The organism is Halorubrum tropicale, from assembly GCF_001280455.1.
GTDB classification, from domain to species: domain Archaea; phylum Halobacteriota; class Halobacteria; order Halobacteriales; family Haloferacaceae; genus Halorubrum; species Halorubrum tropicale.
Window position 1 is genome coordinate 384,314 of the sequence record NZ_LIST01000003.1, and the last position, 111,897, is coordinate 496,210.

Consider the following 111,897-nt stretch of genomic DNA (forward strand, 5'->3'; position numbering starts at 1 on the left):
GATACCGGGATAACGGTCCCGCGGAATGCGAGTATATAAATGCCGCCGAATCGGCGCTCTCGCGCCGACAGAGGGCAATGCTAACTCTCCGCATGAATTTCGGCCCGAGGCGTCGGGGTCCGGTGTTTTCGAGCGAGTCGTTGCGTCGCAGACGGGCTGCGGGCGATAGCCCCTCAACGAGGGATTTATATAGAATCACAATCAATCAAACGCTGTATGAGTCAGCGAATGCAGCAGGGCCAGCCGATGATCATCATGGGCGAGGACGCCCAGCGCGTCCAGGACAAGGACGCTCAGGAGTACAACATCTCCGCGGCGCGCGGCGTCGCCGAGTCGGTCCGCTCGACGCTCGGACCGAAGGGGATGGACAAGATGCTCGTCAACTCGATGGGGGACGTCACCATCACGAACGACGGCGTCACCATCCTCCAGGAGATGGACATCGACAACCCGACCGCCGAGATGGTCGTCGAGGTCGCCGAGACCCAGGAGGACGAGGCCGGCGACGGGACGACCAGCGCGGTCGCCATCGCGGGCGAGCTGCTGAAGAACGCGCAGGACCTCCTCGAACAGGACATCCACCCGACGGCGGTGATCAAGGGCTTCAACCTCGCGAGCGAGTACGCCCGCGAGCAGGTCGACGAGGTCGCGACCGCCGTCGACCCCGACGACACGGAGACCCTGCGTAACGTCGCCGAGACCTCCATGACGGGCAAGGGCGCCGAGCTCGACAAGGACGTGCTCGCCGACCTCGTCGTCCGCGCGGTACAGGGCGTCACCGTCGAGGCCGACGACGGCTCCCACGTGGTCGACCTGGCCAACCTCAACATCGAGACGCGCACCGGCCGCGCGGCGGGCGAGTCCCGCCTCCTCTCCGGCGCGGCGATCGACAAGGACCCCGTCCACGAGGACATGCCGACCGACTTCGACGCGGCCGACGTCCTCCTCCTCAACGACCCGATCGAGGTCGAGGAGGCGGACGTCGACACCTCGGTCAGCGTCGACTCACCGGACCAGCTCCAGAAGTTCCTCGACCAGGAGGAACAGCAGCTCCGCGAGAAGGTCGACCAGATCGTCGACTCCGGCGCCGACGTGGTCTTCTGTCAGAAGGGCATCGACGACCTCGCGCAGCACTACCTCGCGAAGGAGGGCGTGCTGGCGGTCCGCCGCACGAAGAAGTCCGACCTGACGTTCCTGAAGAACGTCCTCGGCGCCCCGATCGTCACCGACCTCGACTCGCTCACCGCCGACGACCTCGCGGTCGGCTCCGTCGAGCGCGACGACGACGAGGAGCTGTTCTACGTCGAGGGCGAGGACGCCCACGGCGTCACGCTCCTCCTGTACGGCACCACCGACCACGTCGTCGACGAGCTCGAACGCGGCATCCAGGACGCGCTCGACGTCGTCTCGACGACCGTCTCCGACGGGCGCACCCTGCCCGGCGGCGGCGCGGTCGAGGTCGAGATCGCGCGCCGCCTGCGCGACTACGCCGACTCCGTCGAGGGGCGCGAGCAGCTCGCCGTCGAGGCGTTCGCCGACTCCCTCGAACTGATCCCCCGCGTGCTCGCCGAGAACGCGGGCCTCGACGCGATCGACCTGCTGGTCGACCTGCGCGCGGCCCACGAGGCGGGCGACCGGAACGCCGGGCTCGACGTGTTCGCCGGCGAGGTCGTCGACACGGCCGACGCGGGCGTCGTCGAGACGGCACACGCGAAGGAGCAGGCGATCGCCTCCGCGGCCGAGGCGGCGAACCTGGTCCTGAAAATCGACGACATCATCTCGGCGGGCGACCTCTCGACGTCGGGCGGCGACGACGAGGGCGGCGCCCCCGGCGGCGGCATGGGCGGCATGGGCGGCATGGGCGGCGCGATGTGACGCCCGTCGGAGACGAATTCCCACTGCCCGTCAGGCACCGCCTGACGACGCCGACGTAGCCGAGGCACTTCGGAGCCTCGACGCCCGCGCCGACCGCGATCGCTCGACGGCTGCCCCTCACGCGCTCCGAGTTTTCCCCGTTTTTCCCGTCGCGCCGTAGCGTCCCACAGGCCCGAGTCCGCGACCGCGACGGAGCCGGGCGTGCGCGGCGGACGCATCCGCGGCCGCACCTCTTTACGGGCCCGGGCCGTACAGTCGGGCGATGGCAAACCTAACGCTCTACGAGCTTGAGGGCTGTCCGTACTGCGCGAAGGTGAAGACGAAGCTGTCGGAGCTCGACTTGGAGTACGAGTCGGTGATGGTGCCGCGGTCGCACGGTGACCGGACGGAGGTCGAGGAGGTCTCCGGACAGACCGGCGTCCCGGTCCTCGTCGACGAGGACCACGGGATCGAGGGGATGTCCGAGAGCGACGACATCGTCGAGTACCTCGAAGAGACGTACGGCGGCGCGAGCTGAGGCCGGCGCGATCGGCCCGCGACGGAGCCGGCTGAGCCCGGCCCCGCAACGAGAGGCTATTTATCCGCCCGGGGCGATGTGGCGGCCGTGCGACTCGTTCACCGTTCCGGGTCGGGGGGAGAGACCGTCCTCGCGAGCGACGTCGACGTCGCGCGCTCGACGCTCGAACAGGCCCGAGGCCTGATGTTCCGGCGTTCGATCCCGGACGACTACGGCCTGGTCTTCCCCTTCGACGAGGCCGACACGCAGTGGCTCCACATGCTGTTCGTGCCGTTCGCGATCGACGCGGTGTGGCTCGCGGACGGCGAGGTGACGGAGAAGAAGCGGCTCGCGCCGTTCGTCGGGCTGGGTCGCGGCCGCGCCGACACCGTCGTCGAACTGCCGGCGGGAGCGGCCGAGTCGGTGGCGGTCGGCGACGAGCTGCGGCTGGTCGAGTGAGCGGGAGGCGCCCGAGACCTACGCGTCGTCCCCGAAGGCGTCGAGGTCGAACGCGTCCGCGTCTCCCGAACGCGGCTCCTCCGCGACGCGCAACGACAGCTCGATCCGGCTGCCGCCGGCCTTGCTCTCGACGATGTCGAGGCTCCCGCCGCCCGCGGTGACGATCCAGTTCACGTACCAGAGCCCGAGCCCGCTCGCGTGGTCGAGCGGCGTCTCCTCGCCGGTGAGGACGGCGCGCTCCACCGGCGGGATCCCCGGGCCGTCGTCCGCGACGACGAGCGAGACCCACGACTCGCTCGGCAGCTCCGCCGCCGAGATCCGCACCCGCGGGTCGGCGGCGTCGTTGTGGCGGACCGCGTTGTCGACGAGTTCGGTGATCGCCTCGGGGAGGAATGCGACCGCGGAGACGACGATCCCCTCGGGGACGTCCACCTCGACGGCGGCGCGCTCGCGGAGGTCCGCCGGGAGCGATTCGAGCGCCGCCTCGACCGCGGCAGAGAGCGCGACCGGCCGCGGCGAGGGGCGCTGAGAGAGCAGCCGCTCAACCTTGCGCGAGGTCTCGCCGAGGCGCAGCAGCCGCTCGGCGGTGTCGACGACCCGTTCGAGCTGCCCCGTGAGCTCTGGGTCGTCGACGGCCTCGATCGCCTGACCGGTGAACCCGGTGACGACGTTGAGGTCGTTCCGGAAGTTGTGCCGCAGCACGCGGGTCAGCACCGCGAGCCGCTCCTCCCGGAGCGACGCCTCCGTGAGGTCCTCGCCGACGCCGACGGCGCCGACGACTCGGTCGCCGTCGGTGACGGGACCGACCGAGAGCCGGTAGGGGACGCGCTCGCCGGAGCGGGTGAGCAGCCGCACCTCGCAGGAGACGGTCTCGCCCGCCCGGTACACCCGCGAGAGCGACTCGCTCACGCGGCCGCGCGTCTCCTCGTCGAACAGCGAAGTGAGCGCCCGCCCCGAGAGCGACGCGGGGTCGTAGCCGGAGTCGGCCGCCAGCCGGTCGTTCCACCGCGAGAGCGTCCCCTCCTCGGTACAGCGGAACAGCGCGAGCGGGACGGTCTCGGCGAGCGCGTCGACGAGCCGGCGCTCGCCGTCGCGCTCGCTCTCGGCGGCGACCCGGTCGGTGGCGTCCGAGAGCCCGACGACGAGCCACTCGTCGCCGGCGATGGTCGCCGCGTGGAGCGCCGCGTCGACCCGCAGCCCCGGGTCGCCGAGCCGGAGGTCCCACTCGAACCGCTCGACTCGGTCGTCAGCGCCGTCCGACGCGGGAGGGTCGACGGCCGCCGCGGCGACGGCGGCGACGGACTCCCCCGAGACGGTGACCTCTGTCTCGCCCAGGTCGGGGAGGCCCATCAGCGTCAGCGTGCCGCGGTCGTGGTCGAGCAGGTCGACCGCGGGAGCGTTCGCGGCGCGGATCGCCAGCGTCTCGGGGTCACAGACGAGCGTCGGCGTCGGGACCGCCCCGACGAACGCCCGGAGGATACCGGTCGCGGCGGCGTCGCTCGACGACGACCCCTCGGCCGGAGAATCCCCGTTCCCGTCTCCCATCTAACGGTGATCGAAACACTCCGCGCATATGTGTTTATGGATTTATGAGTCGCGGCGGCCGCGCGACGGCGCTCGGCCCGAGCGGGGTCAGTCCGCCTTCGCCTGCCAGTCGCGGACGGTGTCGGCGCCGACGCCGTCGACGTCGGCCGCGAGGTCGTCCGGGTCGGCGGACTTGAGGTCGTCGACGCCGCCGACGCCGGCGTCATTGAGCTTCTCGGCCGTCTTCTCCCCGATCCCCTCGACGGTCTGCAGCTCCGAGCCCTCCTGGCGGGCCGTGAACTCGCGGTAGTTACAGATCGGGCAGCCGAGCTCCCAGGGGTCGTCGCCGGAGTGGACCCGGAGGTGCGGGAGGTCGTGTTCCTCGCAGGTCTCGTCGGTGACCTCGATCTCGCCGCGCCGCGGGAGCGGCAGCGAGTAGTCGCAGTCGGGGTAGCGCGTACAGCCGACGAGCCGCGAGCCGGACCGGAGCCGCTTGATCGCGAGCTCGCCGCCGTGTTCCTCCCCGCAGTCGGGACACGCCCCGATCACCTCGTCCTCCTGCTCGTCGGCCTCGTCCGCCTTACACTGCGGGCAGCCGTGGACGAACGTCTTCCGTCCGGCAAGCATCTTCACGTGGCGGAGGTCGTGGTCCTCGCAGCTCTCGTCGAGGAGGAGCGGCTTCCCGGTCGAGGGGAGCGGGAGGGTGTACTCGCAGTCGGGGTAGCCGTCGCAACCGACGAAGTACGACCCCTGCCGCGACTTCCGGACGAGCAGGTCCGAGCCGCACTCCGGACAGGGCCCGAGCGTCTTGTCGGCCTTCAGCGACGTCTGGAGGTGGTCGCCGACCGCCTCGCGCGACGCGGTGAGGTCGTCGAACACGCGCGAGAGCAGCTCGCGGGAGTCAGCCGTCACCTCGTCGTAGCCCTTCTCGCCCGCGGCGATGGCCGCCATGTCTTCTTCGAGCTGGGCGGTCATCTCCTCGCTCACGATGCGGTCGGCGAACTCCTCGGCGGCCTCGACGACCGCCTCGGCGAGCCGGGTCGGTCGCGGCGGGTCGCTCTCGACGTAGTTGCGGTCGTACAGCTTCTCGATCGTCCGGTGGCGGGTCGCCTTCGTCCCGAGCTGCCGCTTCTCCATCTCCTCGATGAGCCGCGACTGCCCGTACCGCCGGGGCGGCTGCGTCTCCTTGGCCTCGGTGGCCCGGTCCGACAGCGACAGCGTCTCGCCGACCTCGACGTCCGGCACGATCCGCTCGTCGCTGGAGCGGTACGGGTACACGTCGTGGTAGCCGGCCTCGAGCAGCCGCTTCCCGTTGGCCTTCAGCCGCAGCCCGCCGTCCGCGACGAGGTCGGCCGGCCCGGCCGCGTCCTCGGGGTCGCGGAGCGCGGCGAGCCCGTCCGCGTCCGCGGCGATCGGCGTCGCCTCGCCGTTCGCGAGCGCGACCACGCGCAGCCGCTCCCAGGTGGCCGGGTCGGCGCAGGTGGCGAGGAAGCGGCGGACGATCAGCTCGTACACCTCCCACTCGTCGTCGGAGAGGTCCGACGCCGACGGGAGCTCGCCGGTCGGGTGGATCGGCGGGTGGTCCGTCGTCTCCTCGTCGCCCTCGGTCGGCTCGATGTCGCCGTCGCCGTCGAGCAGGCTCGCGGCGTCCGCGCCGAACGTCGAGGCCGCCGAGAGGTCCTCGATCAGCGCCTCGGGCTCAAGATCGTCCGGGTACACCGTGTTGTCGGTCCGGGGGTAGGTGACGTAGCCGGCGGTGTAGAGGTCCTCGGCGAGCGACATGGCGCGCTGCGCGGAGTAGCCGAGCGACCCCGCCGCGCGGATGAACGCGGTGGTGTTGAACGGCGTCGGCGGGTCGTCGGTCTGCGTGCGGCGGTCGACGTCGTCGACGGTCGCCGCCTCGGCCGCGGCGAGCGCCTCGGTGAGCGTGTCGGCGACCGCCTCGTCCCAGACGCGCTCGCGCTCGTTGCCCTCGTCGTTCAGGTAGAAGTAGCGCGCCTCGAACGGGTCGCCGCCCGCCTTCGCTAACTCGCCCGTCAGCTCCCAGTACGACTCGGGGTCGAACGCCTGGATCTCCCGCTCGCGGTCGACGATGAGCTTGAGCGTCGGCCCCTGGACCCGACCGACGGAGATGAAGTCGTCGCCCATCTGTCGGGCGGACAGCGAGAGGAAGCGGGTCAGGGCGGCGCCCCACGTCAGGTCGATGGTCTGGCGGGCCTCGCCGGCGGCCGCCAGCTCGAAGTCGAGGTCGTCGGGGTTCGCGAACGCCTCTCGGACCTCGTTTTCCGTGATCGACGAGAAGCGCACGCGGTCGACGGGCACGTCCTCGTTGACCTCGCGGACGAGCTCGTACGCCTCCTTGCCGATCAGCTCGCCCTCGCGGTCGTAGTCGGTCGCGATGACGACCCGGGAGGCGTTGCGCGCGAGCCGGCGCAGCGCGGCGACGATCCCCTCCTGCGTCGGCGTCTTCGTGACGGGCGCGTCGATCAGCTCGACCGGCTCCACGTCGCGCCAGTCGTTGTACTCGGCGGGGAAGTCGACGCCGACGACGTGGCCGGAGAGCCCGATACACCGCTTGCCGCCCCACTCGTAGACGTTGACGTCGTTGGTCCGCTCCGCGGTCGCGGACTCGCCGCTCAGGATGTCGGCGATGCGCCGCGCCGCGTTGTCTTTCTCCGTGATGATCAGCTCGGGGCCGCGACTCATTGCGCCGAGATAGGCCGCTCCCCCGTCTAAAGCTTTCGCGACGCGAGACTGCCGGCAGGCTCGGGGGCGAACGAACGGCGAGAAGGGACCCGAGGGCGGCCGCTCACCGGGCCGCGTCGTCGGACTCGGCGAGGAACTCCGCGTCGGTCTCCTCTCCGTACGGCTCCGGGGGTTCGTCGTCCGCGTCGAGTTCGCGCCGTGCGAGGTGGTTCTCGAGTTGGCGGCGCTTGTTCCTCCCTTTCCGCTCGCGGCCCGATTTCGTGTCTGGCATCGTCACCCGTGACAACTACACCCACACATATGAGTCTTGTGTCGGTGTGTAGACGAGCCAGCAGTGACGCTCAGGGGTGGCGCGTGCCTGCGAGCGGCCACAGGCCGCGAGCAGCACCGCGCGAGGGAGTCAGTCGCCGGAGCGAAGCGGAGGCGACTGACGAGGCTGGGGAGGCGTGAGGCGCTGTGCGGTCGCTGTCGGGTGGGACTCAAAGGGGCAACCGTGAGGCGTTCGGAGGCGACGCAAGCACCGCAGCGAAGGAGCGGAGCGACTGAGCGAGGAGCGCAGCGAGCGTCCGAACGCCTCACAGTTGGGGCTTTGGAGGCACTCACCGTCGATCCGCGGTCGATTAGTTATAAACCGGCTAACAGCGATGTCCCGCCGGAGTTCAACACCGAGTCTCTCTGGACACGAACCTGCCGGCCGGATCGACGAAGACTGAGATGCCACCGGCAATTCGGGCATAGACCACCACGTAGATACAGCCGCTGTACTCCTCGCCGAGAGGCTGGGTGACGACGGTATCATCCTCGGACGAGTCGGGACTGTCGTCGGGATACCCCGCTTTCACGTCCAGCCACAGCGGCTCGTCACCGTTCCCGAACGGACCTTCGACGATAGCTAAATTTCCGTCACCCCTCTGCGACGCATCGACCTCGAACGAGTCCCAGTAGCGTACGCTCTCGGCGGATCGCAGAACGATTTCGAACGTTCGTGCGACGTCCTGACCGTTTGCGATCTCGATTGTGTCGATAACCGTGGGGTCGTTATCGCTCTCCGTGGAATCACCGCGGAGATCGGTACAGCCCGCGAGACCGACGAGGCCGACACCGCCGAGGCTCGCGAGGAGCTTACGACGGTCAGTAGAGATATGGGGGACCATTCGCTCAACGGATCTATTTCGGATAGATCTGTTTGTAGTTTTTCACCGTATTTCCGTACTGAATACAAGACAGAAGCGCATCGCGCTCTGAGGATTTCAACGGACTCGAACTGGGTAGACTCGATAATTCCGGACTCGCTCGTCGCTGTCGCTCCTCGCTCGTTGTTGCGACAGCGAAGCGCCAGGAGAGGGATTTGAACCCCCGATCCCGGATGGGAACACGCTTTCCAGGCGTGCGCCTTACCACTCGGCCATCCTGGCTCACGCTTTGGTACTCCGGTGCGACTGTTAAGTCCTTCTTTTCGCGCGCACCCGGACCTCGGCGAGATACGTAATACCGGCCGACGCGACCGCGACCGCGAGCGCGACGAGCGCCAGCCCGCCGAGACCGAGCGGTAGCGATCCGGGACCGAGGAGCCGGTACCCCTGCGCGAGCACGAGGAAGGCGAACCCGCCGACGATCCCCCACAGCGCCGCGGAGCGCGCTCGGGCACGCGGGGTGGCCGGCGCGCCGGGCGCGGGGACGGACCCGTCGGTCGCGGCGTCCGACTCGCTCTCCGACCCGCCCTCGCCGTCGGCCATCTACTCGACGACGGCGACGGCCTCGATCTCGACGCCCGCCCCCTTCGGGAGCGCGCCGGCCTCGACCGCGGAGCGGGCCGGCGGCGACGCGTCGAAGTAGTCGGCGTACGTCTCGTTCATCTCGTCGAAGTCGCCGATGTCGGCCATGAACACCGTTGTCTTGAGCACGTCCTCGGGACCGGCGCCGGCCTCCTCCAGCACCGCGAGGAGGTTGTCGAGCGCCTGCTCCGTCTGGACCGCGATCGGGGCGTCGTCGAGCAGGTCGCCTGCGGGCGTCAGCGGGATCTGCCCGGCCGTGAACACGAGGTCGCCGTCGGTCGTCGCCTGGCTGTAGGCGCCCACCGCCGCCGGGGCGTCGTCCGTGTGGATCGTCTCTTTCATGCGGGTGCGCCTTCGACCGGCGGCCTCAAGAGTACTCTGGAGCGGGACCGCCGGTCGGCGCGGGGCCCGGATCGCGGTCGCGGACGGTCGGAATCACCGTCAGACACAAGCGCATGGAATGGTAACACTCCACGTATGACGGGAGACCAGCTCCTGCCGCTCGCCGCGATATTCGTCGGCGTGGCGGCGCTGAACCTCGCGGTGACGTGGCTGCTCGTCCGGCGGAACCGCGACCCGGCGGAGCTGCTCGGTTCGGCCGCAACCCGGTCGTCGGACGGCGACGGCGAGGGGCCCGAGGTCGGACCGACGCTCGCGCTCGACGGCGACGCCGGCTCGGCGAGCGGGGCGGGGGAGCCCGACGGGGGCGACCCGCCGCCGCTGGACGCCGACGGCGAGACCGTCGTCTGCCGGCACTGCGGCGCGGAGAACCGGGCGGGGTACCGGTACTGCCGGTGGTGCGTCCGGTCGGGGTTCGTCGACGAGGACGCCGGCGTCACCGCGGGGACCGCGATGGCCGACCGGTCGCTGTGAGCGGTCGGGGCGCGCGCCTCGCGGACGACGGGGCGAGCGGGCCGACTCAGGCCGCGTCGATCTGACACCCGGCCGCGTAGTCGATGCCGTCGATGCTGTCGATGCCGTCGTCGCCGCACACCGGACAGTCGGGGTTGCGCGCGTACGGCACCGTCTCGAACGAGAGGTCCATCGCGTCGTAGAACAGCATCCGGCCGACGAGCGGGTCGCCCACGTCCATGATCAGCTTCGCGGCCTCGGTCGCCTGGAGGCAGCCGACCGTCCCCGGGAGGACGCCGAGGACGCCCGTGCTCGCGCAGTCGGGCACCGTCCCCGGCTCCGGCGGCTCGGGGAACAGGCACCGGTAGCAGGGGCCGTCCGGCGAGAGCGTCGTCACCTGCCCCTCGAACTTGTAGATGGCGCCGTGCGACACCGGCACCCCCTCGATCCGGGCCGCGTCGTTCACCACGTAGCGGGTGGCGAAGTTGTCCGAGCAGTCCACGACCACGTCGTGGTCGGCGATCAGCTCGCGGGCGTTGCCCGCGTCGAGCCGCAGCTCGTGGCGCTCGACGTCGACGTCGGGGTTGCGGTCGGCGACGAAGTCGGCCGCCGAGTCGACCTTCTTCCGTCCCACGTCGCCGTCGCCGTGGATCACCTGTCGCTGGAGGTTCGAGCGCTCGACGACGTCGTCGTCGACGATCCCGATCGCCCCGACCCCCGCGGCCGCGAGGTACTGGATCGCCGGGGCGCCGAGCCCGCCCGCGCCGACGACGAGGACGCGGGCGTCGAGCAGCCGCTTTTGCCCCTCCGGACCGACGTCGTCGAGGATGACGTGCCGGGAGTAGCGGTCGAGTTGGGTCGCGTCGAGCGAGAGACTCATGCCTACGACCTGTGCGGGCGCGGATATAATCGTGTTCCCGGGCTGCGGTCGAGGCGCCGACCCCGGCGGAACGTCGCAGTACGCGAACGACTGAAGGGGGTGAGCACTGAAAGCGAGTTATGTACTTCCCCGACGCGGACGAGTGGGAACGGCGCGACCCCGAGGCGGTCGGGCTCGATCCGGACGCCGTCACGGCCGCAGTCGCCTACCACAAGCTGAACGGGACGCCGCGCGAGCAGATCGACTACGACTTCGCGGACCACGAGACGTGGGACGACGCCGAAGGCGAGCACGGGCAGCGGATCGGGCCCCACCCCGCGCGGCGCGGCGGCCCCGCGGGGCTCGTCCTCAAGGACGGCTACCGCGTCGCGGAGTGGGGCGACACCCGCCGCGTGGACCAGGCGTTCAGCGTCGCCAAGAGCTTCCTCTCGGTCGTCGCGGGCGTCGCGTGGGACCGCGGCGAGATCGGCGCCGTCGACGACCGCGTCCGCGGGTACGTCGACGACGGCGGGTTCGAGGGCGACCACAACGGGGCGATCACGTGGCAACACCTGCTCCACCAGACCAGCGAGTGGGAGGGGACGCTGTTCGGCAAGCCCGACGCCGTCGACCGCAACCGGGCGGTCGGGAAGGACGGCGAGGCGCTCGGCAAGTCGGAGACCCGGTCGCTCCGCGAGCCGGGGACGTTCTGGGAGTACAACGACGTGCGGATCAACCGCCTCTCGCTGGCGCTCCTGCGAACGATCGGCCGGCCGCTCCCCCGCGTGCTCGCCGAGCACGTCATGGGACCCGTCGGCGCCACCGACACCTGGGAGTGGCACGGCTACCACAACTCGACGGTCGACGTGGACGGGACGGCGATGAAGAGCGTCTCCGGCGGCGGTCACTGGGGCGGCGGGCTGTGGATCTCTGCCCGCGACCTCGCGCGGGTCGGCCTGCTGTACCTCAACGGCGGGGAGTGGGACGGGAACCGACTGCTCTCCGAGGCGTGGGTCGACGCGTCGACCGAGCCCTGTGAGGTCAACGAGAGCTACGGCTACCTGTGGTGGCTCAACGAGGGGCGGACGCTGTGGCCGAGCGCCCCCGAGTCGGCGTACGCCGCCCTCGGCCACGGACAGAACACCGTCTGGGTCGACCCCGAACACGACCTCGTCGCCGTGCTCCGGTGGCTGCGCTACGACGAGAACGCCGAAGAGACCGACGCGCGGACCGAACAGGACCGGTTCTACGCGAAACTGCTCGACGGGCTCGACTGAGCCCCGAGAGCGAGGCGCGCCGACTCACTCGGTCGACGCCGCCACGGCGTCGGTCATCCAGCAGTCGTCCACGTCGCCGAGGGAGGTGTCCGTGTCCCCGCTCCCGCCGGCGACGCGCACGAGTCGGAACTCGTACCGACCGGTGACGCTGCCGTTCTCCCGGGTGACGACCTCGACGTAGGCGGCGTCGTCGACGACGTCCGGCACGGAGTACTGGGCGGTGTCGTACGTGAGCATCGGCCCGTACCGCGGCGTCTCGAACAGGTCGGCGTACTCCCCGGTCGAGCCGACCAGGTCCCTGTTCCCCGGCGAGGCGAACGCCCGGAGGGTCCGGATCCCGTCGTTCGTCGCGTTGTCGTTGTAGCGGAGCGCGTTCATCTGGATCTGGACGACCTGGAGCGCGGACCGCTCGCAGGTGGGCGACGGCGCCGTGTTCCGCGCGGCCTCACCGGTCAGGTCGCCGTCCGCGACCGAGACGGTGTTCGCACCGCCGCCGTCGGTCGATCCGCCGCTCCCGCCGTCGGTCGATCCGCCGCTCCCGCCGTCTCTCTCGTTCGCCGCTCCCGTCGGGTCCGAGTCGCCCGCGGCCGGGTCGCTCGCCCCGCCGCCCCCCACGCCGGCGAGGCCGTCCGGACCGCCGACCCCGGCGGCGCCGGCGGCGAACCCGGCCCCGGCCGCCGCGACGAGGAGGACGGCGACGCCGACCGCCGCGAGGAGCGCCCGTCGGTCCGTCCGTTCGGTCGCCCCGTCGGTCGGAGTCGCCTCGTCGCTCGTATCGGCCGCGGCGGCGTGGCTCGCGTCGGTCGCGGCCGCCTCGTTTCTCGTGTCCGTCGCGGCCACCTCGTCCCTCGGTCGAGCGTCGGCCCCCGAATCGCCCGACGAACCGGAGGCGGTGCGGTCGGCGGACCGGAGACCCGAACCGGCGTCATCACCGGTGGTTTCGGACGAGGCGGCGCCCGGCGCGGCGGCACCCGACTCGTCGCCGTCGTCCGTCACCGCGTCGGCGTCCGCCGGGCCGGTGCCGGAGTCCGGTGCGTCGGCGGCGGGGGCGGCCGCGCTCTCGTAGGCCGCGGACCGGATCGGCACGCCGAGGAACCGGTCGGAAATGTCGTTCGCCGTCGCCGGCGGGACGCCGTACAGCAGGCGCTCTCGGAGGTCGGCCGGGGCCACCACGTCGGCGTCGAACCCGGCGTCGAGGTCGTCGAGCAGCGAGTCGCTCGCGACGACGACGGCGTCCGCCGGGGCGTCGGGGACAATCCCATCGGCGGCCGCGACCGCGAGCAGTTCGGTCCGTCGGCCGCCCTCGGTCACCGTGACCCGCGGCGGGTCGACGTCGACGGCGTCGGCGGTCGCCGCGTACGCCTCGGCGACGAGCGCCGCGAACGCGTCGCCGTCGAGCGACTCGAGTTCGGTCGCGAACGGGTCGGGCGGAATGGGCGCGTTCGCGGTCACGTAACGATCGCCACGTACGTGGGTATGTGACGCGGTGTCTTTGCTCTTGCGTCGCGGTCGCACGGCGCCGCGGCTCGTCGGAATCGCGGACCGCGAGGAAAAACGTCGGCGTCGTCGGGGACGTTACTTGCCCTGTCGGTCGTTCGAGGTGACGCTCGGGCGCGTCTTCTCGGTGCCCTTGCCGCGCTTGCGCTGGCCGCGGCCCTTGGTGCCGGCAGAGGTGAGGCCGCGGTACGCGCGGCCCTTGTGGTCGTCCGAGCAGATCCAGTTCAGGTCGTCGTCGTTCTCGATCGCGGGGTGGGCGGGGTCCACGAGGATGACCTCGTGCCACTTCTGGGAGCCGTCCTCACCGACCCAGTAGGAGTTGAGCACGCGGAGGTTGCGGTACTTCCGCGAGGCGCGCTCCTCGGCGATGCGCTGGATCGACTTGCGCCGCGAGACGCGGTTGACGCCCTGGCGCTTCGAGCGGCGGCCCGCCTTGAAGCGCTGCTTGCGCGAGCCGCCCTTCCGGACGCTCACGCGGGCGACGATGACGCCCTGCTTGGCCTTGTAGCCCAGTTCGCGGGCCTTGTCCAGCCGGGTGGGGCGCTCGATGCGCTCGATGGCGCCCTGGTCGCGCCACTCCTGTTTGCGCTGCCACTGCAGCTCGGCCAGTTTCCCCTCCTTGGGGGACCGCCACGCCTCCTTGATGTGCGAGTAGAAGCTTCGTGCCATTGTGTGTCCGCGGACGGTTGCGATTCAGCCGCGAGGGGCCACATGTCGTCTCGTCCCGGGCGCGCGTCGGCCGACCCGACGTTCCCGGCGGCGAGTGCCCGCTGTGTCCGCACCAGCGAGTTGGCGGAATTACCCGCGGTCCGCCCTTAACCGCTTCGCTCCGCGGGTCGCGTGCGGAGGAGTGACAGGGAGCCTCGGCTCCGCTCCCGGCGCCCCGCGTCGATCGATTAAAGTTCACTTGTATCGATTAACCGCCAGTGGTACACATCGACGCCGCGCCGGGGCGACGCGGCCTCGACGGAGGGGGTGTCCGGTGGGGGACGTGACCCTCGTCGTCGTCGCCGGGACGACCGAGACGGCCGCGATCGACGGGATCAGCGCCGCGGGCGCCGACCCAGACCTGCGCGTCCACACGCCGAGCGCCGACCTCGAGATCGTCGCGTCCGGCCGCCCGGGGCCGGGCTCGCCCGTGCCGGTGAGCCCGGGCGGCTGTCCGACCCCCGCGGTCGTCACCCGCGCCGTCCGCGAGCTGCTCGGCCCCGAGTCGCTTCCCGTCGCGTTCGTCGACGCCGGGCTGGGAGCGCCCACCGCGGCCGCGACGCGCGGCGTCGGCGCGGCGCCGGGCGGCGACGTGCGCGACCCGGAACCGGTCCCGGGGGCGGCGACCGTCTTCGAGCGCGCGCGGTCGCTGGCGCCGGCCCTCGCCGCGTCCGGGAGCGGCGACGACGCGGGCGGCGACGGGGCGACCGAGCTCCTCGTCGCGGAGACGATCCCGGGCGGCACGACGACGGCGCTCGGAGTCCTGACGGCGCTCGGCGAGCGCGCCGCGGTCTCCTCGTCGCTCCCGGCGAACCCGATCGAACGCAAGCGCCGCGTCGTCGCCGAGGGGCTGGACGCGAGCGGCCTCGACCCGGGCGGCGCGGCGGGCGACCCGATCGAGGCGGTCCGGCTGGCCGGCGACCCGGTCCTCGCCGCGGTCGCCGGGCTCCTCGTCGGCTGCGCGGACGCGGGGATCGACGTCACGCTCGCGGGCGGCACCCAGCTCGCGGCCGCGGCGGCGCTCGCGCGGCACGCCGGCGTCGACCGCCGGCTCCCGCTGGCGACCACGTCGCTCGTCGCCGACGACCCCACGGCGGACCTCCCGGCGCTCGCGGGCGACCTCGACCTAGCGCTCGCGGCGGCCGACCCCGGGTTCGCCGAGGGCGACCACCCCGCGCTGGCGGCGTACGCCCGCGGCGAGGCGAAGGAGGGCGTCGGGATGGGCGGGGCGCTCGCGCTCGCCGACCGGGCGAGGGTCACCGACGCCGCCGTCCGCGATCGGATCGCCGCCGTGACCGACCGACTGCTCGCCGAGCGGAGGGCGAGCGACGGGAGCGGCGACGCGGAACCCGACGGCTCGACGCCGACCGACGGGGGCGACCGGCGGTGAGGGGGCTCGTCGGACACCGGACCCTCGGCACGCACTGCCGCGTCCACGCGACGAGCGACGCGTTCGACGCGTTCCCCGACGAGGTGGAAGGGTGACGGGGACCGGGCCGCTCCCGGCCGCGGCGGTCACGCTGGTCGCCCCGCTCGCCGTCGCCGTCGCGCTGGACCTCGCGGTCGCGGAGCCGCCCCGACGGGTCCATCCGGTCGCGCTGTTCGGGCGCCTCGTCGGGCCCTTCGACCGCGAGTGGGCTTGTCCGGGACTCGTCGGCGCCCCGGTCGCGGTCGCGCTCCCACTTGTTTCGGCCGCGGTCTGCGGCGGGGGCGTCTGGCTCGCGGCCGCCCGCGGGCCGCGAGTCGGCGACGTTCCGGTCCTTGCCGTCGCCGTCGCGGCCGCCGTCTGCTTCTCGGTCGCGAGCCTGCGCATGCTGCTCGACGTGACGAGCGAGGTGGTCGCGGAGAGCGAGGCCGACCCCGACGCGGCCCGGGAGTCCGTCCGGGCGCTCGTCGGGCGCGACCCCGCCGCCCTCTCGCCGGCCGACCTCCGGAGCGCCGCGGTCGAGAGCGCCGCCGAGAACCTCGCGGACGGGTTCGTCGCGCCCCTCGCCTGGTTCGTCGCGGGCGCGACCGTCGCCGTCGCGCTCGCCGCCGCTGCGGGGGGCGCCGCCGCCCCGTCGGCCGCGCTCGCCGCCGGCGTCGCGGCCGCGGCCTGGGCGAAGGCCGTGAACACGCTCGACTCGATGCTCGGCTACCGCTCGAAGCCGGTGGGGCGGGCGAGCGCCCGGCTCGACGACGCCGTCATGTTCCTCCCGGCGCGGGTCGCCGCGTGCTGTCTCGCGGTCGCCGCTCGGTCGCCCGGGAGCCTGCGACGTGCGCGGCCGCTGGCCCGCGAGCCCGCCTCCCCGAACTCGGGGTGGCCGATGGCGACGGCCGCGGTCGCGCTCGGCGTCCGCTTGGAGAAGCCGGGCGCGTACGCGCTCCCAGGGGGACCCGAGCCGCCGACCCCGACCGCCGCCCGGGACGCCGTGCGCCTCGTCGGCGCCGCGGGCGGCGTCGCGGTCGCGGCCGCGGCGGGGTGGCTCCTCGCGCTCGCGGGGGTGGTCGCGTGGTACTGACGGTCGCCGCGCTCCGCGGCGCGCTCGGGTTCTGCTCGCGGGTCCCCGTCGGCCGCGACGAGGCGGCCTGGGAGGCGTTCCGGCGGACGCCGGCGGCGATGCCGGCGGTCGCCTACGCGCTCGGCGCCCTGGTCGCGCTCCCGGTCGCCGCCGCGACGCTGCTCCCGGTCCCGGTCCCGTCCCCCACGGTCGCGGCGGCGGTCCCCGCGTGGCTGTACCTCGTCACCGGGATCACCCACCTCGACGGCGTCGCCGACCTCGGCGACGCGGCGGTCGTCCACGGGGACGCCGAGCGCCGCCGCGAGGTGATGAAGGACTCGGCGCTCGGCGTCGGCGGCGCGCTCGCGGTGGCGCTCGTCGTCTTCGGCCTCGCGACGGCGGCGACGGTGGCGGTGGACCTCGGCCGGCTCTCGCTCGTCGACGCCGTCGCCCTCGTCGTCGCCGCCGAGGTCGGCGCGAGGGGCGCCGCGGCCGCGCTCGTCTGCGTCGGCGAGGCCCCCCACGAGGGGCTCGGCTCGGCGCTGACCGCCGAGTCCGGCCCGCGGGGCCTGATCTGGGTCGCGCTCGCGGCGGCCCCCGCCGCGCTGCTGGGCCCCGCCGCGGCCGCGGCGGGCGTCGGATTCGACGCCGCGTTCGTCCCCGGCGCGGCGCTGGCCGCCGCGGGCGCCGTCGCCGTCGTCGGGCTGGCGTGGGCGAACGCGCGCCTCGGCGGGGTCAGCGGCGACGTGCTCGGCGCGACGACCGAGGTCGCCCGGGTCGTCGGGATTCACGCGGGGGTGATCGCGTGGACGCTCTCGTGATGTGCGGCGGCCGGGGCACCCGGCTCGGCGAGGGCGAGAAGCCGCTCGCGGCGGTCGCCGGGCGGTCGATGGTCGACCGCGCGCTCGACGCGCTCGCCGCGAGCCGAGTCGAGACGGCGTACGCCGCCGTCTCCCCGCACGCGCCGCGGACGCGCGAGCGACTGGTCGCGCGGCGGGACGGGAGTGCCGACGATCCGGACTCGGAAGCGGTCGACCTCCGGGTGGTCGACACGCCGGGCGACGGGTACGTCGCGGACCTCCGGGCGGCCCTCGAAGCCGGACCGGACGCGCCGGCGCTCACCCTCGCGGTCGACCTGCCGCTGCTCGACGGTCCGGCGGTCGACGCGGTCCTCGGCGCGCACGCCGCCGCCGACGCCGACGCGCTCTCGGTCCGCGTGCCCGCGGCGCGCAAGCGGGAGCTCGGCGCGAGCGCCGACGCCGCGACGCGGTACGACGAGGCGGACGACGGCGAGGCGAGCGGGGGAGTCGACGGCGACCTCGTGCCCGCCGGGATCAACGTCGTCGGCGCGCTCGACGGCGCGGGCGACGAGGCCGTCCGGGCGACCCGCGACGCGCGCCTCGCCGTCAACGTCAATCGCCCCGGGGACCGCCGGCTCGCGGAACGGCTGCTCGGCGGCGACGGACCCGAACCGCTCCCGACCGGCGGGGTCGACTGGCTCGACGCGACGGCGACGCGCGAGGGAGGTGGGCGGTCGTGAACCGCGAGCGCGCCGCGGCGCTCGGCCGCGAGCCGCACGGGAGCAGCGACGACCCCGACCTGCTGGACTTCAGCGCGAACGCGAACCCCGAGGTCCCCGACGGCGTCGAGCGCGTCTACCGGGCGGCGTTCGAGCGGGCGCGGACGTACCCGCCCGAGCCGCCGGCGGCGTTCCGGCGCGCGGCCGCCGACTACGTGGGCTGCGACCCCGGGGACGTGGTCCCGACTCCGGGCGGGCTGGCGGCGATCCGGGCCGCGGTCGCGCTCGCGGTCGGCGAGGGCGACACCGCCCTGGTCCCGGCGCCGAGCTTCGGCGAGTACGCCCGCGAGGTCCGGCTCCGGGGCGGCGAGCCGTCGTTCGCCGACGTCGACCGCGTCCTCGACGCCGACCCGAGCGGTCACGCGCTCGCGGTCGTCTGTACCCCGAACAACCCCACCGGGACCGGCTACGACCGCGACGCGTTGCTCGCGTTCGCGGAGCGCTGTCGGGCGGCCGGGACCGTCCTGCTCGTCGACGAGGCGTTCCTCGGGTTCACCGAGCGCGCGTCGCTCGCGGGGACCGACGGCGTCGTCGTCGCGCGGGCGCTCACGAAGCTGTTCGGGCTCCCCGGAATCCGGGCCGGCTTCGCGGTCGCGACGGGCGACCTCGGCGCGGCGCTGCGGGGCGCCCGCCGGACGTGGAACCTGGGCGCGCCGGCGCTCGCGACCGGCGAGTACTGCCTCCGGCAGGAGGAGTTCGTCCGCGAGACCCGCGAGCGCGTCAGGCGGGAGCGCGACCGGCTGCGGGCCGCGCTCGGCGAGCGCTACGCGGTGGCCCCCTCGGAGGCGCCGTACCTCCTCCTCGACGTCGGCGACCGCGACGTGGACCGCGTGATCGAGCGGGCCCGCGACCGGGGCGTCGCCGTCCGCGACGCGCGGTCCTTCCGCGGCCTCGACGCGCACGTCCGGGTCGCGGTGCGCCGCCCGGCCGAGAACGACCGGCTCCTCACAGCGCTCGGGGTCGGCGACGAAGCGGGAGATGACGGCGGTTCGAGCGGTGGCGGAAGCCGAGGTGCGGACGCCGATGTTTGAGGCGACCGTCAGCGAGGGCGTCCTCCGGCTCCGCCGACCGGGGACGCGCTGGCTCTCGACCGGCTGGGACGGCGGGCGGTCGCGGGCGGCGGCCGCGTACAACGTCACCGTCTCGGAGGGGTTCGACCGGACGGACCTCACGGCCTACCGCGACGAGCGACTGGCGCGGGCTGGATTCGCCGGCGATGCCGACGACAGCGTCGGCGACGGCGGTAGCGGAGACGGCGACCCCGACGCCTCCCCGGCGCTGTTCACGGGCGTCTCGATGGACCACGCCAGGGGGGCGCGGCTCGGACCCGCCGTCGCGTACGCGACCGTCGGCCTCTCGAACCCCGCGATGCTGCCGGCGGATCCGGCCAGCGCGGCCGAGTCGCAGGGGCCGACGGAGGCCGCGGAGGGCCCGCCCGGCCCCGGAACGGTCAACCTGGTCGTCGGGACGACGCGGCGGCTGGCGCCCGGGGCCGCGGCGAACCTCGTCGCGGTCGCGGCCGAGGCGAAGGCGGCGACGCTGCTCGCGGCGGCCGGCGTCCCGGGGACGACGAGCGACGCGGTCGTCGTCGGCGACGACCCCGAGGGCGAGCCCGCGGCGTTCTCCGGCAGCGCCACGGCGGTCGGCGGGGCGGCCCGCGCCTGCGTCCGGGACGCGGTCCGCGCGAGCCTGCGGTCGCGGTACCCGGACGGCGACGTGCCCGGTCCGGCGGCCGACGCCGAACACGGCGTCGTCACCGACGAGCGGGCGGAGGTATTCGACCCATGACACCGAACGACGACACCACCGACGAGGCATCGACCGACGAGAACGGCGAGGGCAGCGAGACCGACGCGACCCCGGCCGCCGACCGGCGCCGCACGCCGGGCGGGGGCGAGGCCCCCGAGCCCGAACCGATCGAGCCCGCCGCCCCCGAGGAGTTCGGGCTCGTTCAGGCCTGGTGGGGCGACGGGAAGGGGAAGACGACCGCGGCGATGGGGATGGGATTCCGCGCCGCGGGCCACGGCTACCGCGTCCACATGCTCCAGCTGATGAAGGGCGGCGCCGACAGCGTCGAGGGCGTCCGCGGCGAGTACAACGCCATCGCCGCCGTTCCGGGGTTCACCTACGAGAACGCCGGTCACTACGGCTGGCACGGCCTGCTCGACGGCTCGGCCGACGACGAACACGAGGCGAAGGCGGCCGCCGCCTTCGAGCGCGCGGAGGCGCTCGTCGCGGGCGCGGCCGACGCGGACCTGACCGAGCCGCTCCCGCTCGACGGCGACCCCGAGGACGGCGTCCACATGCTGATCGTCGACGAGTTGCTGTACGCGGCCGACCGCGGGCTCGTCGCCCCCGACGACGTCGTCGCCCTCGCCGAGTCGAAGCCGGGCGACCTCGAACTCGTGCTCACCGGGAGCCACGCCGAGCCCGCGTACCTCGACGGCGTCGCCGACCTGATAACGAACGTCCGCAAGGTCGCGCACCCGTTCGACGACGGCCAGCGCGCCCGGCGCGGGACGGAGTACTGACGATGGGGGGCGGGGTCGCGTGACCGGCGGCGAGACGGCGGCGGCGACCGAGGGAGACGCCCGCACCGTCCTGATCGCGGGGACCGCGAGCCACGTCGGCAAGAGCACGCTGGCGGCCGGGCTCTGTCGGCTGCTCGCGCGGCGCGGCGTCTCGGTCGCGCCGTACAAGGCCCAGAACATGAGCAACAACGCGCGGGTCGCGCTGACGCCCGACGGCGAGTGGGGCGAGGTCGGCGTCTCCCAGCACGTCCAGGCGCGGGCGGCCGAGGTCCCGGCGACGACGGACATGAACCCCGTGCTGCTCAAGCCCCGCGGCGGCGGCGAGAGCCAGGTCGTGATCGACGGCGAGGCGGTCGCGAACGCCCCGGCGAGCGAGTACTACGACGACCGCTGGGAGGCGGCGCGCGCGGCCGCGGTCGCGGCCCACGAGCGCCTCGCGGCCGGCCACGACGTGATCGTCGCGGAGGGCGCGGGCAGCGTCGCCGAGATCAACCTCCGCGACCGCGACCTCGCGAACGTCGAGTGCGCCCGGTTCGCGGACGCCGACGTCCTGATCGCGGTCGACATCGAGCGCGGCGGGGCGTTCGCGAGCCTCTACGGGACCCTCGAACTGCTCCCCGACGACCTCCGCGAGCGCGTCCGCGGCGCCGTGATCACGAAGTTCCGCGGCGACCCGAGCCTCCTCGAACCCGGCATCGAGGAGATAGAGGCGCGGACGGGCGTGCCGGTGGTCGGCGTCGTCCCGCACGACGACCCCGGGCTCTCGGCCGAGGACAGCCTCTCGCTGCCGGACGCGGAGGAGGACGGACCGGGCGGGAGCGACCGCGGCGGGGGCGTCCTCGGGAGCGACGACGGCGTCGCCGACGACGCGGCCGTCCGGGTCGGGGTCCCGCGGCTCCCGCGCATCTCCAACTTCACCGACCTGGAGCCGCTGGCGCGCGAGCCGGGAGTCCGCGTCGCCTACCTCCCGCTCGACGCCGCGCTCGACGGGGTCGACGCGGTCGTCCTCCCCGGGTCGAAGAACACGGTCGACGACCTGCTGGCGCTCCGCGACGCCGGCTTCGGCGCGGCGCTGCGCGCGTTCGACGGCCCCGTGGTCGGCGTCTGCGGCGGGTACCAGATCCTCGGCGAGCGGCTCGTCGGCGCCGCCGTCGAGGGCGTCGGCGACCGCGAGGCGGTGCCGGGGGTCGGGCTCCTCCCCGTCGAGACCGAGTTCTCGACGGAGAAGCGCGTCGAGCGCGTGACGTGCGCCGTCGAGGGCGTCGGACCGATCGCCGGCGCCGCGGGGCGCGCGACCGGGTACGAGATCCACGCCGGGCGGACGCGGCGCCTCGGCGACGCGGCCGACGAGGGGGCGGAGACCGCGGTCGCGACCGAGCCGCTCGGCGCGGGGAGCGTCGCGACCGAGCGCGTCCTCGGGACGTACCTCCACGGGCTCTTCGAGACGGCGGCCGTGCGCGACGCCTTCGTCGAGCGGGTCTTCGCGCACGCGGGGCTGGCGCGTCCAAACGGCGCGGCGACCGACCGCTCGCCGTACGACCGCGCGGCCGACCTCGTCGCGAAGCACGTGGATCTGGGCGCGGCCGGGCTCGACGGCCTCCTCGGGCCGACGGAGTGACGCGCGAGCGGATCCGGCGGCGGAAGGTATATTGTTCTAAGCCTCCAATACTGTGGTATGAGCGACGCAGCCGACGCGGACGAACCGACGGGCGACGACGCGAAGACCGAGCGCGAGCGCATCCGCGAACGGAAGCGGCGGGAGCTCGAGGCGCGCCTCGGCGACGGCGAGGCGGTCGACGGGAGCGCCGGACCCGACGCCGGCGACGGCCGCGGAGCGGCGACCCCGAGCGAGCCGATCCACGTGAACGGGACGGACGAGCTCCGGCGCGCGGTCGACGAGCACGACGTGGTCTTGGTGGACTGTTACGCCGACTGGTGTGGGCCGTGTCAGATGATGGAGCCGGCGATCGAGGCGCTCGCCGCCGAGACCGACGCCGCGGTCGCGAAGGTGGACGTCGACGCGAACCAGGCGGTCGCCCAGCAGCTGGGCGCGCGCAGCATCCCGACGCTCGTCCTGTACGCCGACGGCGAGGCGGTCGACCGCTTCGTCGGCGCGCAGGACCGCGCGACGCTGGAGTCCGCGATCGCCGAACACGCCGCCTGAGGCGAGCCGTCAGTTCCCGGCGAGCGTCTCCTCCAACAGCTTCCGCTGCGCCGTCGCGAGGTGCTCGGCGAACGTCGACGGGGAGATGTCGAGCGCGCCGGCGACCTCGCTCGCGTTGGCGTCGCGGGGGCGCTCGAAGTAGCCCATGCGGTAGGCGGTCCGCAGCACCTCGCACTGGCGGTCGGTGAGGCGGCCGCGGTCGACGAGCGTCCGGTCCGGCGACCCGTCGCCGCGCGCCGCGCCCTCGACGAGGTAGCGGACCTCGACGCGCTCCGCCGTCCCGTCGAGCGCCGAGACGATGTCGCGCAGGCGTTCGAGGTCGGGGAGGTGGAGCGTCAGGAGGAGGACGCCGTCCTCGGCGCGGGCGTCCGCGATCGGGCAGTCGAGCTCCTCGATGACCCGGCAGGCGCACGTCCCGTCGCGGGGGCGCTCGTACCGGTACACGCGCTCGTCGCCGAGGTCGACGACGGAGGCGGGCTCCGGAACGCCCTCCGCGCCGTCGACCGCGTCCGGGTCGCGGGCGCGGAACTCCTCGGTGTGCGTGTCGCCCGCGTGCGTCCAGGTGACGCCCGTGATCGGGCCCTCGTGGGCGGTCGAGGCGGCGACGACCGGGCAGTTCCCCGTCCCGTGGATCGCGACGCCCGCGCGGACGCCGTCGGGCGTCGCGCCCGCGCCGCCGTCGGCCGGCTTCCCTCCGGTTCCCATCGCGTCGGGGTTAGTGCGACGGGCACAAAGGCCTGATCCCAGACGCGCGCGGCGCACCGATGGGTCGCACCGAGAACACCCGCAATACTGAGGGCCGGTCGGTATCGGTCCGCGCCCCGGAGTCGCGGCCGTGAACCGAGCGATCCACGCGGTCGGAGCGGTCGCCCTGACCGGCGCCGGCGCCGGGATGTGCGCCGCGGCGGCCGCGGGCCTTGCGGGCGGAACCGTCGGCGGACCGGAGCTACCGATCGGGGCGGCCGTCTTCGCGGTCGCCGCGGTGAGCCTCGGGTACACCGCCGCGAGGGAGACGCGGGACGCGCTGCGGACGGACGGCTTCGGCGTCACGCGGGTCGACCTCGGCAACGCGACCGCGGTGGCCGTCGCGGCGCCGGTCACGTACGCGCTCTCGGTTCGGGTGGGCGTCGGCGCGGTCGTGGCGTCCGCGCTCGTCGGCCTCTGCGCGCACCTCCTGACCGAGACGTACGGGGCGCCGGCGTACTGCGGCTCGTTCGTCGGGATGGCCACGCCCGCGGCCGACGCGGACCTCGCGTCGGTGGCCGCGGCCGGGCTCGTCGCCGCCGTCGCCTTCGTCGCCGCCAAGCGCGCGTTCAACGGGTTCGGCGGGAAGCTGGGGACGACGGCGTTCGTCGGCTGCCTGTCCGTGGCGGCGCTCGGCGGGCTGACGCCGGGCACCGGGACCGTCCCGGACCCGGCCGTCGCGGCGGGACTGGTCGCCGCGGCCGCGGTCGCCGCGCCCGTCACGTTCCTCGTGAGCGTCCGGCTCGGCCACGGCCCGGTCGTCGCGAGCGCGGTCGTCGGGCTCGTCGCCGGCGTCGTCTGCCCGCCGCTGTTCGCCGCGGGCGACGCGGTCGCGGCGGTCGCCTTCTGCGCGTCGTTCGCCGGGATGGCCACGCCGGAGCGGATCCCCGGCCCCGGCGCGATGCTGCTGGCCGGCGGGACCGCGGGCGTCGGGTTCGTCGGCGCGGCGCCGTACGTCGTCGGCTTCGGCGGGAAGCTCGGCACCATCGCGTTCGCCGCCTGCCTCGTGACCGCCGGCGCCCTGTCGCTCGGGCGCCAGGTCGCGCCGGTCGGCGGCGACGCCGTGACGGGGTGACGCGCCCCGGTCGGCGGTCGCGCCGCCGGTCGCGGGATCGTTACTTAAAACACCACGCAGTTCCGGCCGCATCGGGAGGGTCGTGGAGGCCCTGCGTATATCCGATGACCGATCCGACCGAGACGTCCGAGCGGCGCTTCGAGTCGAACCCGACCGTCTGTCCGTTCTGCGGGGTCGGCTGCAGCGTCGAGTACGCCGGGCGCGGCAGCGCGACCGGCGTCGAGGGACCGGTGAACGAGCGCGGGGAGATCTGCCCGAAGGGGGCGGCCGCGTTCGACGTGGTCGACAACGACGACCGCCTGACGGAGCCGCTGGTGCGTCACGGCGGAACCTTCGTCACGGCGCCGTGGGAGGAGGCGCTCGACCGCGCGGTCGAGGGGATCGGCCGCGTCGTCGACGAGCACGGGCCGGACGCGGTCCAGTTCTTCGCGTCGTCGAACTGTACGAACGAGGAGAACTACGTCCTCCAGAAGCTCGCGCGGGTGCTCGGGACGAACAACGTCGACAACTGCGCGCGGCTCTGCCACGCCTCGACGGTCGCCGCGATGAGCGAGCGGTTCGGCGCGGGCGCGATGACGAACACCTTGGACGACCTCGGGGAGGCGGACTGCGTCTTCGTCAACGGGGCGAACCCGGCCGAGCAGCACCCCGTCGCGTTCCGGTCGTACGTCCTCCCGGCGGTCCGCGACGGCGCGACGCTGGTCCACGTCGACCCGCGCGCGAACGACACGACCGAGGCCGCGGACGTCCACCTCCCGCTGCGGCCCGGCACCGACATCGAGGTGGCGAACGCGGTCGCCGCGGTGCTGGTCGAGGAGGACCTCGTCGACGAGGCGTTCCTCGCGGAGCGCACGACCGGCTTCGACCGCCTGCGCGAGCACCTCGCCGGCGTCGACGTGGCGGCCAACGCCGCGGCGGCCGGCGTCGAGCCCGAGGCGATCCGCGAGGCCGCCCGGGCGTACGGCGAGGCCGACCGCGCAGCGATCGTGACGGGGATGGGGACGAGCCAGCACCGCTGCGGCACCGACAACGTCCACGCCCTGCTCAACCTCGCGCTCCTCACCGGCAACGTCGGGCGGCCCGGCACCGGCGTGAACCCGCTGCGCGGCCAGAACAACGTCCAGGGCGCCAGCGACGTGGGCGGGCTCCCGAGCGTCCTCCCCGGCTACGAGCCCGTGACGGACCCGGAGGCCCGCGAGCGCGTCGCGGCGGAGTGGGGCGTCGAGCCGCCGGCGGAGCCCGGGCTGACCGAGGTCGAGGCGACGCACCGCTTCGGCGACGAGGTGCGCGCGGCGGTCGTCTTCGGCGAGAATCCCGCGGTCACCGAGCCGAACGCGACCGCGGTCGCGTCGGCGTTCGACGACCTCGACTTCTGCGTCGTCATCGACCTCTTCGAGACGCGGACGGCGGCGCACGCGGACGTGGTCCTCCCCGGCAGCGCGTGGGCCGAGAAGTCCGGCACGGTGACGAACACCGACCGGCGCGTGCTGCGGATGCGACCCAACGCCGACCTCCCGGGGAACGCCCGGCGCGACTTCGAGATCCTGACCGCGCTCGGCCGGCGGTTGACCGACCGTCCCGAGGCGTTCGACTACGACGGCCCGGAGGCGGCCTTCGACGAGCTAACCCGCGTCGCGCCGATATACGAGGGGATGAGCTACGCGGGGATCGGCGACGGCTACCAGCGGTGGCCGTTCGACGCCGACGAGGGGCGCGGCACGGAGGTGTTACACGCGGAGGCGTTCGCGACGGGGGAGCGCACCGCCCCCCTCGCGGTCGTCGACCCGGTCCTGCCCGCCGACGACCTCGACGCGGGCGAACTGGTGCTCACGACCGGCCGCGTGCTCCAGCACTTCAACAGCGGCGCGCTCAGCCGCCGCTCGGACCGGCTCACGGCGATGCGCGGCGAGGACGCCCTCCAGGTCCACCCGAGCGACGCCGCCGAGCGGGGCATCGAGGACGGCGACCGGGTGACCGTCTCGAACGGGCGCGGGACCGTCGAGGTCGCGGCCGACGTCACGCCGGCGGTGCGCGAGGGGGTCGCGTTCTGCACGTTCCACTACGCGGAGCCGCTCGCGAACGCGCTCACGGGCGACGCGCTCGACCCGGAGGCGAAGATCCCCGAGTTCAAGCACTCGGCCGTCGCGGTCGAGCCCGCCGCCGGCGAGGCGGGCGACGGAAGCGAGGCGGCAGGCGACGACTGAGCGACCGCCGACGCCGCGTTCACGGCCGTCAGTTCCCGGTACTCGCCGCTGAGCCCGGGTATCGCCGGTGAGAAGCGCGGGGCACCGTTTATATAACCCAAGCAGAGAGGCTCCGCCATGGCTACATCCGGAGAGTACGGCCGGGACGACTTCGGCCAGGGCGGGCTGAACGAGGGGCTCGACGCGTCGGAATTCGTCGCCGAGATCGGGCTCGACGCCGACGAAATCGCGTGGCGGAAGGAGTTCGTCGGCTTCGACGCGGAGGACGAGCGCCGACTGAGCCGGTACGAGGACGCGTTCGCGGAGAACGCCGACCGGATAGCGGACGACTTCTACGAGAACCTCACCGGCCACCAGCAGACGGTCGACGTGATCGGTCGGTCCGAGAAGGGGATCGAACAGCTCAAGCGGACGCAGTCGGCGTACCTCGTGACGCTCGCCGGGGGCGAGTACGGCGAGGAGTACTTCGAGGACCGGGCGCGGATCGGGAAGATCCACGACGTGCTCGAGATGCCGATGAAACACTACCTCGGCCAGTACGGCGTGTACTACGACCTCATCCTGCCGATCGTCGGGGACCGACTCGCGGACTCGCTCACCGACCGATTGGCCCCCGACGCCGCCGGCGAGGCGCTCGACGACGCGACCGCGGCGGCGGTCGAGGAGGAGGTCGACGACGCGATCGAGGATCTGCTCTCTATCCTCCGGATCGTCAACCTCGACATGCAGGTCGTCACGGACACGTACATCCACTCGTACAGCGAGAAGCTCTCGGCGGCGGTCGAGCGGAACGAGCGGCTGATGGCGGACGTGGAAGCGGAGGTCGAGGAGCCGATCGCCGACCTGCGCGAGTCGGCGAGCGACGTCGCCGACAGCGCCGCTGAGGTCGGCGACGAGGCCGAGGACCAGTCGGAGCGGGTCGCCGAGGTCTCCTCGGAGGTGGCGAACCTCTCGGCGACGGTCGAGGAGGTGGCGTCGACCGCCGACGAGGTCGAGCGGACCAGCGGCCGGGCGGAGACGCTCGCCGAGGAGGGGGCGGACGCGGCCGACGACGCCGCGGCGGCCATGGACGACATCGGGACCGCGGTCGACGAGGTGGCGGAGGACGTCGAGGCGCTCCAGGAACGCGTCGAGGAGATCGACGAGTTCGTCGACGCCATAAACGGCATCGCCGACCAGACGAACCTCCTCGCGCTGAACGCCTCGATCGAGGCTGCGCGCGCCGGGGACGCCGGCGCCGGCTTCGGCGTCGTCGCGGACGAGATCAAGTCGCTCGCGGAGGAGTCGCAGGGCCACGCGAGCGACATCGAGGCGATGGTCGAGGGCATCCGCGCCGACACCGACGAGACCGTCGAGAGCCTCTCGGAGACGACGGTCCGGGTCGACGAGGGGAGCGAGCGCGTCGACGACGCGGCCGAGAGCCTCACGGCCATCGCCGAGGCGGTGACGGAGACGGCGAACGGGATCGACGAGGTCTCGGACGTGACCGACGAGCAGGCCGCCGCGGCCGAGGAGATCGCCGCGACGGTCGACGGGGTGGTCGAGCAGTCGAACCGGATCAGCGATCGGATGCGGCAGGTGGCCGAAGAGAGCGAGCGACAGTCGGCGGCGGTCGAGACCGTCGAGCAGGCCGTCAATCGGTTGACCGCGGACGACGGCGGGCCTCTCGCGGCGTCTCACACGGACGGCGGCCCTTCCGCGGCGTCTCGCACGGACGGCGGACGGTCGGTGCCGGCCGGGCTCCCGGAGGGGATGCCGCAGTTCGTGATCGACCGCCTCTCGGACGAGGAGCTGCGGGCGATCGCGGCCGGAGAGGTGGAGATGGACGACCTGCGGTGAACCGGCGGCGGTGAGTCGTCGGTGGTGACCCATCGGTAACTCCTCCACCTGCGGGTCGGGCTCACGGTGAAAAGTACGCGTCCGGCCCCCGAACTCCCGAGAGCTCGCGGAGCGGACGGGCGCCGCACCGACCGCAGGCGGTGGGCTCGTCGGGGTCGTCGGGCCGCGCGAACACCGTGTCGCAGGCGTCGCAGGCGACGTATCGTAGCGCGAGCGACGGGGCGTCGGGCATGGGCCCCGTAGGCGGGCGACGCACTTGAACCGGTGCCTCGTGCGCTCCTTCCAATCGGATTCGGCGTCGGCCTTCGGACCGCTATTGCCCGGACCCGGCGTCGCCGGACGACTCGATCCGCGACTCGTACTTCGCCAGCGACTCGTCGAGCGCGGCGTCGGCGTCGATATCGGCCGCGTCGGCGAGCGCGAGCAGCGCGAACAGCGCGTCGCCGACCTCGTCGGTCGCGATCGCGGCGGCGTCCGGGTCCTCCCCGTAGTCGGTCGAGGTCGCCACCTCCTTCGCGACCTCGCCGACCTCGCTCTCCAAGTCGAGGACGCGGTACGCGAGGTCGGTCTCTAACCCGTACTCGGCGACGAACGCGGCGACGCGGTCCTGCTCGTCCATGGGCGTCGCCTCCGCGCGATCGGGCAAAAGTCCCCCGCCGTCCGGTCGCCTTCGGTCGTGGCGAGGACGGCCGGTCGCGCAACCCCTAAGACGCGAGCGGCCCCACGGACAGTATGAAAATCGCCATCTTGGGCGGCACCGGTGACATCGGCGAGGGGCTCGCGCTCCGGCTGGCGGCTGACACGCCCCACCGGGTCGCGGTCGGCTCCCGGGAGGCCGAGAAGGCCGAGGCAAAGGCCGAGGAGTACACGACCGAACTGGAGAGCCGCGGCCTCGGCCCCGCGGTGACCGGCGGCGACAACGCCGCGGTCGCCGCCGACGCTCAGATCGTCGTCCTCGCGGTCCCGCCGTACCACGTCGGCGACACCGTCGAGGCGGTCGCGGGATCGCTCGACGACGGCGACGTGCTGGTCTCGCCCGCCACGGGGATGAAACGCGACGAAGAGGGGTTCCACTACCACAAGCCCGGGGCCGGCTCGGTGACGCGGATCGTCGCGGACGCGGCGCCCGACGGCGTCGCCGTCGTCGGCGCGTTCCACAACCTCGCGGCCGCGCGGCTGGCGAACCTCGACGCCGAGCTGGGCGTCGACACGCTCGTGATCGGCGACGACGGGGACGCCAAGCGGACGGTCGCGGACGTCGCCGAGGGGATCGAGGGGCTGCGCGCGCTCGACGCCGGCGGGATCGCCAACGCACCCGAAATCGAGGGGCTCACGCCGCTTCTCATCAACGTCGCCGCGAACAACGACGGGCTCGACGACCTCGGCGTGCGGTTCCGGTAGCGCGGCGGGCGCGCCGCCGCCGTCGTCCGAATCGCCCCCGGACGGCGTTCCGTTAGGCCTTTGCGCGCCGGGGCCCTCCGGGCGGTAGATGGAGTACCTGGAGCGTCGGGTCGGGCTCGTCGAAGACCGGATCGAGTCGGTCATCGACGGCGTCGAGCCCGAGGAGCTGTCCGACGAGGTCGGACACGTCGTCCTCGCGGGCGGCAAGCGCGTCCGGCCCGCGGTGACCGTCCTCGCCTGCGAGGCGTTCGACGGCGACCCCGAGGAGGCGGTCGACTTCGCGGCCGGCATCGAGTTCGTCCACAACGCCTCGCTCGTGATCGACGACATCATCGACCGCTCGGAGGTCCGCCGCGGCACCGACGCCGCCTGGGCCGAGTTCGGCTACGGCCCCGCGATCATCGCAAGCGACGGCCTGCTCGGCGAGGCGTTCGCGCTGTTCTCGACGGACCCGCGCGCGATGCGCACCGTCGCCGAGGCGATGGTCGAACTCGGCGAGGGCGAGGCGACGGAGCTGGCGGCGCGCCCGACGAACGAAGCGGAGTACATGGAGCTCGCGCGCCGGAAGACAGGCGCGCTGTTCCGGGCCGCCGCCGAGCTGGGCGCGGTCGCGGGCGGCGCCGAGCCGCACGCGATCGACTCGTTCGGCGAGTACGCCGAGCGCGTCGGCGTCGCCTTCCAGATGCGCGACGACGTGTTAGACGCCACCGCCGACGCCGACGACCTCGGCAAGCCGACCGGGCAGGACGCCGAGATGGACCGCCCGTCGGTGCTCCAGGTCACGTCGCTGTCGCCCGAGGAGATCAACGAGCGCGCCCGGGCGGAGTCGGAGCGCGCGCTGGCCGCGCTCGACGACGCCGACCCGCCGGAGACGGAGGCGATCGAGTACCTCCGCGACCTCGCGGAGTTCGTCGTCGTCCGCGAGCGGTAAGCGGAAGCGCGGTTTCGGGGCCGCGCTACTCGGCGTTCAGAGCTCGTAGCCCGCCTTCTCCATGAGGTCCGCGAACACGTCCGTCCCCATCGCCTGCTCGTAGACGATGGCGGTGACCATCCCGCCGGGGTGGGCCGCGTGTCGGGCGTGGACCGAGCGCAGCGTCACCTCGCGGCCGCGCTCGTCGATCGACGACCTCCGGCGACCCGGTCTCGGGGAGCGCGAGCCCCTCGTCGGCCGCCTGCGTCGCCTCCGCGCCGTCGCCGGTCGCGGCGGTGGAGACCGTCTGGCTCATACAGCCAGCCGGCCCGGCGACGCCCGAGAGCCCCGCCGCCCGGAGGATCGTTCGCCGCGCGAAGCCGCCGTCGGAGTCGGAACCAGCGTGGGTCATGTCTGGACCGAGGGGAAGCGGCACCATAACCGGGTCGCGGCTTCCCGATCGGAGGTACGACCGACGAACCGGTTCGGCCCGTAGTATAGAAAAGAATCAGCCGCGGCGGGAGCGGGCGCGGATCAGTCGTCCGCCGGCTCGCCGGCGGGCGCGTCCGACTCGTCGCCGGCCGCCGCGTTCTCGCCGATCGGCTCGCTGTCCCAGTACGCGTGGCCGTCGTCGGCCCGGAAGCAGGTCGCCGTCCGGCCGTCACCCACGTCGTACCTCGGCGGCGCCGACTCGCGGCAGGCCGCGCGGGCCTCCGGGCAGCGGGTGTGGAACCGGCAGCCCGCCGGCGGGTTCCGCGGCGAGGGCACGTCGCCGCGGAGCGTCTCGAACTCCTCGTCGCGCGCCTCCGTGCTCGCGCGCGGGACGCTCGACAGCAGCGCCTTCGTGTACGGGTGCGCGGGGTCGTCGAAGATCGCCTCCACCGGCCCGATCTCGACGATCTCGCCGAGGTACATCACCGCGACGCGGTCGCAGACGTGGCGCACCACGCCGAGGTTGTGCGCGATGAACAGGAACGTGAGCCCGAAGTCGTCCTGGAGGTCTTCGAGCAGGTTCAGGATCTGCGCCTGGACGCTCACGTCGAGCGCCGACACCGGCTCGTCGAGGACGACGAAGTCGGGGTCCAGGGCGAGCGCCCGAGCGATCCCGATGCGCTGGCGCTGCCCGCCCGAGAACTCGTGCGGGTACCGGTCCATCTGGTCGGCGGAGAGGCCGACCCGTTCGAGCAGGTCGCGGGCCGTCTCGCGGCGCTGTTCCCGGTCGGCGACGTCGTGGATGCGGAGCCCCTCCGTGACGATGTCGCCGGTGGTCATGCGCGGGTCGAGGCTGGAGAACGGGTCCTGGAACACGATCTGGGCGCGCCGGCGGAACTCGTTCAGGTCGCGGTCGGTCATCGCCCGAACGTCGGTCCCGTCGAAGGTGATCTCGCCGGCGGTCGGCTCCCGCAGGCGCAACACCGTCTCGCCGGTCGTCGACTTGCCGCAGCCGGACTCGCCGACGAGCCCCAGCGTCTCACCCTCGCGCACGTCGAAGGAGACGCCGTCGACCGCCTTCACGCTCGCCGACTCCTGCCCGAGCAGGCGGTCGACGATCGACGAGTCGTCCGCGTAGTACTTCTTCAGCCCGTCGACGGAGAGCAGCGGGTCGCTCATTCGCCCTCACCCCCGTCGGTCGCGGCCTCCGCGTCGCCGACCTCGTCGAAGTGATCGTCCGGGAGCGCGTCCGCCGGGTCGTACTCGCGCTCGGCGAGGACGCACGTGGCGCCGTGGTCGGCGGCGGCGTCGACGGTCGCCTCCGCGGGCTTGTCGAGGCACGCCTCCATCGCCTTCGGGCACCGGTCCGCGAAGTAACACCGGTCGCCCATCTCGGCGTCGACCAGGCTCGGGACGTTGCCCGCGATCGGTTCGAGCCGCGGCCGCGGGTCGTCCACGTCGGGGATCGAGCCGAGCAGCCCCTGCGTGTACGGGTGGACGGTGTCCTCGAACACGGAGTCGAGCGTGCCGCGCTCGACGACCTCGCCGGCGTACATCACGCAGACGCGGTCGCACATCTCCGCGATCACGCCGAGGTCGTGAGTGATGAGCACGATGCTCATCCCGCGGTCGGCCTGGATCTCCTTCAGCAGGTTCAGGATCTGCGCCTGGATCGTCACGTCGAGCGCGGTCGTCGGCTCGTCGGCGATCAGCACGTCCGGCTCGCCGGCGAGCGCCTGCGCGATCATCGCGCGCTGGAGCATCCCGCCGGAGAACTGGCCGGGGTACTCGTCGACGCGGTCCTCGGGGTCGGGGATCCCGACCTGGCCGAGCAGCTCGACCGCCCGCTCCATGCTCTCCTCGCTGGTGTAGTCGCGGCCGGGGACGAGCCCGTCGAGGAGGTACTTGCCGAGCCCGTACCCCTGCGTCCGCGAGCGCGTCGAGCGGGGGTTCGCCCGCGCCCGGCGCTGTACCTCGACCGCCTCGGCGATCTGCTCGCCGACCGTGATAGAGGGGTTGAAGCTGCTCATCGGGTCCTGGAAGATGACGCTGAACGAGGGGCCGCGCAGCGACCGGCGCACGCTCGGCGGCACCGTCCGGAGGTCGACGTGGTCGCCGTCGACGTGGACCGCCCCCGTCCCGCGGAACTCCTCCGCGAGGTCGGGGTCGCGGTACCACACCTCGCCGGCCGTGATCCGGCCGGGCGTCTCGACGAGGTCGACGAGCGACAGCGCGGTCACGGACTTACCGGACCCGGACTCGCCGACGACGCCGAGGATCTCGTCTTCCCGGAGGTCGAACGACACCGACTCCACCGCGTTGATCTGCCCCTCCTCGGTGAAGAAGCGCGTCGAGAGGTCCCGGACCGACAGCACGTCGTCGGCCGCGGGCAGCCCGGTCGGGGCCGCGCCGGCAGCGCCGACGGCGTCGGCCGTCGCGGCGTCGCTCGCGCCGCCGTCGGTCGCCGCGGCGGACTCGTCGGTCGGCCGCTCGGCGTCGCTCATGCGGCACCCCCTTCGCCCTCGATACCGGGGTCTAAGGCGTCACGCAGCCAGTCGCCGAGCAGGTTGATCCCGATAACCGACAGCATGATCGCGAGCCCGGGGATGGAGGCGATCCACCACTGCCCGGAGGAGACGTAGTCGCGCCCCTGCGCGATGTCGAAGCCCCACGACAGCGTCGTCCCCGAGAAGCCGAGGAACGACAGCGAGCTCTCTAGGAGGATGATCGCCGCCACCTGTACCGTCCCGAGGACGATGATCGGCGTGATCGCGTTCGGGAGGATGTGGCGGACGATGATCGTGTTGTCGTCGGCCCCGAGGGCGCGAGACGCCTTCACGTACTCCTGCCCGCGCAAGGAGAGCGCCTCCCCGCGGGCGACGCGGGCGAACCACACCCAGTTGACGAGGCCGACGACGATCACCACCGTTATCGGCAACACGAAGCTCTCGGGCATCTCCGGCGCGAGCCCGGCGGCGACGAACGGGTCGGGGACGTTCACCGCCGCGCGCCCCCACAGCCCGATGAGCGCGACCGCCAGCACGAGCGAGGGGAACGCGAGGCTCACGTCCGCGATCCGCATCAGCGCGTCGTCGACGCGCCCGCGGTGGTAGCCGGCGAGCAGCCCGACCGGCACGCCGATCGACGCCGCCAGCAGGGTGCCGAGGACGCCGACGACGAGCGACGTGCGGGCGCCGTACACCACCCGCGAGAACATGTCGCGGCCGAGTCCGTCGGTCCCGAACACGTGGTCCGGGTCGGCCGTGATCTCCACCTCCTCGGTGACGGTCTGGATCTCGCCGTCGACCATCTGCGAGGAGGTCCGCTCGGCCGTCTGCGAGAAGCCGAGCGGCGGTAGCTCGCTCTCGTTGAGCTGTTGCTCGGTCGGGTTGTGGGGCGCGACGAACGGGGCGAACGCGGCGGTCAACACGATGACCACCACGAGCGCCAGCCCGAGCTTCGCGAGCCCGCTACCTCTGAACTCCTTCTTGAGATTGCGTATGACACGTGAAGAGACCATGTTAGTCGGTCACCACCTCCGGGTCGAGGTAGGCGTACACCACGTCGACGAGGATGTTGACGAGGACGAAGCTCGTCCCGATGACGATCAGGCTGCCCTGGAGCGCGGGCCAGTCGCGCTGGTTGATGCTCTCGATGACCAGCGTGCCGAGCCCCGGCCACGAGAACACCGCCTCCGTGATCACGGCGCCGCCGATCAGCGTCCCGAGCTGGAGCCCGAGGACGGTGATCACGGGGATCAGCGTGTTCCGGAGCGCGTGCTTGTACCGGATCAGGGTCCGCGGGAGCCCCTTGGCCCGCGCGGCCTGGACGTAGCCCTTGCTGAGCTCGTCGAGCATGCCCGACCGCGTCAGTCGGGTGATGAGCGCCATGAAGTAGGTCCCCAAGGCGATCGCCGGCAACGTGATGTACGCGAGCCAGGTCAACAGCGTGCCGACGAACGGCTCGGCGGTGATTGCCGACAGCGCCACGTCGCCGACGTCGGCGCCGCGGCCGCTGGTGTTGAAGACGTTGAACTCCACGGCGAAGATCAGGATGAGCATGATCCCGAGCCAGAAGTTCGGCGTCGAGATGCCGCCGAGCGACAGCAGGGTCGCGCCGTAGTCGACCGGCTCGTTGCGGCGGGTCGCGCTGATCACGCCGAGCGGGATCGCGAGGACGATGGCGACGATGCTGGCGGCGACGGCGAGCTCGATCGTCGCGGGCAGGCGCTCGAAGACGAGCGTCGTGACCTCCTGACCGCGGATGTACGACCGGCCCATGTCGCCCTGAAGCAGTTCGAAGACGTACCGCCCGTACTGGATGTACAGCGGCTGGTCGAGGCCGAGCTCGGCCGCGATCGCCTGTCGCGTCTCCTGTGACGCGTCGAGCGGTGCCACCGCGTTGATCGGGCTGCCGGGGGTGACGAACCGGAGCGCGAACACGACGGTGACGACGCCCCAGACGACCCCGATCCCCTGGAGGCTTCTTCTGAGTACGAATCTTCCGAATGACATTAATAACGATATTGGGAGATGACGGGCGCGTTACTGCCGGGTGGCGGTGTCCGGGTCGATGAACTCGTCGGCCCGCGGCTCCCACGAGATCTCGTTCGAGACGCCGTAGACGCTGAACTGCTGGTGCATGAACACCCACGGCGCGAGGTCGTGGGCGAGCTGGTTCGCCTGCTGGAGGATCTCGACGCGCTCCTCGGAGTCCTGCGTCGTCTCGGCCTCGTTGAGCAGCGCGTCGAGGTCGTCGTTCTTCAGGATCGTCAGCGCGCCGTTCGAGGCCATCAGCGGCGTCATGGTCTGACTGCCGTCGAACTCGCCGTTCCCCCAGCCGAGGAGGTTGAAGTGCGGCTTGTCCTCGATGTTGCCCGTCGTGATGTCCTGGACGAGCGAGGAGAACTCGCGCTGTTGCAGCTCACAGGAGACGTTCGACAGCGAGTCGATCTGGTTCGCCGCGGCCTGCGCGATCTCAACGTCGCGGAGGTAGCGACCGATCGGGGTCTGGAGCGTGATCTCGACGCCCGCGTGGCCGGACTCCTCGACGAGCCGCTCCGCCTCGTCGGGGTCGTACGGGTACGGGTCGATGTCGGGATTGTAGCCGACGTGGCCCTCCAGCGTCGGCTGGCCGGTGATGTTCCCGAAGCCGTTGAGCACGTTCTCGATGATGCTCTCGACGTCGACGGCGTAGTTCATCGCCTGCCGGAACTGCTGGCTGGAGAACGGCTCCACGTCGTACCGCATCTGGAGGAAGATGATCCGCGCGCTGGGCACGGAGTTGATCGTCGCCACGTCCGAGCCGTTCACCCGGGAGACCTCGTTCGGCGGCACGTTGGTCACGATGTCCGTCTCCTCGGCGAGCAGCTGGTTGACCCGCGTGCTCGACTCGCTGGAGGCGGTCATGGTGAGCTCGTCGACCGCGGGCGCGCCGTCCCAGTACTCCTCGTTCGGCTCGTAGACGACCTGGTTGCCCGACTCGTAGTTCGCGAGGCGGAACGGCCCCGTCCCGTTGGCGTTCCGGTTGATGTAGTCGCTGCCGTTCTCCTCGATCCACGACTGCTGGACGACCGGGCCGTTCGTCGCGAACAGCTGGAAGGCGATCGGGTTGTAGCCGTCGAAGGAGACGGTCACCTGGCCGTCGCCGGTCGCGACCTCGGTGACCGGCCCGAGGTCGTTCGACTGCGGGCTGGCGATGCCGACGTCCTCGAACACGATCCGCCGGATGCTGTACCGGACGTCCTGCGGCGTGACCTCGTCGCCGTTGTGGAACGTGAGGCCGTCGCGCAGCATGAAGCGGACGTCGCCGTCCTCGGTGCGCTCCCACTCGTCCGCGAGGCCGGCGATGATACCGCCCTGCTTGTCGCGGTCGAGGAGCCCCTCGTACAGCTGGCCGACGATAATCTCGGTGTTCGTCTCGGCGTGGTCCTGCGGGTCGAGCCCGGAGTCCATCTGGCCCATGGTGACGCCGAGTTCGAACGTGTCGTCGCCGCCGTCGGAGCCGTCCGACCCGTCGGAACCGTCGCCGCCGTCCATGCCGTCACCGCCGTCTGAACCGTCGCCGCCGTCGCCGCCGTCGCCGCCGTCGCCACCGCCGGCGCAGCCCGCGAGACCGACCGCACCGGACGTTCCAGCGTACTTGAGCACCGTCCGCCTGTCGACGTGGTTGTCGTTGTCAGTAGGCATAGCCGATCCCATACGATAGAGCGTTATGAACCTACCGGCAGACGCGGCCCCTTTCGGGACCGACTGCCCGCGTCAGGCTGACAGTAGCGGGGCCGAGTCGGCGGGGTGAGCGCCGCCGAACTCGCCGGGCCGGGCGCGAGCGGAAACCGACGGGTATGTAGGGCCCCCGGCGGTAGGCGGGCGGTATGGACGGACCCGATCCCGGACCGCAGTGGGACGCGGTCGAGGCGGACGCGGAGTCGACGGCGGCGGCGTACGGCGAGCGCGGCTGGACCGCGATCGCGGGCCACCCCGGGCAGGTGAACCCCGTCGCGGACGCCGCCCGGATCGACGTGCTGTTGCCCGGCTCCGAGTTCGACGACGCGCTCGCCGCGGTCGAGGACGCCGCGATCGACGGCGTCGACGTGTACGCGGGCGCCGCCGAGGGGGTCGCGTACCGGCTGGTGGTCGCCACCGACGAGTCCGCGCAGGTGGCGCTGTGCGTGCCCACCTACCTCGGGAGCGACGACCTCGCCGCGCTGCGCGCGGCCGCCGAGGCGGCGGACGCGCTCACCGTGCGGCTGCGCCCCCTCGACGACCGCGACCACGTCGAGGTCGCGATCGACGAGCCGGCGGTCTTCTTCGACGCGCCCGAGGCGTGAGACCCACACACGTGGGTATTCGATAGGCGTCTGACTTCGACGTATTCATACTTGTGCGATCGCGATCATCCGTATGAACCGCGCAGAGAAGGCGGCCCTCCAGCTACAGGCGGTCGCCGTGTTGCGGATGCTGAAGGAGACGCGAACGTACGAGGAGCTGTCGGACGTGACGGGGCTGCCCGCGGGCGACCTGAACCGCTACGTGAACGGGCACGTGCTGCCCGGCACCGACCGCGCGAGCGAGGTCGTCGAGTCGGTCGGCCGCGAGGCGCTCGCCGACGAGCTGGTCGCGCGCGTCGAGTTCGACGACGAGGGGTACGTCGACAACTCCGGGGTCGTCTTCGACCAGTCGTTCCTCGACCTCGTGGCGCCGGTCGCGGCGGAGACGTTCGAGTTCGAGTCGCCCGACGTGGTGCTGACGGCCGCGACCGACGGCATCACGCTCGGCGCGGCGATGGCCTCGTTCTTCGACGCGCGCCTGGCGTACGCGAAGAAGTCGAAGGAGACGGCGGTCGAGGAGTTCATCGAGTCGCGCCAGCGGCTCGCCTCCGGCATCGAGCTCACCTACTACCTCCCCGCGAGCGCCATCGACGCCGGCGACACGGTGCTGGTCGTCGACGACCTGATCCGCTCTGGCGAGACCCAGGAGCTCCTCTTGGACATCGCGCTCCAGGGCGACGCCGACGTCACCGGCGTGTTCGCGCTCATCGCCGTCGGCGACGAGGGGATGGACCGCGCGCGAGCGATCACCGACGCCCCGGTCGGGGCGCTCACGACGTTCGAATAGCCACGTTCACGCATACTCTTCGGAGAAAAATCCGTTTAGGAGAGTTTTTGATCCACATACGCGGATCATAGTTCGCGTCGTTCAGCAAGGCTTATCACTCGATCCGCGGGAACCTCCACGCGTTCAATGGGGCTTTCAGACACGCTGGCTGCGCGGTTCGACGTGGAGTCGCACGGGTCGGACGTCCGCACCGAACTGGTCGCCGGGCTCACGACGTTCCTCGCGATGTCGTACATCATCGTCGTGAACCCCGCGATCCTCTCTGAGGCGATCCAGATCGAGGGGTACGGGCAGGGGGAGGTGTTCCAGATGATCGCCATCGCGACGATCCTCTCGGCGGCCATCGGGACGGCCGTGATGGCGCTGTACGCGAACCGGCCGTTCGGGCTCGCGCCCGGGCTCGGGCTCAACGCCTTCTTCGCGTACACGGTCGTGCTCGGGCTCGGAATCCCGTGGCAGACGGCGCTGGCGGCCGTCTTCGTGGAGGGCGTCGTGTTCATGGCGCTCACCGCGGTCGGCGCGCGCGAGTACGTCATCCGGCTGTTCCCCGAGCCGGTGAAGCGCTCGGTCGGGGCCGGTATCGGGCTGTTCCTGCTGTTCATCGGCCTCCAGGAGCTCCAGGTCGTCGTCAACGACGAGGCGACGCTGGTCGCGCTCGGGAACGTCTTCGCCAACCCGTGGGCGATCCTCGGCGTGCTCGGGCTCGTCTTCACGTTCGTGCTGTGGGCCCGGAACGTCACCGGCGCCATCATCGTCGGCGTCCTCACCACCGCAATCGCGGGGTGGGCGCTCACCCTCGGCGGGTTCTTCGCGCGCGGCGCCGTGACCCCCGAGACGCTCCCCTCGGCGCAGTACGACATCACGCCGCTGGCGGGAGCGTTCCTCAGCGGGCTCTCCGGGATCGACCCGCTCACGTTCGTCCTGGTCGTGTTCACGTTCTTCTTCGTCGACTTCTTCGACACCGCCGGGACGCTGATCGGCGTCTCGCAGTTCGGTGACTTCCTCGACGACGACGGCGACCTCCCCGACATGGACAAACCGCTGATGGCCGACGCCGTCGGGACCACGTTCGGCGCGGTGCTCGGGACCTCCACCGTGACGACGTACATCGAGTCGTCGACGGGCGTCGAGGAGGGCGGCCGCACCGGGCTGACCGCCCTCGTCGTCGCCGCGCTCTTCCTCGCGTCGCTCGCCGTGATCCCCGTCGTCGCCGCGATCCCGGCGTACGCCTCCTTCATCGCGCTGATCGTCGTCGGCGTGATGATGCTCCAGGGGCTCGTCGAGGTCGACTGGAGCGAGCCCGCGTGGGCCGTCTCCGCGGGCCTCACGGTCACCGTGATGCCGTTCGCCTACTCCATCGCCGACGGGCTGGCGGCCGGCATCGTCGCGTACCCGCTCATCAAGCTCGCGATCGGCGAGGGCCGCGACGTCGCCCTCGGCCAGTACGTCATCGCGGCGCTGCTCGCGGCGTACTACGTCCTCTCGACCGCCGGCTACATCCTCTGAGCCGGACCGCTCGGCGGTCGCGTCGACCGAACCCTCTTGTCGCGACGGGCCGCATACCGACCGAGAGCCGATGTCCGGTCCGCCAGACGCCGACCCGTCCGTGACCGTCGCCGACCGCGAGCGACACGCGAGCGACCCGCCCCGCGAGCTCGCGCTCGACTGCGTCGTCACGGGGATCGAGGCGGCGCACCCCGGCGCGGTCGTCGCCGACGCGCTCGCGCTCGACGGCGACGTGCTGACCGTCGCGGCCGCCGACGGGACGGCGACCGCCCGCGACCTCGCGGCGTACGACCGCGTCGTGGTCGTCGGCGCGGGCAACGCGGCGGGCCACTTCGCGGCCGCGGTCGAGCGGCTGCTCGGCGACCGGATCGACGGCGGCGCGGTCGTCACCGACGACCCGGTCGAGACCGAGCGGGTCGCGGTCCTCCCCGGCGACCACCCGACGCCGAGCGAGGCGGGCGTCGAGAGCGCCCGGCGGGTGCGCGCGGTCGCGGCCGACGCCGGCGAGTCCGACCTCGTGATCGGACTCCTCACCGGCGGCGGCAGCGCGCTGTTGGCCGCGCCGGCCGAGGGGGTCGCGCTCGGCGACCTCAGCGAGACGACCGACGCGCTGCTGGCGAGCGGCGCGACCATCTCGGAGATCAACGCGGTCCGCAAGCACCTCTCGGCGGTGAAGGGCGGGCGGCTGGCGCGGGCGGCCGCCCCCGCCGACGCGCTCGCGCTGGCGGTCAGCGACGTGACCGGCGACGACCCCGCCGTGATCGCGAGCGGGCCCCTCTCGCCGGACCCGACGACCTTCGGGGACGCAGTCGCCGTCCTCGACCGATACGGGATCGACGCGCCCGCCGCCGTCGCGGACCGCCTCGAAGGCGGCGCCGCGGGCGAGGTCGCGGAGACGCCCGGACCGGGCGAGTCACCGTTCGACGGCGGCGGCGTCGACGTCCGGATCGTCGCGAACGCGCGCACGGCCCTGACCGCCGCCCGCGAGGTCGCTGCCGAGCGGGGGTACGAGCCACTCGTGCTCTCGGCGCGGATGCGCGGCGAGGCGCGGGAGGCGGCGAAGGCGCACGCGGCGGTCGCCGAGGAGTGCCGGGCGGTCGGGGAGCCGATCGAGCCGCCGGCGGTCCTCCTCTCGGCCGGCGAGGTGACGGTGACGCTCGGCGACGACCCCGGAACGGGCGGGCCGAACGGGGAGTTCGCGCTGTCCGCGGCGCTCGAACTCGACGCGGCGGGCCCCGACGGCGAGGGGATCGTCGTCGCGAGCCTCGACACCGACGGGATCGACGGCGCCACGGACGCGGCGGGGGCGCTGGTCGACGACCGCCTCGTCAGCGACGGTCCGGAGAGCCCGCTGACCCGCGAGGCGGCCGCGGACGCGCTCGACGCGCACGACGCGTACCCGGTGCTCGACGACGCGGGGGCGCTGCTCCGCACCGGACCGACCGGGACGAACGTCAACGACCTGCGGGCGGTCGTGGTCGCGGAGCGCGGCGGGCGCTCGGACGACGGCGGCGCCCGGGCGGACGCCCGAGAGGGCGGTTCGGAAGGGACTAAGTAGCGGCCGGCAAATTCTGCGACATGCAGACGCTGCTCTTGAACGCGGACGACGTGGACGAGAACGCCGAGATGGACCGCGTGATCGACGCGGTCCGCGGCGCGTTCACGGCCTACGAGCGGGGCGACGCGAAGATGCCGGCGAAGTCGTACATCGACCTCCCCGAGTACAACGGCGACTTCCGCTCGATGCCGGCCTACCTCGACGTGCGCGAGGAGGACGTGGCCGAGGAGACCGAGGAGGGCGACGGCTGGGACGCCGCCGGGATCAAGTGGGTGAACGTCCACACCGACAACCCCGACCACCACGACCTCCCGACCGTGATGGGGACGATGATCTACTCCGACCCGGAGACGGCGTTCCCGCTCGCGGTCCTCGACGGGACGACGCTGACGATGAAGCGGACCGGCGCGGCCGCCGCGGTCGCGACCGATCACCTCGCGGTCCCGGACGCGACGAGCATGGGGATCGTCGGCGCCGGCGTCCAGTCGTACACCCAGCTCGAAGCGGTCGCGGCGGTCCGGGACATCGAGGAGGTCGTCATGAGCGACCTCGACGAGGCGCGCGTCGCCGACTTCGTCGACGCCTTCGAGGACCGGTTCGACGTGCGCGCCGGCTCGATCGCCGAGGCCGGCCACTGCGACGTGCTCTCGACGGTCACGCCCGTCGAGGACCCTATCGTCGGCCCGGACGACGTGGGCGATCACACCCACGTCAACGCCATGGGCGCGGACGCCGAGGGCAAACACGAGCTGGCGGACGACCTCCTCTCAGACGCCACCGTCGTCATCGACGACCACGAGCAGTGCACCCACTCCGGCGAGATCAACGTCCCGTACGCCGCGGGGACGCTCACCGACGACGACATCTACGGCGAGATCGGCGAGATCGTCGTCGGCCGCCGCGCGGGCCGCCCCGGCACGCCCGGCACGCCGGCCGACGCCGACGGCGTGCGCGGCGTCAGCGTCTTCGACTCGACGGGGCTCGCGATCCAGGACGTGGCGGCCGCGCGCGTCGTCTACGAGCGCGCCGACGAACTGGACAACGGCTACCCGTTCGACCTGCTCGGCCTCGACGGCTGAGTTCGGTCCGACCGCCGCGCTCGACCCCGACGACCGCGCTCGACGCGCCGCTTTTGCCCCTCCGTCTCCTATAACGTCCGTGAAACTCGTCAGCGTCGCCGCGCTCGCGGAGAACCGGGTAATCGGGAGGGACGGCGAGGTGCCGTGGTCCCACATCGAGGCGGACGTCAGGCAGTACCGCGAGCGCGTCGCGGGCTCGCCGGTGATCCTGGGCCGGCGCACCTTCGACTCGATGCGCGACGACCTCCCCGGCAGCCGCCAGATCGTCGTGAGCCGGAGCGTCGATGCGGTGGACGTGCCGACCGCGAGCGTCGCGAACGGCGACGAGGCGGCGATCGAACTGGCCCGCGACGCCGTCGCCGAGGCCGGCTTCGGCACGGCGTACGTCCTCGGCGGCGGCAGAATCTACGACCTGTTCCAGCCGCACCTCGACGTGATGGCCCTCAGCCACGTCGACGGCGCCTACGAGGGCGACACGTACTACCCCGAGTGGGACGACGACGAGTGGGAGGTCGCCGCGGAGACGGCGTACGACCGGTTCACGCTCCGCGAGTGGGTCAGGCGCGCCGGCGCAAGCTGACCGATCTCCCCGGTCGCGGACGACGACCGTTCACCGGCGGGGTGACCCACCGGGGCGACCGGCTCAGTCGCCGTCGACGCGCTCGGCGAACCCGAACCGGGGCTTCACGTCGGTGACCTCGACCGTGAGCGTCTCGCCGACGTCGCCGTCGACGAACAGCGTGTATCCCTCGACGTAGGCGATCCCGTCGCCCTCGTCGCCCTCCTCTTCGACCGTCACCTCGACGCGGTCGCCCTCGGCGACTGGGGAGGTCGTGTACCCCTTCGCGACGAGGTACACCTCCGAGGACGAGTCCCGCGAGGCGGGCGGCGAGACGGTCCGCACGTACTGGAACGACTCGCTCACGTCGTCGCGGAAGGCGTCGAGGTCCTGGCCCTGGAACACCTTCACGACGAAGTCGCCGCCGGGCGCGAGCAGCTCGTCCGCGGTGTCGAGCGCCTGCCGCGCGAGGTGGACCGACCGGGCGTGATCGAGGGAGTACTCGCCGGTCATGTTCGGCGCCATGTCGGAGAGGACCGCGTCGGCGCCGCCCTCGCCGACCGCCTCGCGCAGGTAGTGGCGGGTGCGCTCTTCGGTCATGTCGCCGCGGATCGTCTCCACGTCGTGGTCGTCGAACTCGTCGATGCGCTGGAGGTCGACGCCGACGACGGTGCCGCCCTCGCCGACCGCCTCGGCGGCGACCTGGAGCCAGCCGCCGGGCGCGGCGCCGAGGTCGACCACGGTGTCGCCGCGGCCGAGCAGGTCGGCCTCCTCGTCGAGCTGTTTCAGCTTGTAGGCGGACCGGGCGCGGTACCCCTGCTGTTTGGACCGGTTGTAGTAGTCGTCTTTCCCGCTCATGCGTCGGTCACCGCGGCCCGGGAGGGGGCCGCCGAACCCGCGGGCGAATTCGCGCTCATACCCGTAAGGACGGGGGCGACCGGGAAATGAACGTCGAATGCGTGCGCGCCGGCGAGACGGCGCGGAGCGCTTCTGCGGCGTGCGGATGAGGACGGACTACTCGCGTCCTCGCAGCCACGTCGCGACCCGCCCGAGGCGAGACGCGAGCGCGGCGAGCGGTCGCCGCCCGTCGCTCCCGGTCGATTCGGTGGGCGTCCGCTGCGCCGCGACGATCGACTCGTAGGTGTCGATCACCTGCTGGCGCTGCCGCTCCTTCGACGCGATTTCCGCTTCGAGCGCCGCTACCTCCGCTTCGAGCGCCGCCACCTCGTCCGCGAGCCGCTCGACGCGGTCCGCCGGCGGGTCGCGCTCGGCCGCGCGGGCGCCGTCGCGGCCGGGTCGGTCCGGAACGGGCCGCTCGTCGTCGGTCGAGCGGTCGTCCGCGGACGCGGCCGGTCGGGGTGGGGGGCCGTCGATCGAGTCCACCGCCTCGACGTCGATACCACCGGGATCGAGGGATCCGGACGCTGAGGGCATCATGCGTGGGAAGCGTGGGTACGCGTACCATACTGAAAAATCTCAGTCAGCCGCGAGTCGGACGCGCCGCTTGCGCGGGGGTCAGTACCTCTCGCGACCGTTGGCGGAGAACCGCCCTTCGAGGCGCTCCGAGCGTCCGTCGGCGCCGTCGTCCGCCCCTCCCGCCGGGCGGACCGCGAACCCGAGGCCCTCGTAGAACCCCCGCAGCTCGGCGTCGAACGTCGCGGTGACGGCCGCGACAGCGGGGTCCGACGCCCCCCGGTCGAGCGCGGCCGCGACGAGCGCGGCGCCGATCCCTTCCCCTCGGCGCGCCCGCCTGACCGCGACGGCGTCGACGTGGAGTCGGTCCGGGTCGGGTCGCACGGCGACCAGCGCGCCGACGACGCCGCCGGTCCGCGCGGAGCGAGCGACGAGCGCGTCGCCCGCGTCGATCCGACTGTCGACGGTCGCCGCGTCGGTCGAGAGCATCGCGGCGTCGAGGACCCGGAGGACGTCGAGGCGGTCGCCGGGCGTCGCCCGCTCGACGGTCACGTCCGCGGGCAGATCGGGGCGAGATCCCTCGGCGGTCACGGCGGGCCTCTCGCGCCCGTTCCGCCCTTGATAAGCCGCAGGACCCGCACCTCCGCGGCGTCGACGACGCGGTCGCCCGGGACCGGCGAGCCGTCGACCAGCGCGGACGCCTCCTGCGGGTGGTAGCCCGCCGCGCGGATCAGGTCGTCGTACGTCGCGTCGGCGGCGAGGCTGTACTCGTCGGTCCCCTCGCCGACGACCTCGACGGTCACATCCATGTGCGCGGTAGCGGGCGCGGCGGCGTCAATCGCACGGTTTCGGCGGATCGGCTCAGTCGCCGGCCGGCTCGCGGACGTTCCACGTATAGAGGAACCACGCGACCGCGGCGCCGACGGCGACCGCCACCAGCGCGCCGGGCCGCGGGATAGCACCGGTCCACGCGTCGACGACGAGGAGGCCCGTCGCGGCCGCGGCGACGACCAGCACGCGCGCCGCGTCGCGCGCGAGTTCGGCCTCGCGCTCGGGCGGCAGGTCGCCGTCGTAGCCGGCTATCAGGTCGGCCGCGTCGCCGCGGCGGATCGCCCACGCGAGAAGGAGACAGAATCCGCTGACGTGGCCGACCAGGACGGTTTCGACGATCGCCATGGCGCGTTGTCGGTCGCTTCGACCGCGGCTCAGCCGTCGAGCTCCTCGCGGAGCAGGCCGTTCACCTGGCCGGGGTCGGCGCTGCCGCCGGTCGCCTGCATCACCTGGCCGACGAGGAAGTTGATCGCGCCCTCGTCGCCGTCGTGGTAGTCGGCGACCGCGTCGGGGTTCTCGTCGATGGCGGCCGCGACCGCGGCCTCGACCTCGCCGCTCTCGGCCTTGCCGAGGTCCTCGCGCTCGATGATCGTCTCGGGGTCGTCGCCCTCGTCGAGCATCTCGCGGAGGACGGTCTCCTCGGCGTTCTTCACGGTCAATTCGTCGGCGGCAACGAGCTCGATCAGGCGCGTGAACTCGTCGAGACGGTCCTCGACGTCCGTGATCTGCATCTCGCGGTAGTTGAGCTCGCCGAGTAGGTTGTCGGCGACCCACGTCGCCGCGAGGTCGGGGTCGAACTCGCTGGCCACGTCCTCAAAGAAGTCCGCGACCGCCTTCGTGGAGGTGAGCTTCGAGGCCGCCTCGCGGTCGAGCCCGTACTCGTCCCGGAAGCGCTCGCGGCGGGCGTCGGGCAGCTCCGGGATCGCGATCTGCTCTTTCCAGCCCGCCACCTCCAGCGCGGGGAGGTCGCCCTCGCGGAAGTAGCGGTAGTCCTTCTCGGCCTCCTTCGAGCGCATCCCGACGGTGACGCCGCGGTCCTCATCCCAGTGGCGGGTCTCCTGTTCGATCTCGCGGCCGCGGCGGAGGACGTTCTCCTGGCGGGTGACCTCGTAGGCGAGCGCCTGCTCCGCGCCCTTGTGGCTGGAGATGTTCTTCACCTCGGCGCGGTTCACCTCGTCGAGCGCGTCCCCGTCGATCGTCCCGTCCTCGGCGACGTGGTCGGCGGGGACTAAGGAGACGTTGGCGTCGACGCGCAGGCTCCCGTCGCGGCCGGGGTCGAACACGCCGAGGTACTCCAGCACCTCCTCCAGCTTGGCGAGGAACGCCCGCGTCTCGGCCGGCGAGCGGAAGTCCGGCTCCGTGACGATCTCCATCAAGGGGGTGCCCGCGCGGTTGTAGTTGACGAGGGTGTGGCTCGCCGACTCGATGGAGCCGCCGGCGTGCTGGAGGCTGCCGGGGTCCTCTTCGAGGTGCGCGCGGGTGATCCCGATGGTCCGCGGGTCGCCGTCGACGCGGACCTCCAGTTCGCCCTCGGCGCAGATCGGCGCGTCGTACTGCGTGAGCTGGAAGTTCTTCGGGAGGTCGGGGTAGTAGTAGTTCTTCCGGTGGAACGTGGTCGTCTCGGGGATGTCGGCGTCGATCGCCTTCCCGACCTTCACGGCGGCCTCGACGGCGGCCTCGTTGAGGACGGGGAGCGCGCCCGGCAGCCCGAGACAGGTCGGGCAGGTGCGCGTGTTCGGCGCCTCGTCCTCGGCGGGCTCCGTCGAGCAGCCGCAGAAGATCTTCGTGTCGGTCTCGAGCTGGACGTGGACCTCCAGCCCGATCACGACTGTCCGGTCCGCCGTCGCGGCCTGCGTGCTCATTACCGGAGCGTTGTGAGCGGGCCGCCTAAATCGTGTCGGGACCGTCGCCGCCGGCGCCGACCGGTCGGCCGCGGCCGCGACGCGGCGAGGAACCGCCGCTATCGAATCCGAAAACGGGGAGGGAACGATTATGAGGGGGACGTTCGTAGCGGAACCGATGACCGACGCGACGAACTGGGAGGGCACCGAGCCGAACGGGGTCGGCGAGCCGGCCGTCCCTCCGGTCCGGCGACGAGAGGCGAGAGGACCGCGGCCGGGATGACGGCCGCAGACAGCCCCCGCCGCGGACGACCGCGACGCACGCCCGCGACAGATGCCTGATGAGTCGACGCTCCATCTCGGAGAGCCGGTCGACGCCGCGTGGGGGACCCTCCCGGAGGAGACTCGGACGGTCCCGCACGGCGACCGGGAGAGCGACGGCGACGGCGTCGGGTGCCCGGACGCGGTGATCGTCCGGCTGCGCGACGGGGCGGCGGGCGAGCGCGGCCGCGCCGTGCGTGACCGGCTGCGGGCGGTCCGCGACCGCTACCCCGACACGACGACGCTCGCGTACACCGTCGAAGACGACCCTGACGCGGCGATCGACGCGGGCCGGCTCGGGGTCGAGTACGCCTCCGGGCGCCGGCTGGCGGCCGACGCCGAGACGCTCGCGGACCGCCTCGACGCCGGGCGGGAGGACCGACGACCCGGCGACACGCCGCGTCGGGAGCACGAGGCCGCCCTCGAACCGTTCATTCGGATCGTCTCGGACCGGACGACCGACCTCGACGAGAAGCTCGACGAGCTGTTGGCGCTGGGACGCGACCGGCTCGGCCTCTCAATCGGCTACTCCTCGCGGGTCGAGGGCGACCGGATCGAACTCCGGCAGTACAGCGACGGGACCGGGACGGTGGCGTCGCTCGCCGAGGGCGCGCTCGACGACGACGGGACGCTGCCGCTGGACCTGACCTACTGTAAGCGGACGGTCCGGAGCGACGACGTGGTCGCGTTCACCGACCCCGAGGCGGCGGGCCTCGGCGACGACCCGGCCTACGAGGCGTTCGGCTTCGGCAGCTACGTCGGCGGCCGGGTCGTCGTCGACGACGAGACGTTCGGGACGCTCTGTTTCCTCGACCCGGAGCGACGCGGCCGGCCGTTCGACGAGAGCGAGCGGCTGTTCGTCGAGCTGCTCGCCGACTGGTTGGGGCGGGCGCTCGAACGGCGAGTCGCCCGCGAGGAGCGCGAGGCGGCCGTCGACCGATTCGAGGAGACGCTCGAACGGGTCGACGACGCCTTCTTCGCGCTCGACGACGACTGGCGGTTCACCTACGTCAACGAGCGGGCCGCGGCGCTGTTAGAGCGCGACCCCGACGAGCTGCTCGGCGCCGACGTCTGGGCGGAGTTCCCGGCGGCGATCGGCGAGGAGTACGAGACGAACTACCGGCGGGCGATGGAGACGCAGGAGTCCGTCTCCTTCGAGAGCTACTACGAGCCGCTGGACCTGTGGACGGAAGTGACCGCGTACCCCTCGCCCGACGGGCTCTCCGTGTTCTTCGCGGACGTCACGGAGCGAAAGCGCCGCGAGCGGATCCTCGAACGGCTCCTCGGCACCGTGGAGGGAATCCAGCGGGCCGACGGCAGGGAGGCCGTCGCCGACCGGCTGGTCGAGGCCGCCGACGAGGTGTTGGGGTACGAGATCAGCGGCGTACGGCTGTACGACGCCGACGCGAACCGGCTCCGGCTGGTCGCGACGAGCGACGGGGTCGGCGACCGGTTCGCCGACAGCCGCGGGCCGCGCCGCCCCGGCGAGGGGTTCACCGGCGGGGTGTTCGAATCGGGCGACCCGCGGGTCATGGACGACATCGAGGCGCTCGGCGACGGGCGGTCGTACCACGGGATGCGCTCCGTCGCGGCGGTCCCGCTCGGCGATCACGGTGTGGTCGTCGTCGGCGCCGTCGAACCGAGCGCCTTCGGCGAGGACGACGTCGCCGTCCTCGAACTGCTGGCGACGAACGCGGTCGCCGCGATGGACGCCGCGGACCGCCGCCGCCGGCTCCGGACCTACGAGGACGCGCTGAAGAACGTCGACGACATGGTGTGCGTGCTCGACGGCGACGGCGCCGTCACGTACGCCACCGCGCCGTTCGTCGCGTGGTTCGGGGCCGACGACCGCGACGAGGTCGTCGGGGAGCGGCTCAACGCGCTCGTCGACGCGGCCGACGCGCCGCGGGTGGCCGACGCGGTCGGGGCGCTCACCGACCCGACCGCCGACGCCGGCGGCGACCCCGCGCCGGCCCGGACGATCGAACTGACCGCCGAGCGCGACGGCGACCCGCGGCCGCGGCACGGCCAGCTGCGGCTGTCGCGGCTCTCCGACCACGGGGGCGGCGTCGTCGGGTCGCTGAGCGACACGACGGACCTCCGGCGGACGCAGACCGAGCTGTCGACGGAGCGCGACCGCTTCCGGCGGCTGTTCGACCGGATCCCCGACCCGGTGATGGAGGTCGTCTTGGAGGACGACGAGACGGTGATAGACGGGGTCAACCCCGCATTCGAGCAGCAGTTCGGCGCGGACGAGGCGTCGCTCCGCGGCCGGACGATCGGCGCGTTGGACATCCAGGACGACCGGCTGGGGGACAGCGAGCGCGACGGCGACGAGGAGGCGGACCTCGACGCGCTGGTCCGCGAGCGCGGGTTCGCGACGCGCGAGGTCCGCCGGCAGACCGTGGACGGCCCGCGGGAGTTCCTCTTCCGCGGGTTCAGCTACGAGACGGAGGGGACCCGGCGGGCGTTCGGGATTTACACGGACATCACCGACCGGAAGCGCCGCGAGCGGTACGTGCGGATCGTCAACCGGATCCTCAGGCACAACGTCCGGAACGAGCTGAACGTCGTGTTCGGCTTCGCCGGCGAGATCGCCGACCGCAGCGACGACGGGCAGGTCGGCGACTTCGCGGAGCGGATCGAGGCCACGGGCAAGCGGCTGGCGGGCGTCGCCGACGGCGCCACCACGCTCCGCCGCGTCGTGGAGGAAGGGTACGTGACCGACCCGGACGCGGTCGACGTGGCCGAGGTCGTCGACGAGGTCGCGTCGAAGCACGCGGCCGAGCGGCCCGACGCCCGGATCACCGCCGACGCGCCGGCGGGGACCGCGGTGCGCGGCGACGACCGCCTCTCAGTCGCCGTCGACCACCTCGTGGAGAACGCCGTCGAGCACGGCGGGGACGCCCCGCGCGTCGCGGTGACCGCCGAGCGCGACCCGGACGACGGGGTCGTGGCGGTGCGCGTCGCCGACGACGGCCCCGGGATCGCGGCCGCGGTCCGGGACGTGATCACCGGCGACAGCGAGGTGACGCAGCTACGACACAACACCGGCGTCGGGCTGTGGATCGTCGCCTGGGTCGTTGAGGCGTACGGCGGCGAGATCCGGTTCGGCCCCGGGCTCGACGGCGAGGGGACGACGGTGACGCTCGTGCTCCCGGCGGCGGAGCGGAGCGCTCCGGGGCTCGACGGCGGGGACGAGCGGTAGCCCTCCGCGTTCCGACCCGTTTATTGTCGGCGGCGGTCCGTCTCCGTGTATGACCGACGACCGACGACGCGAGCTGATCGCCGCGCTCACCGCGGCCGACGCCGTCCGGTTCGGCGAGTTCGAGCTGTCCCACGGCGGCACGAGCGACTACTACGTCGACAAGTACCTCTTCGAGACCGACCCGGACGCCCTGACGCTCGTCGCCGAGGCGTTCGCCGACCGGCTCGCCGAGACGGACGCGAAGCTGGCGGGCGTCGCGCTCGGCGCGGTCCCGCTGGTGGCCGTCACGGCCGCGGAGCTCGGCCGCCCGTACGTCATCGCGCGCAAGCGGGCGAAGGAGTACGGGACGGGCAACCGGATCGAGGGGCGGCTCGACGACGGCGAGGAGGTCGTCGTCATCGAGGACATCGCCACGACGGGGCAGTCCGCGGTCGACGCGGTCGAGGCGCTCCGCGAGGCGGGCGCGACCGTGGACCGCGTGCTGGTCGTTGTCGACCGCGAGGAGGGCGCCGCGGAGCTGCTCGAAGAGCACGACGCGGAGCTGGCGTCGCTGCTCACGGCGACGGAGCTGCTGGCGGAGCGGGACGCGGAGTAGCCGGGGCGCCGCGGCCCGGAGGGCGCCTCAGGCCTCCGGCGGCTCGACCGTCGGCACCGCGACGCGGTCGAGCACGTCGGCGATCACGTCGCGCTCGTCGACGTCGTTGACGGCGGCGTCGGGCGTCAACACGAGGCGGTGGGCGAGCGTCGGCTCCGCGACGCGCTTCACGTCGTCGGGCGTGACGAACTCGCGGCCGGCGACGACCGCCGCCGCGCGGGCGGTCTCGAAGAGCCGCTGGGTGCCGCGGGGGGAGACGCCGGCCTCGACGCGGCGGTCCTCGCGGGTCGCCCGCGCCAGCGCCGCCGCGTAGCGCAGCAGGTCGTCGTCGACGCGGACCGACTCGGGCACCTCCCGCAGCGCCGCCACGGCGTCGGGGTCGAGCACGCGGTCGACCGTCGGCGACTGCTCGACGCGGCCGGCCCGGCGCCGGAGCAGCTCCAGCTCGCCGTCCTCGTCCGGGTACCCGATGGAGGTCTTGATCGTGAACCGGTCGAGCTGGGCCTCCGGCAGCGGGAACGCGCCCTCGCTCTCGACCGGGTTCTGGGTGGCGATCACGTAGAACGGACTCGGCAGCTCGTGGGTCTCGCCGTCGACGGTCACCTGCCCCTCCTCCATCGCCTCCAGCAGCGCCGCCTGCGTCTTCGGCGGCGCGCGGTTGATCTCGTCGGCGAGGACGACGTTCGCGAAGATAGGTCCCGGCGAGAAGGTAAAGGAGCCGTCGCGCTCGTCGAACACGTTGGTGCCGGTGACGTCGGCGGGCAGGAGGTCGGGCGTGAACTGGATCCGGGAGAACTCCAAGCCGAGCGCGGTCGCGAACGAGCGCGCCGAGAGGGTCTTGCCGGTGCCCGGCACGTCCTCCAGGAGGACGTGGCCGCGGGCGAGGATGCCGAGCGTGACGCGGTCGAGGAACTCGCGGTCGGCGACGACGGCGCCGCCGACCTCGTCGACGACGCGGGAACAGGCGTCGGCCGCTTCGGGGACGTCCATACCGACCGCACGGGAGCCGGGCCGAAAAGCGTTGCCGGAAGCGGAGACCGCGGGGGGACAGGGGCGCCCGGAGCCCGGCACGGTCGGCGGCGATCGAGCACCGCGCCGCGGGCGCGATCGAAACGCATAACAGCGGAACCGGCCAACCGGAGAGTGAGCCGAGGTAGCCTAGCCTGGCCAAGGCGGTAGATTCGAAATCTACTGTCCATTCGGACACCGGAGTTCAAATCTCCGCCTCGGCGCTTCTCTCAGCCCGATTCGGCGAGCGACGGCGCCGTCATTTCAGAGACGAGCGGGACCGAGCGACCGCACTACGCAGTCTCAGTCGACCCCGCTACGCGATCAGCGCCGCCGCGAGGAACATCCCGCTCGCGGCGGCGGGCGGGATGGTGAGGTTGTCGTCGAGGGCGACGCCGCGGACGAGCGGCGGGAGCCCGTCCGCGACCGCGGCGGGGACCGCGCCCGCGAGCGCGACGATTACGCCCGGGTCGGGGCCGAACGCCGGGACCGCGTACGGAACGGCGATCCCGAAGCAGACGAACACCATCGCCGCGACCACGGGGATCCGCTTCGGCTCGGTCGCCGCGTTCTCGCCGAGGCCGCCGCTTATCGGGTCGCCGACCGAGAGCATCCACATCGCGGGCACGGCGAACACCGGCGCGAAGACGAGCGCGGTGCCGGCCATGCTCACCTGATACAGCGCGTAGCCCGCGACGCTGTCGGACTCGTAGTCGCGGACGAGCGCGTCGTACAGCGGGTCGAGCGGGCCGACCGACCCCGATAGTCGGAGCGTTTCGAGGACGGCCGCGACGGCGACGCTCACGAGGAGCAGCCGGCCGGTCGTGCGCCACGAGATCCAGCCCAGCAGGTACGGGACCGGGTACAGCGTACCGCTCGCGTGGACCAGCCGCCGCTCGAACTCCACGCGCTCGCGCCACGCCGCGGCCGGGAGCGTCACGCCCTCAGTTCCCCGCGGTCTCGACGTCGGTGTCGACCGCGTCGTACCGGTCCGCGACCGCGGCGAACGTCTCGCCCTCGCGCAGCGCCGTCAGCTCGGCGGCGAGGTCCGCGACGGGGATCCGGACCTGCGCCGCGGAGTCGCGCTCGCGGAGCGTGACGGTGTCGGGGCCGTCGCCCTCGATGCCGTCGCGGTCGACCGTGACGCAGAACGGCGTGCCGACCTCGTCCTGCCGACGGTAGCGCCGGCCGATCGAGCCGGAGTCGTCGTACGCGACCGCGAGCCCCGCGGCCCGCAGGTCGGCCGCGACCTCGTCGGCGAGCGCCGTGAGGCGGTCGTCGTTGGTGACGAGCGGGAAGACCGCGGCGTCCTGCGGCGCGACCTCGGGCGCCAGGGAGAGGTACGTCCGCTCCTCGCCGTCCACCTCGTCGGTCTCGTAGGCGTGCGCCAGCAGCGTCTGGACGGTGCGGCCGACGCCGAACGAGGGCTCGACGACGTGGGGCGTGATGTGCTCGCCGCTCTCGGTCACCTCCTCGACCGAGAAGTTCGCGACGTCGGCGTCGACCTCGCGCGGTTCGCCGTCCACGTCGACCGTCACCGTCTCGCCGTCGAAGGCGTCCGGGTCGCGCTCGGCGAGCGCTTCGAGCGCGTCCGCGACCGCGGCGGCGTCGCCGCCGAACTCCGGCCCCAGCACGGACATGTCGGGGTCGACCGTCGCGCGCTCGACCGTCTTCGGCTCGTCGTAGCGCTTGAAGACGGTGAACGCGTCGTCGCCGTACTCGTCGTGCTTCGAGAGGTCGTAGTCGCCGCGGTACGCGAAGCCGGCGATCTCGATCCAGTCGCCGTCGACCTCGCTCTCCGCGTCCCAGCAGTCGGCCGCGTAGTGGGCGCGCTCGCCCGCGAGGTGCTGGCGGAACCGGAACCGGTCGAGGTCGACGCCGACGCGCTCGTACCACTCCTGCGCGACGCCGAGGTAGTAGCCGACCCAGGGGGAGCCGATGACCCCCTTGTCGACCGCCTCGCCGACCGTCGTGTCGAGGTAGTCGCCGTCGTCGGCCTCCTGCTCGGTCGCGGGGTACAGCCGGACCTCCACGTCGCGGACGCGGTCGAGCGGCGGCTCGTCCTCCTCGGGGTCGATGAACTGCTCGAGCTCGGCCTGCGTGAACTCGCGGAGCCGGAGGAGCCCGCCGCGCGGCGAGATCTCGTTGCGGTAGGCGGGGCCGACCTGGGTGATGCCGAACGGGAGGTTCCCGCGGGCGTACTCCTTCAGCCGCGGGAACTCGACGAAGATCCCCTGCGCCGTCTCCGGGCGGAGGTAGCCGGGCTGGGCGTCGCCGGGACCGATGTCGGTCGCGAACATGAGGTTGAACGCCTCGACCGGCTGGCCGGCGAGCTCGGTGCCGCAGGCCGGGCAGGCGATCCCGGCGTCGGCGATCAGCTCGGCGACCTCCTCGCCGGGGAGCGCCTCGGCGTCCTCGACGTCGGTGGCGTCCTCGACGAGGTGGTCGGCGCGGTGGGACTCGCCGCACTCGGGGCACTCGACGAGCATGTCGTCGAACCCCTCCAGGTGGCCGGAGGCCTCGAAGACGGCCTCGGGCATCACCGTCGGCGCCTCGATCTCGCGGTTCCCCTCGCGGATGGTGAACCGGTCGCGCCACGCGTCCTCGACGTTCCGCTTGAGGGCGGCGCCCTGCGGCCCGAACGTGTAGAAGCCGGCGGTGCCGCCGTACGCGCCGTTCGAGCCGAAGAAGAACCCGCGTCGCTTCGCGAGTTCGGCGAGCGCGTCCGCGGCCATCTACAGCCCCTCCAGCAGGTCCACGTCCCGGACGATCCCGTCGAGGTCCGTGCCGGAGACGAGCGGGACCTGCTCGATGTCGTTGCTGATGAGCTCCTGGGCGACCTCCCGCGCCGTCCGCGTGGCGTTGACCGTGATCAAGTCCTCGGTCATGAAGTGGCGGACCGCCTCGGCCGGGATCTCGACGTTCCGGGTCGGGAGGTAGCGCGCGCCGGTTGCCTTGATCCCCTCCCAGGACCACTCGGAGTCCTCCTCGGCGATCGAGTCGCCGGTGCTGGCCTCGCCCTCGACGACGCGGGCGACCTCCAGGATGTCGACCTCGGTGAGCATCCCCGCGACCGCGGCCTCGTCGTCGAGGACGACCGCGTACGGGACCCCGGAGAGCCCGATCTCGCGCTCGGCGACCGGCAGCGGCGTGCCGGCGTGGGTCGCGTTGACGGCGCGCGTCGCGAGCTCGCCGACCTGGGTCTCCCCGTCGACCTCGCCGCGAGCGATCGCCCGCACCACGTCGGTGACGGTGAGGATGCCGACGAGCTCGTCGCCGTCGACGACGGGGAGGCGCCGCGACTCCTCCCCGGCCATCGTCCGGGCGGCCTCAACCATGTCGTCGTCGGCCCCGACGGTCGGCACCTCGCGCATCAGCAGCGCGAGCTGGTCCTCGTCCGGCTGCTCGATCAGGTCGTCGCGCGTGACGAGCCCGCGGTACACCTCGTCGCCGTCGACGTCTTTCACGACCGGCACCGAGGAGAAGCCGTGCTCCTGGATGTACTCCAACACGTCGTTGCGGCTCCCGGGGATCTCGACGACGACGAGTTCCGACCGGGGCGTCATGGCGTCTGCGACGTTCATGCCCGTCATTCAGCGTGACACCTCTTGTATACTGCGAAGGTGGGCGGAGACGGACCGCGCGGCGCGCGGGGAATGGCTGGCCCCGGGCGGAGACGCGCGGAGCCGGAATCCCCGGCGCGGAAGCCCCCGGCGCGGGAGCCCCCGGCGAGCCGATGAGAAACTCGACACGTTCGAGCACATCGTCGGCCGAGGGGCTGCGCACGGGGAGATACGTCGGCCGGCGGTCGCCGGAAACTCGGATCTAACGGGGAATTCCGGTCGGGTTCGCAACTCTTATACGTACTGTGAACTATTCACAACCATGTCACGGAGTTCCACTCCTTGGGACGACCCGGACCCCGACCGCCGTCGGACGGCCCTGCCGACGGACCCGGCGCTCGACGCCGCCGAGGCGCCGGACGTGATGGCGTCCATCGACTCCTCGTCGTCGCGGCCGGAGCTCGTCATCGCGGACGTCTCGCGGGAGGACGCGTGGGTGTCGGTCGACGAGACCGACGCGACCGTCCTCGAGGAGTGGTGTTGAGCGCGTAGCGGCCGCGGACGCCGCCCGAACTGGCCCTTTTCGCGGTTCGTCTACCCCTGCCGGAGCCCCCGCGCCGCCTCCCAGCCGCGGATCAGCGACCCGACGGTCCGGCACGTCGGAACCGCCACGGCGTGACGCTCCGCTCGGTCGGCGATCGCCCCGTAGACGGCGTCGACCTCGGTCCGGCGGCCGTTCGCCACGTCCTCGCACATCGACGACCGGTTCGCGGCGGTGTCGTCGGCGACGCGCTCGACGGCCGCGACCGCCCGGTCGTCGGCGAGGTCGACCCCGACCGCCCGGGCCGTCGCGGCCGTCTCGCGGGCGGCCTCGCGGGCGACCTCGCCCGCCGGCCCGTCCAGCGTCGGCCCGTTCTCGGTCCGCGCGAGCGCGGAGGGGCCGTTGATCCCGGCGTTGACCGCGAGCTTCTCGAAACGGCGGACCGGCATGTCCTCGGCGGCGACCGCCTCGATCCCGGCCGCCTCGAAGGCGGCGCCGACCCGCGCGGCCGCCGGGCTCGGGCCCCCGGAGAGCGCGCCGACCACCACTTCGCCGACGCCGGTACAGGTGACCCGGCCCGGCTCCGCGAACCGGGCGCCGTAGGTCGCGGTGCCGGCGAGGACCGTCGCGTCGAGCGCGGCGACCAGCCGCTCCTCGGTGAGCCCGTTCTGGAGCGAGCAGACCGCGTCGTACTCGCCGGTCGCGAGCGCCCGGGCGGCCGCGTCGGTGTCGTACGCCTTCGTCGTGACGAGGGCGAGGTCGGCGGCGCGGTGCCGCCCGTCGGTGAGCGCGCGAGGGGTGACGCGGGCGTCGACCGCGCCGTCGATCCGGAGGCCGTCCTCCCGGATCGTCCGCATGTGCGGGTCGCGGCCGACGAGCGTCACGTCGTGTTCGCGCGCCAGCAGCCCGCCCACGAGGCTCCCGAGCGCGCCGGCGCCGTAGACGAGCACTTCCATACCGACGGCGACGGGCGCCGGCTGAATAGTGGTGACGGTGGGGCGGGTCGGCGCCGACCGCGCCGCCCGCCTCAGCCCTTCAGCCCGCTTCCGGTCAGCGGCACGACCACGTCCTCGTCCGGACCGATCTCGCCGCGGTCGCGGAGGGTCCGCAGCGCGGCGGGCGCGACCGCGCAGGTCGGCTCCGTGTAGAACCCGGCGGCGTGGAGCCGGTCGAGTTCGCGGGCCGCGGCCGCCTCGGTGACGGCGACCGCGTCGCCGTCCGTCGCGTCGACGGCCGCCAGGATCTCGCGGTCGCGGACCGGCTCTGCGATCTGGATCCCGTCGGCCGCGTCGTTGACGGCGCCTTCCGGGTCGGCCGCGTCCGGGCCGTGGAGCGCCCGGACGATCGGCGCGACGCCGGCCGCCTGCGCGCCGTAGAGCCGGGGGACGGAGTCGGTCCAGCCGGCGCGTTCGAGCCGCCGGAACCCGCGGTAGGCGCCGAGGAACAGCGTGCCGTGGCCGAGCGGCGTCACGACCGCGTCGGGGGCGTCCCAGCCGCGCTGGTACGCGACCTCGTACGCGACGGTGGCGGTCCCCTCGAAGAACGCCGGGTTCCAGGCGTGGCTGGCGTACCAGGCGGGGTCGTCGTCACCGTCGGCGGCCGGGGCCCCGCCGTCGCCCGCGGCGTCGTCTCCGCCCCCGTCGAGCGCCGCGGAGCACGCCTCGGTCACGTCCCGCCGGCTCCCCTCGATCCGGACCGGCTCGGCGCCGGCGCGGCGGATCGCCGCGAGCTTCGACTCCTTCGTGTCGGCGGGGACGTATATCTCGGCGCCGATCCCGGCGCGGGCGGCGTAGGTCGCGACCGCGGCGCCGGCGTTGCCGGAGGAGTCCTCGACGACGCGATCGACGCCCAGCTCGCGGGCCCGCGTCAGCGTCGTCGTCGCGCCGCGGTCCTTGAACGAGCCGGTCGGGAAGACGTACTCCAGCTTGAATGACGCGTTCCACGGGGCGTCGTCGCCGTCCGCGTTCGCCGCGGCTCCGCTGTCGTCGTCGGCGTCGACGAGCGGCGTCAGGCCCTCACCGAGTGTCACCCGGTCAGCGGGGTCGTCGCCGACGGCGAGCAGGTCGGCGAACGCCCACAGGCCGTCGCGCGCGTCGAACGACTCGGGGTCGGGCGCGGGACCGTCCGGAACCGGTGGCTCGGCGAAGTCGAGGGGGGCGCCGCACCGGCAGCGCCAGCGGTCGCGGTACGTCTCGCCGCACTCGGGGCAGCGGAGGGCGCGCACTCCCCCGCTCGGTCCGTCGGGAGAACCCATCAGTACTCGTCGACGTTGGTGCCGACCGAGCAGACGTACTCGCCGGCGGCCACCTGCGGGAGGCGGCGGGTCCGCCAGAAGATCCCGTCCGTGTCGGCGGTGACGCGGCCCTCCAAGGCGCCGAAGGTGTCGGTCACCTCGAAGAGGACGTCGCCGGCCGAGACGCGTTCGCCGAGCTCGCACTCGAAGCGGACGAGACCGCCCGCGGGCGAGCCGTACTGGTCGAAGCCGCGGGCGCGCGTCTGCGAGTCGAGGGCGGCGTTGCCGTCGAGGAACCCGTAGTGGCGGAGCACGTTGAACACGCCCTCGACGCCGTACCGGATCGACTCCTCGTCCCAGCCGACGCAGCCGCCGAGCTCGGGGTCGACGGTGGGGATCCCGTGTTCCGGGCCGGCCCGGGCGAGCTGGCCGTCCGGGCCCTTGATGTCGAGGACGTGCCCGCAGCCGAACGCCTTCGCGAGCTCCAAGCAGTCGCCGTGGAGGCGGTGGCGGACGCCGCAGCGCACCCGGGTCTCGTTTATCATCCGGCTCGTCGACCCCTGGTGGAGGTCGAGGATGTAGTCGGCGCGCTTGGCGACCTGGAACGTCTCGTGGGCGATCCGCTCGCTCGTCGTCCCGTCGGCGTCGCCGGGGTAGCCGCGGTTCATCTTCCGGTCGTCGACCGGGTTCCGGTGTTCCGCCGCCTGGAACGCGAAGTGGTTCACGATGCCGACGACGAGGACCGACCCCGACAGCTCGGCCGGGTCGAGCCGCGGGACGACGCGGTTGACGACGCCGAGCCCGTTCAGCTCGTCGCCGTCGCTCACCGCCTGGACGTACAGCGTCGGCCCGTCGGCCGCGCCGTTGATCGCGGCGACCGGCAGCCGGACGGGGCTCCCGTCCCGCATCTCTCCCACCTCGAGACGGCCCGTGTCCGTCTCGCCCGGAGCGGCGCGGGCCGTTCCCAGCGTTATCATTACGCGGAGGTGGGGCGGGCGGGACTTTATCCGTTCGGTCCGCGGCGATCCGACCGACACAAGCTTTATCGCCGCTTTCGCCCAACCAGACGGTACCAACCCCCGCGGCGTCCGTCCCCGTCCGCCCGAACGGCGGCCGCGGAGCCCCCATGAGCATCGACATCGACCCGCTGCGCGAGGCCGACGGGATCACCGTCACGGACCACATCGAGAACACCCAGTTCGAGGTGTACACCGACCGGCCGGTCGAGCCGCGACGGCGCCCGGAGTCGGACCACTACTTCCCGGTCGACGCCAGCGTCGCGATCGAGACCGGGTCGATCGAGATCCCTCGGGTCGCCGTCGTCGAGACGCGCGCCGGCGACGGGACGCTGCTCACGCACGGCGACTGTTACACGATGCCCGACGGGACCTACCACGTCGGGATCAACCCGGCGCCGACGAAGCTGTACCTCACCTTCGACGCCGGCTTCTCCGTCTCCACGACCGACCGGACCACCCGGATCGACCTCGACGCGCCGGGGACCGTCGGGCTCGGCTTCCGGTCGCTCCACCAGACGCCGGCGGGGACGATCACCACGCCCACCGACCCCGAGTCGCTGATGGACGCCGTCTCGCTGCTCGGCTCGGCGCTCCAGACGACCAGCCCCGAGCGGTCGTTCCCCACCCTGCGGGGGCATCCCCCGCTGATCGAGCCGGGCGACGAGTTCCGCGTCCCCGAGCGGGTCGAGCCGGTGGACAGCGGCGTCCGGATCGTCGTTCCGCCCGAGTACCGCTACCTCTACCCCGTCGTCTCGCTGGCGTACTACTTCGCGGCCGACGTGGTGCCCGGCGACGACCCCCGAATGGAGGGCGACGGGTGGACGTACCCGCTCGAACCCGGCTTCGAGGCGCGGACCGCCCAGGTGCTCAGGCAGTCGTTCCACATGGACTGTCTCGCCCGCACGGAGGGATTTTACCGGGTCGACCTCCACGAGCGCGAGACGACCGACCTCGACCTCGACTGGGGGCGGCTGTACGACCTCCCGCTCGCGGAGCGGCTCGGCGAGTACCTCGACGTGCCGTTCGCGGACGTCGAGCCCGAGCTGCCGCAGTGGACGCTAACGACGGACGTGCGCCCCGACCCCGGGAACGTGGAGATGCTCCCGTTCGTCGCGGGCGAGCTGTCCATCGTCCGCTCGCCGGAGACCGTCACGCCGGTGGAGGACGACGGCGGGGCCGGCGTCGGCTTCCTGGGCGGCCCGGACCGGAGTTCCGCGCGGGCGACGAGGCGGGAGGTTCCGGCCGGCGGCGGCCTCGGCGACGACGAGTTCGTGCGCGGCGGCGCGAGCGCGGCGGCCACCCGCGGCGCGGACGCCTCCGCGGAGCGCGGCGCCGTCGCCGCCCAGACCGACTTCGTCCGGCCGGAGCCGGTCGACACCGTCGAGCACGCGTGGGTCGGCGACGGCGTCCCGCTCGACGCGAACAAGGCGACGCTCGACGCGTACCACCGCCGGCTGGTGACCGAAGAGGTCGAGCAGTCGCGGATCTCCGTTCTCGTCGTCTGTAACGACGCGCAGATGCGCGAAGAGGGGAAAGTCGCCAACCTGTACGGGCTTCGCGACATGGTCCAGTTCGACATCGAGGTGCGTCATAGCCTCACCCGCGAGGAGATGCGCGACGTGCTCGCGTCGGACGTCGATTTCCTCCACTACATCGGCCACGTTGACGACCGAGGGATGCAGTGCGCGGACTGCTACCTTGACCTGACCGACGAGGATCTTGAAATCAAGGTCAGCGCCTTCCTGCTCAACGCCTGCCAGTCGTACCAACAAGGCGAGGCCCTCGTTCACCGCGGCTCGCGCGGCGGCATTGTTACCCTCTCCGATGTGGCAAACTCGCCCGCGACGAAGCTCGGCCGAATCATCGCTCGCCTGATGAACAGTGGGTTCAACCTCCGGACCGCGCTCCACGTGGCGAAGCGGGAGCTGATCACGGGTCACCAGTACATCGTGGTGGGTGACGGGGGGACGACCGTTTGTCAGAGTCGGAGTGGGATCGCAGTTGTGTTTGGCATATCAGAACAGGGTACAGAATCTTACAATCTCTCAGCAGACTTTTATCCAAATGGTAATCATGGGGTTGGATCACTCTCATGGCTTAGCCTCCCTGTTACGGAGGACAACCACTATGTCCCAACTCAGCTGACTGTTGAGGACGTGCCTGCGAAAGAACTGACCGATCTGCTTGACTTAGAATTATTGCCCGTCTTCTATTCGGACGAACTTGTCTGGAGCGACAATTTAGAACTTTGCTAGGGGCCAGGGTTTGCTCCAGCCGCATTCGCCGCCGCGGGCGCCGCCTGCGTTAACAGCAGCAGCGCGGTGAACAGGACGCCGGCCATTTTCGGGTTCTCTGCCACGTATTCCGCTACACTTTCGTGCATATTTGTAAAGTGTCAGCCTTATTAAATATTTAAATTGTTCTGCGGTTGAATAATACTCATATTTGAAGAGTTTAAGATCAGTATTAAATTGAGACAGCGTTAGAAGGGTGTAAAACGCCCACAACACATCGAAAGGAAGCAACGAACGGTCGTCACCGAAACGGCGACCAAGGACCGCGTTTTTTCACCGCCGCGCGTGGAGGTTGGGACGCTATGACCGACATCGAAGCGGCGATCCGAGAGGCGTTCGAGCACACGGAGTACGACCTCGGCGACGTCGCGGTGAACCGCCGACAGGTCCGCGTGCCGGTGAGACAGGAAGGCGCCGACCCCGACGCGCTGCGGGCGGTGATCGAGGAGGCGCTCGGCGCGGACGCACTCGCGGCCGTGACCGTGACCACGGAGCGCATCGCCGGCGAGGACACCGTCGGCACCGTCGTCTCGTTCCGCTACCGGGACTGAGCGACGGGAGCGCGCCGGTCGCGGCGACCGGCGCGAGGACGCGGTACGGTTAACACGGCGGTACCCGTACACACGGATCGTACGATGACGGCCGAGGAGGGACACGACGGCGCACAGTACCTCGCCGGCTCGCCCGTTCGGGTCGCGATACTCCGGGCGCTGCGCGAGGAGCCGCGGCGTCCGGCCGAGCTGACCGACGCGGTCGACGCGACCCGAACGACGGTTCAGCGGATCCTCGGGGGGTTCCGCGAGCGGAACTGGGTCGTGAAACGCGACGCCGACTACCGGGTGACGCCGACCGGAGAGCGCGTTCACGACGCGTACGAGACGCTCCTGACCGAGGTGGAACGCGGCGAGCGCTACGGGCGGTTCGCCGAGGCCGTCGAGCGCGTCGGCGTCGACTTCCCGCCGGAAGGGATCCCGGACAGCGAGCTCACGGTGGCGTCCGACCAGAACCCCCTGGCGGTGGTCGACCGGCTCACGGACCTCCTGCGCGAGAGCCGCGGCGCCGAAATCCGCGCCGTCTCTCCGGTCGTCCTCCAACAGTTCAACGACGCGGCGGCCGCGGCGCTGGACGGCGGCGCGGACGTGGAACTGATCATCGACCGTCGCGTCGCGGGCGCGTCGGTCGCGGAGTTCGGCCCGGCGACCGACCGCGCGTTGAACGACGACGACGCCGAGGTGTACGTGAGCGCCGACCCGATCGAGTACGGCCTCGTCCGCTGCGACGACGTGGCCTGCGTGACCGCGTACGACGAGCGGAACAACCCGCGATGCGTGCTCAAATCGACGGACGAGACGGTCGTCGACTGGGTCGACGAGGCGTTCGCGTCGCTTCGGGACGAGGCGACGCCGCTCGCCGCCGTCGTCGAACGCGTCTGAGAAGTCGGCTACGCGTCGTCGGTCGCCGCGGCCTCCTCGGCCGCCGCGTCGGCCGCGTCGTCGTCCGGGTCGAAGTTCGCGGGAACGACCGTCGGGTGATCGATGCCGACGGAGGGCGTGGTGGCGCTCATGGCTCTACGTGACAATACGCGACTCACGCCCTAAAAATTACCCATAGGCATAACGCATCCGGCCGCGGGCGACGGATGCGTCCCGGTTATCCGACCGTTACGCGAAGTGCTCGTCGTACAGGTCCTGCGCGTGTTCGATCGCGTCCTTCGCGGCGGCCTTGTCCTCCCAGCCGAGCGTTTCGACCTCCTTGCCGGCCTCGAGGTTCTTGTAGGTCGCGAAGAACTCGTCGATCTCGTCGAGGGTCTGCTGCGGGATGTCCTCGAGGTCCTCGATGTGGTCGAACCGCGGGTCCTCGGTCGGCACCGCGATCACCTTGTCGTCCTGCTCACCGTCGTCGTCCATCTTCATCAGGGCGACGGGGCGGGCCTCGACGACGCAGCCGGGGAACGTCTGGTCCTCGACGAGCACCATCACGTCGAAGGGATCCTCGTCGTCGTAGTACGACTGCGGGATGAAGCCGTAGTCGTACGGGTAGTGGACGTTCGAGTGGAGCACGCGGTCCAGGACGACGCCGGGGACGTCCTTGTCGTACTCGTACTTGTTGCGTTCTCCTTTGAGACACTCGACGACGGCGTAGATCTCGTCCGGCGCGTTCGGTCCCGTCTCGAGATCTTCCCAGAGGTTGACCATGTGGCCGGAGATGGGTCGAAGCCGGCCAAAGTCCTTTCGGGATCGCCTGAGCCGGTGGAGCCGCAACGCTCGAAGCGGTCAACCCACAGCGCTCGTTCGACCCCGTTAGGCGTCGAACTCCGAGTTTCGATCGCAAACCGAAACGACGCTGTGGCCGACGGATCGTCGGCACAGTCGGTGCGAACGGAATCGATCGGTCGAACCTGCTCCGCCGCCGGATCGCACGGGTGTCCGCCGAAACTCCCACAATACCGGCTTATTCGGACGTACGTTCGGGGTTACGCATCGCAACGATAGTGAATGTTGAGAAAGATTATAAGTTCGGGTCCCTTCCCCTCTGGCATGTCAGAGGCACAAAGAGTCACTGATGAATCGAGGGCGGCGAGCGACCTCACGGCGTTCCAGCAGAACATCCTGACCATTCTGGCCGAGGAGCCGATGTACGGCCTCGCGATCAAGCGGGAGCTGGAGGCGTACTACGGCTCCGAAGTGAACCACGGCCGCCTGTACCCCAACCTCGACGACCTCGTCGACGACGGGCTCGTCGAGAAGAGCGAACTCGACAAGCGGACGAACCAGTACGAGCTCACCGAGGCGGGCCACGACGTGGTCCTCGGGCAGATAGAGTGGGTCCTCGACCGGTTCGTCACCGACGAGGAGCGCGCGGACGAGGTCCGCGCGCTGCTGGAGTAATCGAGCGCGCCCCGCGGGGCCGTCCGGCATCGACCGCTAACCGATCCTTTTGGCACACGACGCGGCGAAAGCCGCGTTCTTTTCCGCCGAGCGACCGCTACGCCGAGTCGCTCGTGTCGGGTGAGCCCGCGGCGTCGGCGGACCCCCCTGCGTCGTCTGATTCGTCGCCGGCGGGATCGTTCACGTCGGCTACCTCCGCGTCGTCGACCTCCACGCCGTCGGCGACGGACGCGATCACGGACAGCGACTCGTCGACGGCGTCGAGCTGCTCGTCGGTCGGCCACCCGTTCCGGACCAGGTACTCCTCGCGGAACTCGGCGCGCATCTCCGGGGTGGCGTCGTCGACCGTGCGGACGTAGTGGTTGCTCATGAACGCCGCGAACGTCTCCGCGGTGCGCGCGTGGACCGCGGCCTCGCGCTCGGCGACCGCCGCGGCCACCGCCTCGTTGTACGCGGCCACCTCCCGGTAGCGGTCGGCGTCGCCGGGACCGGACAGCGACACCTCGACCGCGCGGTCGGTGTCCTCGACGCGGTCGAGCCGGACCGTCCCGTCCTCCATCCACTCGTCGGGGTACAACACGAGCGCGTCGTCCTCCTCGCGGACGCGCGCGGTGTAGCCGTACTCGGCCGCGAGGGCGTCGCGCCGCTCGCGGTACTGCTCGGCCGCCTGCTCGATCTCCGGGGTCGGCTCCGCGGACTCGGCCTCGCGGGCGAGCCGCGTGAGCCGCTCCGCCTCCTCGACCGCTTCGACCGGCACGTCCGGGACGCGCCCGTCGTCGGGGTCGGGGGACTCCGCGGCGTCCGCGGGGTCGTCGGCCGCCTCCTCGTCTCCCGCCGCCATCATCTCGCGCGCCCGCTCCTTGGCCCACTCGGGCGGGTCGTCGTCAGTTCGCGTCATCGAGTGCCTCGTTCGCTAACTCGTCGGCGCGCTCGTTTATCTCCCGCGGTACGTGGGCGATCGACCAGCGGTCGAACCGCTCCAGCAGCTCCCGGACGCGGACCCGCCGTTCGCGCAGCTCCGGGTCGTTGGCGTTCCACTCGCCGCGGACCTGCTTGACCGTCAGCTGGGAGTCGCCGCGGACGTCGACCGCGTCGAATCCGTACTCGTCGGCCGCCTCCAGCGCGCGGATCAGCGCCGCGTACTCGGCCTGGTTGTTCGTCGCGCGGCCGATGCGCTCGCCGCCCTCGGCGACGACGCCGTCGGACGTGACCAGACACCAGCCGACCGCGGCCGGGCCCGGGTTCCCGCGGGAGGCCCCGTCGAAGTAGACGTGCGCGCGGCCGCCGCCGTCGCGAAGCAGGGCGGTCAGGCGGGTGGGGTCGCTTCCCTGGACGACGACCTTGCCGTCGTACGCGACCGCGACGGCCCCGTCGCGGTCGGCCCGCCACCGCTCGTGGGGCGTGTTCCCCTCGTCGATCGGGACGCCGGCGTCCGCGAGGCGCTCGCGCGCGACCGTCGGGTCGCAGTCGATGGTCGGCATTCGTCCGGGTTCCGCGCCCGTCGGACAAAGGGCTGTCCGTCCGCCGGCTGAGAAAGAGTCGAACGGCGGAGCCGTCGTCGACGCGGGCGGCGCGTCCACCGGTTCCGAGGCAGGGCCCTCGTCGACGGTCGGCCCCGACCGAGCGAGCGCCGCGAAAATCCGTGCCACTCACCCACACGGTAACGAACTTTTAAGTTAAACGGATTGGATAGTATATAAATGCGATGACACGGCCCACCCGGCAACGGGATCACGACCGGCAGCGCGTGGGGGACGAAGACGCCGAGGAAGCGGAGATAGACATCGAGGACGTCGACGAGTTAGACCCCGAGGACTTCGATCCGGAGGATCTCACCCGGACGGCCGACGGGGAGCTGATACACGAGGAGACGGGGATGATCATCGAGGACGAACAGATCGATCCCGGCCCGGAGTGGCGCGCGTTCAACCACTCGGAGCGGCAGGAGAAGTCGCGCGTCGGCGCCCCGACGACGAAGACGATGCACGACAAGGGGCTGACGACGACTATCGACTGGAAGGACAAGGACGCCTACGGCCGCTCCATCTCCTCGAAGAAGCGGTCGCAGATGCACCGCCTGCGGAAGTGGCAGGAGCGAATTCGGACGAAGGACGCAGGCGAGCGCAACCTCCAGTTCGCGCTCTCCGAAGTCGACCGCATGGCCAGCGCACTCGGCGTGCCGCGCTCGGTCCGGGAGGTGGCGTCGGTGATCTACCGACGGGCCCTGAACGAGGACCTCATTCGGGGGCGATCCATCGAGGGCGTCTCCACCGCCGCGCTGTACGCCGCCTGCCGCAAGGAGGGGATCCCCCGCAGCCTCGAGGAGATCTCGGAGGTCTCGCGGGTCGACCGCAAGGAGATCGGCCGGACGTACCGCTACATCTCCCAGGAGCTCGGCTTAGAGATGCGGCCGGTCGACCCGAAGAAGTACGTCCCGCGCTTCTCCTCGGAGCTGGAGCTCTCCGAGGAGGTCCAGTCGAAGGCCAACGAGATCATCGAGACGACGGCCGAGCAGGGGCTCCTCTCCGGGAAGTCGCCAACCGGCTACGCCGCCGCCGCCATCTACGCCGCGTCGCTGCTCTGTAACGAGAAGAAGACCCAGCGCGAGGTCGCCGACGTCGCGCAGGTCACCGAGGTCACCATCCGCAACCGGTACCAAGAGCAGATCGAAGCGATGGGCATCCACAGTTAGGCGGCCTCGGTCCCGCGGTCTCTCTCCGCTTCCCGCTCTCTGCCGTTCTGAACGGCCCCCGCGCCGGAAACGTTCAAGCCGGTGCGCCGTCAACACTGATCCGGATGCGGCTCGACGAGTTCATCGAGTTCGAGGCGAACGAGCGCGCCGAGCGGCGGCGCCTCGCCGCGGAGAAGGACTACGGCATCCTCGATCACCTCGACTCCTTCGAGCGGCGCTTCGACGAGCACGTCTCCGACGACGCCGTGGTCGGCAGCGTCTCGCCCTCCATCTTCGTCGGCCGCGCGGACTACCCGAACGTCTCGACGGGCCTGCTCTCGCCGGTCGGCCGCGAGGAGCGCGCGGAAGCGTTCGAGACCTCCGCGGCGTGGTACGACGAGGGGGTCTCGATCGCGGACGTGTTCGACCGCCGGACCAGCCTGCTCAACTCGACCCGCGGCGTCGACGTCGCGGACGCGGGCGCGACGGGCGGAGTGGAGTCGGTCGGCACAGGGGGCGGCCCCGCCGAGAGCGTCCACGACGCGTGGGACGGCTGGCTGGGCGTCCAACGCGAGGTCGCGATCGCGGACCGCCCGGTCGACGTAGAGATCGGGCTCGACGGCCACCCGGACCTCGACTTCGAGGTGGGGACGGAGGACATCAAGACGCCGACCGGGCCGCGCGCCGCGGCACAGCGCGCAGACCTCGGCGAGAACCCGCACGTGCCGCGCCCGGTGAAGAAGACGCTCGAAGACGACGACTGGCGCGCCGAGGGCGCGATGACGTACCTCTACCGCCGCGGGTTCGACGTGTACGAGATCAACACGATCCTCTCGGCGGGCGCGCTGGGGCGCGGCGAGCACCGCCGGCTCGTCCCGACGCGCTGGTCGATCACGGCCGTCGACGACACGGTCGGCCAGTTCCTCCGGGGCTCGACCCGCGACAGCCCGACCGTCGACCAGATCGAGGTCCACCGCAACGAGTACCTCGGAAACGCCTTCTGGGTGATCTTGGTCCCGGGCCGCTGGGAGTACGAGCTCGTCGAGATGAAGTCGCCCGGCTCCATCTGGAACCCTGACCCCGAGGCGGGAGTGTACCTCGCGGCCGCCAGCGAGGGCCGCGAGGGTCGGACCGGCTACGTCGAGGAGACGGCCGGCGCCTACTACGCCGCCCGGCTCGGCGTCCTCGAACACCTCGATGACCGCGGCCGGCAGGCGAAGGCGCTCGTCCTCCGGCACGTCTCCGACGACTACTGGGGCCCGGTCGGGGTCTGGCAGGTTCGCGAGGCCGTCCGGAACGCCTTCGACGGCGAGTTCGGCGCCGCGGAGACGTTCGGCGAGGCGGTCCGCGGCGTCGCCGACCACCTCCCCGTCTCGCTGGGGCGCCTGCGCCGGAAGTCGACGCTCGCGGCCGGACTCCAGGCGAACCTCGCGGACTTCGTCGACGCGGACTGAGCCGCTGACTCCTCGCCCCGATCGCTTTAGTCGCGCCGTCGAGTGGACGGCACATGGTCTCTCTCGTCCCCGCGTTCGGCGGCGTCCCCGGCGGTCCGGAGCTGATAATCATCATGATCATCGCCGTGCTCCTCTTCGGCGTGCCGCTCGTCCTCGTCGCGGGCGCGGTGGTGTACCTCACGACACGCTCCGACGACGGAGGGGCGGACGCCGACCGGATCGCCGAACTGGAGGCGGAGGTCGAGCGCCTCCGCGAGCAGGTGGGCGACGAAGGGGACGAGCTTGAGGACGAAGAGGAGAACTCATAATTGCTCGAAGCGGTCGGCGCGCGCCTCCGAGCGCCTGGCAGGGCGCGAGGAGCGCGTGTGAGGGAGTCGGGCGTCCGAAGCGAAGCGGAGGACGGCCGACGAGGTTGGGGAGGCGTGAGGTGCCGTGCGGGGCGGGGTGGGACCCGAAGGGGCAGCCGTGAGGCGGCCTGAGGCGACGTAAGCACCGCAGGGAGCGAGTGAAGCGAGCGACCGAGGAGCGCAACGAGTGTGCGGCCGCCTCGCGGCTGGGGCTTCGGGGGGTCGTCATCGGAGTTTTTCAGTCGGCTGTGTATAGCCTCGCGGCTGGGGCTTCGGGGGCGTCACCGGTAGCTACACGGTCAGCCGCTCACGAGAAGCCGGTATGAACGCGAGACCGCTTCTCGCGGTGATCGTGTCAGTCTTCGGCCCAGTAGTACAGCTCCTCGCGGGGCGCGTCGCAGCTCGGGCAGTTCGCGGGGAGTTGGTCGCCAATCTCGCCCATCTCGCCGCACTCCCAGCAGCGCCACATCACGTACGCGGTGCCGAACACGTCGCGCGCGTCGGTAAGCGTCAGCGTGTCCGTGCCCGACGGCGACGCGACGTAGAGGCCGTCGTCGTCAACCCCGCGGATCGAGCCGAGCCGCTCCCCCTCCTCGTTGTACACCGCCTGTCCGATGCTCACGTCGGGGAATACGGGTTCTTCTGAGGCCATGCGCGACCGTACGTGTTTATCACATATAATTGTGATAGTAGGTGACACGACACAGGCGGAGTGTTCGACCACGGATCGGCGGCCAACACCGCAAAAGCCCCAGCCGGGAGGGCTCGCGCGGCTTGTTGCGTCCTGTCAGCCGCTCGCAGGCGCGCGCCACCGCCGTCGCTATACGTGACGAAGGAAGGGAACCGACGCGAGAATCGAAGACCGCCCGCTCAGGCGACCGGTGTTCGCTCGACGACCGTCCCGTCGACGGTCGGGTACTGCTCGACGATCTCGCCCTCGTCGAGGTCGCCGTCCTCGACCATCTCTTCGAGCAGCCACCACGCCACCTCGACGTGGTTCGATTTCACGGTGTAGAACTCCTCAGGGACGCCGAGCGCCTCGAACCGCTCGGGGTCGGCGAACGCCTTCCCGTAGACCAGGGTCCCGTCGTCGGTCACCTCGTCGAACTCCCGGCGGATGTTCCGCGCCATCCGCTTGAGGCGGTTCCGGTGCTGGGCGGCGTCTTTGAACACCGACGTACAGAAGTACACCTTCTCGTGGCTCGCCATCTCCTCAAGTATGGCGTCGTCCTTCGACCCCTCGACGGCGGACATGTGGCCCTCCTGGAGCTCGAACCCCTCTTCTTGCATCCGGCGGTAGTTCCCGTCGGACATCTCGAACTCGTTGATGTTACAGAACTCCGCGGCGCCTTCGTCTAAGAACTCTAAGAACTCCGGTTCCGCGCGGATACCGGGGATCTCGAAGGCGGGCGTGAGCCCCTCCTCGCGGGCGATATGGAGGATCTCCTCCCACTCGGTGCCGTGCATGTTGCCCCACATCTCCAGCGGCGGGTGGAAGCGGATCTCGTCGAGGCCCGCCTTCGAGAGGCGACGCATGTTCTCGCGGCCGCCCGTGATCCCGGTGTAGAGGTGGGTGTGGTGGTCCTCGCCGAACTCGTCTTTCAGGAGTTCGAGGTACCGGGTCGTCTTCGCCATCGCCTCCTGCGGCTCGCCGCCGGTGATCGAGGTGCCGAGCGCGCTCATGCGCTTGGCCTCCTCGATCACGTCCGCGTCCGACTCGACTTTCCGCTCGTTGGCGTACACGTCGGTGACGTTCTTCCGGTTCTCTCCGAGGGGGCAGTAGAAGCAGTCCCGCTGGTCGCAGTACCCGTAGACGAAAAGCACCATCTTCCCGCCCTTGGCGCACTGTTCACAGCCCTTGGAGATCATCTACTCCCTTCTACCGGCCGCGACGTGAAAAAGCGTGCGAAGCGCGGAGTCGGGCGAGAGCGGTTGTCACGGCGACGTGGCGGGGTGATCGAGCGGGCGGTGGCTCCGACCCGCCCGGAACACAAAGTATGTACCCCCCCCCACCGCCGTCAGTGACGGCCATGAACCGAGACCCGACCGCCGAGCACGACGCCGAGAACAGCGACGCGAGCGACGCCGTCACCCGTCGCCGGGCGCTCGCGGCGGGCGGGGCGGTCGGCCTCGCGAGCCTCGCCGGCTGTACTGCGTTCGAGGTCGCCACCGGCGAGGGGCCGGCGGAGTTCGCGGCCGGCACGGCCACGGTCGCCGACGCCACGCTCTCGGAGAGCGGGTACGAGCTCAACGAGGTCTCGGAGGAGACCCTCTCCCGGGAGGTCGAGGCGGCCGGGCAGACCCGCGAGGTCCGCGTGACGAACACGGTCGCCGAGTACGACAAAGCCGTCGAGCTGTTCGGCGAGCGCTACCAGGCCGCCGTCTTCGCCGCGGTGACGACGCCGCAGATCGAGGTGCTCGGGCGGGCGCTCAACCCGATCGCGGAGTTCAGCACCCGCGAGCGCGCCGAGCTCATCCTGAGCCGCTTCGAGGGCGTCGGTGACCTCGAACGCGGCTCGGAGTACTCGACCGAGGTCCTCGGCTCGGACGCCGGGGTCGTCGTGTACACGGCCGACGCGGAGATCGAGGGGACAGGCGTGACCACCGAACTGGAGCTCCACATCGGCGAGCCGGTCGGCGTCGGGAGCGACTTCGTCCTCCCGCTCGCGGCGTACCCGGCCGCGTTCAGCGACGGCGAGAACGTCCGCCGGATGATGAACGGAATCGAACACGAGCCGAACGAGGAGAACTGACGGACGCGGCGGCGCGGGCCGACGCGGTCGCCGGGTTCGCTGACGCGAGCGCGCCGAGCCGAAAACATATGCCGTCCCCCCGCGTAGCCCCGAGCGATGCTGCTCGTCCTCTGCGTCGACCTCGACGACGACCTCGGCCGCAAGACGGGGATCCCCACCCCCGTCGTCGGCGACGAGGACGTCACGGAGGCCGCGGTCGCGCTCGCGACCGCCGACCCGGAGGACTCCGACGTGAACGTCCTCTTCCAGGGCGTCAACGTCCACGACGAGCTCGCCGCGGAGGGTGAGACCGTCGAGGTCGCCGCGGTCACCGGCGTCGACGGCCCTGACGTGAAGGCGAACCGCGCGGTCGGCCAGGAGGTCGACCGCGTGCTCGCCGAGCTGTCGACCGGCGAGGAGGTGTCGGCGGTCGTGATCACCGACGGCGCCCAAGACGAGTCCGTCCTCCCCGTGATCCGGTCGCGGATGCCGATCGACGGGATGCGCCGCGTCGTCGTCCGCCAGGCGCAGGACCTCGAGTCGCTGTACTACACGATCAAGCAGGTCCTCGCGGACCCGGAGACCCGCGGGACGATCCTCATCCCACTCGGCGTCCTCCTCCTCATCTACCCGCTCGTCGTCGTCGCGAACCTCTTCGACGTCGCCGGCGCGGCCGTGCTGGGGATCCTCTCGGGCGCGGTCGGGCTCTACTCGCTGTTCCGCGGGCTGGGACTCGAAGAGAGCGTCGACGGCGCCGCGGAGAGCGTCCGCAACGTGTTGTACACCGGCCGCGTGACGCTCGTCACCTACGTCGTCGCGCTCGCACTGATCGTCGTCGGCGGCGTCCAGGGGGTCGACACCGTCGACGCCGTCCGGACCGCGCTGGGGAGCCCGCTCGCCGCCGGCACCGCCCTCGCGGCGTTCGTCCACGGGTTCGTCCAGTGGCTCGGCGTCGCGGGCGTCACCTCCAGCCTCGGGCAGATCACCGACGAGTACCTCGCCGGTCGGTTCCGGTGGCGCTACCTCAACGCGCCGTTCTACGTGGCGTCCATCGCCGTCGTGCTGTTTGCCGTCTCTGGGTTCTTCCTCCCGGACGCGCCGGGCGTGACGACGCTTGGCCTCTCGGAGCTGGCGATGGCGCTCGCGGCCGGCACGCTCATCGGCGTGTTGAGCACGCTCGCGTTCGCGGTCGCGGAGTCGCAGCTCCCGTCCGCGGAACCGGTGTGAGGCGGAGAGAAGAACGGGCGTCCGTCGCCTACCGCGGCGTCCAGGAGTCGCACGCCTCCATGTCGTCCATCAGCTCGTCGTAGTGCGCGCAGTAGGGGCGCATCCCGTCCTCGGTCCGGACGTAGTCGAATTTCTCGCAGTTGCCGCAGTAGGCGTCTCCCGGGCCGTCGCGCGCGGCGGGGGAGCCGGGCGAGGGGGTCGACGGCGAGGCCGGCTCCTCCGACCCCGGGCTGTCGAGCGGGGAGCTGATGTCGGTCTCGGCGCTGCCGCCGTCGCTCACGCCCGCCGAGCCGGGCCCGGGGGCGCCGCCCGTGCCCGACCGGCCCGTCCCGGACCGTCCCGTCCCGTTCGAGCGGTCGCCCGAGCGGTCGGACGCTCCGGGGGCGGCCGTCGCTCCCGATCCGTTGGTCGCTCCGGTGCCGGCCGCCGCGTCGGCGGGGTCTCGATCGGCCGGCCGGGACGCGCCGCGTGCCGGTCGGTCCGCGTCGTCGGGGCGGTTCGTCTGCGTCTCGACCTCGCCGTCGGGGGTGCCGCCGAGGAGGCCGACGCCACCGGGGCCGTTCAGCTGGTCGCGGGGGACCTCGACCACCTTCGTCTCCCCCTTGTGGGTCACCTCCATCGAGACGGTGCCGCCAGGGTCGTTGCGGGTTTTGAAGTTGGCGACGCCGACGAATACGCTCCACAGCGTCGTCGCGGCGCCGAGGAAGTAGACGCCCGCGGTCGGGAGGGTGAGGTCGGTCAGCTCCGGGCGCGGCCCGCCAACCCACTGCTGGGGGTACGCGTGGGCGAACAGGGCCACGCCAAGACACATGACGGCTGCGCCGACGACCGCCGCGGCGTAGGTGTTGCGGTCGGCCGGGAGGACGGCCATCACGCCGAGTAACACGAGCGGGACGCCGACGCCGCCAAGGATCCCGCCGACCTCCCTGGCGGTCCCGGACGAGAACCCCGACGGCATCGCCACCTCGGCCGCCACAAGGATCCCCGCGACGACGAGCAGCGCGCCCGCGAGGAACGACCCCACACCGAGGTACAGCCGACGCGGGTCGACCCCGGAGCGCCCCCGTCCACCGTACGCCTCCGAGAGACTGGTCATGGGCGGGGTATGTCGTCCACCGTGAAAACAGTACGTCAGACGCCCACGGACCGCGAGCGGTCGCGGCTCGCGGAGCGGTCTGAGTCGGGGAGACGCGCCCGTTCTCAGACGAGCGCGTCGACGTCGACGTGGTCGCCGAGCAGCTCCGCCATCCGGTCGACGGTGCGGACGTCGCGCGTCCGGCCGCCGCGGACGACTTCCTCGGCGCGGTCGATGGCCGTGACCGTGTCGGTGTTCACGGCGAGGACGGGCGTGCCGGCGTCCGCGGCCTTGCCCAGCACCGCGCCCGAGGGGCGGTGGCCGCCGGTCAAGACGAGGCAGGCGACGCCGGAGGCGTCGAGTGCCGCGGTTTGGACGTCGGCGCGGTCGCCGCCGGTGATGACCGCGGCGTCGCGGGCGCGCCGGAAGTAGCGCAGCGCCTCGTCGCCGCCCATCGCGCCGACGAGGAAGCGCTCGACGAACGCGTCGGTGGGCGCGTCCGTGAGCAGCTCGGCGCCCAGCTCGTCGGCCAGCTCGCCGACGGTGACGCCGGCGAGCTCCTTCTCGTACGGCAGCGCGCCGAAGACGGTGATGCCCTTCGATTCGAGGAACGGGATCCCGTCTTGGTCGAGCGACTCGAAGGCGTCGTCGGACACCTTGTTGAACACGACGCCGGCGAGGCGGTCGCCGAACGCGTCGGCGGCCGCCAACACCTCGTCGAGGTCGTTCGGCGAATCGTAGTCGGCGACGAGCACCACCCGGGCGTCGAGCAACTCCGCGACGTCGACGTCGGTGAGATCGACGACGCCGCCGGTCGTCCAGCTGCCGCCGCCCTCGACGAACACCTGGTCGTTGTCGGCGGCGATCCCCTCGTACTCCTCGCGGATCCGGTCGCGCAGGGCGTCGGGATCCTCGGTGCCGCGGACCGCGCCCTCGACGAACGTCGGCGAGTAGACGACGGGCTCCATCTGGTGCATCTCCGCGTCCAAGCCGAGCACCTCGCGGGCGAGCATGGGGTCCTGATCGAGCGTCTTGCCGACGTTCGACTGGAGCCGCGTGCCCTTCGGTTTCATGTAGCCGACGCTGCGGTCGCGGTCGGCCGCGAGCCGCGCGAGGGCGACGGTGATCGCTGTCTTTCCGGCGCTGTCTCCGGTCGCGGTGACGAGTGTGGTGGGTGTGTCAGTCATCGGTGGGTGCCTCCGAGTCGGTGGCTTCGGGGTCGAGTGCCTCCGGGTCGACGGTGAGTCTCACGTCGACGGCGGCGGCGTTCGTGCTGCCGTCGTCGTCGGGCAGTGCGACGAGGGGGTTGATGTCGAGTTCGAGGATGGCCGGGAAGTCGGTGACCAGCTGCGAGAGCCGGCCGATCGTCTCGATCACGGCGTCGACGTCGACCGGGTCGCGGCCGCGGGCGCCCCGCAGCAGCGGCGCCGACTGGATCTCCTCGGTCATCTCGCGGGCCTCGGGCTCGGAGACGGGCGCGACGCGGAAGGTGGTGTCCTCCATCACCTCCACGAAGATGCCGCCGAGCCCGAACATCAGCAGCGGGCCGAACTGCGGGTCGCGGTTCATGCCGACGATGGTCTCGACGCCGTCGTCTAGGTCGACCATCTCCTGTACCTGGACGCCGAGGACGGTCGCGCCCGGCTGGTAGTTGCGCGCGCGGGTGACGAGGTCCTCGTAGGTGTCGGCCACGTCCGCGTCGGGGACGCCGACGGCGACGCCGCCGATGTCGGACTTATGCAGGATGTCCGGCGAGACGATCTTCATCACCACGTCGCCGTCGACGCGCTCGGCGACCTTGCGGGCACGCTCCGGCGAGTCGACGATCTCGCCGTCAGGCGTGGGGATGCCGTACGCGTCGAGCAGGTCCATCGCCTCGACGCCCAGGCGGTTGTCGTCGCGGTCGCGCACCGTGGCGAGGATCTCGCGGGCGCGCTCGCGGTCGACGTCGAACTCCATGGGCGGCGCGTACTCGCGGGCCTTGATGTCGCGGTAGCGCGCGAGCGTCGCGAGGCTGTCGATGGCGCGCGCGGGGTCGAAGTAACAGGGGATCCCCTTCGCCTGGAGCTGCTGTTTGGGCTCGCGGGTCCGGTCGCCGCCCATCAGGCAGGCCGCGACGGGCGCGTCCATCTCCTCGCTGACCGCCTCGATCGCGTCCGCGAGGTCGCCGAAGTCGATCGTCGCCGTCGGCGCGGCCAGCACGAGGGCGGCGCCGACGTTGTCGTCTTCGACGGTGATCTCCAGCGCCTCGCGGAACCGCTCGACGTCCGCGTCGCCGATCACGTCGACCGGGTTGTGGATGTTCGCCTCCTCGGGCATCGACGCCGCGAGCGCGTCGCTGGTCTCGCGGGTGAACGACGCCATGTCGAGGTCGGCGTCGCCCACCGCGTCGGTCGCCATCACGCCCGGGCCGCCGGCGTTGGTGACGACCGCGACGCTGTCGGTGTCGGGCAGCGGCTGGCTCCCGAGGATGCCCGCCGAGTCGAACAGCTCGTCGACCGACTCGGCGCGGATGACGCCCGCCTGGTCGAGGCCGGCCTCGTACGCCTTGTCGGAGCCGGCGAGGGTGCCGGTGTGCGAGGAGGCCGCCTGCGCGCCCGCGCTCGTCCGGCCGGACTTCACGGCGACGATGGGGGTGTCCTGGGTGGTCTCGCGGGCGGTCTCGATGAACTCGCGGCCGTCCTCGATCCCCTCCAGGTAGCCGATGATCACGTCGGTCTCCTCGTCGTCTCCCCAGTGGTCGACGAAGTCCGTCTCGTCTAAGACCGCCTTGTTGCCGAGCGAGACCACGTCCTTGAACCCGATCCCGTTGTCGTTGGCCCAGTCGAGGACCGCGGTGACGAACGCGCCGGACTGGCTCATGAAAGAGAGCCCGCCGGGGAGCGCGTTCTCGGGGCCGAACGTCGCGTTCATGCCCGAGGGCGTCGACATAATCCCCAGGCTGTTGGGGCCGACGAGGTTCAGGTCGTACTCGTCGGCTAGCTCCGCGAGGCGACGCTCCCTCGCCGCTCCGTCCTCCCCCGTCTCGCCGAACCCGGCGGTGATCACGACGACGTTGCGGACCCCCGCCTCGCCGCACGCCTCGATGGCGTCCAAGACGATCGAGGGGGGCACGACGATCACGGCGACGTCCGCGTTCGCGTCGGCGACGTCGTCGACGCAGGGCGTGCCGAGCACCTCGTCGTAGTTCGGGTTGACGGGGACCGTGTCGCCGTCGAAGTCGTCGAGGAGATTCGACGTAACGGCGCGGCCGACGGCCCCCTCGCGGGTGGTGGCGCCGACGACGGCGACCCGGTCCGGGTCGAACAGCTCGTTGAGCGTACCCATCAACGCGGCAGTACGCGAAGCGCCGGCTTAAGATCGGTGGGAGGTTCTTCGAAATCGGGTCCTACGGTGAACGATCGATCGGGTTTCGATCAACCGTCGGTCTACCCCGAGAAGAGATCGTGAGAGGCGTTGGGGTCTGTGGAACTCTCGGGGACATCGGCGCCGAACACGGACTCTGAGGAGCGGAACGGAGTACCACCGTCGGGCTCGGTTGCGGCAGGTTGAACCGCCGTCTCCGGTGGAGGGATCTGGTCAGCTTCAGGAAGCGTCAGATCGCAGTCGGCGTTCGGAACGGTGATCGTTACCTCGTTACCGTCAGCGTTGGTGTTGAACGTGAGTTTTCCGCCGGAGCGGTCGGCGATCCAGTAGACAAGCCACAGTCCCATCCCAGCGGTGTGATTCAGGTCGGTCATCTCCCACGAATCGGTGATCGGATTGTGCTCATCAGCTGGGATCGGCGGCGCGTTGTCTTGGACGGTGATCGCGACGTGGTCGTCTGGGGCGGTCACCTCAACGGTAACCCGCGGCGTGGTCGTCGCGTGTTCGATCGCGTTTTCGATGAGTTCCGTAATCGCGTAGTCCAACTCGGGGTGCGTGAGTGCCCGGAGACCGTCAGGACAGTCGACAGAGATCTCCGCGGCCGCCGCGTCGCAGTCGGAAAGTGCGTTATTTACCGCCGTTTCGACGAGTGAGTCGACTTGAAGGGGTTTCGGAGGCTCCCGTCGCCGAAGGAGGTCGATCACGCCACGCTGTTTCTCAGCCGACGTGAGGAGGTCGTCGGCGACACGGCGGATCGTTTCCGCGTGGTCGAGCAGGTCGGCTGCGAGCGCGGCAGCATCAAGGTCGGCTGACGACTCGGCCGTGGCGAGAGCGTCGTTTGCCCGGGCCGCAATCTGTTCGGCAGTGCCGTCGACAATGTTCATATCGTTGCGGATCGTATGTCGCAACAAATTGTCCATCACCGTGAGCTGTCGTTTTCGTCGGTACTCGTCGGTGACGTCACGAGCAAATCCGGTGACTGCGACGACCTCGTCGTCCTCAACGACCGGCTGACCGGGAACCCGCACCCAGCGCGTCCACGTGTTGGACGTTCCGATTCGATAGTCAAGGTTGATCGATTTGCCAGCGCTTAGGCGCTTCATCTGGTCTAAGACTGCTGAGCGGTCGTCTGGGTGGACGACCTCTACAAACGCTTGCGGCTGCTCACGAAGGGTCTCACGGTCGATCCCGTACACCGAACTTATCGCCTCGTTAACAAAAAGCAGTTCGCTCCAGTCAGGAGTAAACATCCACAACACATCCGGGGACGTGGACGCGATCGTTTCGAGCCGCCGTCGAGATTCGACCGCAGCAGTAACGTTTCGAGAACTGAGCGCCCATCCGTCGATCCCTGTTTCTTCTGGCGGGTAGACGCGTGTGTGGAGCCACAACCAGTCCCCGTCGGCCGTCTTGTATCGATACTCAAGAGTGGCGTCAGACTGGATACCGTTCTGGACTGCAGTCTCAAAGGCTGCGCGAACGCGGTCGACATCCTCGGGATGGACGAGTTCGAAGGCATCAGTGCCGATGAGCTCATTCGGTTCGAACCCGAGCAGTTTATGAGTCGCCGCGTTGAGGTACCGGAACCGACCCGTCTCGTCGATCACCGCGATTTTGTCCTGCGCGAGATCGATGAGGGTCTCTGGTTCCGGCTGCCGAGACATACGAGGTCTGTCTGCGAACTGGCGTAAAACGTTGTCCGTTCGATTATCACCCCCGAGAACGGTTGCCGCAGATCGAGGGTGTGTCCTCGCCGCGCGCGGCGGTCAGTCGGCCGACACACCGGGGGCGTCGGACGCGGCGGCCAGCGGGTCGCTCCCCTCGTTGTCGACCGTGAGCGCGACGCCGTCGTCGCCGAGTTCGATCGCGGCGTTAGCGGTGTCGCGGACATACTCGGCGGCATGGTCGCCGCCCGGGTCGAACCGAATCCCTTCAGCGAACAGCGGTGTCTCGCTCAGCAGCTCCACCTTCCGGTAGGCGGTCGAGAGCGCGATGTCGCAGTCCTCGGCCAGTTCGCTCGTCGTCTTCGGCGTCGTCGCGGCCGCAAGAATCGCCCGGCAGTCGGCGTCGGCGAGCGCTTCGAACGTGGCGTCGAGCGCCGCGTCGTCGGTCGTCGTGGTGCCGTCTGTCGTGCGCGGGGGACGTTTCATATCTGTACGTACCCGCTCCAGCCCCCCGAACGGTGGCCCATCATATGCGGGGGGTTTTATACCGCGGCCGCGCGCCCGCCAACGTTTTTGCCCGGGACGGGTACGGACGAACGAGATGGGTTCGGGAATCCGGGCGGAGGTCTCGCTGCCGACTGCGCTGTCCCCGTTCGACGGTGTCGTCGACGGGGCGACACCGGCCACGGAGGTGACGCGCTGTACGCCCGCAGCCGACCGCGAGCGCGTCGTCGTGGAGTTCACCGCGGACGCCGACCTCGCGGTCCCCGACGGCGTCGAGGTCGTCTTCGACTACGGCGGCCGGGCGGCGTACCGCTTCGACGCCGCCGTTGATCCCGACTCGCCGTTCGCCGTCCTCGACCGCCACGAGACGCCCGTCTCGGAGGCGACGGTCCGCGACGGCCGGCTCCGGATCACCTTCCACGCGACCGACCTGCCGACGCTGCGGTCCGTCCTGGAGGCGTTCCGCGACGCGTGCCCGGACATGGAGGTGAAGCGCCTGCTCCAGTCGACGACGACGCCGACGGAGTCGGACCTCGTCACCGTCGACCGGAGTGAACTGACCGAGCGGCAGCGCGAGGTGCTGGCGGCCGCTTACGAGGCGGGCTACTTCGACCACCCCAAGGGCGCCAACGCCGGCGAGGTGGCCGAGTCGCTGGGGATCGGTCGGTCGACGTTCACGGAGCACGTCGCGGCCGCCCAGCGGAAGCTGTTCGGGTCGCTGTTAGAGTGAGGATCGTTCATCACATTTCGAACTCCCGAGAATCCGAGGCCCGTTTGATGGGCGTGGGGACCGTACGCACAGGTATGACGGGACGATCCACCCTCACCTTCGTCTGCCCGGAGTGTCGGCGCTCGATCGAGGTGGACGACGCGATGCGGGCGACGCTGCTCGAGACGGGCTGTGTCGTCTGCGGGGCGCCGGTCACCGAGGAGGACATCGGCGGGGCGCCGGCAATGAGCTAGCGGCGCCGGTAGTGTTCGGTTCACGGCCCTCACCCGACGGCGGCGACGCCCACAGCGGCGCCACACCTCCCGGAGACCCCGCTCTGTCTCGTGTCCTTTATCACCTCGTGCGAAGAAATTCGGGTATGCCGACGAACAGCGAGGTCGAGATGTCGCCGGCCGAGGTGGACACGCATCTGTCCCGCCACGAGACGGGCGTCCTCGCGCTGGCGCGCGACGACGCGCCGTACGCGATCCCGATCTCGTACGGGTACGACGCGGACGACCGCGCGCTGTACCTCCGGCTGGTGTCGACGCCCGACAGCGAAAAGCGCGAGTTCCTCGCGTCGACACCGGAGGCCCGCGTGGTCGTCTACGACGACGAAGACGACGAGTACGCGAGCGTCGTCGGCGTCGGCACTCTCGAACGGGTCGACCTCGGCGAACTCACCCCCGAGACAATCGCGCAGTACGGCGAGGCGCGGCGGCCCCTCTTCGAGATCTGGGCCGACGACAAGCCGGACCTGGACATCGAACTCTACCGCTTCAACCCTGAGACGTTGACGGGGCGGACAGTCGTCGTCGAACGCGACGGAGAGTAGTCGGAGTCGGAAGCATTTGGAACCCGTCGAAAAGCGTGGTCAGTGGTGAAACCTGACAAGTCAGAACAACGGTGTCAGCTTATGGACAGCAATGCTGGGACAGCGTCAGACCCTGTTTCAGGTTCGGGAGGCCGCAAATGTTTAACCGAAGCTGAGTGTGTCTCAGACGAGCACTCTTGCTGAAGTGAAAAGCCTCAGTCAGGTTTGGAAGCGACTGTTTAGCGCAGGGAGAGTATCAACTGCGGGATGCCAGACCCTGTCACTGGGATACGCTAATAGTTCCGTGCCACGGCGACTATTGAGGGTGTCTCATGACAGCGTCTGGCAAGACGACACTAATTATGATATCTATTTCAATCTATCGAACCGTACAAATTCTTGTCACAGAGTGTTCAGAGCTGCGAGAAGAGTACATTAAGAGCGTTCTTCAGGTCGAGTGTGAGTATTCCGTTTGATATTGAGTCAAGGGTGCTTACAACTTGTCAAAATCTCATAATAAAAGTCGCTAACCGGCTACATTAGCGTCAAACCCGGACCAGACACCTTGGTATCGCTCCCACAACAACACAGCAGGAGGGAGCGCGATGATAGTAAAAATAAACGAGTAGACGACACTGATTGCCATCAGTAGGCCGAAGTCACCTAAAACAGGCGTGATAGCGAGTGCGAGTGCGCCAGTTCCGAGTGACGTGGTGAGCATGCTACCGAGGAGTGCACCGCCGGTTCCAGAGAGTGTGATAATCATAGACTCATAGGCGTCGGCGCCGGCGTTGTACTCATCGACAAACCTATGTGTTGCATGAACGGAATATGCGATCCCCAACCCAATCGATATTGAGAGAATTGTGCCTGTCAGAGCGTTTAGAGAGATGCCAAGATACCGCATTGTGCCAAGTAAGAACGCAATTGCGATCAAGATGGGGAAAACGTTCACAACCCCAAGAAGTGGCTTGCCCTCTAACACGCCATATGAGATGATTAGGAACAACGCGGTCAACGCGAGCGCAATAATAAGTCCTTGAATTGAAGAATCAAAAATAATATCGGTCACAGCATCAAACACGACGACTTGGCCAGTTGCCGTTGTGGTGTAGCGGAACTGTTCTGCAAATTCTCTGGCATCGGTAGCAGCCTCACCCTGCGAGGCACTGGAGTCAATAGCATACTCAACCTGTGCGTTCCGTCGGTCAGGCGTGAGGTACTGTTCGGCTCTATCACCGGCCGAAGACGAAAACAGCACATCGTATATCCGGCCAAGATTGCGATCAGGAATACCGTTCCCATCAACGTCATTTTGCGCAACGAGCCGTGCGAACTCAGGGTTACGCTCGGCGTGTGACTGGATTACGGTCACAATACTTGTTGGACGTGCAGAGCCACCATCATCGACAGCGAGCGCCCCAACTGCATCATCATTTGGATCAGCCAGTGCTTCGAGTGCGTGGTCCTCCTCGAAGTTGCCCTGGACATACAATTTTACTGACTGATCTTGGTTTGTGGAGAAGCGGTCCTCCAAGAGATTAAGCGTCTCAGTGACAGTGTATTCGCTCGGTGCAAAGGGTTCTGGGAGGCTGGTTATGTAGTCTGGCTGTTCTTCAGGCGGGAGAAAGTCTTCAGTCTCGAAGGACGTGTCGACCCCACTACCATACACACCTGCCATGCCGCCAGTGACGAGTAGCACAACGACGAATGCAATCGGTGCATACTGGCTGGCCTGTGTCGGAAGTGTGAGGATCTTTCCAATGGTTGAGTCCTCAGACGAGATGGGCGCTGAATTGAATTCAGGCACATTATAAGCTTCTCGCAGTTTGTCAACCTCGAGTTTGGCTGCTGGAAGAAATAGGCCAAAAATGAGGAAGGTGAATATAATCCCAATGGCTGAGGCGATCCCCACGTTTCGGATCGGTGTGAGATCGGAGATCACGTTTGCTCCAAATCCAAATACAGTTGTCACTGTCACAATAATAAACGCAATAATTAGTTGGTTGTTTGCCTCACGCATCGCTTCTGTGGCCCGATATCCGGCGACAGCTTCCTCACGGTAGCGGTTGATAATATGTATCCCAAAGTCGACACCGACCGCAAGCAGCAGTACAGGGACGGTGATCATTTGTTGGTTGAATGGGATTCCAGAAAGTCCGAGGAACCCAAAAGTCCAGACAACAGTCAGCAACAGTGACAACAGCCCCAAAGAAAGGTCAATTGGATCACGGTATGCAACGACTAAAAATAGCAAGAGCAGGATAACAACTACAGGCATCACGATTGTAAGTGAGTCGCCGATAACGTTGGCGGTTTCAGCATTTGTGACGCCACTGCCGAACGCTGTGAGTTGGCCAGGCTGATCTTCTGCGATTGACCGAATTGTTGTTTGGAGGCGCTGTAAGTCAGCGAACCCAGGGGGCACATCATGTGTCACAACCGTGATGGAGGCAGATGCACTCGCGCTCGTCGGATTAAAGTCAGTGGCTAGCGCGCCGGAGAACCGCGGGTTATTAGCAAGCTGACGGACAGTCTGGCGGACACGCGATGGACTTGCCGTCTTGATGGCCTGCCGTTGTTCGGTGATTGTTTGTGCTGACGGGTCAAGTGTTTGCGCAACAACAGTAGCAGGCCCAGTTGCCGAGGCTACACGGAGGTCATCTCGTGCCTCAACCTTCTCTAACACCAGCAGATTTCTGAGTAGTGCCTCTCTCGTGAGAACATTACTTCCAGAGTGGATAATCTGTGTTGATTCTTGCTCTGGTTGGAACGGGTCTTCGAACTCTTGGTTGACCGCATCAAGCGCCTCTTGCTCTTCAAGCCCTTCAGTAAACGAGTCTGTTGCTTCTGTATCGGTACTAACTAGTCCAATCCCTCCGGCGAACACAAGCGTGAGGACAAGGAACACAACAATAACTCGGCGTGGGCTATCGACGATGCTGTCGTTTAGCCGCTGCGTCCACGCCTCAATTCGCTCGCCGAGCGACATCGGTTACTGTCGCCTCCGGTAGACCACAAGTCCTCCAGTCCCGACAACGAGAAGAACGACAATGATGACAGGGATGGGTAGTCCACCGTCCTCAGCTTCAACCACATCAACCGGAAGCCGGAACGTATCGGTGAGCTGGCTATCGCCGTCGCTGTCATCATAGCGGAAGTCGAACGAGATTGGATACGTACTCCCGGGTGTCGCAGAGCCGGTTGCAGTTAGCTCAAACGTCATCGTTGTGGTCTCACCAGGCTCGATCGATTGAACATACCCCGTGTCAGTTTCACCAGTATCCAGTGGATCGTCGGCGAACAGTCGGGCCTCAACGTCGCTAGCAGTCTCATTAAGATTACTCGTCACAGAGACCTCAACGGTCCGAGAGCCACCAGACTGAATCGTACGATTTTCTACCGTGACAGCAAATCGGTCACGCTCCGGTGCGACATCGGCATTAACAACTAACTTTTCGAACGCCCTCAGTTCTTCATCTTGATTCCGGTACTGGACCGCCATGTCAAGTGAACGAAGGCCAGCCTCAGCCTCGCCACTCATTGAGATTGGCAACGAGAACTCGCTTGACTCACCGGGCTCAAGTGTACCAACTGCCGTCGAGCGTTCAGCAGGAATCACACTCTGTGATTCACCCGCGTACTGGACTACAACACTGCGGGCTGGCAGAGGACCTTCGTTCCGGACAGTGCCGATGAGGTCACCGTCTTCTCCGACACGGAGTTGTGACTCGATGTTCGTAAGATTAAATGTCTGTTCTGTGAGCGGAAGCACGCCGATCGAAAGACCCTGGTCAGTGCGTCTGATGCCATCAGGGTCATCAAATGTGACTGTACCTGAGAGCGTGTACTGCTGTACGGGCAAGTCCGGTGACACGCCTACATCGTACGCAACCGTTGCAGTCTGACCGGGTCCAATTTCTGGAACACGGATAGTGTCCGACTGCCCACCACTTACGCTGACGCTGCTGCTCTGTGTAGTGAACGTAACATCAGCACTGCGGGCGGTCTCTGATCCAACGTTTTCAATTGTCGCTTTAACAGTACCAGAGTCACCAACCTGTGTGTCACTTTCAACGTTAACGACCTGGAACCGAGCATCGTCGCGAACACGGACCTCAAGCTCACGATCAACCGTTCTTTTTCTTTCATCACCTGAAGAGAAGTATGTGTAGCTCAGATCGAAGTCAATTGTGTACGTTCCAGGGTCAATATTATCAGGAACGTTAATTGCGATTGGGAGTGAGCGAGGAGTTGATTGAGTAACTGTACCGATTGGTGTCTCCCCAGATTCAATGGAGATTGGACCGTCTGCTTCTGCCTCAACGCGAACACCTCGTGCTGTAGTAACACTCTCAGCTAATGAGGTCGGGCCAAATCTAAAGTCACCATCGTTGGCAACTGTAACTTCTACCTGATTTGTCTGGCCAGGGATGAGGTTTGGATTTGTGGCGTAAACATCCAAATCAGGAGAACCCCCAACATTCGAAGTTTGTGCGAGCGCTGATCCGTCGCTTATTGGATCGTCAACACTAGCGAATTCCGCACCGACGAGTCCAATACCAACACCGCTGGTAGCAAGCATACCCACAACAAGAACAATTGATACGAGTCTAGTGCGCATATTTTACCTCCTCACGGTATTCAAGCCATCTAAGTGAGAACACTTGTGGGTTACAACCATACAACCAAATTCACTGAAACGGCTTTGTTGCACAATAAAATCTACGTCCGCGAATCAATAAACGCTTTGTTCTTGAGATTCTATTTCCGGTATGGTTGACCAGACAACCGACCGCGACGGATATGAGGGTTAGATAGTGACACAGTTCACCGACGCAGAACGAGAGCGTATTCGAGCAGAAATGATTGATGCGGGTCGTGAGCTTTTCGCACAGTTTGGGTTCGACCGCACTCGGGTGAGTGATATTACAGATGAAGTGGGTATTGGAACAAGCACGTTTTATCAGTTTTTTGAGTCAAAAGAAGAATTGTATTTTATAGTTTTAGTTGAAGAACGGAATCAGTTGTTTGATGAACTCGAACAGGCAGTTACACAAGCAGAAACACCCCAAGCAGAAGCCGAGATAATTCTTCGGACGACGCTAAAGCAAGTTAGGTCAAACCCGCTTATCAACCGGCTTTTTGTCAAGGGTGAAATTCGCCGAATTGATGAGCGGATGAGTGGAACCCGGTTTGAGAAGTCGGCAAATGAAGAACAAGACAGCCAAATAGAACAACACAATGTCACGGATACGGTGAACTCTCAGTTTGAACAAGAGTTCACGCAGGTCCTACCACAGCCCGAACAGTGGGTCACTCATGATGATGTCCAAGTGAGTAATCCAGACGTGATTCGAGGCATAATGCGTTCGCTTCTATTTGTTACACAGGCAAAAGAGACGCCAGTCATTCCAGAAGAGATGTATGGAGAAGTTGAGGAGGCGTTGATTGATGTGATTGTGGCAGGATTATTTAGCGATGAAAACTGAACCGCCACAGGACCAAGTATCAGGGCACTCGGTCTGCTCGGCCTGTAGACTACACAACAGAGCAGTGTAGATACGTTCCGCATTTTATCACCGGACAAGGCGAATACCCCGAGGCTTGACCTTGGGGATCAAGCCGACACACGCTGATACAAGCCATTAAGCTAACACGTTCCTAATCAAAAGACAGCGATGGAACATAGTCACCGCTACCGCGCCTACCTGACAGACGAGGTAGCGGAGCGACTGGAACATCATCTGGACGTTCATCGCCAACTCTACAACCACGTCCGCTGGGACTACGAGAACAGTCCAGAGGACGACAAACCGCCCGAGTACGACCAGAACAACAAACTCCCAGAGTGGAAACGTCGGTGGCCGATATTCGGTGAACTGCACTCAAAAGCCGCACAAGCCACCGTTGCACGATTCCACCGTAACCTCTCGAACCTTCGTAAGAAGAAAGAGAAGGGGTACAACGTCGGTCGGCTCAAACGACAAGCACCCACAGAGTATCGAAGTGTGACGTACAACCAGTCTGGTTTCGACCTCGATGAAAAGAGGGGCCGAGACAGGTTTGCTTACGTTCGCTTCAGCAAAATCGGCTGGGTCAAAATCCGTTACCACCGCCCGATTCCTGACCACGCCACAATCAAAGAAGTCACGTTCAAGAAGGAGACGACCGGCGAGTGGTTCATCTCCTTCGGACTCGAAACAGATGATGCCGACCTGCCCGAGAAACCCGACGTGGGAACGCTCGATGCGAGCAACAGCGTGGGTATTGACCTCGGCATCCTCAACTACATCCACACGAGCGACGGCAAGACCGTTGACTGGCTCGACCTCGAAGACGAGTACGAGCGACTCCGACGCGAGCAACGCAAACTCTCGCGGAAGGAGAAAGGGTCGAAAAGCTACGAGAAACTACGGAAGAATGTCGCCAAGGTCAAGCGTCGGATTCGTCGGAAGGTGCTGGACTACCAGCACAAGATTACGACGTGGCTCGTCAAGACGTATGACGCCGTGTTCGTAGAAAACCTGGATGTCGCTGGAATGCTTCAGGGCGACGGTAACGCTCGGAACAAGCAGGATGCGGCGTGGCGACAGTTCATCACACTCCTCGAATACAAAGCCGACCTGCACGGAACGCACGTCGTGCAGGTCGAAGCCCGAGGAACGACGAAGGAGTGTGCGTCGTGTGGCGTGGAGACGGCGAAACCCATCTGGGTGCGGGAACACTCCTGTCCGAGTTGTGGGTTCGTGACGGACAGAGACCCGAACGCGGTGATGAACGTCCTACAGCGCGGCTTTTCTGAGTTAGGGCTGGGGTGGCCCGAAGAAACGCCCGTGGAGACTGTGGCCGCTACGGATACCGCTAATTTCCAGCGTGTGTCTGCAAGTCACGTCGTGGAAACGGGAAGTCTCGGGGCTTGACCCCGAGGCGATTCACTTGCCACTTCAAGAATATCTTTGACGTATGAAGTCGACACGGAAAGGACTGCGAGACGGCGACCTGTTTAACGACACGTATGATAGATTGAACTGCTCAGAATGCGAAACAACCCTAAAAAAAGAGAATGACTCTGATGAAGTGTTCTCCGTGCGCACTTGTCCGGAGTGCGGCATTGAGTTCAAGGAGTTGCGTTAATTAATCTTCGTTGGCCCAGCAATCACGGTTCCATCTTGTTTGACAGCAACATCAATATTGAACTCATCAGCGGGCTGAGAGAGCTCAAGGGTACAACTAATGGTGCCGTCAGTATCTACTGTGGCTACGCAATTGACAACCTGACTGACACCACCATATTTCTCATCAGCCGTGACACGAATAATCACGGAGCTGTTTGACGCGAGGTTAGTGTCGGCCGTCAGTGATAGCCGGGTGGAGTTACTGATGCTATGGTTTGTTAGTTCAGCGGTGGGTTCAGACACGGTGAATGACTGTTGATGTGAAACCCTCGGCACTGAACTCGGCGCTGATTCACCAACATCAAACATAATCGCATACTCACCCGGCTCCAGTGCGTTTGTGTCAACTCCCACAGCGAGACCGGATATACTGTCGTTGTATACGGGGTTAACGACAGCAAGCGGGTCAGTAGGCGAATCACCTTCTGTCGAGATTAGCCGAAGGTCAACACCATGGCCAAGAGTACCTTGACCAGCAAGACCATATGTAATAACGCCGTTGCTCTGATGGACTGTGTTACCGTGTTGAAGCGTAACGGATACGTCTTGTGGGCCTGTGACCTCGGGATTCTCAATGTCATATGCGACACGAAGTGTGTTGTTCTTTGAGATCTCAACTGGTTGGTCAAGTGAGATCGCGAGGCGCCCGTCTGTGCTCGTCTGGATACTTTGAATGGATCCTTTCAGCGAGCGGTCGACGTATCCGTTCTTGTTTGCGTCGATTCCAAGCACGTCGATATCGGATTGAGTAACACGTTGAGTTGCCGCGTGGGACCGAGTGTGACTGCCCTGATACTGAACTGAGACGGAACTGAAGGAGACGGTCTCGTTACTATTCACTTCAATTGTGTGGGTAGTCTCAACACCAGGAGTGCTATCAGCAGGGAAGACGAGGTTTGATGATGGAGTTGATGAAGTGAGGATACCCCCTATCCCGGTAATCGGAAGCCGTGTCCAGAACTCATCACCACGGGCAACCTCAAGCGAGTCTGTATCAGCAGTGTCAGGAGAAGCGGTTGTCGACAACTGCGCCTTGTTTTTTAGCGCCGAATTAATCTGTTTGTACGACGTCTCAGCGGGGACGGCTGTGGTCGTGCTATTTGGGTTGACCGGTTCAGTGATCATAAGCACCGCCGCGACACTTGTTTTGTCGCTTGAAACGATGAGATTATACCGGCCGGTGTTGAGTGCGGCCCCTTCTGACAGTCCAGATTCAGACACAAGTCGGACTGAGTCACTACCAGCAGCCGTGAACCGGTTGTTCTTATCTACACCAACTGGGTGGAGCGTGTTGAGTTGAACAGTAACGGAGCCATCTTCATCGGTGTCGTAGGCATGGAGTGTTGACTGATACTGCTGATTCGGTGCTTGAATGGTGAGTGTGACTTCATCAGTGTCACGCATCTGTACTCCAAGGGTAGCCACGTCGCCTTGCGTCACGGTTGTCTGTGCCTTATCAAACCCAACTGCAGGAGCTGACTGTGGCTGTGCGGCAGTTGACATACTGAGCGGCATAGCGAGGCAGACAACCGCAAGGAAGAGAATCGCCATGCTGAGCGAAACGCGTGTATTCATAATCAACTCACACTACCGTTCTCGCTTGTAAATACTTTCTGTGGGCCCCTTTATGCCCGCCTCACAAAAATCCTGAATGTGTGAAAAAGAAACATGATCTCGGTGAGGCGTCGTGTTGGGCCTGTCACAACCGAGGGGTCACCATCGATGTTTTTCACAGCGCTGTAGTCGACGTGCTTCTCAAGCTCAAAGCCCCCGACAGAGTACGAGTAACGGCTTCGTGGCAAAGCCACTGGCTGACTGTCCAGCAAACCTGAGACTCCCAATCTGCAGGATTGACCTGCTCGGCCAACACCGGGTGGGAGGCCCGCGCCCTCAACGGCGGGAGGATGTCACATATGTAGGAGTCAGTCGGTCGCAGTATGCCGGTTGTGTCGTCCCATGTCGGTTTCCCCTCCGGCCTACTCACTCTCCTTGTTACGCTTCGGTCGCTCCCAGAGGCCGGAGGTTCCACCTCAAAAACGCTGAGGCGATCCACGACGCTTCTCGTATTCTCTGGGGGACGCACAAACGGTGTGCTATCTCACGAAGGAATCCTCGACCTTCAGGGCAGGAAGAACATCAAACCCATCGTAAACGGCTGAACTCTTTTTTGCTTCTAAATACTATCCGCTGCGCTAGCAGCTGGTGAGCCTTGTACAACCGCAAAAAATGAAAATACGCACCGCAAGGGCCGAACGGAGTGATCCGTTCGGTTATTAGCTGGCGTTAGTTGTTGCGACGGGTCGCGAGCAACGCAGCCGCGATGAGCGCAACGAGGGCGACAAGCGCGCCGAATCCGGGCGTGCCGTCTTCGGTGCTGCCGTCGCCGCCGTCGCTGCCGTCGCCGCCGTCGTCACCGTCGGAAGCGCCGTCGTCGCCGTCGCCACCGTCGTCACCGTCGGAAGCGCCGTCGTCGCCGTCGCCACCGTCGTCACCGTCGGAAGCGCCGTCGTCGCCGTCGCCACCGTCGTCACCGTCGGAAGCGCCGTCGTCGCCGTCGCCACCGTCGTCACCGTCGGAAGCGCCGTCGTCGGTCTGCCGCTCTTCGACGATTTCGACGTCGGTGGAGTCAGTGGTGTCACCACTGTCGGCCTCGAGCGTGTACGATCCCGTCTCGAGGTCGGAGGTATCGATGGTCAGGGAGAACTGGCCATCGTTGCCCCACTCGTCGACAGACGCAGACTCAACCGAGTTATCGTTCTGGTTGAGCACGTTGAGCACGATGGAGTTATCTTCAGGCTGGAGGTTCGTCGAACCCTCCACGACCATCGTCTCACCAGCAGCGACGGGGTTGATTCCGTCTGCCTGAGCGCCTTCCGGGTAAACCGAGTCAAGCGAGACCGAAGCCTCGGTGACACGGAAGGTCGTCGAAATCATCAGGTCGTCCGTCGCATCTGCCTCAGTGGTCTGAGAGACAATCCGGTCACGGACCTGATTGCCGGTAAGCGACTGGTCCTCAAGGTCGGTGATGAAGCTCGACAGCTCATCGATGGCGACCGTATCGCCCGAAGCGTTCGGGAGGTCGCCGTCACCGACGGTGCCGTCACGACCAAGCGAGATGACGTGGCCGGATGCGGCGCCCTGTGAAAGGTCGACGCTGACATCTTCCTCGTCGAACGTACCGTCGTTGTCAACAGACACTTCCGTGACATCAACGTCGCCACGCTCGCCAACGAAGGCAACAACAACATTCGACTGCCCCTCTGCAGTCCCGTTGACAGTCATCGTGTTGTCTTCAGTGGCGAACTGGCCGTCAATGGTCCCGAACTGAGCCGTGAGGCCGCCCGACTCAACGGAGATCGTGGCACGGGTGCCATCGTTGCTGGTCCACGACGAGGTGTTAATTTCACTGTCGTCACCGGAGTCCAGCTGGACGTTGCGTGCGTCGTCCGCGTCGATTACGCCAATCTGGTACTGACCCTCGAACGCCAGGATGTCATTACCGCCACCGTCACCGTTCGAGAGAGTGACATCCTCGACTTCGAAGGTATCGTCAGAGTCAACGTCAATGTTGGTCTGACCGTTGACCTTGACAAGCTCCCAGTTGTCGTTGTTAAGCGCGTAGAGACGCACCTCGTCAGCCGCCTCGGCGGTGCCGTTCACGTCAACTTCCGAACCGATGGTGTACTCATCCGTCGGACTGTCAAGTGTGAGTTCACCCTCGGTGACTTCGAGGTCGACATCGTCTTCGAGGTTGTCACTGTCTAGCGACGACGTGTTCGTCTCGCTAGAGTAGACCTCGACAGTAGCATCACCAGTATCGAGGAACTGGGTTTCTATCGACCCGACGGCCGTCGTGCCGTCGATCTCGATGATAGCGTACGCGTATTCGTCGTTACCCGAGTTGTAGCCAGTCTCACTGACGTCGTCGACGTTCCGGAAGATGTCAGCAGCATCTTCATCGCTGACACCATCCGCGAAGTCGTTTTCGTCAATAGTGACGAGGCGGAACTGACCGTCGGTCCCACCGCTCACCGTGTAGTCAACGTTGGAACCCTGCGTAACAGAGTCTTCTGCGACATCAATCGAGAGCTCGTCCTCGGTGGTGAGCTCGATCGTGTACTCCTCAATCACGCTATCCTGGTCGATCTCGTCGTTACCTTCAAAGATGACGGTGTATTCACCGGCATCTTCGTTTTGAAGATTCAGGCCGACGCTGGCAGCATCACCGGTTTCGTCGCCTTCACCGTACTGGAGGACATCGTCGCCGGTCAAGACTTCATCGGTAATATCAGCGCCACTCGGGTCCTCCACGGTGATGGCAAGGCCTTCAGCGTCGCCGAAGTTCCACTCAGCAAAGACCTTGAGATTGGCCGCAGAGTCGGGACCAACTTGGCTGACGTCGCTTCCGCTACTCAGCTGGACCTCTGCGGTCGTGATGTCGGGCGAGATGACCGTGGTACTGAAGCCACCGTCACCATCGTCGGGACCATTCAGGTCATAAGTACCCGTTTCCTCGTCTTCCGGAATCGGATCCTGAAGCGGCGTGCCCTCACGGTTGCCGGACGTGCCGGAGAGTTCGCTGTGCGAGATTATTCCTTGAGAAGCGTTCCCGACGAAGACAACGTCGTCTTCACCCTGGAAGACGGTATTCCCGTCTGCAACAAGGTTGCTACCAGAGGAACGATCTTCTGGTGCAGTCACATCCGCGGTGTCAGTGTCGAATCCGGTGGTCGAAACCACGTCGCCAGCACTCACATCAGGCACGTCATCCGAGTCGAACAGGTGCGCAGTGTGCTGACCCGGGAACCCGCCTGCGTCACTAATTGTGACGGTAGCGGTACCACTGCTATCAGTGGATCCAGTGTCGGAAACACCGGCGAGAACCGCGTCTCCGTCGTTTTCATAGGTGACAGCAATAACGGCACTGCTACCGTTGTCACTGCTAAAGTCGCTATAGTCAACCTCTACTGTACCATCGTCGAGGGTCTGGTCCTCAAACGTGACCGACCCATCGTTGACTGCCGCAGCGGCCGGCGCTGCAGCAAAGCCAACTGCCACCATAGAGATTACCATGATGGCACTGAAGAAGACCGCGTTGGCCTTCGAGCGTGTATTGTCGTTTGTCATTGTTTGGTTTTTGTCAGCATCCGAGTACGCCAGTCGTTTTGTCCGCGACACACCGTCTCAGCTTCGGTCTGGTTGTGAGACGGTTACCGTGTGTTGGATTACTCGCGTCTGCCGTGTTCGGAGGTAGGGGCGTCTGAAACAAACATCGGTTATTATAAATGCTTTGTGGGTTATGATGTTCACGGTAGAGAGTGTCAACCATTGTTTAATCGTTCGAGACAGTCGGTTATGTACGGCAGGCCTGAGCCGGTAGGGCAACCCGTGGTCAATCGATTTTCGCGATTGACAACCTCTCCTACGTGAACTGTACAGAGACCACTCACCCGACAAGTTCGCCGCGAGCCTCAAAGACTTGAAGACAACACGCTCCACATAGATACGTTCTGTGCGCGCAACGCACTGCTCAATCGTGTCTGTCGAAACATTGCCCGCCATCCCAGCTTGACATCCTCCCCGCGCTGAAGCGCGAGGATTCCCACGGCACCGTGCCGCTGGGTTGGGATATTGTGGTTTACGACGTGACCTGTTCTTGAGGTGCAAACGCACCAGTCCCCTTGTCAAACAAGAACGTCGATGGCTGTGCCAACCAGCCGTTACTCCTATCACCGCCATCCGTGGCGGGACTTGGAGATACTTTCTGTCGGATATTCTCTGCCCCGTTCACATCCGCGTTCGCTACCGTCCCACACTCATCGCACACATACAATCCACGTTCAACTCGGTTCGCGTCACGCTTGCGACCACAGCACGAACACGACTTCGACGTGTCCTCCTCGGAGACTTCCTCGACAGTGATACCTTCCACCTCTGCCTTGTATTCGAGAAGGTCTGTGAACCGGTCGAACGCCCACGAGTGTAAGTCGAGGTTGCCGTGTTTGCCCCAGTTTCTCGACTCGTCAGAGTCATCCTCTTCGCGGATTCCCGAGAGATCTCCCACTACGATCGTTCCAACGCCTTGCTCAACACACCGTTCAACAATGTGTTTCGAGAGCGTATGGAAATAGTGAGTGCGACGAGCCGACTTCTTGTGGTTCAGCCGGGTGGCCTGCTCAGAGTTCGAGTCGTCACACCGGGCAATCCGCTTGCTGAAGTAGTAGTCGTCCTGCTTCAGACAGTTCAGCGGATACAGCTCGCTGTGGCCGTCTTCATAGGCAAGCGCGGCRAAGTTGTTGATCCCGAGATCAACGCCCACCGCCTTCTCACCGGGGGCTTCAGCCACCTCTASTTCAACCTTACAGACGAAGTGCAGTTCCCATTTCTCACCTGTCCAAACTGCCCGAACCTGTTGGACGTTCTCGACAGTCGAGAGATCAACGTCGGGGCGAGTCTGGTACTTACACAGGATGAAGTCCGACCAATACTCCTTGAGGTTCGACCCCTTTGAGAGTCGAACGCGGTTGTACTGCGTGTCGAGTTTGAAGCCAGCGGCTTTGAACGTCACTGTGGAACGCGGGTGTTCGTCGCCGTGTTTACGGTAGCCGGGCGGGTTCGCTTTCGTGTCCCCGTTGCGTCGTTTACCGTACCAACCGTTGAACGCTTCAGCGAGTTCTTGAAGGACTCGCTGACTTGACTGCGAATGTAGGTCAGCATAGCGTTCGTGACTTTTGAGGTACGTAGTGAGTTCGTTGTGGTTCGGGATGTGACCAATTTCATTCCAGATCCGACTACACGTCCACCGTCCGACGTTCCAGAGTTTCGAGGCAGCGAACCCGAGCGAATCAAGGTCGTCTTGCACTCGAGACTGGTTCTGTATGGACGCAGTGTGAGTGCGGGTGACGACCTGTTTCGCCATACGTAACCTATGTAGATATACTTACTTGAAGGTGTGTATTTGCTCAGCGTGGAATATCCAGCCGTGCCATCGAACGGTGGAATGTGACGGGTAGTGTCGGATTCATCCCCGCGCTAAAGCGCGAGGCTTTCTCCTCAATTCTCCGTAACACGAGTTCTCCCAGAACCCACCGGCCCACAGATGCTCCTTCAAGCACAATCTGTGCTATTCTCATGTCCCCCGCGCCGTGATGTTCATAACTGTCCGCTAATCACGTTTGGTGTGTGTGTGTTTGACGGGCTGGTGAAGCCCCCAGAGTTAAGCTCCAAGGCGGTTCACTCGGCGGACAGCAAGTTCAATATCAAATCTGGCAGGATCTGTTGAACCGTTCGCATCATCAGCATCGTACTGGATTACAATCCCACGGAGAGTCCGTGTTCCTGAGTCGAATGAGTCGTACTGACGCTCAATATACGTTCGCCCGACCGCGGTCCGCGTAGAAACACGTGGTGGATGGTACGTCCGGTCATCAGCTGGTGGCTCATAGTAGGCGTCAGCCCGAAACTCAAGAGTCCCATACTGTGCTGGTCCGACGTTCGAAATGACGATGTCAGCAACAATCTGAGATTGATAGGGTGATTCAATAATACGGTCAATACGAATCTCTTCGACGGCAATACCAACGGTATCGAGCGAGGTTGTGGTATCAGTTGGACCGTTATCTGTGTGAGTAGAGTCCATTGAGTTGGATTCATTGCTTGTACTCGTCTGCGAGTGTGTCGATCCGGTTGTGTCAGAGCGGGGCGGGTCCTCAGATACATCAGTCGCTGCTGTATCACGCTGCACAAGGCAACCAGCAGTTGAGAGAGAACCAACAGCAGCGAGGAAGTGTCGTCGGTGATGAAGGAAATTCATGGTCATTAATCAGTGGCATCTGGCTTAAATCCTGATCACGTAGGTTGTTCAGTATTTTGAAACAACCAGCTTTCAGTCAGCTGACCCTGCCAACGAGGTCGTTCTTCCCATGCGTCACCAGAAAATCCGGTGGCAAGAATGAACGGACCAGCTTGGAGGAGGTATCCGTATTGGACACCAGGAAATTCATCCAGGTTCGTCCGGTCACTACCTGCTTCACGATGGTAATACCGATGCCATTCAACCGAATCGGTCCTAGGGGTGACGTCTGAAGTGATAGAAGCCATGCCTTCTGTAGCGCCGGCTGTAAGGATATCTGAGAGTTGCTCGCGCGCGCGTTCAGGATCATTATATTGTTGGACATATAGTGGGGTACCATCCAGATCACTGGGAGGTCCACGGAAGGCATTTTGTTGGCGGGTAACAGGATCTGGACGGCTTGTAAACGTCAGGAACACTTCCTCAGTACGCTCTGACGATTGGACAACAGGCCCAAGCCGCTTTCGGAGCCTATCACGACGGGCGGCTGGAAGCGGGTCTGCGGTGAACGTAGGCGGATAGCTCCCATCCTCATCGACATATGGTTCGTGTGCGAGCGTCGTGAAACCACGACGAGTGGGGACCGCAACTTCGACCAGCACATCTCCGGTAGCGCGTGGCACGAGCCGGTCAAGTAACCGATTATGAATAGGGTCACGTGAAAAACGCTTACTAACATACACTGGAGTCTGGATTTGGAAAAACGAGAGGCGCATCCGACCGAGTTCCTCGACAAATCGGTCAGCATCGTTACGGCGTGCTGCGCGAGCCAAAGCCGGGATATGCATATCGGTCCGCGATCGAAGAAGGCCACCCGGAGAAAAGTGGGGTTCAAACGCTGTTTCCGCGCGGTCCGCAGCGTTGTATCCTACAGTTTCGAGTCGGTCAACCATCTCGGCTGTTGGCATCGTTGGCTGATGGATTGTGGTACGGACTGTGTCGATAGTCTCAATCACACTGTCAACGGCCTGGTTGTATGACTCAACCGCGCGTGGATAAGAAATGGCAAACCAGACCACATCAGCAACAATCGCTTGCGTCCTCTCAGCAATGCGTTGTATCAGGTCGGAGGCGTAACCGTCGGCATCTGTTGAGTTATCCGTAGGTGACTCATCGGTGCCAGCTTCCAGCGTAGTATTTGACTCGTCTGAGGATTCTATTTCGTCTGGATATCTCACACCATCAACACTCAAACAGCCAGCAAGACTTGCGGCAGCGCCGAGACCGGCAAGCACGTTACGGCGCGGTTGTTCCATGCCCCACGTCGGTGGGGCCAGAACTTAAATGTCGTAGATGGCATTATTGATCATGAGAAATCACCATCAAGAGTCAAAAGCGCGATGTCACATTAGTCTTAGTGATGGAACGGTCTCCAGCAGCGACAATCCCACAGGATATGGGATCACCACAGTTGCTCACCGGCGAAAAGATCAATAATAGTTAGACTGTATGAAATGATTGTAGCGTTATGAGATTGTACATACCTATTGCTGATCGGTCTGTAGCATGCGTAGATATGTGGTGTAGCGGTGCTGAGTTGCTTACCTCGCCGCTTGTGGTGGGAGTTATTGCTAGTCTTGGAGCAATGTTGTTAGTTGTCGTAGGTAAACTCCAGACAGCGATTGAAACATGCCAGGATGAACGAGAGTGTGTTATTGCGGAACGAGACGCATTTCGTCGGTTTCAGACGCAGATACAACAGGTCGAACCAGTACAGCTTGAATCGTTAGATGCCGCACCAACGGATGTAGGTGACCGGACAGACGTAATGGACGTACCCACAAGTCCCGGAGATGCGACACTCAAGTATGTACTTTCTGCGTACGAGGAAACAGTACGATCAGTTCCGCACTATGGCATCGGCGATGAAGAGAGCCTTGCTGAAAATCTCGCGGCTGAGCTTGGAGAAGATATAGTGACGTCGTTGGCAACAAATCGGATTCTCACCCCAGCGGTCCACCAAGCAATCGTTGACCGGAGCCAGCAGGCAATCAACGTACGTGCAGAGCTGATAGAGGTGTTGACAGAGGAGATCGACCGGCTCGCAAACTATCAAACGGAGCTTACTGAGATTGAAACCCGACGGCATAATCTTTGTTCGCACTTCGGATCCGTTCACACACGACGCAGGGAGGCCGCATTTGATGTTTGGTGTGCGCTTCAGGATCTTGAGGCAGAGTTGGATGGTATCGCTGAACAGCGACAGAGAAATCTTCACTCACCACCGGTTGCTGAACCCCCAAGTGAGGAGATATCTGATGAACAGATCGAGTTCTGTGAGTACCTCTATTCAGATAGCAACGCGCCACAGTATCCGGTCTTATCAGTAATTGGAGAACTCGGCGAAGCAATCCAAACCGACAAGGAACGGATCAGACCGCATCTTGGATGAGTTCTGAATCGATATACGAAACAAGCATAGAGTGCGTTGCCGTGACGGCGTCTACTCGATCTGTTGTAACACGGGTGTATATGCCTCCGTTAATCGTTGCGAGAATGTATTCTGTGACTTCAGAGGCGTTAACGTCCTCAAACACATTCTCAGCAATACCACGTTCGAGAATCTCCCGGATCGTATCTGCTAACCGTTCATCAACGCGCGTAAATTGAGCGCGGATGCGACTGTTCGTGACAGCTTGTGATCGAAAGCCGACAAGCACGGTTTGAAACTGATAATCGTCTTCGGGCGGGTCCGGCACGAGAAGTTTGGCAATGAGCTGTTTCAGGGTTTCAGCTGGATTCTGGCTCCGCTCAGCATCAAGAGCTGATTCGAATTTGTTGACAGTGAACTCAAGCAGTGTAATAAGCAAATCGTCTTTTGACTCATAGTAATGGTAGATAGAGGATTTTGATCTATCAAGCTCGTCACCAATACGGGCAATTGAGAGATCAGCATAGCCGTGTTTGAGCAACGCTGTGTGTGTTGCCTCCATAATGTTCTCTTCCGTGTCGCTCAAAGTGTGTTCTGACTGATCGCTTGTCATTGCTCGGTTGAGTCCGATGTTTCAGAGGTCGTTTCAGCGTTGGTGAAATCAAATTCGGTGGGGATTGAGTCCTCATCTGCTGATGGCTCAACAGTCTGTGAGTTCACCTCATCAGTTGTCGTCGTCTGTTCTGTAGTAGTTGAGGGTCCCGAGGTTGTCGTGACAGCATCTTCAGCAGTAACCGCGCGACGTTGAAGTTCATCAATCTGTGGAACAGACGTCACATTTGCGAGGACGACAGTTGCTGTGAGTTCTGTTGTGTTTTGAATTGGCTCATCGCCAGCAAGCACTTCAACGGTCTGCGTTTCTTCTTCAAGCAAGTACCGGCCAGTCTCAAATCCTTTCCGAGAGATTGTATCTGGAGGCCCACTGAGAATGAGCAAAACCCGGTCTGCAGAGGTGATTTCACAAGGTAGCGTGAGTTTCGATTGGACTGCGCGACTAATGAGTGTCTTTATTTTCGACGCATCAACCGGAGTGGACCCAGAAGACTGTGATCGACCAAGCAGGCGAAGAATCCGAGCAAGAAGTCCATGAGCGTTACTGTCAATTTCAATTGTGGCGCGACCAACAGTTGTTACCCCGCCAACAGCAAGTGTCCGTGAGATATCTGCAGGGTCAATCCGAAGTTCAGATTCAAACGTGGCGTTGGCTTCACCGGCACCAAAAACGCTCAACAGTCGGTCAACAGTCATCTGATTGATCGACTGATAGCAATCAGCAACAGCGTCTCTATCGCGAGACCATGAGTCGTTGTCGACAAGAAGCGTTGACGCAGCGCGTGGGACAAGTGTTCGAAGACCACGGGCAGCGGTCAGTGCGCGTTGGTCGGACTCCGTGTCAGCAGGGAGAACACCTAGTGTGTACACTTCAGTTTCATAAATATCGGTGAGTTCTTCCAACAACACACTCCCAACGCCAGCACCAGTGCCGCCGCCAAGTCCGGCAACAATCATCGTTGCTGCGACTTCTGTTTCGTCGATTTTATCGAGTGCACGTCGAATTTCTGGCCGGTCCGCTTTAGCAACTTGTGCGCCAACATCTGGATCACCACCAACACCATACTCGTTGATATCATATCCACGCGGGCGCGAGTTACTGGAGGTGCTGTGTTGACTCGTGGTGGTGGATGTCTCTGAGTGTCGTTTGGGATCGTGAGACGAATTTTGGGCGTCAGTCGCAGGAGAGTTTGTGTCTCGTCGAAGTACTGCCGGGTGTGTATCGCCAAGAAGGATATGCTGGTCAGTACTGAGGGCGGTTGTCTGAGAGAGTGGTTGTGATTCAGTGTGAAACGCGAGAACGTTTCCATTCGTCACCGACCGGCCTGTGCGCTGTTCAGTTCGAACAAACTGATCAACAAGTCGGGTCCCACACCCGCCAACGCCGAGAAGTGCTACCTTCATTTACACACCAACGGCTGCGAGCGATGGTGGCAGCCAACAGAGTGGTGATGCGTCTGTCGGACAAGCGTTTGACGCCGTGGCCGCTCAAACAATAGGGTCCAGATCATTGTCGTCATCGGTAATCAACGACTGAATTTCCTCTTCGCGAACCGCATCCTGTTCTTGAATTTTGTTTTGTGCGTCGACAGCTTGATCCTGAATTTCGTTAATCCGCGGTGTATCAGTCACATTTGAGAGCAACACCACAGCCGCAAGGGTTGACGAGTCAGGACGAGGATCATCACCAGCAAGAACATCAACGGTGTCAGCTTCTTGTTCAAGCCATTCACGAGCAGATTCAACCCCTTTTCGTGAAATCACATCAGGCGGCCCGGCAAAGACAATCAGCGCACGGTCAGCACTCGAGACATCACATGGGACCGTGAGCCGAGAGTTCGTTGCTCGACGCACTAGGCCTTTGATTTTTGCGGCATCTGTTGATTCACTCTGTGAGTCATCAACTTCTTTGAAATTGGCTAACAACCCTTCTTTTGCGGGGGTAACGTCAGTTGAAGCGTACCCAATTGAGGAGACACCACCGGTATCGAGGGTTCGCATAATGTCACTCGAATCCATCGCGTTCTCACCAACCTCCGACTCATCAACTTCACCGGCAGCGAGTAGAGTGACAATGCGTGTTGCAAGCTCTTCGTTCATTTCCTCGTAGCCCTGCTCAATAGTCTGCCCACGAGAGCGCCACGCATCGTTGTCGAACGCGATGAAATTATCAACCTTGTTGACGAATGACTGAAGCGAGCGGGCAGCGTTGAGTGCCGGCCGGCCGCCCTCGTACGTGCCAGGTAATACTCCAAGTCCGTATACCGGCTCATCGTACATCTTCTGTAGTTCGTCAATAACAACGGGAGCAGCGCCACTGCCGGTGCCTCCGCCGAGGCCGGCTGCGACTAAGACAGCATCAACCTCGTGAATTTCAACATCGTCGAAGACGCGTCTGATTTCATCAATGTCTGTTTGTGCAACCTCAGCACCGACTTCAGCATCACCTCCAACCCCGTGTCCACGCGCTTTCTGGTGGGTGTCGCCGATTAACACCCGGCGATCTTCATCGAGATGTTGTGGTTTGGCGAGGTCTGTCCGAGCCGTATTGATGACTAGTGCGTGACGGCACAGGTTACGACCAGTCTCAAACTCAAACTCGATCATCTGGTCGATAAGCTTACTGCCTGCGTTACCGACCCCAATCGTTGCAAGTTTCATTGGTTGTTTCTCCGTTGAGCCGTATGAAAATGTGTTGGTTGTGGGTTGACCTGACCGAGCGCAGAGTACGTGGCTGTGGAACGAGTCATTCTGCGTCAGACGTGACTATCAATAGTTTGATCAGACACATGACACATGCCAACGCAATCAAGGTTGGAATAATAAAAATTATATTTCATAAACCCGGTTGCCAACTGTGAAGAACTTACGAGTGATTCTACTGGCGGTGGTTGTGCTGACAGCAGTTGTTGGAGCTTCAGGAGCCGCCGCTGGAGCACACCCGGCAGGAGCAGAGTTCGAACACACAGAGAGTGAAAGTCTGTCTGCCGATTACAGCGGTCAGGGACCGGCACAGACAGCAGAAAACAACACCTGTGGGTTTCCGCTCAACGTGACCGATGCAACAGGGACAGAGATCACGCTCGATGAACGGCCGGATCGAATCACGACAACGAACCCGTCAGCAGCCCAAACGCTCTGGGAGTTAGGTGCGCAAGACCGGGTTGTTGGTGTAACCGAATTTGCGGGGTACTTGAACGGGACTGCCAGCAAAACGAATGTCTCCGCAGAATTCGGTGTTAGCGTGGAAAAGGTTGTTGCGACTAATCCCGATCTTGTGTTGGCACCAAACGCCTCAGCTGGTCAAGTCAAAGATCTTCGTGCACAGAATCTCACAGTCTACCATTTCCCGGCCGCGACGGATATCGATGATATTGCGGCAAAAACAGAGCGCACAGGCCGTCTTGTCGGAAACTGCGAGACAGCAGCGGAGGTGAATAATGAAATGAACCAGACTGTAGAGGACGTTAAAGATCAGACTGCTGAGCTTGATCGTCCCGGTGCACTGTACCCACTTGGGGGAGGATTTGTTGCAGCTGACAACACCTTCATCAACGAAATCATGAAGATTGGTGGGACAACCAACGTCGCCGCATCAGAGGCAGATGGGTATCCACAACTCTCGGATGAAGTCATCCTCAAAACAGACCCTGAGATCATACTCGTGACCGATACAGAGGGCGCAATTCTTGATAAGGAACCCTACGCGAGCACAACTGCTGGGGCAGAAGATAACTATGTAGTTATGAATACAAATTATCTAAACCAGCCGGCGCCCCGGAGTGTGATTGAATCGACCAAAACTCTCGCTGCTGCTGTTGAAGATCTTCAAGCCAACAAAACAAATGAGACAGTCAATAGTAGTGATACGTGTGGGTTCCCACTTACTGTAACAGACGCAACAGGAACAGAAATCACGCTTGATGACCAGCCAGATCGGATCACGACAACAAACCCATCAGCCGCCCAAACGCTCTGGGAGTTAGGTGCACAAGATCGGGTTGTCGGTGTAACCGAATTTGCGGGGTACTTGAACGGGACTGCCAACAAAGCAAATGTCTCCGCAGAATTTGGTGTTAGCGTCGAAAAAGTTGTTGCGACTAATCCTGATCTTGTGTTGGCACCGAATGCCTCAGCTGGACAGGTCGCAGATCTTCGTACGCAGAACCTCACTGTTTACCATTTCTCCGCTGCTACCGATGTCGATGATATCGCAGCAAAAACAGAGCGCACAGGCCGTCTTGTCGGAAACTGCGAGACAGCAGCGGAGGTGAATACGGAGATGAACCAAACGGTGGAAAATGTAGAAAACCAGACCGCTAGACTTGATCGCCCTGACGCACTGTATCCGCTTGGGGGAGGATTCGTTGCGGCTGACAATACCTTCATCAACGAAATCATGGAGATTGGTGGGACAACCAACGTCGCCGCGTCAGAGGCAGACGGGTATCCACAACTTTCAGATGAGGTAATTCTTCAGACCAACCCTGAGTTGCTGATTGTGACAGACTCTGAGGCGTCAATTCTTGATCGACAGCCGTATGCTAGCACAAACGCGGGTGAGAACAATAATTACGTCGTATTAAACACTAATTATCTCAACCAACCTGCACCTCGCAGCGTTATCGAGTCAACAAAAACGCTCGCGAACGGCGTTACAGAGCTTCAATCAGAGGATACCAAAGACGATGGAGGTAGGACAGATGGGTCAAGTAGCTCACGTAGTGACGATGATGACAGGAATGAAAAAGATGAGCGGGACGAAGTAGTAGACACGAACGAAACGACAGTAGACATGAACGAAACGGCAGTAGACATGAACGAAACGGCAGTAGACATGAACGAAACGGCAGTAGACATGAACGAAACGGCAGTAGACATGAACGAAACGGCAGTAGACATGAACGAAACGGCCGTAGATGAGAATGAAACGGCTGTGAATGAGAATCAAACAGCTACCGATACATCAAGTAAGGAGAGCACTACCTCAGCAGAGCCCAATGGCACCTCTAATCAAGAGGGCAATGAAACTGAGACATCGAATGATGTTGTCAATCAAAAGACCGAGCAAGACGATGGACCATCCAATACAACTGATGAGGGGACAGAGTCAGAAGTTCCTGGATTCGGGATCGTCGTAACCGTATTAGCAATTCTTGGCTTCGCATATCTATCACCACAGAAATAGTACCTCAGTTACCCGCAAAGCGACTACCCCAGTTCAAGGGGCGAGTAGAGGAGGAGAAGGTAGGGGAGGGTAGGTCATTGAGATTGTGCGCCACAAATTTACTCGACAGGAAAGAGCCGATACCGAGACAGACTATTTCGGCTGAACGACTGTTCGATTGCCGTTGTGAACAGCGTCATTGGTTACGGTCACAGATTGTGTTCCAACCTGATACTCCCCTGGGTGTGCGACCCGGATTGTTGCTGTTCCGTTCGAGACAGCAGCGTGGCGTATATACTCGAACGTTGTGCCAGTTGCTGTGACTTCACCGGACGAATTGGGTACGGTCACAGTTGTTGTTGCGGTCACCGTCCCGTTTTCGACACCGACAGAACTGGGCTCTGGCACGGAGATCGTCGCGCCGGGGACGACCGCAAACGTCCGGAGCCCCTCAGTGAAAGTGAGTAGCTGATAATGGCCGGTTGCGGTGGTGTCGTTGACGCCGACGCCGAGCCCATCATAGAGGGCTGTGTAAGTAGACGCCGTTGGAGGTGTGTTTTCGCGTTCAGTAACGACGACGTACCCGACACGATCTTGAAATCGGTTGTACCATTCATCTGGGTGCGCAGCGGCGAGGAATTGATCGTAGTTGCTTCGTGCGTAGCCGTAACTACGGGCTTCACCGTTCACGAAGTAATTGTACATTCGGTTGTCACCCCACTGGCTCAACACGAAGTTTTGTGGGTACTCACGGTCAGCGTCCTCGGCGTGAGAATCAATCGTAAGCGCAGCGTCAAACTGCGCGCGATCATAGGTGGTCTGCCCGACGAGCGACGGGACGAGGAGAAGGTTGAACAACAACACGAGCGCGACTGTGGCGGCCAGATACCCCCGCAGCCGGGATCCTTCAGGCAGCGCAAGCGACGTGATCGCGGTCCCTCCATCCGAGTTGCTGTTCGCTCCGGCGTGACTCGGTCGACCACGGGTTGAGAGACCGCGGGTCGACGAGGAGTCAGCCTCGTTCCCGCGACCGAGGGCGGCCACTGGACGTGCGATGTCTATTGCTGACAGGAGGTAGACAAGACCGAGTCCTGCAAAGGGCGCGATCATGATCGCCAACTGCCCAGCGAAGCGGACCTGGATCGTTGCGAGCAACGTGTAGTACCACGCAAAGCAGACTACGACGAGCCAGCCGGGCTGGTAACGGCGTGTGACCACCCATGTCGCAACTGCGAGGACGGCAATTGCGAAGTAGAACCCAAGCCCGAGCTGGAGGAGCGGTCCAAACACTACCGCAAAGTCCGGGCTGAACAGCGAGGCTGTCTCAGAGATGCCTTCCCGAAAGAACAGGTCGTTGGCACGCGTCCGGAGACGGCTGATGTCGCCCGGACGCAGGCGCGCATAGGCGACGAACCCGCCCACGGCGACGACCGCCTCGGCGGCGACAAGGGCGAGCGGCGGCAGCGAGACGCGGCGCCACAGCTCTCCCAGCCCGACGACGACGAGCGCGCCGCCCGCGACGAGGACCGGCGTGACCGCGGCGATCGACTCGTGCCAGCCTAACGCGATGTGTGCGGCGAGCGCTCCCGCAGCGCCGAGCGCGAGCCCAGCAAGCAGCGGGGCGTTGGCGTAAGTCGGGGAGAGGTCCCGCCGAACGTCGAGCGCGACGCGGAGCCCGACGACGGCCGCGACTGGGACGAACGTGAGCGGCGAGCCGCCGTAGGCGTGCGCGGACGCCGCGACGGCGACAGCGAGCGCGAACGCGGCGAGCCACATTCTTGCATCGCGTGCGTGCGCTTGAGCAGCCGTCTGCGCGTCGGTGTGTTCGAGCCGGCGCGCGACATCAACCCCGAGCGCGGTCAGTGCCGCGACGAGCAGACCGAGCCACAAGTACTGGTGGGCCTGGTGGTCAAGAAAGCCCACAGAGGTGTACACGACGTTAACGGGCGCGAGCCCGTAGAACAGGACGGCGGCGAGCGCGACGCGCACGTCGCTGGTGAGTAGGCGTGCGGTCCGGTAGACGAGGTACCCCAGACAAACGGACGCCACGATCGGGAGCCACGCGACGACCACGGGCGCAGCGTCAACGCCACCGAGTAGGACCGTCAGCCACGAGTTGACCGCATGGGCAAGCGGACGCGTGCCCGCGGCGCCGCCCATGTTTGTGAACAACCCCAGATCGAAGATTCCGTCCGCGCGGGCGGCCAGCCGTTCTTGCCAGTAACGGAAAAAGTACGTGTCGTTACTTGGAGAGACGACAAAACCCCGCTGGAACACCGCAGGCGCGGCGACGAGGCGTGCGCCAGCGACCGCAAGCAGCCCCCCAAGAAGCCCAAGGAATGTGAGAGCATCGACAGCAGCTACTGAGGAGACTTGCGACATCACGGAATCACCGGCGGCAGTCTCGCTGGCATTACCGTTACTTCCCTCGGGTACTGTAGACGAGTTAGTGGCGGTGTCAGTCGTATCGGCAGCGTCGGCCGGCCCCGACTCAATGGCGGCGCGGATCGCGTTCGGATTCTCGAGCCGATAGCCAGTATCGACCTCACGGGCGAGATCGCGGGCGACAAGTTCGCCGAACCGACCAGAGTCGAGATCGATATCGGCAAACGTCCACGGCTCGCCACGGGCGTCGCGCTCAACGAGGGCCGCGAAGGCGTCTTCGGCGTCGGGGTGGTCTGCGAGGAACTCGCGCGCGGCCGCGGTCGTCTCCTCAGGCGAGGGCATTGGCTGTCACCTGTCGGGCGCGCCGATTAGCGGTTTCGGTCGTGGACGGACACACCTTCGGGTTCGGAGGCGCCGAGGAGGGTCGAGACCCCTCGATCTGACCACCGAGAGAAACGTGACATCCTCCTCGAAATCAAGTACGGCACGTATATGAATCGTCGTCTGCACAAACTGCCGTTCCACAAGTTCGAGCAACAGGTTCGATATAAAGCGACATGGAACCAGATTCCGTGTGAGACGGTCGGGTCGCCGTACAATTCGAAGGCGTGTTCGTGTTGTGGTCATCGGGGATACCGTCAGGGCCGGCGGTTCCGATGTACGACTGATTCGTGTGAAGTTCAGCAAGACCATGCTGACCGGAACGCGAGCGTGAACGTGGCGTGGCGAGCGTGGGCGAAACACGCTGGAGTAGACGTTGAATCGGTTAATTACCGGACTCGCAAAACCCAACGGTTTGTTCGGAAGGTGAGCCTGTCTGGGTCGGGGCGTTCAGTAAATCGCCCATCCTCATCCCGCGACATCGCGTCGCGTGGAGTGCTATCGACGTAGGCTGAGGGAACAACAAAAGCCACGGGTCACCCGACCCGTGGTCGTTTACGGTTGACACCCTTCTGACTTGGTATGAGCTACTTCGGTACCTACTGTGAAGGACGAGGCTTCCGCTTGCTATCGGTCAATTCGGCTACTGCGTCACCGAAGCAGTGACCGTGACGCAGTTGAGTAGGTAGCCCCCACACTTAGCCGGCTAGGCGGGAGTCTTATATATTGATATCGCTATAGAGATAACTACGAACAAGCCTGGCCAGACAGAGAAGAGGCCATGTAGCAATGATCGAATTAATGGATTCCACAGCTGCGAAGATTGTCTTGGCAGCTCAGCGTGGCGATTCTATCAATCGCATCGCGAGCAAGATTGACATCTCGTACTCATGGGTGTACGACTGGATTGAGCGGTTGAATAACGCAGATATTATCGCTAAAACCGATAATGGAATTCAGATTGTCGACCACGAGATGCGCCAGCAGTACGCCGAGATGATGGCTGCGTTGTACAGCCGCGACACCATCTCGCAAGAGGACGCGTACATCATTCCCCACTTCGCTGGGATGGAGTTTGTGTACACGGAAATTGACGCGGCGTATGTCTGGACGCATGGCGGCTACCAGATTGCGCGGAGCCACGACGACTATCCGGTATTCATCGAAGTACACGACCGTGATGTCGAACGGTGGATTGCGTTCTTCCAACTGTGGGGCGTCGATGCGACGATCAACGAGCGCCCGGACGCTAGCGACGTCAATGGAGATGTCCACTATGTGTTGTACCCGAAGACTAATGCTATCGACGCCGAGTGGGTCGACGGTAACCCCGTCATCCCGTTGGACGACGCCATCAACCAGATGGTGGAGAATCGCCCCGCGTACGAACCCGCTTTGGAGATCATCGCCGACAAGTACGACAGGGACATCGACGCGGTGCACCACAATACGACGAGCGCGAAATAAAATGAGTCTCCCCGAGCGCCAATCCGAACTCATCGACACACACCGCGCGGTACAGGATGCCGATCTGCCGTACGTTCTCGTTGGCGGCTGGGCTGTTTCCGCGTTCCAAACACGATTCACGACCGATATCGACACCGTGATCCCGGACACTGTACTCGACGACTACGATACCCTCCTTCGTGATCTCGGATACGAGAAACAGTTCGAACAGGATGTCTCGAACGAGTATGACGGTCGAATGATCCAGTACGCGAAATCGGTCGGAGAGAACAAAGTCAAGTTCGAGGCACTCGTGGATGCGATGGGATGTCGACAGACGGACGCAGAGTGGTCATACCGCCATCTCCACGAACACAGTACGATCGAATCACTCGATGTCGCCGAAGGCCTCGACGGGCGAATCCCGGAACCGGCACTGCTGTTCGCGATGAAACTCCACAGCGGCCGGAAAGCCGATACCCGTGATCTGGTCGTGATCAGCTTGCGTGCGGACTTCAACCGTATTGAACGACACGTCCATCGTGGCGACCCCGAGAAGCTCAAGAGACAGATCGAGATGGTGCTGGATCAACTCCAACAGGATGGGTTCAAAGACTCGTTCAAAGGTGTCTTTCGACAAGAAGAACTGCCAGTAGATGCAGTTGACGATCTCGTTTCCTTTCTGTCCAAGCAGCGAGATCAACTTTGACATCCTCTCCGCCCTGAAGCGCGAAGATTCCCACGGCCCCGCACCGCTGGGTTGGGATGGTTACGGTTTGTAGCTGTCCCGGTGACGGCTACTGGCTGTGCCAACCAGCCGTTACTCCTATCCCGGCATGGGATTCAGAGGTACTTCGTACTGTACCCGAACACTACAACAGAAAGGGGTTCTTTCTGTGTGTGGTCGGGAATCCCGACATTGTCCGATTAAGTGGGCGGATGAACCGCCTCGGATGACTATCAATACGACGACCACTCAATTAAAACACCCGGCCAGAAGTTCGTGGCTGCTGTAGAGAATTGTCGGATTCATCCCCGCGCTGAAGCGCGAGGCTTTCTCCTTGATTCTCCGTAACTGGCGCCGATGGAGCTGATGCTGTACCGGTGGTCTCTGTACTCCACAGAAAGTATTTATCGTAGGTCTCGGCACACGCTATCATGAATCTCCAAGCGGTAGTCGGAAAGCCACACGCTCGGTGAGACGGTCCGTGCGACCGCCCTTTCGGGGCCGTAGCGGGCTGTAATCCGGTGTGTGCCAACCTATGGACGACGATGAACTCATCCGTCGAGAACTGCGCAGCGCTCGTGAAGAACTCGTCCGCAAACGCGCACGACAGTCGGACGATCCGCCAACATCGACGAGTCAGCTTCCGTTGATGCCGGAGCGGGACGACGCGTTCCTTCGTCTCGCTCTGATGAGCGTCGAGGACCTCGAAACGCACATCGATCGACTCGAACGCGATCTCGCCGACTTGGAAACCGATATCGACCGGCCGGATGCAGAGCTCGAATGAGCACGTTGAACGCATATGAACCTCACTGAAAACACAATCTACCAGCACGACGAACTCGGAGAGGTACTCGTGGTCGGTGTCCACCACATCTTCGAAACGTACGATCCGGACTCGGGGGACGGTCGTCTTCGATCGCGAGTCGTCCGCTACACTGCGGAGTGGGACGATTATGGTCCGATGCCTTCCAGTGTCCGTACCACGCCGGTCGATGAGTTTCGGACGGTCGTCGGCGACGCCGTTCGGACGTGGGAGGGCGTTGAGTCGCCACCGAACGGTGATTCCTGACCCTTCACACCATTCTGCTACTAGCCGATGAAAGTCTACCCCAAAATTCCACGATACGATCATCCCGTCGTTCCAGAGTCGTTCTTCGATGCCGAGGATTTGGTGGCCCTCGAGAAGTTCGACGGGAGCTCGTTCCGCTTTACGCTCTATGACGAGCGTCACGCATCATCCTATCCAGATCCTGTGACAAATGCCGCCGACGGAGACGGAAGTCTCGTCTTCGGAACGCGGCGCTCCATCATGGGCTGTCATCGTGATGATCTCGAGAATGTTGACGGGGCGCTCCACCGCGCCGTTCGTTGTCTCCGCGACGGGATCGACGTAGACGCCCTCCGTCGAGCCCACGATGAACACGGTGGCCCGCTCATCGTGTACGCAGAGAACTTGGTGTACTCGACGCTAGACTACGGATACACCGAACGCGACCTTCCCGCTCTTGTCGGCTTTGATGTCCTTCCCTATGCGGCTATTGACTCGATGACGCCACCGGGCAGTCCGTACGCTGAAACCTTCGAGGGATTCTTCTCGATCAAGGAAGCTTGGTCCGTCTTCGATCGGATCCGGATCGAGAGTGTGTCGCCTGATCGCGCGTTCGTTTCCGCGACGATCATCGACGAGGCGATCGAGTTTGATCCAGAGAGCTATACTGTTTCACAGTCGTCGCTGACCGGTGATGTCCGTGC

General features: G+C 67.0%; 104 protein-coding genes, 2 tRNA genes and 2 pseudogenes (2 of these 108 only partly in view). 53 read left to right on the forward strand and 55 right to left on the reverse strand.

Going from position 1 to position 111,897, the window contains the following annotated elements; translation table 11 throughout:
- The 4 genes from AMR74_RS09715 to AMR74_RS09730 form a co-directional block, all read left to right on the forward strand.
- Positions 1–13, forward strand: partial view of a hypothetical protein gene (locus AMR74_RS09715; protein ID WP_053771865.1) — the 3' portion only. 512 nt of this gene lie to the left of the window's left edge; only the last 13 of its 525 coding nucleotides appear in the window; the start codon falls outside the window, past its left edge; its stop codon occupies positions 11–13.
- A gap of 215 nt (positions 14–228) precedes the next feature.
- Positions 229–1,875 carry a thermosome subunit beta gene (thsB, locus tag AMR74_RS09720; protein ID WP_053771972.1) on the forward strand — a complete coding sequence of 549 codons (1,647 nt, stop codon included), beginning with the start codon at positions 229–231 and terminating at the stop codon, positions 1,873–1,875.
- Positions 1,876–2,137: 262 nt separating this feature from the next.
- Entirely contained in the window at positions 2,138–2,392 is a 255-nt protein-coding gene (locus AMR74_RS09725; protein ID WP_053771866.1) for a glutathione S-transferase N-terminal domain-containing protein, read from the forward strand.
- A 78-nt stretch (positions 2,393–2,470) separates the two neighbouring features.
- Positions 2,471–2,830, forward strand: coding sequence for a DUF192 domain-containing protein (locus AMR74_RS09730; RefSeq protein WP_053771867.1), 360 nt, complete (start codon positions 2,471–2,473; stop codon positions 2,828–2,830).
- 18 nt (positions 2,831–2,848) lie between these two features.
- Here AMR74_RS09730 and AMR74_RS09735 read toward each other — a convergent pair whose 3' ends face one another.
- The 7 genes from AMR74_RS09735 to AMR74_RS09760 form a co-directional block, all read right to left on the reverse strand.
- A complete protein-coding gene (locus tag AMR74_RS09735) occupies positions 2,849–4,375 on the reverse strand; it encodes an ATP-binding protein (RefSeq protein WP_053771868.1) in 1,527 nt (508 codons plus the stop codon).
- Positions 4,376–4,462: 87 nt separating this feature from the next.
- Entirely contained in the window at positions 4,463–7,060 is a 2,598-nt protein-coding gene (locus AMR74_RS09740; protein ID WP_053771869.1) for a DNA topoisomerase I, read from the reverse strand.
- A gap of 103 nt (positions 7,061–7,163) precedes the next feature.
- Positions 7,164–7,331, reverse strand: a complete 168-nt coding sequence (locus AMR74_RS19100; protein WP_167551904.1) for a hypothetical protein — start codon at positions 7,329–7,331, stop codon at positions 7,164–7,166.
- 388 nt (positions 7,332–7,719) lie between these two features.
- Positions 7,720–8,214, reverse strand: a complete 495-nt coding sequence (locus AMR74_RS09745; protein ID WP_053771870.1) for a hypothetical protein — start codon at positions 8,212–8,214, stop codon at positions 7,720–7,722.
- A 179-nt stretch (positions 8,215–8,393) separates the two neighbouring features.
- Positions 8,394–8,475, reverse strand: a tRNA-Ser gene (locus AMR74_RS09750).
- 27 nt (positions 8,476–8,502) lie between these two features.
- Positions 8,503–8,796: a hypothetical protein gene (locus AMR74_RS09755; protein WP_053771871.1), complete on the reverse strand. Its 294-nt coding sequence runs from the start codon at positions 8,794–8,796 to the stop codon at positions 8,503–8,505.
- Positions 8,797–9,177 carry a Rid family detoxifying hydrolase gene (locus tag AMR74_RS09760; RefSeq protein WP_053771872.1) on the reverse strand — a complete coding sequence of 127 codons (381 nt, stop codon included), beginning with the start codon at positions 9,175–9,177 and terminating at the stop codon, positions 8,797–8,799.
- 135 nt (positions 9,178–9,312) lie between these two features.
- On the opposite strand from AMR74_RS09760, the gene AMR74_RS09765 reads away from it, so the two are divergent.
- Entirely contained in the window at positions 9,313–9,708 is a 396-nt protein-coding gene (locus AMR74_RS09765; RefSeq protein ID WP_053771873.1) for a zinc ribbon domain-containing protein, read from the forward strand.
- 46 nt (positions 9,709–9,754) lie between these two features.
- On the opposite strand, the gene ubaA is transcribed toward AMR74_RS09765, so the two are convergent.
- Complete coding sequence (gene ubaA / locus AMR74_RS09770; protein ID WP_053771874.1) at positions 9,755–10,567, reverse strand: SAMP-activating enzyme E1; 813 nt, start codon at positions 10,565–10,567, stop codon at positions 9,755–9,757.
- A gap of 119 nt (positions 10,568–10,686) precedes the next feature.
- Here ubaA and AMR74_RS09775 point away from each other — a divergent pair, with 119 nt between their 5' ends.
- A complete protein-coding gene (locus AMR74_RS09775) occupies positions 10,687–11,823 on the forward strand; it encodes a serine hydrolase domain-containing protein (RefSeq protein ID WP_077152275.1) in 1,137 nt (378 codons plus the stop codon).
- Between the two features lie 24 nt (positions 11,824–11,847).
- On the opposite strand, the gene AMR74_RS09780 is transcribed toward AMR74_RS09775, so the two are convergent.
- On the reverse strand, positions 11,848–13,275 hold the full coding sequence (locus AMR74_RS09780) for a hypothetical protein (RefSeq protein WP_053771875.1): 1,428 nt from the start codon (positions 13,273–13,275) through the stop codon (positions 11,848–11,850).
- 123 nt (positions 13,276–13,398) lie between these two features.
- Positions 13,399–13,989 carry a 50S ribosomal protein L15e gene (locus AMR74_RS09785; protein ID WP_049931415.1) on the reverse strand — a complete coding sequence of 197 codons (591 nt, stop codon included), beginning with the start codon at positions 13,987–13,989 and terminating at the stop codon, positions 13,399–13,401.
- A 313-nt stretch (positions 13,990–14,302) separates the two neighbouring features.
- On the opposite strand from AMR74_RS09785, the gene AMR74_RS09790 reads away from it, so the two are divergent.
- The 9 genes from AMR74_RS09790 to trxA all read left to right on the forward strand — a co-directional run bounded on the left by AMR74_RS09790 (position 14,303) and on the right by trxA (position 22,782).
- A complete protein-coding gene (locus tag AMR74_RS09790; RefSeq protein ID WP_053771876.1) occupies positions 14,303–15,418 on the forward strand; it encodes a nicotinate-nucleotide--dimethylbenzimidazole phosphoribosyltransferase in 1,116 nt (371 codons plus the stop codon).
- 91 nt (positions 15,419–15,509) lie between these two features.
- Complete coding sequence (locus AMR74_RS09795) at positions 15,510–16,529, forward strand: CobD/CbiB family cobalamin biosynthesis protein (RefSeq protein WP_053771877.1); 1,020 nt, start codon at positions 15,510–15,512, stop codon at positions 16,527–16,529.
- Positions 16,520–17,329: an adenosylcobinamide-GDP ribazoletransferase gene (locus AMR74_RS09800; RefSeq protein WP_082356862.1), complete on the forward strand. Its 810-nt coding sequence runs from the start codon at positions 16,520–16,522 to the stop codon at positions 17,327–17,329. Before AMR74_RS09795 ends, AMR74_RS09800 begins: the two co-directional genes overlap by 10 nt.
- A complete protein-coding gene (locus AMR74_RS09805) occupies positions 17,329–18,048 on the forward strand; it encodes an NTP transferase domain-containing protein (RefSeq protein ID WP_053771974.1) in 720 nt (239 codons plus the stop codon). The genes AMR74_RS09800 and AMR74_RS09805 overlap by 1 nt, the downstream gene beginning before the upstream one ends.
- The gene (locus AMR74_RS09810) at positions 18,045–19,118 is read left to right on the forward strand and encodes an aminotransferase class I/II-fold pyridoxal phosphate-dependent enzyme (protein WP_053771878.1); all 1,074 of its coding nucleotides are present in this window, start codon (positions 18,045–18,047) and stop codon (positions 19,116–19,118) included. The genes AMR74_RS09805 and AMR74_RS09810 overlap by 4 nt, the downstream gene beginning before the upstream one ends.
- Positions 19,111–19,875 (forward strand): adenosylcobinamide amidohydrolase, encoded by a 765-nt coding sequence (locus AMR74_RS09815; protein ID WP_053771975.1) that lies wholly within the window; start codon positions 19,111–19,113, stop codon positions 19,873–19,875. The genes AMR74_RS09810 and AMR74_RS09815 overlap by 8 nt, the downstream gene beginning before the upstream one ends.
- Positions 19,872–20,618, forward strand: a complete 747-nt coding sequence (locus AMR74_RS09820; RefSeq protein ID WP_053771879.1) for a cob(I)yrinic acid a,c-diamide adenosyltransferase — start codon at positions 19,872–19,874, stop codon at positions 20,616–20,618. Before AMR74_RS09815 ends, AMR74_RS09820 begins: the two co-directional genes overlap by 4 nt.
- 19 nt (positions 20,619–20,637) lie before the next feature.
- Positions 20,638–22,236, forward strand: a complete 1,599-nt coding sequence (locus tag AMR74_RS09825; RefSeq protein WP_053771880.1) for a cobyric acid synthase — start codon at positions 20,638–20,640, stop codon at positions 22,234–22,236.
- 57 nt (positions 22,237–22,293) lie between these two features.
- Positions 22,294–22,782 (forward strand): thioredoxin, encoded by a 489-nt coding sequence (gene trxA / locus AMR74_RS09830; protein ID WP_053771881.1) that lies wholly within the window; start codon positions 22,294–22,296, stop codon positions 22,780–22,782.
- A 9-nt stretch (positions 22,783–22,791) separates the two neighbouring features.
- Here trxA and AMR74_RS09835 read toward each other — a convergent pair whose 3' ends face one another.
- Positions 22,792–23,487, reverse strand: coding sequence for a helix-turn-helix domain-containing protein (locus tag AMR74_RS09835; RefSeq protein ID WP_053771882.1), 696 nt, complete (start codon positions 23,485–23,487; stop codon positions 22,792–22,794).
- 130 nt (positions 23,488–23,617) lie between these two features.
- Between AMR74_RS09835 and AMR74_RS09840 the strand changes: the two genes are divergently transcribed.
- The 3 genes from AMR74_RS09840 to AMR74_RS09850 all read left to right on the forward strand — a co-directional run bounded on the left by AMR74_RS09840 (position 23,618) and on the right by AMR74_RS09850 (position 28,644).
- Positions 23,618–24,601 carry a hypothetical protein gene (locus tag AMR74_RS09840; protein WP_137710865.1) on the forward strand — a complete coding sequence of 328 codons (984 nt, stop codon included), beginning with the start codon at positions 23,618–23,620 and terminating at the stop codon, positions 24,599–24,601.
- 104 nt (positions 24,602–24,705) lie between these two features.
- Positions 24,706–26,805 (forward strand): formate dehydrogenase subunit alpha, encoded by a 2,100-nt coding sequence (fdhF, locus tag AMR74_RS09845; RefSeq protein ID WP_053771883.1) that lies wholly within the window; start codon positions 24,706–24,708, stop codon positions 26,803–26,805.
- A gap of 117 nt (positions 26,806–26,922) precedes the next feature.
- Positions 26,923–28,644, forward strand: a complete 1,722-nt coding sequence (locus tag AMR74_RS09850) for a globin-coupled sensor protein (protein WP_240471142.1) — start codon at positions 26,923–26,925, stop codon at positions 28,642–28,644.
- A 61-nt stretch (positions 28,645–28,705) separates the two neighbouring features.
- On the opposite strand, the gene AMR74_RS19105 is transcribed toward AMR74_RS09850, so the two are convergent.
- The gene (locus AMR74_RS19105; RefSeq protein WP_167551905.1) at positions 28,706–28,876 is read right to left on the reverse strand and encodes a hypothetical protein; all 171 of its coding nucleotides are present in this window, start codon (positions 28,874–28,876) and stop codon (positions 28,706–28,708) included.
- Between the two features lie 81 nt (positions 28,877–28,957).
- Positions 28,958–29,263: a MazG nucleotide pyrophosphohydrolase domain-containing protein gene (locus AMR74_RS09855; protein ID WP_053771884.1), complete on the reverse strand. Its 306-nt coding sequence runs from the start codon at positions 29,261–29,263 to the stop codon at positions 28,958–28,960.
- A gap of 113 nt (positions 29,264–29,376) precedes the next feature.
- On the opposite strand from AMR74_RS09855, the gene npdG reads away from it, so the two are divergent.
- On the forward strand, positions 29,377–30,045 hold the full coding sequence (gene npdG, locus AMR74_RS09860) for an NADPH-dependent F420 reductase (RefSeq protein WP_053771885.1): 669 nt from the start codon (positions 29,377–29,379) through the stop codon (positions 30,043–30,045).
- An 88-nt stretch (positions 30,046–30,133) separates the two neighbouring features.
- A complete protein-coding gene (locus tag AMR74_RS09865) occupies positions 30,134–30,976 on the forward strand; it encodes a polyprenyl synthetase family protein (protein ID WP_053771886.1) in 843 nt (280 codons plus the stop codon).
- Positions 30,977–31,012: 36 nt separating this feature from the next.
- Here AMR74_RS09865 and AMR74_RS19810 read toward each other — a convergent pair whose 3' ends face one another.
- The 6 genes from AMR74_RS19810 to AMR74_RS09890 form a co-directional block, all read right to left on the reverse strand.
- On the reverse strand, positions 31,013–31,144 hold the full coding sequence (locus AMR74_RS19810; RefSeq protein ID WP_274595431.1) for a hypothetical protein: 132 nt from the start codon (positions 31,142–31,144) through the stop codon (positions 31,013–31,015).
- A gap of 345 nt (positions 31,145–31,489) precedes the next feature.
- Positions 31,490–32,566, reverse strand: coding sequence for an ABC transporter ATP-binding protein (locus AMR74_RS09870; RefSeq protein ID WP_053771887.1), 1,077 nt, complete (start codon positions 32,564–32,566; stop codon positions 31,490–31,492).
- Complete coding sequence (locus AMR74_RS09875) at positions 32,563–33,891, reverse strand: ABC transporter ATP-binding protein (protein WP_240471143.1); 1,329 nt, start codon at positions 33,889–33,891, stop codon at positions 32,563–32,565. The genes AMR74_RS09870 and AMR74_RS09875 overlap by 4 nt, the downstream gene beginning before the upstream one ends.
- The gene (locus AMR74_RS09880) at positions 33,888–34,907 is read right to left on the reverse strand and encodes an ABC transporter permease (RefSeq protein WP_053771888.1); all 1,020 of its coding nucleotides are present in this window, start codon (positions 34,905–34,907) and stop codon (positions 33,888–33,890) included. Before AMR74_RS09880 ends, AMR74_RS09875 begins: the two co-directional genes overlap by 4 nt.
- A 1-nt stretch (position 34,908) precedes the next feature.
- The gene (locus AMR74_RS09885) at positions 34,909–35,901 is read right to left on the reverse strand and encodes an ABC transporter permease (RefSeq protein ID WP_053771889.1); all 993 of its coding nucleotides are present in this window, start codon (positions 35,899–35,901) and stop codon (positions 34,909–34,911) included.
- A gap of 30 nt (positions 35,902–35,931) precedes the next feature.
- Positions 35,932–37,575, reverse strand: coding sequence for an ABC transporter substrate-binding protein (locus tag AMR74_RS09890; RefSeq protein WP_053771890.1), 1,644 nt, complete (start codon positions 37,573–37,575; stop codon positions 35,932–35,934).
- A 185-nt stretch (positions 37,576–37,760) separates the two neighbouring features.
- On the opposite strand from AMR74_RS09890, the gene AMR74_RS09895 reads away from it, so the two are divergent.
- The 6 genes from AMR74_RS09895 (at position 37,761) to AMR74_RS09920 (ending at position 43,726) form a co-directional block, all read left to right on the forward strand.
- Positions 37,761–38,216 (forward strand): DUF7529 family protein, encoded by a 456-nt coding sequence (locus AMR74_RS09895; RefSeq protein ID WP_053771891.1) that lies wholly within the window; start codon positions 37,761–37,763, stop codon positions 38,214–38,216.
- Positions 38,217–38,289: 73 nt separating this feature from the next.
- Positions 38,290–39,003 carry a phosphoribosyltransferase family protein gene (locus AMR74_RS09900; RefSeq protein ID WP_053771892.1) on the forward strand — a complete coding sequence of 238 codons (714 nt, stop codon included), beginning with the start codon at positions 38,290–38,292 and terminating at the stop codon, positions 39,001–39,003.
- A gap of 126 nt (positions 39,004–39,129) precedes the next feature.
- Positions 39,130–40,509: an NCS2 family permease gene (locus tag AMR74_RS09905; RefSeq protein WP_053771893.1), complete on the forward strand. Its 1,380-nt coding sequence runs from the start codon at positions 39,130–39,132 to the stop codon at positions 40,507–40,509.
- A 70-nt stretch (positions 40,510–40,579) separates the two neighbouring features.
- Positions 40,580–42,067: a glycerate kinase type-2 family protein gene (locus tag AMR74_RS09910; protein WP_053771894.1), complete on the forward strand. Its 1,488-nt coding sequence runs from the start codon at positions 40,580–40,582 to the stop codon at positions 42,065–42,067.
- A gap of 20 nt (positions 42,068–42,087) precedes the next feature.
- Positions 42,088–43,146, forward strand: a complete 1,059-nt coding sequence (locus AMR74_RS09915; RefSeq protein ID WP_053771895.1) for an ornithine cyclodeaminase family protein — start codon at positions 42,088–42,090, stop codon at positions 43,144–43,146.
- 79 nt (positions 43,147–43,225) lie between these two features.
- Entirely contained in the window at positions 43,226–43,726 is a 501-nt protein-coding gene (locus AMR74_RS09920) for a dihydrofolate reductase (RefSeq protein WP_053771896.1), read from the forward strand.
- A 63-nt stretch (positions 43,727–43,789) separates the two neighbouring features.
- Here the strand turns inward: AMR74_RS09920 and AMR74_RS09925 are convergent, their stop codons facing one another.
- The 6 genes from AMR74_RS09925 to gatB form a co-directional block, all read right to left on the reverse strand.
- Positions 43,790–44,563 carry a 23S rRNA (uridine(2552)-2'-O)-methyltransferase gene (locus AMR74_RS09925; protein WP_053771897.1) on the reverse strand — a complete coding sequence of 258 codons (774 nt, stop codon included), beginning with the start codon at positions 44,561–44,563 and terminating at the stop codon, positions 43,790–43,792.
- Between the two features lie 156 nt (positions 44,564–44,719).
- A complete protein-coding gene (locus AMR74_RS09930; RefSeq protein WP_053771898.1) occupies positions 44,720–45,142 on the reverse strand; it encodes a hypothetical protein in 423 nt (140 codons plus the stop codon).
- Between the two features lie 78 nt (positions 45,143–45,220).
- The gene (locus AMR74_RS09935) at positions 45,221–45,709 is read right to left on the reverse strand and encodes a GNAT family N-acetyltransferase (RefSeq protein WP_053771899.1); all 489 of its coding nucleotides are present in this window, start codon (positions 45,707–45,709) and stop codon (positions 45,221–45,223) included.
- On the reverse strand, positions 45,706–45,927 hold the full coding sequence (gene samp2 / locus AMR74_RS09940) for a ubiquitin-like small modifier protein SAMP2 (protein ID WP_053771900.1): 222 nt from the start codon (positions 45,925–45,927) through the stop codon (positions 45,706–45,708). Before samp2 ends, AMR74_RS09935 begins: the two co-directional genes overlap by 4 nt.
- Before the next feature lie 52 nt (positions 45,928–45,979).
- Entirely contained in the window at positions 45,980–46,294 is a 315-nt protein-coding gene (locus AMR74_RS09945; protein WP_053771901.1) for a hypothetical protein, read from the reverse strand.
- Between the two features lie 29 nt (positions 46,295–46,323).
- A complete protein-coding gene (gene gatB / locus AMR74_RS09950) occupies positions 46,324–47,811 on the reverse strand; it encodes an Asp-tRNA(Asn)/Glu-tRNA(Gln) amidotransferase subunit GatB (RefSeq protein ID WP_053771902.1) in 1,488 nt (495 codons plus the stop codon).
- A 313-nt stretch (positions 47,812–48,124) separates the two neighbouring features.
- On the opposite strand from gatB, the gene AMR74_RS09955 reads away from it, so the two are divergent.
- Together AMR74_RS09955 and pyrE are read left to right on the forward strand one after the other, a co-directional pair.
- Complete coding sequence (locus AMR74_RS09955; protein ID WP_053771903.1) at positions 48,125–51,319, forward strand: PAS domain-containing protein; 3,195 nt, start codon at positions 48,125–48,127, stop codon at positions 51,317–51,319.
- Between the two features lie 49 nt (positions 51,320–51,368).
- Positions 51,369–51,914, forward strand: a complete 546-nt coding sequence (gene pyrE / locus AMR74_RS09960) for an orotate phosphoribosyltransferase (protein WP_053771904.1) — start codon at positions 51,369–51,371, stop codon at positions 51,912–51,914.
- 27 nt (positions 51,915–51,941) lie between these two features.
- Here the strand turns inward: pyrE and AMR74_RS09965 are convergent, their stop codons facing one another.
- Positions 51,942–52,904: an AAA family ATPase gene (locus AMR74_RS09965; RefSeq protein ID WP_053771905.1), complete on the reverse strand. Its 963-nt coding sequence runs from the start codon at positions 52,902–52,904 to the stop codon at positions 51,942–51,944.
- Between the two features lie 157 nt (positions 52,905–53,061).
- Between AMR74_RS09965 and AMR74_RS09970 the strand changes: the two genes are divergently transcribed.
- Positions 53,062–53,146 (forward strand) — tRNA-Ser (locus AMR74_RS09970).
- A 92-nt stretch (positions 53,147–53,238) separates the two neighbouring features.
- Here the strand turns inward: AMR74_RS09970 and AMR74_RS09975 are convergent.
- Genes AMR74_RS09975 through AMR74_RS09985 form a run of 3 tightly spaced genes read right to left on the reverse strand, consistent with a single transcriptional unit; the run spans position 53,239 to position 56,506 of the window.
- Entirely contained in the window at positions 53,239–53,862 is a 624-nt protein-coding gene (locus tag AMR74_RS09975; RefSeq protein ID WP_053771906.1) for a dolichol kinase, read from the reverse strand.
- A 4-nt stretch (positions 53,863–53,866) separates the two neighbouring features.
- Positions 53,867–55,657: a glycine--tRNA ligase gene (gene glyS, locus AMR74_RS09980; RefSeq protein WP_053771907.1), complete on the reverse strand. Its 1,791-nt coding sequence runs from the start codon at positions 55,655–55,657 to the stop codon at positions 53,867–53,869.
- A complete protein-coding gene (locus AMR74_RS09985) occupies positions 55,658–56,506 on the reverse strand; it encodes a CBS domain-containing protein (protein ID WP_053771908.1) in 849 nt (282 codons plus the stop codon).
- 301 nt (positions 56,507–56,807) lie between these two features.
- On the opposite strand from AMR74_RS09985, the gene AMR74_RS09990 reads away from it, so the two are divergent.
- Positions 56,808–57,029 (forward strand): DUF7556 family protein, encoded by a 222-nt coding sequence (locus tag AMR74_RS09990; protein WP_053771909.1) that lies wholly within the window; start codon positions 56,808–56,810, stop codon positions 57,027–57,029.
- 50 nt (positions 57,030–57,079) lie between these two features.
- Here the strand turns inward: AMR74_RS09990 and AMR74_RS09995 are convergent, their stop codons facing one another.
- From AMR74_RS09995 to AMR74_RS10005, 3 genes are all read right to left on the reverse strand, one after another.
- Positions 57,080–57,982: a ketopantoate reductase family protein gene (locus AMR74_RS09995; RefSeq protein WP_053771910.1), complete on the reverse strand. Its 903-nt coding sequence runs from the start codon at positions 57,980–57,982 to the stop codon at positions 57,080–57,082.
- 71 nt (positions 57,983–58,053) lie between these two features.
- Positions 58,054–59,280, reverse strand: coding sequence for a pyridoxal-phosphate dependent enzyme (locus tag AMR74_RS10000; RefSeq protein ID WP_053771911.1), 1,227 nt, complete (start codon positions 59,278–59,280; stop codon positions 58,054–58,056).
- Positions 59,280–60,236, reverse strand: a complete 957-nt coding sequence (locus AMR74_RS10005; RefSeq protein WP_053771912.1) for a succinylglutamate desuccinylase/aspartoacylase family protein — start codon at positions 60,234–60,236, stop codon at positions 59,280–59,282. Before AMR74_RS10005 ends, AMR74_RS10000 begins: the two co-directional genes overlap by 1 nt.
- A gap of 149 nt (positions 60,237–60,385) precedes the next feature.
- Between AMR74_RS10005 and AMR74_RS10010 the strand changes: the two genes are divergently transcribed.
- A complete protein-coding gene (locus AMR74_RS10010) occupies positions 60,386–62,533 on the forward strand; it encodes a caspase family protein (protein WP_053771913.1) in 2,148 nt (715 codons plus the stop codon).
- Here AMR74_RS10010 and AMR74_RS20035 read toward each other — a convergent pair.
- On the reverse strand, positions 62,530–62,661 hold the full coding sequence (locus AMR74_RS20035; RefSeq protein WP_449272030.1) for a DUF7503 family protein: 132 nt from the start codon (positions 62,659–62,661) through the stop codon (positions 62,530–62,532). The two genes, AMR74_RS10010 and AMR74_RS20035, sit on opposite strands and share 4 nt — an antisense overlap.
- A gap of 213 nt (positions 62,662–62,874) precedes the next feature.
- Here AMR74_RS20035 and AMR74_RS10015 point away from each other — a divergent pair, with 213 nt between their 5' ends.
- Positions 62,875–63,123: a hypothetical protein gene (locus AMR74_RS10015; protein WP_007345008.1), complete on the forward strand. Its 249-nt coding sequence runs from the start codon at positions 62,875–62,877 to the stop codon at positions 63,121–63,123.
- Between the two features lie 84 nt (positions 63,124–63,207).
- Entirely contained in the window at positions 63,208–64,005 is a 798-nt protein-coding gene (locus AMR74_RS10020) for a helix-turn-helix transcriptional regulator (RefSeq protein WP_053771914.1), read from the forward strand.
- An 8-nt stretch (positions 64,006–64,013) separates the two neighbouring features.
- Here the strand turns inward: AMR74_RS10020 and AMR74_RS19815 are convergent, their stop codons facing one another.
- Positions 64,014–64,136: a hypothetical protein gene (locus tag AMR74_RS19815; protein ID WP_255410379.1), complete on the reverse strand. Its 123-nt coding sequence runs from the start codon at positions 64,134–64,136 to the stop codon at positions 64,014–64,016.
- Between the two features lie 97 nt (positions 64,137–64,233).
- A complete protein-coding gene (locus tag AMR74_RS10025) occupies positions 64,234–64,767 on the reverse strand; it encodes an inorganic diphosphatase (protein WP_053771915.1) in 534 nt (177 codons plus the stop codon).
- Positions 64,768–65,109: 342 nt separating this feature from the next.
- Here AMR74_RS10025 and AMR74_RS10030 point away from each other — a divergent pair, with 342 nt between their 5' ends.
- Entirely contained in the window at positions 65,110–65,460 is a 351-nt protein-coding gene (locus AMR74_RS10030; protein WP_053771916.1) for a PadR family transcriptional regulator, read from the forward strand.
- A gap of 97 nt (positions 65,461–65,557) precedes the next feature.
- On the opposite strand, the gene AMR74_RS10035 is transcribed toward AMR74_RS10030, so the two are convergent.
- Both AMR74_RS10035 and rnhA read right to left on the reverse strand, forming a co-directional pair.
- On the reverse strand, positions 65,558–66,358 hold the full coding sequence (locus AMR74_RS10035) for a DUF7108 domain-containing protein (protein WP_053771917.1): 801 nt from the start codon (positions 66,356–66,358) through the stop codon (positions 65,558–65,560).
- Positions 66,345–66,941, reverse strand: coding sequence for a ribonuclease HI (gene rnhA, locus AMR74_RS10040; protein ID WP_053771918.1), 597 nt, complete (start codon positions 66,939–66,941; stop codon positions 66,345–66,347). Before rnhA ends, AMR74_RS10035 begins: the two co-directional genes overlap by 14 nt.
- A 224-nt stretch (positions 66,942–67,165) precedes the next feature.
- Here rnhA and AMR74_RS10045 point away from each other — a divergent pair, with 224 nt between their 5' ends.
- The 3 genes from AMR74_RS10045 to AMR74_RS10055 all read left to right on the forward strand — a co-directional run bounded on the left by AMR74_RS10045 (position 67,166) and on the right by AMR74_RS10055 (position 69,893).
- A complete protein-coding gene (locus AMR74_RS10045) occupies positions 67,166–68,152 on the forward strand; it encodes a transcription initiation factor IIB (protein WP_053771919.1) in 987 nt (328 codons plus the stop codon).
- A 104-nt stretch (positions 68,153–68,256) separates the two neighbouring features.
- Complete coding sequence (gene nreA / locus AMR74_RS10050; protein WP_053771920.1) at positions 68,257–69,585, forward strand: DNA repair protein NreA; 1,329 nt, start codon at positions 68,257–68,259, stop codon at positions 69,583–69,585.
- A gap of 53 nt (positions 69,586–69,638) precedes the next feature.
- Positions 69,639–69,893, forward strand: coding sequence for a hypothetical protein (locus AMR74_RS10055; protein ID WP_053771921.1), 255 nt, complete (start codon positions 69,639–69,641; stop codon positions 69,891–69,893).
- A 394-nt stretch (positions 69,894–70,287) separates the two neighbouring features.
- Here AMR74_RS10055 and AMR74_RS10060 read toward each other — a convergent pair whose 3' ends face one another.
- Both AMR74_RS10060 and AMR74_RS10065 read right to left on the reverse strand, forming a co-directional pair.
- Positions 70,288–70,584, reverse strand: a complete 297-nt coding sequence (locus tag AMR74_RS10060; RefSeq protein ID WP_053771922.1) for a DUF7130 family rubredoxin-like protein — start codon at positions 70,582–70,584, stop codon at positions 70,288–70,290.
- A 218-nt stretch (positions 70,585–70,802) separates the two neighbouring features.
- On the reverse strand, positions 70,803–71,801 hold the full coding sequence (locus AMR74_RS10065) for a radical SAM protein (RefSeq protein ID WP_053771923.1): 999 nt from the start codon (positions 71,799–71,801) through the stop codon (positions 70,803–70,805).
- Positions 71,802–71,962: 161 nt separating this feature from the next.
- Here AMR74_RS10065 and AMR74_RS10070 point away from each other — a divergent pair, with 161 nt between their 5' ends.
- Complete coding sequence (locus AMR74_RS10070) at positions 71,963–72,685, forward strand: DUF6517 family protein (RefSeq protein ID WP_053771924.1); 723 nt, start codon at positions 71,963–71,965, stop codon at positions 72,683–72,685.
- A gap of 96 nt (positions 72,686–72,781) precedes the next feature.
- Positions 72,782–73,891, forward strand: a complete 1,110-nt coding sequence (locus AMR74_RS10075) for a DUF373 family protein (protein WP_053771925.1) — start codon at positions 72,782–72,784, stop codon at positions 73,889–73,891.
- 28 nt (positions 73,892–73,919) lie between these two features.
- Here AMR74_RS10075 and AMR74_RS10080 read toward each other — a convergent pair whose 3' ends face one another.
- From AMR74_RS10080 to AMR74_RS10100, 5 genes are all read right to left on the reverse strand, one after another.
- Positions 73,920–74,987, reverse strand: coding sequence for a DUF7139 domain-containing protein (locus tag AMR74_RS10080; protein WP_053771926.1), 1,068 nt, complete (start codon positions 74,985–74,987; stop codon positions 73,920–73,922).
- A gap of 104 nt (positions 74,988–75,091) precedes the next feature.
- Positions 75,092–76,153, reverse strand: a complete 1,062-nt coding sequence (locus AMR74_RS10085) for a phosphotransacetylase family protein (protein ID WP_053771927.1) — start codon at positions 76,151–76,153, stop codon at positions 75,092–75,094.
- A complete protein-coding gene (locus tag AMR74_RS10090) occupies positions 76,146–78,293 on the reverse strand; it encodes an acetate--CoA ligase family protein (RefSeq protein WP_053771928.1) in 2,148 nt (715 codons plus the stop codon). Before AMR74_RS10090 ends, AMR74_RS10085 begins: the two co-directional genes overlap by 8 nt.
- Before the next feature lie 101 nt (positions 78,294–78,394).
- Positions 78,395–79,996, reverse strand: coding sequence for a PAS domain-containing sensor histidine kinase (locus tag AMR74_RS10095; RefSeq protein WP_077152276.1), 1,602 nt, complete (start codon positions 79,994–79,996; stop codon positions 78,395–78,397).
- A 102-nt stretch (positions 79,997–80,098) separates the two neighbouring features.
- Positions 80,099–80,482 carry a winged helix-turn-helix domain-containing protein gene (locus AMR74_RS10100; protein ID WP_053771929.1) on the reverse strand — a complete coding sequence of 128 codons (384 nt, stop codon included), beginning with the start codon at positions 80,480–80,482 and terminating at the stop codon, positions 80,099–80,101.
- Positions 80,483–80,597: 115 nt separating this feature from the next.
- Between AMR74_RS10100 and AMR74_RS10105 the strand changes: the two genes are divergently transcribed.
- The 3 genes from AMR74_RS10105 (at position 80,598) to AMR74_RS10110 (ending at position 82,044) form a co-directional block, all read left to right on the forward strand.
- A complete protein-coding gene (locus tag AMR74_RS10105; RefSeq protein WP_053771930.1) occupies positions 80,598–81,230 on the forward strand; it encodes a helix-turn-helix domain-containing protein in 633 nt (210 codons plus the stop codon).
- 74 nt (positions 81,231–81,304) lie between these two features.
- Positions 81,305–81,463 carry a DUF7560 family zinc ribbon protein gene (locus AMR74_RS19110; protein ID WP_167551906.1) on the forward strand — a complete coding sequence of 53 codons (159 nt, stop codon included), beginning with the start codon at positions 81,305–81,307 and terminating at the stop codon, positions 81,461–81,463.
- A 125-nt stretch (positions 81,464–81,588) separates the two neighbouring features.
- Entirely contained in the window at positions 81,589–82,044 is a 456-nt protein-coding gene (locus AMR74_RS10110; protein ID WP_053771931.1) for a pyridoxamine 5'-phosphate oxidase family protein, read from the forward strand.
- A 505-nt stretch (positions 82,045–82,549) separates the two neighbouring features.
- On the opposite strand, the gene AMR74_RS10115 is transcribed toward AMR74_RS10110, so the two are convergent.
- Both AMR74_RS10115 and AMR74_RS10120 read right to left on the reverse strand, forming a co-directional pair.
- A complete protein-coding gene (locus AMR74_RS10115; protein WP_053771932.1) occupies positions 82,550–85,015 on the reverse strand; it encodes an efflux RND transporter permease subunit in 2,466 nt (821 codons plus the stop codon).
- A 3-nt stretch (positions 85,016–85,018) separates the two neighbouring features.
- Positions 85,019–86,647: a COG1361 S-layer family protein gene (locus AMR74_RS10120; protein WP_053771933.1), complete on the reverse strand. Its 1,629-nt coding sequence runs from the start codon at positions 86,645–86,647 to the stop codon at positions 85,019–85,021.
- A gap of 196 nt (positions 86,648–86,843) precedes the next feature.
- On the opposite strand from AMR74_RS10120, the gene AMR74_RS17160 reads away from it, so the two are divergent.
- The 3 genes from AMR74_RS17160 (at position 86,844) to AMR74_RS19865 (ending at position 89,160) form a co-directional block, all read left to right on the forward strand.
- Positions 86,844–87,515, forward strand: a complete 672-nt coding sequence (locus AMR74_RS17160; RefSeq protein WP_077152277.1) for a TetR/AcrR family transcriptional regulator — start codon at positions 86,844–86,846, stop codon at positions 87,513–87,515.
- Positions 87,516–87,704: 189 nt separating this feature from the next.
- On the forward strand, positions 87,705–88,946 hold the full coding sequence (locus AMR74_RS10125) for an RNA-guided endonuclease InsQ/TnpB family protein (protein ID WP_053771934.1): 1,242 nt from the start codon (positions 87,705–87,707) through the stop codon (positions 88,944–88,946).
- 43 nt (positions 88,947–88,989) lie between these two features.
- Positions 88,990–89,160: an HVO_0758 family zinc finger protein gene (locus tag AMR74_RS19865; protein ID WP_303646288.1), complete on the forward strand. Its 171-nt coding sequence runs from the start codon at positions 88,990–88,992 to the stop codon at positions 89,158–89,160.
- Here AMR74_RS19865 and AMR74_RS18460 read toward each other — a convergent pair.
- From AMR74_RS18460 to AMR74_RS18465, 5 genes are all read right to left on the reverse strand, one after another.
- Positions 89,157–90,752, reverse strand: a complete 1,596-nt coding sequence (locus AMR74_RS18460) for a DUF7827 domain-containing protein (protein WP_077152278.1) — start codon at positions 90,750–90,752, stop codon at positions 89,157–89,159. The two genes, AMR74_RS19865 and AMR74_RS18460, sit on opposite strands and share 4 nt — an antisense overlap.
- Positions 90,753–91,484: 732 nt before the next feature.
- Positions 91,485–94,328 (reverse strand): HVO_2072 family ArtA-dependent S-layer glycoprotein, encoded by a 2,844-nt coding sequence (gene csg / locus AMR74_RS10130; RefSeq protein ID WP_077152279.1) that lies wholly within the window; start codon positions 94,326–94,328, stop codon positions 91,485–91,487.
- 511 nt (positions 94,329–94,839) lie between these two features.
- Positions 94,840–96,120 (reverse strand): RNA-guided endonuclease InsQ/TnpB family protein, encoded by a 1,281-nt coding sequence (locus AMR74_RS10135; protein WP_053771935.1) that lies wholly within the window; start codon positions 96,118–96,120, stop codon positions 94,840–94,842.
- 297 nt (positions 96,121–96,417) lie between these two features.
- Positions 96,418–97,014: a hypothetical protein gene (locus AMR74_RS19115; RefSeq protein WP_167551907.1), complete on the reverse strand. Its 597-nt coding sequence runs from the start codon at positions 97,012–97,014 to the stop codon at positions 96,418–96,420.
- A 35-nt stretch (positions 97,015–97,049) separates the two neighbouring features.
- Entirely contained in the window at positions 97,050–98,309 is a 1,260-nt protein-coding gene (locus tag AMR74_RS18465) for a hypothetical protein (protein WP_077152280.1), read from the reverse strand.
- Positions 98,310–98,638: 329 nt separating this feature from the next.
- On the opposite strand from AMR74_RS18465, the gene AMR74_RS18470 reads away from it, so the two are divergent.
- Complete coding sequence (locus AMR74_RS18470; RefSeq protein WP_449272032.1) at positions 98,639–99,445, forward strand: DUF7260 family protein; 807 nt, start codon at positions 98,639–98,641, stop codon at positions 99,443–99,445.
- Here AMR74_RS18470 and AMR74_RS10140 read toward each other — a convergent pair.
- The 3 genes from AMR74_RS10140 to AMR74_RS10150 form a co-directional block, all read right to left on the reverse strand.
- Positions 99,426–100,037, reverse strand: coding sequence for a TetR/AcrR family transcriptional regulator (locus AMR74_RS10140; RefSeq protein ID WP_053771936.1), 612 nt, complete (start codon positions 100,035–100,037; stop codon positions 99,426–99,428). The two genes, AMR74_RS18470 and AMR74_RS10140, sit on opposite strands and share 20 nt — an antisense overlap.
- Positions 100,034–101,440, reverse strand: a complete 1,407-nt coding sequence (locus tag AMR74_RS10145) for a tubulin/FtsZ family protein (protein ID WP_053771937.1) — start codon at positions 101,438–101,440, stop codon at positions 100,034–100,036. Before AMR74_RS10145 ends, AMR74_RS10140 begins: the two co-directional genes overlap by 4 nt.
- An 84-nt stretch (positions 101,441–101,524) precedes the next feature.
- Positions 101,525–102,697 carry a tubulin/FtsZ family protein gene (locus tag AMR74_RS10150; RefSeq protein ID WP_053771938.1) on the reverse strand — a complete coding sequence of 391 codons (1,173 nt, stop codon included), beginning with the start codon at positions 102,695–102,697 and terminating at the stop codon, positions 101,525–101,527.
- Between the two features lie 391 nt (positions 102,698–103,088).
- Here AMR74_RS10150 and AMR74_RS19930 point away from each other — a divergent pair.
- Positions 103,089–104,757: pseudogene (locus AMR74_RS19930) on the forward strand (PGF-CTERM-anchored ABC transporter substrate-binding protein); the annotation flags it as partial.
- A 599-nt stretch (positions 104,758–105,356) separates the two neighbouring features.
- Here the strand turns inward: AMR74_RS19930 and AMR74_RS10160 are convergent.
- Positions 105,357–107,930, reverse strand: a complete 2,574-nt coding sequence (locus tag AMR74_RS10160; protein WP_053771940.1) for a hypothetical protein — start codon at positions 107,928–107,930, stop codon at positions 105,357–105,359.
- Between the two features lie 129 nt (positions 107,931–108,059).
- Here AMR74_RS10160 and AMR74_RS17180 point away from each other — a divergent pair.
- The 6 genes and pseudogenes from AMR74_RS17180 to AMR74_RS18475 form a co-directional block, all read left to right on the forward strand.
- Positions 108,060–108,479: pseudogene (locus AMR74_RS17180) on the forward strand (zinc ribbon domain-containing protein); the annotation flags it as partial.
- A gap of 291 nt (positions 108,480–108,770) precedes the next feature.
- Positions 108,771–109,436: a helix-turn-helix domain-containing protein gene (locus AMR74_RS10165; protein WP_082356866.1), complete on the forward strand. Its 666-nt coding sequence runs from the start codon at positions 108,771–108,773 to the stop codon at positions 109,434–109,436.
- A 1-nt stretch (position 109,437) separates the two neighbouring features.
- Entirely contained in the window at positions 109,438–110,124 is a 687-nt protein-coding gene (locus AMR74_RS10170) for a hypothetical protein (RefSeq protein WP_053771942.1), read from the forward strand.
- Positions 110,125–110,677: 553 nt separating this feature from the next.
- Positions 110,678–110,929: a hypothetical protein gene (locus tag AMR74_RS10175; RefSeq protein ID WP_053771943.1), complete on the forward strand. Its 252-nt coding sequence runs from the start codon at positions 110,678–110,680 to the stop codon at positions 110,927–110,929.
- Positions 110,930–110,944: 15 nt separating this feature from the next.
- Positions 110,945–111,214 (forward strand): hypothetical protein, encoded by a 270-nt coding sequence (locus AMR74_RS10180; RefSeq protein ID WP_053771944.1) that lies wholly within the window; start codon positions 110,945–110,947, stop codon positions 111,212–111,214.
- Between the two features lie 27 nt (positions 111,215–111,241).
- Positions 111,242–111,897 carry the 5' portion of an RNA ligase family protein gene (locus AMR74_RS18475; protein WP_053771945.1) on the forward strand. Its footprint extends 418 nt past the window's final position, so only the first 656 of its 1,074 coding nucleotides appear in the window; its start codon is at positions 111,242–111,244; the stop codon falls past the right edge of the window.

What these genes read in the sequence shown, in the direction of transcription:
- thsB (WP_053771972.1), top strand. Translation starts at nt 229, where the DNA reads ATGCAGCAGGGCCAGCCGATGATCATCATGGGCGAGGACGCCCAGCGC.
- AMR74_RS09725 (WP_053771866.1), top strand. Translation starts at nt 2,138, where the DNA reads ATGGCAAACCTAACGCTCTACGAGCTTGAGGGCTGTCCGTACTGCGCG.
- AMR74_RS09735 (WP_053771868.1), bottom strand. Translation starts at nt 4,375, where the DNA reads ATGGGAGACGGGAACGGGGATTCTCCGGCCGAGGGGTCGTCGTCGAGC.
- AMR74_RS09740 (WP_053771869.1), bottom strand. Translation starts at nt 7,060, where the DNA reads ATGAGTCGCGGCCCCGAGCTGATCATCACGGAGAAAGACAACGCGGCG.
- AMR74_RS19100 (WP_167551904.1), bottom strand. Translation starts at nt 7,331, where the DNA reads ATGCCAGACACGAAATCGGGCCGCGAGCGGAAAGGGAGGAACAAGCGC.
- AMR74_RS09745 (WP_053771870.1), bottom strand. Translation starts at nt 8,214, where the DNA reads ATGGTCCCCCATATCTCTACTGACCGTCGTAAGCTCCTCGCGAGCCTC.
- AMR74_RS09755 (WP_053771871.1), bottom strand. Translation starts at nt 8,796, where the DNA reads ATGGCCGACGGCGAGGGCGGGTCGGAGAGCGAGTCGGACGCCGCGACC.
- AMR74_RS09760 (WP_053771872.1), bottom strand. Translation starts at nt 9,177, where the DNA reads ATGAAAGAGACGATCCACACGGACGACGCCCCGGCGGCGGTGGGCGCC.
- AMR74_RS09765 (WP_053771873.1), top strand. Translation starts at nt 9,313, where the DNA reads ATGACGGGAGACCAGCTCCTGCCGCTCGCCGCGATATTCGTCGGCGTG.
- ubaA (WP_053771874.1), bottom strand. Translation starts at nt 10,567, where the DNA reads ATGAGTCTCTCGCTCGACGCGACCCAACTCGACCGCTACTCCCGGCAC.
- AMR74_RS09775 (WP_077152275.1), top strand. Translation starts at nt 10,687, where the DNA reads ATGTACTTCCCCGACGCGGACGAGTGGGAACGGCGCGACCCCGAGGCG.
- AMR74_RS09785 (WP_049931415.1), bottom strand. Translation starts at nt 13,989, where the DNA reads ATGGCACGAAGCTTCTACTCGCACATCAAGGAGGCGTGGCGGTCCCCC.
- AMR74_RS09805 (WP_053771974.1), top strand. Translation starts at nt 17,329, where the DNA reads ATGTGCGGCGGCCGGGGCACCCGGCTCGGCGAGGGCGAGAAGCCGCTC.
- AMR74_RS09815 (WP_053771975.1), top strand. Translation starts at nt 19,111, where the DNA reads ATGTTTGAGGCGACCGTCAGCGAGGGCGTCCTCCGGCTCCGCCGACCG.
- AMR74_RS09820 (WP_053771879.1), top strand. Translation starts at nt 19,872, where the DNA reads ATGACACCGAACGACGACACCACCGACGAGGCATCGACCGACGAGAAC.
- trxA (WP_053771881.1), top strand. Translation starts at nt 22,294, where the DNA reads ATGAGCGACGCAGCCGACGCGGACGAACCGACGGGCGACGACGCGAAG.
- AMR74_RS09835 (WP_053771882.1), bottom strand. Translation starts at nt 23,487, where the DNA reads ATGGGAACCGGAGGGAAGCCGGCCGACGGCGGCGCGGGCGCGACGCCC.
- fdhF (WP_053771883.1), top strand. Translation starts at nt 24,706, where the DNA reads ATGACCGATCCGACCGAGACGTCCGAGCGGCGCTTCGAGTCGAACCCG.
- AMR74_RS09850 (WP_240471142.1), top strand. Translation starts at nt 26,923, where the DNA reads ATGGCTACATCCGGAGAGTACGGCCGGGACGACTTCGGCCAGGGCGGG.
- AMR74_RS19105 (WP_167551905.1), bottom strand. Translation starts at nt 28,876, where the DNA reads ATGCCCGACGCCCCGTCGCTCGCGCTACGATACGTCGCCTGCGACGCC.
- AMR74_RS09855 (WP_053771884.1), bottom strand. Translation starts at nt 29,263, where the DNA reads ATGGACGAGCAGGACCGCGTCGCCGCGTTCGTCGCCGAGTACGGGTTA.
- npdG (WP_053771885.1), top strand. Translation starts at nt 29,377, where the DNA reads ATGAAAATCGCCATCTTGGGCGGCACCGGTGACATCGGCGAGGGGCTC.
- AMR74_RS09865 (WP_053771886.1), top strand. Translation starts at nt 30,134, where the DNA reads ATGGAGTACCTGGAGCGTCGGGTCGGGCTCGTCGAAGACCGGATCGAG.
- AMR74_RS09870 (WP_053771887.1), bottom strand. Translation starts at nt 32,566, where the DNA reads ATGAGCGACCCGCTGCTCTCCGTCGACGGGCTGAAGAAGTACTACGCG.
- AMR74_RS09875 (WP_240471143.1), bottom strand. Translation starts at nt 33,891, where the DNA reads ATGAGCGACGCCGAGCGGCCGACCGACGAGTCCGCCGCGGCGACCGAC.
- AMR74_RS09880 (WP_053771888.1), bottom strand. Translation starts at nt 34,907, where the DNA reads ATGGTCTCTTCACGTGTCATACGCAATCTCAAGAAGGAGTTCAGAGGT.
- AMR74_RS09885 (WP_053771889.1), bottom strand. Translation starts at nt 35,901, where the DNA reads ATGTCATTCGGAAGATTCGTACTCAGAAGAAGCCTCCAGGGGATCGGG.
- AMR74_RS09890 (WP_053771890.1), bottom strand. Translation starts at nt 37,575, where the DNA reads ATGCCTACTGACAACGACAACCACGTCGACAGGCGGACGGTGCTCAAG.
- AMR74_RS09895 (WP_053771891.1), top strand. Translation starts at nt 37,761, where the DNA reads ATGGACGGACCCGATCCCGGACCGCAGTGGGACGCGGTCGAGGCGGAC.
- AMR74_RS09900 (WP_053771892.1), top strand. Translation starts at nt 38,290, where the DNA reads ATGAACCGCGCAGAGAAGGCGGCCCTCCAGCTACAGGCGGTCGCCGTG.
- AMR74_RS09905 (WP_053771893.1), top strand. Translation starts at nt 39,130, where the DNA reads ATGGGGCTTTCAGACACGCTGGCTGCGCGGTTCGACGTGGAGTCGCAC.
- AMR74_RS09910 (WP_053771894.1), top strand. Translation starts at nt 40,580, where the DNA reads ATGTCCGGTCCGCCAGACGCCGACCCGTCCGTGACCGTCGCCGACCGC.
- AMR74_RS09915 (WP_053771895.1), top strand. Translation starts at nt 42,088, where the DNA reads ATGCAGACGCTGCTCTTGAACGCGGACGACGTGGACGAGAACGCCGAG.
- AMR74_RS09925 (WP_053771897.1), bottom strand. Translation starts at nt 44,563, where the DNA reads ATGAGCGGGAAAGACGACTACTACAACCGGTCCAAACAGCAGGGGTAC.
- AMR74_RS09930 (WP_053771898.1), bottom strand. Translation starts at nt 45,142, where the DNA reads ATGATGCCCTCAGCGTCCGGATCCCTCGATCCCGGTGGTATCGACGTC.
- samp2 (WP_053771900.1), bottom strand. Translation starts at nt 45,927, where the DNA reads ATGGATGTGACCGTCGAGGTCGTCGGCGAGGGGACCGACGAGTACAGC.
- AMR74_RS09945 (WP_053771901.1), bottom strand. Translation starts at nt 46,294, where the DNA reads ATGGCGATCGTCGAAACCGTCCTGGTCGGCCACGTCAGCGGATTCTGT.
- gatB (WP_053771902.1), bottom strand. Translation starts at nt 47,811, where the DNA reads ATGAGCACGCAGGCCGCGACGGCGGACCGGACAGTCGTGATCGGGCTG.
- AMR74_RS09955 (WP_053771903.1), top strand. Translation starts at nt 48,125, where the DNA reads ATGCCTGATGAGTCGACGCTCCATCTCGGAGAGCCGGTCGACGCCGCG.
- pyrE (WP_053771904.1), top strand. Translation starts at nt 51,369, where the DNA reads ATGACCGACGACCGACGACGCGAGCTGATCGCCGCGCTCACCGCGGCC.
- AMR74_RS09965 (WP_053771905.1), bottom strand. Translation starts at nt 52,904, where the DNA reads ATGGACGTCCCCGAAGCGGCCGACGCCTGTTCCCGCGTCGTCGACGAG.
- glyS (WP_053771907.1), bottom strand. Translation starts at nt 55,657, where the DNA reads ATGGCCGCGGACGCGCTCGCCGAACTCGCGAAGCGACGCGGGTTCTTC.
- AMR74_RS09985 (WP_053771908.1), bottom strand. Translation starts at nt 56,506, where the DNA reads ATGAACGTCGCAGACGCCATGACGCCCCGGTCGGAACTCGTCGTCGTC.
- AMR74_RS09990 (WP_053771909.1), top strand. Translation starts at nt 56,808, where the DNA reads ATGTCACGGAGTTCCACTCCTTGGGACGACCCGGACCCCGACCGCCGT.
- AMR74_RS09995 (WP_053771910.1), bottom strand. Translation starts at nt 57,982, where the DNA reads ATGGAAGTGCTCGTCTACGGCGCCGGCGCGCTCGGGAGCCTCGTGGGC.
- AMR74_RS10000 (WP_053771911.1), bottom strand. Translation starts at nt 59,280, where the DNA reads ATGGGTTCTCCCGACGGACCGAGCGGGGGAGTGCGCGCCCTCCGCTGC.
- AMR74_RS10005 (WP_053771912.1), bottom strand. Translation starts at nt 60,236, where the DNA reads ATGATAACGCTGGGAACGGCCCGCGCCGCTCCGGGCGAGACGGACACG.
- AMR74_RS10010 (WP_053771913.1), top strand. Translation starts at nt 60,386, where the DNA reads ATGAGCATCGACATCGACCCGCTGCGCGAGGCCGACGGGATCACCGTC.
- AMR74_RS20035 (WP_449272030.1), bottom strand. Translation starts at nt 62,661, where the DNA reads ATGCACGAAAGTGTAGCGGAATACGTGGCAGAGAACCCGAAAATGGCC.
- AMR74_RS10015 (WP_007345008.1), top strand. Translation starts at nt 62,875, where the DNA reads ATGACCGACATCGAAGCGGCGATCCGAGAGGCGTTCGAGCACACGGAG.
- AMR74_RS10020 (WP_053771914.1), top strand. Translation starts at nt 63,208, where the DNA reads ATGACGGCCGAGGAGGGACACGACGGCGCACAGTACCTCGCCGGCTCG.
- AMR74_RS19815 (WP_255410379.1), bottom strand. Translation starts at nt 64,136, where the DNA reads ATGAGCGCCACCACGCCCTCCGTCGGCATCGATCACCCGACGGTCGTT.
- AMR74_RS10025 (WP_053771915.1), bottom strand. Translation starts at nt 64,767, where the DNA reads ATGGTCAACCTCTGGGAAGATCTCGAGACGGGACCGAACGCGCCGGAC.
- AMR74_RS10030 (WP_053771916.1), top strand. Translation starts at nt 65,110, where the DNA reads ATGTCAGAGGCACAAAGAGTCACTGATGAATCGAGGGCGGCGAGCGAC.
- AMR74_RS10035 (WP_053771917.1), bottom strand. Translation starts at nt 66,358, where the DNA reads ATGACGCGAACTGACGACGACCCGCCCGAGTGGGCCAAGGAGCGGGCG.
- rnhA (WP_053771918.1), bottom strand. Translation starts at nt 66,941, where the DNA reads ATGCCGACCATCGACTGCGACCCGACGGTCGCGCGCGAGCGCCTCGCG.
- AMR74_RS10045 (WP_053771919.1), top strand. Translation starts at nt 67,166, where the DNA reads ATGACACGGCCCACCCGGCAACGGGATCACGACCGGCAGCGCGTGGGG.
- nreA (WP_053771920.1), top strand. Translation starts at nt 68,257, where the DNA reads ATGCGGCTCGACGAGTTCATCGAGTTCGAGGCGAACGAGCGCGCCGAG.
- AMR74_RS10055 (WP_053771921.1), top strand. Translation starts at nt 69,639, where the DNA reads ATGGTCTCTCTCGTCCCCGCGTTCGGCGGCGTCCCCGGCGGTCCGGAG.
- AMR74_RS10060 (WP_053771922.1), bottom strand. Translation starts at nt 70,584, where the DNA reads ATGGCCTCAGAAGAACCCGTATTCCCCGACGTGAGCATCGGACAGGCG.
- AMR74_RS10065 (WP_053771923.1), bottom strand. Translation starts at nt 71,801, where the DNA reads ATGATCTCCAAGGGCTGTGAACAGTGCGCCAAGGGCGGGAAGATGGTG.
- AMR74_RS10070 (WP_053771924.1), top strand. Translation starts at nt 71,963, where the DNA reads ATGAACCGAGACCCGACCGCCGAGCACGACGCCGAGAACAGCGACGCG.
- AMR74_RS10075 (WP_053771925.1), top strand. Translation starts at nt 72,782, where the DNA reads ATGCTGCTCGTCCTCTGCGTCGACCTCGACGACGACCTCGGCCGCAAG.
- AMR74_RS10080 (WP_053771926.1), bottom strand. Translation starts at nt 74,987, where the DNA reads ATGACCAGTCTCTCGGAGGCGTACGGTGGACGGGGGCGCTCCGGGGTC.
- AMR74_RS10085 (WP_053771927.1), bottom strand. Translation starts at nt 76,153, where the DNA reads ATGACTGACACACCCACCACACTCGTCACCGCGACCGGAGACAGCGCC.
- AMR74_RS10090 (WP_053771928.1), bottom strand. Translation starts at nt 78,293, where the DNA reads ATGGGTACGCTCAACGAGCTGTTCGACCCGGACCGGGTCGCCGTCGTC.
- AMR74_RS10095 (WP_077152276.1), bottom strand. Translation starts at nt 79,996, where the DNA reads ATGTCTCGGCAGCCGGAACCAGAGACCCTCATCGATCTCGCGCAGGAC.
- AMR74_RS10100 (WP_053771929.1), bottom strand. Translation starts at nt 80,482, where the DNA reads ATGAAACGTCCCCCGCGCACGACAGACGGCACCACGACGACCGACGAC.
- AMR74_RS10105 (WP_053771930.1), top strand. Translation starts at nt 80,598, where the DNA reads ATGGGTTCGGGAATCCGGGCGGAGGTCTCGCTGCCGACTGCGCTGTCC.
- AMR74_RS19110 (WP_167551906.1), top strand. Translation starts at nt 81,305, where the DNA reads ATGACGGGACGATCCACCCTCACCTTCGTCTGCCCGGAGTGTCGGCGC.
- AMR74_RS10110 (WP_053771931.1), top strand. Translation starts at nt 81,589, where the DNA reads ATGCCGACGAACAGCGAGGTCGAGATGTCGCCGGCCGAGGTGGACACG.
- AMR74_RS10115 (WP_053771932.1), bottom strand. Translation starts at nt 85,015, where the DNA reads ATGTCGCTCGGCGAGCGAATTGAGGCGTGGACGCAGCGGCTAAACGAC.
- AMR74_RS10120 (WP_053771933.1), bottom strand. Translation starts at nt 86,647, where the DNA reads ATGCGCACTAGACTCGTATCAATTGTTCTTGTTGTGGGTATGCTTGCT.
- AMR74_RS10125 (WP_053771934.1), top strand. Translation starts at nt 87,705, where the DNA reads ATGGAACATAGTCACCGCTACCGCGCCTACCTGACAGACGAGGTAGCG.
- AMR74_RS19865 (WP_303646288.1), top strand. Translation starts at nt 88,990, where the DNA reads ATGAAGTCGACACGGAAAGGACTGCGAGACGGCGACCTGTTTAACGAC.
- AMR74_RS18460 (WP_077152278.1), bottom strand. Translation starts at nt 90,752, where the DNA reads ATGGCGATTCTCTTCCTTGCGGTTGTCTGCCTCGCTATGCCGCTCAGT.
- csg (WP_077152279.1), bottom strand. Translation starts at nt 94,328, where the DNA reads ATGACAAACGACAATACACGCTCGAAGGCCAACGCGGTCTTCTTCAGT.
- AMR74_RS19115 (WP_167551907.1), bottom strand. Translation starts at nt 97,014, where the DNA reads ATGAATTTCCTTCATCACCGACGACACTTCCTCGCTGCTGTTGGTTCT.
- AMR74_RS18465 (WP_077152280.1), bottom strand. Translation starts at nt 98,309, where the DNA reads ATGGAACAACCGCGCCGTAACGTGCTTGCCGGTCTCGGCGCTGCCGCA.
- AMR74_RS18470 (WP_449272032.1), top strand. Translation starts at nt 98,639, where the DNA reads ATGTTGTTAGTTGTCGTAGGTAAACTCCAGACAGCGATTGAAACATGC.
- AMR74_RS10140 (WP_053771936.1), bottom strand. Translation starts at nt 100,037, where the DNA reads ATGACAAGCGATCAGTCAGAACACACTTTGAGCGACACGGAAGAGAAC.
- AMR74_RS10145 (WP_053771937.1), bottom strand. Translation starts at nt 101,440, where the DNA reads ATGAAGGTAGCACTTCTCGGCGTTGGCGGGTGTGGGACCCGACTTGTT.
- AMR74_RS10150 (WP_053771938.1), bottom strand. Translation starts at nt 102,697, where the DNA reads ATGAAACTTGCAACGATTGGGGTCGGTAACGCAGGCAGTAAGCTTATC.
- AMR74_RS10160 (WP_053771940.1), bottom strand. Translation starts at nt 107,930, where the DNA reads ATGCCCTCGCCTGAGGAGACGACCGCGGCCGCGCGCGAGTTCCTCGCA.
- AMR74_RS10165 (WP_082356866.1), top strand. Translation starts at nt 108,771, where the DNA reads ATGGATTCCACAGCTGCGAAGATTGTCTTGGCAGCTCAGCGTGGCGAT.
- AMR74_RS10170 (WP_053771942.1), top strand. Translation starts at nt 109,438, where the DNA reads ATGAGTCTCCCCGAGCGCCAATCCGAACTCATCGACACACACCGCGCG.
- AMR74_RS10175 (WP_053771943.1), top strand. Translation starts at nt 110,678, where the DNA reads ATGGACGACGATGAACTCATCCGTCGAGAACTGCGCAGCGCTCGTGAA.
- AMR74_RS10180 (WP_053771944.1), top strand. Translation starts at nt 110,945, where the DNA reads ATGAACCTCACTGAAAACACAATCTACCAGCACGACGAACTCGGAGAG.